Genomic DNA, 92,762 nt, shown 5'->3' on the forward strand with positions numbered 1-92,762 from the left:
CGGCCTGGACACGGCCGGCTTCATCTCCGGCTACCGCGGCTCCCCGCTCGGCGGCCTCGACGAAAACCTGTGGAAGGCCAAGGGCCACCTGGAAGCGAACCACATCCAGTTCGTCCCCGGCGTCAACGAAGACCTGGCCGCGACCGCCGTGTGGGGCACCCAGACCGTGGGCCTGATCGGCGAGACCAGGTACGACGGCGTGTTCGCCATGTGGTATGGCAAGGGCCCGGGCGTGGACCGCTGCGGCGACGTCTTCAAGCACATGAACCACGCCGGCACCGCCGCCACCGGCGGCGTGCTGCTGGTGGCCGGCGACGACCACGGCGCCTACTCCTCGACCCTGCCGCACCAGTCCGACCACATCTTTTCGGCCTGCATGATCCCGGTGCTCTACCCCTGCAATGTGCAGGAATACCTGGACCTCGGCGTGCACGGCTGGGCCATGTCGCGCTTCTCCGGCTGCGCGGTCGCATTCAAGGCGCTGGCCGACACGGTGGAATCGAGCGCCTCGGTGGACGCCGACCCGTTCCGCGTCGAAGTCAAGCTGCCGCAGGATTTCGCGATGCCCGAAGGCGGCCTGAATACGCAGCTGTCCTCCGTTCCGCTCGGCCTGCAGGCGCGCAACCAGGAAGCGCTGATGCAGGACTATAAGATCTACGCCGCGCTGGCCTACGCCCGCGAGAACAAGCTCAATCGCGTCACCATCGACAGCCCGAACGCCAAGCTGGGCATCATCGCTTCCGGCAAATCCTACCTCGACGTGCTCGAAGCGCTGGAGGACCTGGGCATCGACGAGGCGATGGCCGCGCAAGTCGGACTGCGCCTGTTCAAGGTCGCGATGATCTGGCCGCTGGAACCGGACGGCGTGCGCGAGTTCGCCCAGGGCCTGGACGAGATCCTGGTGGTGGAAGAGAAGCGCCAGCTGGTCGAATACCAGCTCAAGGAACAGCTGTACAACTGGCGCGACGACGTGCGTCCGCACGTGGTCGGCAAGTTCGACGACAAGGGCGAATGGGTGGCCCCGCGCGGCGAATGGCTGCTGCCGCCGAAGGCCGATTTCTCGGTGTCGCAGGTGGCGCGCGTGATCGCCAAGCGCCTGGCGCGCCTGGACCTCGACGAATCCACGCAAGCCCTGATCAAGGCGCGCCTGGCCTTCCTCGACGCCAAGGACGCCGTGCTGCAAAAGGCGATCGAGACGCCGTTCCGCCCCGCCTTCTACTGCTCCGGCTGCCCGCACAACACCTCGACCAAGGTGCCCGAAGGCTCGTTCGCGCTGGCCGGCATCGGCTGCCACGTGATGGCGACCTCGATCTACCCGGAGATGAACAAGCTCACCACCCACATGGGCGGCGAAGGCGCGCCGTGGATCGGCCAGGCCGCGTTCTCCAAGGTGCCGCACGTGTTCCAGAACCTGGGCGACGGCACCTACTTCCACTCCGGCTACCTCGCGGTCCGCGCCGCCGTCGCGGCCAAGGTCAATATCACGTACAAGATCCTGTACAACGACGCGGTCGCGATGACCGGCGGCCAGCCGGTCGACGGCACCACCTCGGTGCCGCACATCGCGCAGCAGATGGCGGCCGAAGGCGTCAAGCGCATCGCGCTGGTCACCGAAGACCTGTCGCGCTACGCCGACCGCTCGTTGCTGCCGGAGCTGGTCACGATCCACGACCGCAAGCACATCGACGACGTCCAGCGCGAGCTGCGCGAGATTCCCGGCACCACGGTCCTGATTTACGACCAGACCTGCGCCGCCGAGAAGCGCCGCCGCCGCAAGAAGAACCAGTTCCCGGATCCGGACAAGCGCATGGTGATCAACGAAGCCGTGTGCGAAGGCTGCGGCGACTGCGGCGTCCAGTCCAACTGCGTGTCGATCCTGCCGAAGGAAACGGAGTTCGGCCGCAAGCGCAGCATCGACCAGTCGGCTTGCAACAAGGACTACTCCTGCGTGAAGGGCTTCTGCCCGAGCTTCGTCACGGTCGAAGGCGGCACGCTCAAGAAGAGCAAAGCCGGCGCCGGCAAGGGCGACGACGGCTGGGACGAGCTGCCCGCGCCGGCGCTGCCTTCGGTGGACGCGCCGTACAACATCCTCATCAACGGCATCGGCGGCACCGGCGTGATCACGGTCGGCGCGCTGATGGGCATGGCCGCCCACCTCGAAGGCAAGGGCGCCTCGGTGCTCGACATGACCGGCATGAGCCAGAAGAACGGCTCGGTGACCTCGCACGTGAAGATCGCCGCCAGCCCGGACCGCTTGCGCGCGCAGCGCATCGCCACCGGCGAAGCGGACCTGGTGCTCGGCTGCGACATGCTGACCGCCGGCGCACACGATGCGATCTCGAAAATGCGCCCGGGCCGCACCAGCGCCATCGTCAACCTGCACGAGCAGCCGCCCGGCACCTTCGCCCAGCAGGCCGACTGGGAGTACCCGGCCGAACAGGTGCGCGCGCTGATCAACGAAGCCGTCGGCGCCACCGAGCATCGGTCCGCCGACTTCATCGACGCCACCAAGCTGGCCACCGCGCTGATGGGCGATTCGATCGCCGCCAACCTGTTCATGATGGGCTACGCCTGGCAGAAAGGCCTGATCCCGCTGTCGGAAGCGGCCCTGCTGCGCGCGATCGAGCTGAATGGCGTGGCGGTTGCCGCCAACAAGAAGAGCTTCCTGTGGGGCCGCCGCGCCGCGGTCGACTTCAAGCGCGTCGAGCGCGTGGTGGCGCCGGCCCAGGCCATCGTGGTGCAGATGCCGCAGTCACTGGACTCGGTGATCGCCAAGCGCGTCGAATTCCTGACCGGCTACCAGGACAGCGCATACGCCGGCGTCTACCAGCAGCTGGTGGCGCGCGTGCGCGAAGCGGAAAGCGCGCGCGGCCTGGGCAACAAGCTGTCCACCGCGGTCGCCAAGTACTACTTCAAGCTGATGGCCTACAAGGACGAATACGAAGTCGCGCGCCTGTACACCGACGGCCGCTTCGTCGAACAGCTCAAGACCCAGTTCGAAGGCGAGTTCACGCTCAAATTCAACATGGCGCCGCCGCTGTTCGCGAAGAAGGACGCCAAGGGCCGCATGATGAAAGCGGAATTCGGCTCATGGATGTGGAGCGCGATGAAGCTGCTGGCCAAGCTGAAAGGCCTGCGCGGCGGCGCCTTCGACGTCTTCGGCTACACCGCGGAGCGCAAGATGGAGCGCACGCTGATCGGCGAATACCGCGAGATGGTCGAGGGCCTGCTGGCGCAGCTGGATGCATCGAACCACGCCACCGCCGTGGAACTGGCCAGCCTGCCCGAACAGATCCGCGGCTTCGGGCATGTGAAGGAACACGCCGTCGCCGCCTTCCGCAGCAAAAAAGCCACGCTGCTTGAATCGCTCACCCACCAGCAAAAAGCAGCCTGATTAGTTAGCTTTTGAACCGTCGTCCCGGCGAAGGCCGGGACCCATGGACCGCTCGCCCGGCCGCAGAATGATCAACGCCGCAGGCGGAGCACGCCCAGCATGGGCCCCGGCCTCCGCCGGGGCGACGTAGGTTTTTGGCAACACTTAAGGCACCCACACCCCGCTGTTGACGTTTACGTTAACGTCATATAATAAGCAAACGAGACACCGCTTCCGCCAAAGGAACACCATGAACGACCTCACTCCCGCCACCAAGCTCGACCTGCCGGAACAGTTCAAGCTGGCCAACAAGGTGCGCTTCGTCACCGCCGCCTCGCTGTTCGACGGCCACGACGCCTCGATCAACATCATGCGCCGCATCCTGCAATCGAACGGCGCGGAAGTGATCCACCTCGGCCACAACCGCTCGGTCGACGAAGTCGTCACCGCCGCCCTCGCCGAAGACGCACAAGGCATCGCCGTCTCCAGCTACCAGGGCGGCCACGTCGAATACTTCAAGTACATGATCGACCTGCTGCGCCAGCGCGGCGGCGCCCACATCAAGGTGTTCGGCGGCGGCGGCGGCGTGATCGTGCCGTCCGAGATCGAGGAACTGCATGCCTACGGCGTCACCCGCATCTTTAGCCCGGAAGACGGCCAGCGCATGGGCCTGGTGGGCATGATCCGCTCGATGCTGCAAACCTGCGACGTCGACCTGTCCTCCTACGCGCCCGCCACGCTGGCGCCGCTGACCGAAGGCGAGGTCGCCAGCCACCACCGCCCGCTCGCGCAGCTCGTCACCGCACTCGAAAACGGCAAGGCCGACGCCGCGCTGGTCAAGCAGATCCACGATGCCGCCGAAGGGCTGCACGTGCCGACCCTCGGCATCACCGGCACCGGCGGCGCCGGCAAATCCTCGCTCACCGATGAACTGATCCGCCGCATCCGCCTCGACCAGGGCGACCGCCTCAACATCGCCGTGATCTCGATCGACCCGTCGCGCCGCAAATCGGGCGGCGCCCTGCTCGGCGACCGCATCCGCATGAACGCGATCAACCCGTGGAACGGCCAGGCGCGCGTGTTCATGCGCTCGCTCGCCACGCGCGAGGCCGGCTCCGAGATCTCGCAGGCGCTGCCCGACGTGATCGCAGCCTGCAAGGTGGCCGGCTTCGACCTCGTGATCGTCGAGACCTCCGGCATCGGCCAGGGCGATGCCGCCATCGTGCCGCACGTGGACCTGTCGATGTACGTGATGACCCCGGAATTCGGCGCCGCCTCGCAGCTCGAAAAAATCGACATGCTCGATTTCGCCGACGTCGTCGCCATCAACAAATTCGACCGCAAGGGCGCGCAGGACGCACTGCGCGACGTCGCCAAGCAGTACCAGCGCAACCGCGAACTGTTCAGCCAGAGCCCGGACCAGATGCCGGTCTATGGCACGCAAGCGTCGCGCTTCAACGACGACGGCGTGACCGCCCTGTACCACGGCCTGCTGCCCAAGCTGGCATCGCTCGGACTGAAGGTCGAAGCGTCGAAACTGCCTGTGCCGGCGCAGAAGCAATCCAGCGCCAAGAACGTGATCGTGCCCCCAAGCCGCTCGCGCTACCTGGCCGAAATCGCCGACACGCTGCGCGGCTACCACAAGCACGTCGGCAAGCAGGTCAAGCTCGCGCGCGAGCGCCAGCAGCTTACGGAAGCCAAGCGCATGCTGGCCGCCGCCAACAAGGGCGCCGACTTCGACGACCTGATCGCCCTCCGCGACAACGCGATGGAAGGCGGCGCTAAAAAGCTGCTGGCGATGTGGCCCGACATGCAGGCCGCCTACTCGGGCGACGAATACGTGGTCAAGATCCGCGACAAGGAGATCCGCACCAAGCTGGTTCAGAAGACCCTGTCCGGCAACCCGATCCGCAAGGTCGCGCTGCCGCGCTACGAAGACCACGGCGAAGTGCTGCGCTTCCTGATGCTGGAAAACGTCCCCGGCTCCTTCCCCTTCACCGCCGGCGTGTTCGCCTTCAAGCGCGAGGGCGAAGACCCGACCCGCATGTTCGCCGGCGAGGGCGACGCCTTCCGCACCAACCGCCGCTTCAAGCTGGTCTCGCAAGGCATGGACGCCAAGCGCCTGTCGACCGCCTTCGACTCGGTCACGCTGTACGGCGCCGACCCGGCGCTGCGTCCCGACATCTACGGCAAGGTCGGCAACTCGGGCGTGTCGATCGCCACGCTGGACGACATGAAGGTGCTGTACGACGGCTTCGACCTGTGCAGCCCGAACACCTCGGTCTCGATGACCATCAACGGCCCGGCGCCGGCGATCCTGGCGATGTTCATGAACACCGCGATCGACCAGCAGGTCGACAAATTCGTGGCCGACAACGGCCGCCAGCCGACCGACGACGAAGCGGCCAAGATCCGCGCCTGGGTGCTGGCCAATGTGCGCGGCACCGTGCAGGCCGACATCCTCAAGGAAGACCAGGGCCAGAACACCTGCATCTTCTCGACCGAGTTCTCGCTCAAGGTGATGGGCGACATCCAGGAATACTTCGTGCACCACCAGGTGCGCAACTTCTACTCGGTGTCGATCTCGGGCTACCACATCGCCGAAGCCGGCGCGAACCCGATTTCGCAGCTCGCGTTCACGCTGTCGAACGGCTTCACGTTTGTTGAAGCCTACCTCGCGCGCGGCATGCACATCGACGACTTCGCGCCGAACCTGTCGTTCTTCTTCTCGAACGGGATGGACCCGGAGTACACGGTGCTGGGCCGCGTGGCGCGCCGCATCTGGGCGGTGGCGATGCGCGACAAGTACGGCGCCAACGACCGCTCGCAGAAGCTCAAGTACCACATCCAGACCTCGGGCCGCTCGCTGCACGCGCAGGAGATCGACTTCAACGACATCCGCACCACGCTGCAGGCGCTGATCGCGATCTACGACAACTGCAACTCGCTGCATACCAACGCCTACGACGAGGCGATCACCACGCCGACCGACGAATCGGTGCGGCGCGCGCTGGCGATCCAGCTGATCATCAACCGCGAGTGGGGCCTGGCCAAGAACGAGAACCCGAACCAGGGCTCGTTCATCATGGAAGAACTCACGGACCTCGTGGAAGAAGCGGTGCTGCAGGAGTTCGAGCGCATCGCCGAGCGCGGCGGCGTGCTGGGCGCGATGGAGACCGGCTACCAGCGCGGCAAGATCCAGGAAGAGTCGATGCTGTACGAGCACAAGAAGCACGACGGCTCGCTGCCGATCATCGGCGTGAACACCTTCCGCAACCCGAATGGTGCGGCAGTGCCGGCGACCATCGAGCTGGCCCGCTCGACCGACGACGAGAAGCAGTCGCAGCTCACGCGCCTGGAAGCCTTCCACCAGCGCCACGCGGCCGAAGCACCGGCCGCGCTGGCCGCCCTGCAGCAAGCCGCGATCGACAACGCCAACGTGTTCGAGAAGCTGATGGACGCGGTGCGCGTGTGCTCGCTCGGCCAGGTCACCACCGCGCTGTTCGAGGTGGGCGGGCAGTACCGGCGCAATATGTAACACCGCGCATTTGTGCCCAAAAAGCCGAAGTTCGCTTCGGCTTTTTTATTGTCGACACGCTCCGATGCGCTTAACGGAAAAAAATTCCCACCTCCTCGTTGTGCGTGATTGAACAATTGGTCCCTACTTGCTGTTTTTACCCGGCGACACCCGCAGTAACATGGGGTCAGGTCGTCCAAAGAATCAAAATTTCGGTACGAAAACTCTTGCGGCGGGAAGTTTAAGTTGTTGGGCCGGAATTTTGATTCATTGGACGACCTGACCCCGACTTTGCAGATAGAGGATCAGGCGGGCGGTGCGCCGCTCAGCCCCGCCTCGTCATCGATGTAATCCGTCACAAAGCGGCGCACGCTAGCCGCGAGACGGCCCAGCAAGATGAAGCTGCCAAGCGGCAGGGCCATCAGCGCTGCAGTCAACATCAGCACCTGTCCGACCGGTGCGTGCAACCACTGGACGCAGAACATCGCGTAGCCCGCACCAATGACAATCGTCAGCAGGCCGCCCATCCACGCGATCACCCGCATCAGGATGCTCAGGAGGATGAGGATGCACTCGCCGATTGTGCCGCGGTCTCTCACGCAAAGCACACGGCGGCAATCGGCGGCAGGTTCAGCGACACCGTATGCCAGCTGTCGCCGCCATTCTCGGACAGCCACAGGCCACCCGTGGTCGATCCCATCAGCAGGGTGCGGCCGTCGTCGGCCACCGCCAGGCCGTGGCGGTACACCAGGTCGTAGCAGCGCTCCTGCGGCAGCCCGGCGCGCTGCACCTTGAAGGTCTTGCCGCCGTCGGTGGTGCGGTTCACCGCCAGCGCCGCGCCCACCGGCACGCGCTGCTGGTCGGCCACGGCCGGCACGAACCAGGCCGTGTCGCCATCCTCCGGGTGCACCGCCACCGCGAACCCGAAGCGCGACAGCGGCGCTTCGCGGATCTCGTCCCACTTGCGCCCGCCGTTGGTCGAACGCCACATGCCGTTGTGATGCTGGCACCAGAGCGCGTCCGGGGTGCCGCGCGAGCGCACCACGCGGTGCGGATCCTGGATCGCCTCGTTCTCGCTCATCTCCGGCGGCATGTAGTCGGCGCGCATGCCGGTCGAGCTCACGGTCCAGCTTTCGCCGCCGTCCTCGGTGCGCCACGCTCCGCCGCTCGACACCGCGACCAGCACTTTGTTGCTGTCGCGCGGGTCGACGCTGATGCTGTGGATGCCCGGGTCGGGGTAGCCGCCGCCCATCCACTCGGCGCGCTGCGGCACGTCCCACAGCGCGCGCACCAACTCCCACGAATCGCCACGGTCGCGCGAGCGGAACAGGCCGCCCGGCAGGGTGCCGGCCCACAGATGGCCCGGCTGGTCCTTGCCGCCCGGCTCCAGCGACCAGATCAGCTTGTTGGTCCACTCGATCTTGTCGCTACTGTCCGCCGGCTTGGGGGGATAGCTCGGCGCCGCCAGTTCGGTCCAGACCTCGCTGCCGGGATCGCGCCGGTGCAGCTTGACGCCGAAGTGGCCGAGGTTGAGCGCCGCGTACAGGCTGCCGTCGCGCTTGTCGGGCAGCGATATCGACACCGGTTCGCCAAGAAAGTGGACGGGGCCGAATTTCCACTGGCCGTCCTCGCGGTGCAGTTCGAACAGGCCCTTGCGGGTGGACACGTACGCGCGATCGCTCATGTTTAGCCTCCGGAAAGTGCCTGCAGCACGTAGACCTTGCTATCGGGTTGGAGTGGATCGTCCAGGCGCCTGCGATCCGCGCAGTGCCGGCCGTCGATGAATACCGCCACGTTTTCGCGCAGGTGGCCCTGGTCGTCCAGCACGTAGCCGCGCAAGCGCGGATTGGCGGAGAACGCGCTCTCCAGCGCAGCGCGCAGCTGGACGGCGCCAGTCTCGACCTGTGGCAAGGTCGTGAAACGCGCCAGCTGCTGGGTGAAAAACACGTGCGCCATCGGACACCTGTGGAATATGGATGCGCCGATTCTAGTAGTGTTGTTGGTGTTTAGCTATCGGAAAATTGCACCTGCCACGAACGCGCGCCGCAGGCCTAGAATGGAAGCGTGTCCACCAGCGGAGCCGCGCATGACGATCCAACCGGAACAACTGGCCGCATTGATGCAAGAAGTCGAACAGGAAGACCCGATCGACTTTGCCGATTTGCCTTTCGCCGAAGACGAAATGCGCCTGCTGGTGGCCAACCACCTGTGTGAGATGGCGGAAGCGATGGAGAGTTTCAGCACCGAGGACAGGCTGACCACGCTGCTGGCTGTGTCGGCCAAGCTGGTGCTGGAGAACCTGGTGCTGCACGTGCAGCTGCTGCGGCGGCATGGGCTGCCGGTGGGGGAGAATGTGGAGGCATTGCTCAACAAGCTGCGCGGGCGAGAGCCTGATTAGTCCTTAAACCATGGTCGTCCCGGCGGAGGCCGGGACGACGGTTTCTGGGCTAGTGCACCGACTGCATCCCCGGATGCAGCACCACTTTCACGCACTGGTCCTGCTTGTGCTTGAAGATCTCGTACCCGTGCGGCGCGTCGTCCAGCGCCATGTGGTGGGTGATGATGCAGGCCGGGTCCAGCTCGCCCTTCTGGATGCGTTCCAGCAGCGGCTGCATGTAGCGGTGCACGTGGGTCTGGCCGGTGCGGATGGTCAGCGAGCGGTTCATCACCGAGCCGATCGGGATCTTGTCCGCGAACCCGCCGTACACGCCCGGCACCGACACCACCCCGCCATTGCGGCAAGCCAGCATCGCCTCGCGCAGCGCGGTCGGCCGCTCGGTCTCCATGCGCATCGCCTGCTTGATGCGGTCATACGCATAGGCGATGCCGGTGCCGTGAGCCTCCATGCCGACCGCGTCGATGCAGGCATCCGGCCCGCGCCCGCCCGTCATCTGCTTGAGCGCATCGATGATGTCCACCTCCTCGTAGTTGAGCACCTCGGCCTTCGACAGATCGCGCGCCATCGCCAGCCGCTCGGGGAAGCGGTCGATCGCGATCACCCGCTCCGCCCCCAGCAGGAAAGCACTCTGGATCGCGAACTGGCCCACCGGCCCGCAGCCCCACACCGCCACCACGTCGCCCGGCTTGATGTCGCAGGCCTCGGCCGCCATGTAGCCGGTCGGCAGGATATCGGACAGGAACAGCACCTTGTCGTCCGACAGTCCTTCCGGCACCACCAGCGGCCCCACGTCCGCGTAGGGCACGCGCGCATACTCGGCCTGGCCGCCCGCATAGCCGCCGGTCAGGTGCGAATAGCCGAAGATGCCGGCGGTGGAATGGCCCCACATTTTCTCGGCCATCTCCGCATTCGGGTTGGAGTTCTCGCACACCGAGAACATCTTCTGTTCGCAGGCGAAACAGTGGCCGCAGGCGATCGGGAACGGCACCACGATGCGGTCGCCCACCTTGAGCCGCTTCACGCCGGCGCCGCACTCCACCACTTCGCCCATGAATTCGTGGCCGAGGATGTCGCCCGCTTCCATGCTCGGCACGTAGCCGTCGTACAGGTGCAGGTCGGAACCGCAGATCGCGGTCGAGGTGATCTTCACGATCACGTCGGTCTGGTTGAGAATGGTCGGATCGGGCACCCGCTCGATCCGTACGTCGTTCACGCCATGCCAGCAGTTTGCTTTCATTCCTTGCCCTCCATTACTGTTCAAACACGCGGTTGAACCATCTCGACTTGAGCGAGCGCTTGCCGTGCGGCTGGCCGCGCGTGGTGGGAATCTCCCCGCATTCGATGAGCTGCTTGAAGCGCCGCAGGTCGCTGCGGATCTGCTGCGACGGCTCCCCGCCGAACAGCATCGCCACCGCGGCGCCGGCCGCGCCGCCGGGCGGCTGGTATTCCATCTCCACCTGCATCAGCGTGCCCTGCCCGCCCGGCGCCGGCGCGAAACGCACGGTGCCGCTGTTGTACACATCCGCGTTGTCGCTCGAACGCCAGGCCAGCAAGCGGCCCGGCTGGTCGGCGGTGACCTCGGCATCCCATTCGATACGGCTGCCGGCCGGCCCCGTGGCGCACCAGTGCGAGCGCATGTCGTCGATCACCTCGATCGACTCGATATGCCGCATGAACTGCGGGAAGCGGCCGAAATCGCGCCAGAAGCCATAGCATTCCTCGGGCGATCGGTTGACCGTGATGGCCTTGAGCACGCGGCGCTTGCCGCCGCTGCCGGGCAGGGTTTCCGACGACGGCGAGCGGCGCGGCCAGGCGCCGGCGCGCACGTCCAGCGCGGTGATGCCGGTGGCGATGGCGGCGGTGGCGGCCAGGCGGCTGCGTTCACTGCGCGGCGAGAACATGGCGGCGCCCAGCACCGCCACATCCATCGTGTCGCCGGCCACCCGCGCCCATTTCCACACCGGCGACTTCGGCTGGGTCAGCAGGCCGATGCCGCAGGCCAGCTCGCGCAGGCCGATCACGCGGTACAGCTTGTCCAGCCGCGGCAGGCCGGTGGCGCGCGCGAAGGCCTTGGGGGCCAACAGCTGGCTGGCGCCGAGCGCGATGCTGATCCAGCCCAGCGCCGTGCCCAGCGTCGCTTCGCGCGCGGCATGTTGGCGCCCGCCCTGCCACACCACGTCGGCATAGGCATGGGGCAGGCGGGAACGCTCGTCGTAAGTCAGTGCCCGGTTGGGATCGTAGGGGACGCGCGGGCCGCGCCGGGCCTGCGGCTGGTCTTGCCTGTTTTCCATATTGTCTCCCGAAAAAAACAGCGGCCGGGACGGCCGAAACCGCAAATTCTTCACGAATTTAGACAGGCACGTCGCGCGAAATCCGCCCAGAAATTTTCATTGTTTCCTGCCGTTTTCATTTGTGCGCCGTGTAAACAGTTTCTTTCGTACGATTGTCTAAAAGGAAAGTTAGCCAAAGGTAAGCCAACCGCGCAACGCCCTACCCCACACAAAGGAAACAGCCATGCCGCAGCATTTGTCCAAGAGAAAAGTCAGCAGCGCCGTGATGTGCGCGCTCGTCGCACTCGGGGTCAGCCTGAGTGGATGTAATGGCAACAAACCGACCACCGAACTATTAAAAGAAGCGCAACAATATGAGCAGAAAGGCGACCAGAAGGCCGCGCTGATCCAGCTGAAAAACGCCGTGGCGCAAAGCCCGGCCGACGGCGAGGCGCGGCTGCGGCTGGGCACGCTGGCGCTCGAGATGGGCGACCTCCCCTCGGCCGACAAGGAGCTGCGCAAGGCCGCCAGCCTCGGCGTGCCGGCCCAGCGCACCCTGCCGCTGCTGGCGAAGGCGATGCTGGAACAGGGCCAGAACAAGGAACTGCTGGAGCAGCTCACGCCCGAGCTGGCCAAGGGCAGCGCCCCCCTGCTGGCGCGCCGCGGCGACGCCCTGCTGGCCAGCGGCGAGGTCGCCGCCGCCAAGGATGCCTACCAGCAGGCCCTGGCCGCCGACCCGCATTCCGGCGACGCGCTGGCCGGACTGGCGCGCCACGCCATGGTCACCCAGGACCGCATGGCCGCCGAGACCTACGCGGCCGAAGCCGTTGCCCAGGATCCGAACAATGCCGACGCCTGGATGTTCCAGAGCATCATCCTGCGCGCCGCCAACAAGCAGGACGACGCGCTGGCGGCACTCGACAAAGTGCTCGCGCTCAAGCCGCACCACCGCAGCGCCCACGTCGAGAAAGCCAATATCGAAATCGCGCGCGGCCAGTACCCTGCGGCGCAGTCCGAGCTCGACCTGGCCCGCACGACCACGCCCGGCAATATGCTGGTGACCTACGCCCAGGGCCTGCTCGACTTCAGCCAGGGCAAGTACAAGAGCGCGCTGGAATCGGCGCAGAAAGTGCTCAAGAGCGCGCCCAACCACCTGCCGACCATGCTGCTGGCCGGCGCCATCGAATTCAATCTCGGCGCCAACGAGGAAGCCCAGCAGCACCTGCGCAAGGTGCTCGAAGCCAACCCGAACAACCTGTACGCGCGCAAGCTGCTGGCCCAGGCCCAGCTCAAGCGCGCCGCGCCGCAGGATGCCGCCGCGACCCTGGCTCCGGCCCTGCAGCAGCCGACCCGCGACGCCCAGCTGCTCGCGCTGGCCGGCGAGTCCTATCTCGCCGCGCGTGACTACGACAAGGCCAGCGGCTACTTCGAGCAGGCCGCCGCGATCGCGCCCAAGGAAGCGGCGGTTCACACCTCGCTGGGTCTGGCGCGCCTGCACCAGGGCGAGCGCGCCAAGGGCCTGAGCGAACTGCAGCTGGCCACCGAGCTCGACCCCAAATCGGCCCGCGCCGGCTTCGCGCTGGTGCAGGCCCAGCTCGCGGACAGGCAATACGACAAGGCGCTGGCCGCGGTCGACGCGCTCGCCAAACAGCAGCCCGACAACGCCGAGGTCTACAACCTGAAGGGCGGCGTGTGCTCGGCCAAGGGCGACCTCGACTGCGCCCGCGCCGCCTTCGAGAAAGCGCTGGCGCTGCAGCCGAGCTATTTCGCGCCAGTCGCCAACCTGGCCGAACTCGACATGCACGCGAAGAAGCCCGACGCCGCGCGCGCCCGCTTCTCCGCCTTGCTCGACAAGCAGCCGAAAAATTTCGGCGCGATGGCCGCGCTGGCCGACCTGGCCGCGCTGCAGGGCAAGCAGGACGACGCCACCGGCTGGCTGGAAAAGGCCGCCGCCGCCAACCCGGACTCCATCGTCGCCACGCTGCGCCTGGGCAAGCAATACCTGCGCACCAAGCAGGCGCAGAAGGCGCTGACCCTGGCCAGGAAAGCCCAGACCGCCAACCCGGAGAATCCGGAGCTGCTCGACCTGCTGGGCCAGGCCCAGGTCGCCACCAGCGACGCGGCGGGCGCGCTGGAAACCTACAGCAAGCTGGTCAACGTGGTGCCGAAGTCGGCCCTGGCCCAGCTGCGCCTGGCCGGCGTGCACACCCTGCTGCACAAACCCGACGAAGCCTCGTCCGACCTGCGCCGCGCGGTCGAGCTGGCGCCGGACCAGCCGGAAGCGCGCATGGCCCAGGTCGAGCTGGCGATGAGCGCCGGCCAGCCCGACGCCGCGCTCGGCTATGCCCGCGAAACCCAGAAACGCCCGCGCCTGCAGACGCTGGGCTATTCGCTGGAAGGCGACATCCAGATGGCGCGCAAGAAGCCGGGCCTGGCCCAGGCCGCCTACCAGAAGGCGTACGCGGTGACGCCGGCGCCGCAGCTGCTGGTGAAGGCCGCCAACGCCATGAAGCTGAACGGCAAGCAGGCCGAGGCCGACAAGGCGCTGGCGCAATGGCGCAAGTCCTATCCGGATGAGCCGGTGGTGGCCATGTACCTGGTCGACGGCCGCCTCGCCGCGCGCGACTACAAGGGGGCGATCGCGCTGCTGCAGACCGTGCTGAAGAGCCAGCCGGACAATGCCATCGCGCTCAACAACCTGGCCTGGGCCTACCAGCAGGAACAGGATCCGCGCGCGCTCGCCACCGCCGAGCAGGCCCTGAAGCTGACCGGCGACAATCCGTCGGTGATGGACACCCTGGGCTGGCTGCTGGTCGAGCAGGGCAACACCCAGCGCGGCCTGCCCCTGCTGCAGAAAGCGGTGGCGCTGGCGCCGCAGGCGGGCGATATCCGCTACCACCTCGCGGTCGGCCTGTCGAAATCCGGCGACCGGGCGGGAGCGAAGAAAGAACTCGACAAGCTGCTGGCGGAAAACGCCCAGTTCCCGCAACTGGACGCGGCGCGCTCGCTGCGCAGCACGCTGTGATGGCTTGAGGAGCGCCGGCCGCGCGCGGCGCGTGCGCGGAGCCGGCAAAGATTGCCAATGGAAAACAGCGATAAATCCCGCAGGCAGGCTGCGACAGACGAGGCCGTATCGCGCGCTGCCGACCTGGATGATCGGGCTAACATACCGCCCTCTGCATTAGAGGACGTAATTGTGACCCAGGATTCCTTCGGTATCCGTCTGACCGATACTGCGGAAGGCCGGAGTTCAGCCAGCTTACTCATCAACAAGATGTACGCCTGGCGCGGCTACGCCGGCACGCACCAGGTGGTCGATGACCCCAACCGCATCACGCTCACCGCCACCGACCATGGCAGGGTGGTGGGCACGCTCACGATCGGCCTCGACGCGCCGGTGGGCCTGGCCGCGGACCAGGTCTTCAAGGAAGAACTGGACGCCATGCGGGACCAGGGCGGGCGCCTGTGCGAGTTCACCAAGCTCGCCTTCGATCCTTCGGTGAAGTCGAAGGCTTCGCTGGCCAACCTGTTCCACCTGGCCGTGATCTACGCGCGCGACATCCACCACCGCACCGACATCGTGATCGAGGTGAACCCGCGCCACCGCCGCTTCTACCAGCAGATGCTGGGCTTCGAGCAGCTGGGCGACGTGAAGACCAGCCCGCGCGTGAACGCGCCGGCCTACCTGCTGCGGGTCGGCCTCGAGTTCGTCACCGAGCAGATCAAGCAGTACGGCGGCACCTTCACCGAACAGGGCGCAGGCCGCTCCTTCTACCCCTGGTTCTTTTCGCCGCGCGAGGAACAGGGCATCATCAACCGCCTGTTGCGCATCGACGAGCAGCACCTGGCATGACCGCCTTCGACTACCAGCAGGCCTTCGCGCGCAATATCGGCTGGGTCACGCCGAGCGAGCAGCAGGCGCTGCGCGGCAAGCGGGTGGCGATCGCCGGCATGGGCGGGGTCGGCGGCAACCACCTGCTGACGCTGGCGCGGCTGGGCGTGGCGCACTTTCGCATCGCCGACTTCGACTACTTCGACCTCGCCAATTTCAACCGCCAGGTGGGCGCGATGATGTCCACCGTCGGCCAGTCCAAGGCCGAGGTGATGGCACGCATGGCGCGCGACATCAACCCGCAGATCGAGGTCGAGATCTTCGGCGAAGGCGTCGACGAATCCAATCTGCGCGCCTTCCTGTCCGGCTGCGACCTGTACGTCGACTCGCTCGACTTCTTCGCCTTCGACATCCGCCAGCGCACCTTCGCGCTGTGCGCCGAGATGGGCGTGCCGGCCACCACCGCCGCGCCGCTCGGCATGGGCGCGGCGGTGCTGACCTTCATGCCGGGCGGGATGACCTTCGAGGAGTACTTCCAGTGGGGCCGCCACGACGAGGTCGAAAAAGCGATCCGCTTCGTGGTCGGCCTCGCGCCGGCCGGCCTGCACCGGCCCTACCTGGTGGTGCCGGAAGCGGTCAACTTCGGCGAGCGCCGCGGCCCATCGACCTTCATGGCCTGCCAGCTGTGCGCCGGCATGGCCGCCACCGAAGCGCTCAAGATCCTGCTCCGGCGCGGCAAGGTGCTGGCGGCGCCGTGGGGCATGCAGTTCGACGCCTACCGCGGCAAGCTGGCGCGCACCTGGCGGCCGGGCGGCAACGGCAATCCGCTGCACCGGCTGATGATCGCCATCGGCCGCCGCCAGTTCGCGCGGAACGCACAGCGATGATGCCCTCCGGCGCGCTGCGCGAGATCCTCGAGCTGGCGCGCTGGGCGCCGAGCGGCGACAACACGCAGGTGTGGCGCTTCGAGGTGCTGGGCGCGGACCGCGTGCTGGTGCACGCCTGGGACACGCGCGCCGACACCGTCTACGACCTCGATGGCCATCCGAGCCAGATTTCGATGGGTGCGCTGCTCGAGACGATGGCGATCGCGGCCAGCGCACAAGGCCTGCGCACCGACGTGCAGCGCCGCCTCGACAGCCCGCAGGAGCGGCCGGTGTTCGACGTGCGGCTGCTGCCCGATCCGGCGCTCGTCCCCAGCCCGCTGGTCGATGCGATCACGCGCCGCACCGTGCAACGCCGGCCGATGAGCGCCAAGCCGCTCAGCACCGCGCAGAAGCAGTCGCTGGAAGCGGCGGTGGGGCCAGGCTACGCGATCGCCTGGCTCGAAAGCTTCGGCGAGCGCATGCGCGCGGCGCGGCTGATGTTCAACAATGCGCGGCTGCGCCTGACGATGCCGGAGGCTTTCGAAGTCCACCGCCGCATCATCCACTGGGGCGTGGAGCGCAGCCCTGACCGCGTCCCGGACCAGGCGCTCGGCGTCGACGCCGCCACCTTGCGGCTGATGAAATGGGCGATGCACAGCTGGCGCCGCATGTCCGGTGTGAACCGCGCGCTCGGCACCTGGGCGCCGCGCATGCAGATGGACTTCATCCCGGGCGTGGCCTGCGCCGCCCACTTCGTGCTCAAGGCGCGCCGTGCGCCGCAAGGCATCGACGACTGGGTCGAGGCCGGCCGCGCGGTGCAGCGGCTGTGGCTGACGCTGACGCACCTTGGGCTGTTCATGCAGCCCGAGATGACGCCGCTGATCTTCACCAAGTACGTGCGCGAGCGCCGCGCGTTCACGCAGGCCGCGCAGCTGCACGGACTGGCCGAGCAGCTCGAACGCGAGTCATCGGCGCTGGTATTCACCGACGCGCTGACCCCGGTCTACATGGGCCGCATCGGCACCGGCCCCGCCCCGCGCGCCCGCTCCGAGCGTCTGCCGCTCGAGCAGTTGCTGGTCCACTGACGGCTAAATAAATTGTTACCGTCGTTCCCGGCACTGCCGGAAACGACTTCCCGCGAACGCGGGAACGACGGTCTGTATGTGCATAGGCAGCGCAAAAAAAAAGAGCGGGCAAGCCCGCTCCGAACGATCATGGCTGATCGAGATTACGCTTTTTTAGCGCGTTTGCGGGTCACCACGCCGGCCCCCAGCATCGCGATGCCGAACAGCGCCAGCGAGCCCGGCTCCGGCACCTCGGCCAGCTTGAACTGGCCATCGGTGTTCAGGAACAGGGTGGTGCGAATCTGGTTGTCCGGGCCCGGGTTGTACGCGGTGCCGTTGCAGCCCGAGCCGGTGTAGCCGGCGAACTGGCACATGATTTCCGACACCTGCAGCGAGGTCGGCGACTGCAGCGGGTTGGCGTTGGTGAATGCGAAGGACAGCACCGACTGGGTCGACAGGTCAACGCCGGTCTTGTCGAAGAAGTAGCCCGGCACCAGGTCGCCGGCCTGGGCCATCGCGTTGACGGTCACCTGGCCGTTGGCGACCGGGTTGCCGAAGGCGTCCACTTGGCCGCCGCCGCCCGGGGTCACATGGAAGGTGGCGATCAGGTTGCCCAGGTTGGCGCCGTAGATGCCGGCCGAGGTGGCGTACTGGTTGTTGACCGGGTTCTGATAGATCGAGATCGTACCGCCGCCGAAGGTGAAGCCGCCGCCCAGGGTGCCGGTGCCGTTGGCGACGAAGGTCGCGGTGATGTTACCGCCTGCGAAATTCAGCGGGAACAGCTGGCCGTTGGCGTCCGCCTGCGGAATGTTGAAGACCGAGTGCTCGACGAAGGAGAAGGCGCCGCTGCCGCCGGTCGGGCTCAGTTGGATGAACGAGTTGCCTGCCACGTTCAGGTTCTCATGGATGGTCTGGCCGCTTGCGAAGCCGCCGCCGATCGGATTGAACACCCAGTCGTTCATCACCACTTCGGCCTGCGCGGAGCCTGCAAACGCCATCGCAACAGCCGCAGCGGTAACCAGTTTGTTCAGCATTTTCATGATTTGTCGTCCTCGATGTAGTTAATAAGTTCTCGCCAACACACACCCAGCATTTAGCAATCGGTGTGCCAGCTCATGCGATGGCTTTCAAATCAAGGACTTGTCGCTGCCCGTCCAGCCGGTGCTATCCCAACTGTAAAATTTCCCGACGCTACGTCGGGCCGCCTTTGCGAAGCCAGAATGTAAAACCGGCTGGCAGGATGCCAGCCGTCGGGGTGCTTCGAGCCGCCGCGCGATGGGGCCGCGCGGCCTGGCCAATCAGAAGTAGCTTTCAGGGATCACCAGCACATCGCCGGGCCGCATCGTCACGTTGGCGCTGACATCGCCCTCGCGCATCAGGTCATCCACGCGCACCGCCAGCCGCTGCTGTTTGCCGTTGTCGCGGCGGATGATCATCGCGCGGTTGCCGGCCGCGAACTCGGTGGTGCCGCCGACCGCGATCAGCACGTCCATCAGCGACATGTCGCGCTTGTAGGGCAGCGCCTGCGGCTTGGCGGCCTGGCCGATCACCCGCACCTGCTCATCGTAATTGCCGACGAAACTGGTGACCACCACCGTCACCACGGGCTCCTGGATGTACTTGGACAGCGCCTTCTCGATGTCGCGCGCGAGCTGGCTGGAGGTTTTGCCGGCGGCCTGCAGGTCTTCCACCAGCGGCGTGGTGATCTTGCCGTCCGGCCGCACCGGCACCGCCATCGACACTTCCGGATTGCGCCACACGACGATGTTGACCGAGTCGCCCGGCCCGATCAGGTAGTCCGGATTGGCAGAGACCGCCTGGTTCTCGGCGGCCGGGAACTGGGGCGTCGCGCAGCCGCCCAGCAGCAGCGCGCAAGTGGCGGCGGCGACGGTGGCCGTACGGGCCAGCAGGGTCTGGTAGTTCATTGTCTTTTCTCCAAGCAGGCGGCGTACTTGCCGCGTAAAAAGTTGCCATTTGTCCATCTGTTTCCCAACTATAGTGCTTTTGGAAAAGTTGCCGCGCACGGCTGGAAACTTTGACACCCGCGCGCCAGTTCTCCAGTAAGCACGGGGCGCGTTCGAAGCCAGCTCAACCGTGCTCCGGCCAAATTCTTTTCTCACTACAATCCAAATAGTTTAATTATTTGCAACAATTCAAAACGGAATTTTGCTGAGCGAACATCTGTTTGCTTGCTAAAACAAAAGTTTTTGCTGTTGCTAATGATGAGCTTGGTGCGTTAGCGCACGGAACTTTGCTTGTAGAAACGACACCTTATCTATTCACGATAGGAAAGCTTTCACCGCGGCATTCGAACCGCCGAAAAGCACCACCCGCCCGCCCCCGGGCCACTTTTTGACGAGACTGACATGGCAGAAATCACGGCCGCAATCCACAACTTCCTCAAAGCGATCGGCAAATACCGCTGGCACGCGGTGATGATCACCTGGGCCGTCGCGCTGATCGGCTGGGCCATCGTACTGAAGGTCCCGAACCAGTACGAGACCACGGCCCGCGTGTACGTCGACACCCAGACCATCCTCAAGCCGCTGCTGTCGGGGATGACCAGCCTGCCCAACCTGGACCAGCAGGTGATGTTCATGCGCCGCACCCTGATCAGCCGCCCGAACATCGAGCGCCTGATGCGCATGGTCGACCTCGACGTCAAGGCCGCCGACCCCAAGGAACACGAGAAGCTGGTCAATGAGCTGATGGACAAGATCAAGGTCGCCGGCACCGAGCGCGACGACATCTACACCATCAGCTACACCGCGCCGAATCCGAAGCTGGGACGCGACGTGGTGCAGTCGCTGCTGACCATCTTTGTCGAGGGCAGCTTCGGCGGCAAGAAGCAGGACTCCGAAAAGGCGGTCCAGTTCATCGACGACCAGATCAAGACCTACGAAGTGAAGCTGGCCACGGCCGAAAACGCGCTCAAGGAATTCAAGATCAAGAACGTCGGCCTGCTGCCCAAGGAAGGCGCCGACTATGGCGTCAAGCTGGCCGACGCCACCGATGCGCTGAGCCAGGCCAAGCTGGAACTGGCCGAGGCCGAGCAGGCGCGCGACGTGATCCAGCGCCAGATCGCCGGCGACGGCAAGCCCGGCGAAAAGGTCGATCCGGCGCTGGCCGACCATGAACTCGACGACCGCATCGCCGTCGTCACCAAAAACCTCGACACGCTGCGCCTGCAGTACACCGAGCAGCACCCGGACATCGTCGCCAACAAGCACCTGCTGGAGCAGCTGCAGGCCCGCAAGAAGGACGAAGCCGCGCATCCGAAGCGCAGCATCGACCCCGGCGCCGGCTACAGCCCGATGCTGCAGCAGCTGAACGTGAGCCTGTCCAACGCCGAAGCGCGCGTGGCCTCGCTGCGCGCCCGCGTCGCCGAATACAGCGGTCGCGTGGCGCGCCTGCGCGCCCAGAGCACCGAGATGCCGGAAGTCGAAGCCCAGCTGGCGCAGCTGAACCGCGACTACCAGGTCAACCGCGACAACTACCAGAAGCTGGTCGAGCGCCGCCAGTCGGCCCGCCTGTCCGGCGACCTGTCGTCGGCCACCGACATGCTGACCTTCCGCGTGATCGACCCGCCGACCGCGCCGCTCAAGCCGAGCGGTCCGAATCGCCTGGCCCTGTTCTCGATGGTGTTCGCGGGCGCGCTGGCCGCCGGCCTGGCCGTCGCCTTCCTCATGAGCCAGGTGCGGCCGACCTTCCTGAGCCAGTCGGCGCTGCGCGAAGTGACCGGCGTGCCGGTCCTCGGCAGCATCGGCATGAACTGGACCGTGCCGCAGCTGCGCCGCCGCAAGCGCCGCCTGGCCGCGCTGGGCGCCTGCGTGCTGGTGCTGTTCGGTACCTACGGCGCGGGCATGGCCGCCATCCTGGCGCACCCCACGCTGTAACGCAAACGCATCCGAGGAGTCATCGTGAGCCTTATCGAAAAAGCGGCCAGCCGCATCGACCTGCAGCGCGCTGCAGCCCAACCCCTGCCCGCCACCGCCGCCCCCGAGTACAGCGAAGTGGCGGTCCCCGGCACCGCAACGAGCGGCCTGCCGCCGGCGCCGCCGGCCCTGCCGCTGCCCGCGCTGGAGATCCCGGCCGCCGCGCCGGCGCCACTGGCCGCGCCGGTGCCCAGGACCGTGGAACTGGACCTGGAGCGCATGCGCGCCAGCGGCCTGGTCACCGCCGCCGCCGGCCGCACCCAGTTGCTGGAAGACTTCCGCATCATCAAGCGCCCGCTGCTGCAGCGCGCGTTCGCCGGACGCGCGCCCGGCGAGCGCCCGGCCAACCTGATCATGGTCACCAGCTCGGTGCCGGGCGAAGGCAAGACCTGGTGCTCGATCAACCTGGCGATGAGCATCGCGATGGAGCTCGACCACACCGTGCTGCTGGTCGAAGCCGACGTCGCCCGCCCTTCGGTGCTGCGCACCCTCGGCCTGCCCAACCAGCGCGGCCTGATGGACGTGCTGGTCGACGCGCGCCTGGACGTGGCCGACGTCATGCTGCGCACGAACGTCGACACGCTGTCGATCCTCCCGGCCGGCACCGCGACCCCGCGCGCCACCGAACTCCTGGCCAGTTCGGCGATGAGCTCCCTGCTGGCCGAGATCGCGACCCGCTACCCGGACCGCGTGGTGATCTTCGATTCGCCACCGCTGCTGCCGACCAGCGAGGCGCGCGTGCTGGCCACCCACATGGGCCAGATCGCGCTGGTGGTGGAAGCCGAGAAGACCACCCAGCACGCGGTGCTGGAAGCGCTGTCCCAGCTGGAAGGCTGCAGCAACGTCAACCTCGTCTACAACAAGACCAGGGACATTCCGGGGATCGATGCATTGTATGGCTATCACCACGGCTAAGCTGCCGCGCCTGGCCCCGCTCGCACTGGCGCTGCTGTCGATCGCGCCGGCGGCGCACGCCGGCTGGCGCTTCACGCCGACCATAGGGATGACCGAGACCGTGACCGACAACGTCAACCTGCAGCCGGACGACCAGCGCCGCACGGCGTGGGTCACCGAGGCGGTGCCGGGCTTCCAGCTGGCCGGCAGCGGCACGCGCTACACGCTGCAGGCGATGGCGCAGGAACACCTGTTCGGCTATTCCGGCAGCCGCCTGCCGGGCACCCGCGACAGCCAGTTCGTGTACGGCGCCAACGGCCAGGCACGCGTGGTCGACGACTGGTTCTATGTCGACGCCAGCGCCGGCGGCGGCCCGCGCACGGCTTCCGCGTTCGGGCCGCAGGCCGAGGGCAACCTGTGGGCCACCGGGAACCTGGTCAATGTGCGCAGCTGGCGCATCAGCCCCTACCTGCGCCACCGCTTCGGCAGCACCGCCACGGTGGAAGTGCGCTACGCCCGCGATTCGCTCGAACAAAGCGGCAACCAGGTCGGCACCGGCGAAGGCCGCTCGTGGACCGCCAACGTGGCCAGCGGGCCCTCGTTCTACACGCTCGGCTGGAGCCTCGACTACAACCGCCAGGACCTGGACAACAAGCTGTTCGGCGAATCCTCGGCCAAGAACGTGCAGGGCACGCTGCGCTGGCGCCTGGCGCGCACCTTTGCGCTGACCGCCGGCACCGGCTACGACAGCTACGACTACCAGTCGCTGGGCGGGCGCACCTCGGGCCACAGCTGGTCGGCCGGCTTCATCTGTACGCCGTCCGTGCGCACCGACATCCGCATCTCGGCCGGGCACCGCTTCTACGGCCCGACCGGCGCGCTCGACGCCAGCCACCGGATGCGCCACAGCGTCTGGACCGCGCACTACAGCGACACCATCACCAACAGCCGCCAGCAGATGTTCCTGCCGGCTTCGTACGACACCAGCGCCATGCTGGACAAGATGTTCACGGCCTCGATCCCCGACCCGGTGCAGCGCGCCGCGACCGTGCAGGCGTATATGGTGGCCACCGGCCTGCCGCCCACGCTCACCGACAGCATCAACTACCTGAGCAACCGCTGGCTGCGCGAGAAGAACGCCCAGCTCGGCCTGGCCCTGAACGGCGCCCACGGCACCCTGATGCTGTCGCTGTTCGACGACAAGCGCACCGCCCTGTCGGCCATCCGGACCGACAGCGACCTGCTGGGCAGCGCCATCGCCGCGCTCAACGACAACGTGCACCAGCGCGGCTTCTCGTCGGCCTACAACTACCGCGCCTCGGCGCGCACCAACGCGCTCCTGATCGCCAACATCAGCCGCGTCACCTCGATCACCACCGGCATCACCCAGGACGTGAGCCAGCTGCGCTTTCGCGTGACGCGCGACCTGAGCCGCCGCTCGCAGGCCGCGATCGAGGTGCGCCGCGCGCACGGCGGCTCCAGCAACCTGAATACGCAGACCTACACCGAGAACGCGGTGTCGGCCACCCTCTCCATGCGGTTTTAAGCGAAGCGAGAACGAGATGTACGAGACCTATTACGGCTTGTCCGCCAAACCCTTCCAGCTGCGGCCCGACCCGCACTTCTTCTTCGGCAGCAAAGGCCACAAACGGGCCATGGCCTATCTCGAATACGGCCTGTCGCAGGGCGAGGGCTTCATCGTCATCACCGGCGACATCGGCGCCGGCAAGACCACCCTGGTGCGCAACCTGTTCAACCGCATGCCCAAGGACCGCATCGTCGCCGCCCACGTGGTCAACACGAAACTGGAAGCGGAAGACGCGCTGCGCAGCGTGGCCGCCGCCTTCGGCATCCAGACCGAGGGCGCGAGCAAGGGCGAGCTGCTGGCTCGCATCGAACGCTTCCTGCGCATCACCGACCAGCAGGGCAAGCGCGCGCTGCTGGTGGTCGACGAGGCCCAGAACCTGAATGAAGGCACGGTCGAGGAACTGCGCATGCTGTCCAACTTCCAGACCGACAGCCAGTGCCTGCTGCAGACCTTCCTGCTCGGCCAGCCGGAATTCCGCGCCACCCTGCACAGCGCCAGCATGCAGCAGCTGCGCCAACGCGTCACCGCCAGCTACCACCTGGGGCCGATGGACGCGGAAGAGACCCGCGCCTACGTCGAGCACCGCCTGCAGACCGTCGGCTGGAAGGGCGATCCCGCGTTCTCCGACGACGCCCACGCTGCCATCTACGCTTACAGCGGCGGCATCCCGCGCAAGACCAACACCCTGTGCGACCGCATCCTGCTGATGGGCTATCTCGAGGAGCTGCACGCCTTCACCGGCGCCGAGGTCGAGCTGGTGGTGCGCGACATCGCCGAGGAATTCGAGCTGCCGGCCGACACCGCGCCTGCGATTCCCGCCGTGCCGATGGCGGCGCCGGCGCCGGCGGCCGCGCCGGAACCGCCCGCAGGCTCGGTCGACGAACGCATGACCCGCATCGAGCATTCGGTGCTGTCGGTGCTGGCCGCGCTCAAGCACATGGTCGGCGGCCCGCGCGGCGCGATCGCCCAGGGAGACAGCGGCAAATGAGGATGAACGAACCGGCGGCCCTGCCGCGCCAGCGCGCCGGCGGCCGCATCGTCAACGCCATGACCTGCGACGTGGAAGACTACTTCCAGGTCTCGGCCTTCGCGCCCTTCATTCCGCGCGAATCGTGGCACAGCCGCGAATGCCGGGTCGAAGCCAACATGGAGCGCATCCTGGCGCTGTTCGGCGAGGCCGGCGTCAAAGCCACCTTCTTCACCCTCGGCTGGATCGGCGAGCGCTATCCCGGCGTGGTGCGTGCGATCGTCGACAACGGACACGAGCTGGCCAGCCACGGCTACAGCCACCTGCGCGCCAGCGACCAGGGCCGCACCGAATTCGCCTTCGACATCCGACGTAGCAAGCGCCTGCTGGAAGACATCAGCGGCCACGAGGTGGTCGGTTACCGCGCGCCCAGCTTCTCGATCGGCGAAGCCAACCTGTGGGCGCTCGACACGCTGCTGGAAGCCGGCTACCGCTACAGCTCCAGCATCTACCCGATCCGGCACGACCACTACGGCATGCCCGATGCGCCGCGCTTTGCCTTCTACCCGGCCGGCCCGGACGGCCTGCTGGAAGTGCCGATCACCACCGCGCGCCTGATGCGGCGCAACCTGCCGGCCGGCGGCGGCGGCTACTTCCGGCTGCTGCCCTACACGCTGTCGCGCTGGCTGATGGAGCGCGTCAACCGCGTCGACGACCACAGCGCCATCTTCTATTTCCACCCCTGGGAGCTCGACCCCGGCCAGCCGCGTCCAGACGGTTTGCCGGCCAAGGCGCGCTTCCGCCACTACCTCAACATCGGCCGGATGGAAGACCGCCTCCGGCAGCTCACGCGCGACTTCGCGTGGGACCGTATGGACCGCATTTTCCTGGACAAGCCATGAACTCTATCGTTGAACTGCCCGCCGCGCGGCGCGCCGCGCCCATCCTCGCCAGCGGCCCGCAAACCCTGCACCTGATGCAGCCGCACGAGCGCCGCCGCTGGGACGCTTTTGTCCGCACCTGTCCCGACGCCACCTTCTTCCACCTGTCCGGCTGGCAGGAAGTGATCGAGGAATCGTTCGGCATCAAGACCTGGTTCTACTACGTGCAGCAGGACGGCCGGATCCAGGGCGTGCTGCCGCTGGCCGAGATCAGGAGCCGCCTGTTCGGCCACTCGCTGGGCGCGATGCCCTTCTGCGTCTACGGCGGTCCGGCCGCGCTCAACGAGGGCGCGCGGAGGATGCTCGATCTGGCGGCGCACGACCTGGCCGAAAGCCTGGGCGTCGGCCATCTCGAATACCGTGGCATGCAGCGCGTCCATCCGCACGACCCGGCCTGGCACACCAAGGAGCTGTACGTCACCTTCCGCAAGGCGATTACCGAAGACGATGAGGCGAACCTGAACGCGATCCCGCGCAAGCAGCGCGCCATGGTGCGCAAGGGGATCAAGCTCAGCCTGGTGGGCGAAGTCGAGGACAATGTCGAGCGCATGTTCGAGGCCTACGCCGCCAGCGTGCACCGCCTCGGCACGCCGGTGTTCCCGAAAAAGTATTTCGCGCTGCTGCAGCAGGTGTTCGGCGACGAGTGCGAGGTGCGCGTGATCCGCACCGTGCAAGGCGAACTGGTGTCCGCGGTGCTGAGCTTCTACTGGCGCGACGAAGTGGTGCCCTATTACGGCGGCGGCACCGAACTGGCGCGCAGCGTGGCCGGCAACGACTTCATGTACTGGAACCTGATGCAGGCCGCGGCGGCGCGCGGCTGCCGCCTGTTCGATTTCGGCCGCAGCAAACTGGGCACCGGCGCCTACGACTTCAAGAAGAACTGGGGCTTCGAGGCGCAGGCCCTGCCCTACGAATACAAGCTGTATCGCGCCTCCGCGCTCCCGGACAACAACCCCCTCAATCCCAAGTACCAGCTCTTCATCAAGATGTGGAAGAAGCTGCCGCTGCCGGTCGCCAACGCGCTCGGCCCCTACATCGTCCGCAACCTGGGGTAAGCATCATGGAACACAAGGAAGACCTCCTGCTGCTCGTGCACCGGATCCCCTACCCGCCCAACAAGGGCGACAAGATCCGCTCCTACCACCTGCTCAAGCACCTGGCCCAGCACTACCGCGTGCACCTGGCCACCTTCATCGACGACCCGGACGACTGGCAGCACGTGCCGCAGGTCGAGAAGCTGTGCGCCAGCAGCCACTTCGTCAGCCTCAATCCGTTGGCGGCGCGCGTGAAGAGCCTGGGCGCGCTGGTCAAGGGCGGCTCGCTGTCGCTCGACTACTACCGCGACGGCGGCCTGCAGCGCTGGGTCGACCAGACCGTGGCCGGGCTTAACGTCGAGCGCATCCTGGTGTTCTCCTCGGCCATGGCGCAGTACGCGGACAAGTACCCGCAGGCGAAGCGCGTGGTCGATTTCGTCGATGTCGATTCCGACAAGTGGCGCCAGTACGCCGACAAGAAAAGCTGGCCGATGAACTGGCTGTACCGCCATGAGGCGCGCCAGCTGCTGTCCTACGAGCGCCGCGTGGCGCGCGAATACGACGCTTCGCTGTTCGTGTCCGCGCCCGAGGCCGACCTGTTCCGCCGCCTTGCGCCCGAATGCGGCAGCAAGATCGGCTTCTTCAACAACGGCGTCGACACCGATTACTTCTCGCCCGAGCTGGTGCACGCCAGCCCCTACGCGGACGGCGAGCGCGCGCTGGTGTTCACCGGCGCCATGGACTACTGGCCCAACGTCGACGCCGTGCAGTGGTTCGCCGAATCGATCTTCCCGCAGCTGCGCGCGCGCTTCGCCGACCTGCGCTTCTACATCGTCGGCGCCCGTCCCACCTCCGCGGTGCAGGCGCTGGCCCAGCATCCCGGCGTGACCGTGACCGGCACCGTGCCCGACGTGCGGCCCTACATCGCCCACGCCAAGGTCGCGGTGGCGCCGCTGCGCGTGGCGCGCGGCATCCAGAACAAGGTGCTGGAAGCGATGGCGATGGCGACCCCGGTCGTGGTGACGCCGCAGGCGCTGGAAGGCATCGACGCCGAGCCGGGCACCGAACTGGTGCTGGCGGAGGACGAAGCCGATTTCGTCGACGCCGTGTCGGCCCTGCTGTACGTGCCGGCGCATGGCATCGGCAAGGCCGCGCGCGCGAAGGTCGAGCGCAACTACAGCTGGCTCCACAACCTGGCCTGCGTCGGGGAGCGCCTCGAATGCTGATGAAAGCTCCCCCCGGCGTCATCAGCATCCCGACGGTGCCCGCCGCGCGCGGCAGCCTGCTGCTGATCGGGCTGTGCCTGCTGGTCCCGTTCGCGCTCTACCTCGGCACGGCGCAATCGATCGTCGCCATCTGGAACAGCTCCGAGACCTTCGCCCACGGCTACGCCATCCTGCCGATCAGCCTGTGGCTGGTGTGGCGCCGCCGCGAGGTGTTCAGCCGCATGGCGCCGGCCCCGTGGTGGCCGGCCCTGGTTCCGCTCGCACTGTGCGGCGCGGCCTGGCTGCTGGCCAGCAGCGCCGAAGTGCAGGTGCTGCGCCAGTACGCCTTCGTCGCCATGATCCCGCTGTCGGCGCTTGCCTTGCTCGGGCCGCGCCTGGCCGGCGCGCTCGCCTTCCCGCTGCTGTTCCTGCTGTTCGCGGTGCCCTTCGGCGAAATCTTCGTCAACCCGCTGATCGGCTTCACCGCCGACTTCACCGTGGCCGCGGTGCGCGCGGTCGGCATCCCGGTGCTGCGCAACGGCGCGCGCTTCGAGCTGCCCAGCGGGAGCTGGTCGGTGGTCGAGGCCTGCAGCGGCATCCGCTACCTGATCTCGTCGGTGACGCTGGGCTGCCTGTACGCCTACCTCACCTACCGCTCGCCGCTGCGCCGCGCCGCCTTCATCGCGCTGTCGGTGGTGGTGCCGATCATCGCCAACGGGCTGCGCGCCTTCATGATCGTGATGATCGGCCACCTGTCGGGCATGAAGCTGGCGACCGGCGTCGACCACCTGATCTACGGCTGGCTGTTCTTCGGCCTCGTCATGTTCATCATGTTCTGGATCGGCGGCTACTGGCGCGACGACGCCGTCGAGCCGCCCGCGCGCGCCGTGGTGGCGCCTGCGCAGGTGCCCGCTCCCGGCCGCGTTGTCACCATGGCCGCCGCCGTGCTGGCGCTGGCCGCGGCATGGCCCGCCTACGGCTACTACATCGACCAGGCCAACTTCAATCCGGACCCGGTCAAGTTCCAGCGCGTCAGGATCGGCTGGGCGCCGGCGCCGGGCTTCACCAACTGGACGCCGCGCTACCTCGAACCCGACGCCGGCTTCTCCGGCGCATGGCAGGCGCGCGGCCTGGCTCCGGTCGGCATGACCATCCTGTACTACCGCAACCAGAACGAAGGCCACAAGCTGGTCACCTCGATCAACCGCCTGGCGGATCCGAAGGACGCCTGGCACGAGCTTGAATCCTCGGCGCGCAGCGAGCAGGTCGCGGGACGCACGCTGGCCTTGCGCGAGACCACGTTGCAGCGCGAGGGCGGTGCGCTGCTGGTGTGGCAATGGCTGTGGACCGGCGGCGAGTACACCGCCAGCACCTACATGGGCAAGCTGCTGCAGGCGCGCTCCAAGCTGCTGGTGCACGGCGACGACGGCGCCGCGCTGATGGTCTACGCGCCGCTCACGGACAAGCCGGAAGCCGCGCGCGCCGCAATGCGCGCCTTCCTCGACGACCACCTCGAACCGATCGGCCTCGCACTGGACACGGCGCGGCAGGCGCAGGCGCTGCGATGAACGAGAACCTGATCGTCCACCTGATCTACAGGCTCGATGTCGGCGGCATGGAGAACCTGCTGGTCGAGCGCATCAACCGGATGCCGGCTGGCGCCTACCGCCATGTGGTGGTGACGCTGGCGGGATATTCGACGGAGTTCGCGCGCAGGATCAGCAAGCCAGGCGTTGACATCTGCGCGCTGGACAAGCAGCCCGGCCTGTCGCCAGGCACCCACGCCGACCTGTTCAAGCTGCTGCGCCGCCTGCGCCCCGCGATCCTGCACACCTACAACCTGGCCGGCATCGAGTACGCCCCGGCGGCGCTGCTGGCCGGCGTGCCGGTGCGCGTCAACGGCCTGCACGGACGCGACGGCGCCGACCCCGAAGGCCGCAACTGGAAGCACAACTTGCTGCGCCGGCTGATGCTGCCCTTCTACCACTGCTGCTACGCCAACTCCGGCGACATGCTGGCCTGGAACCGCAAGGTGATCGGCGTCCCCGGGCACAAGAGCTGCCTGCTCCCGAATGGCATCGACGCCGAGCGTTTCCGTCCCCCGGCCGATGGCGAGCCGCGTCCCGATGTCGGTTTCGGCCCCGGCTGCCGGGTGATCGGCACGGTCGGCCGCATCCAGGACGTGAAGAACCACGCGGCCCTGGTCGACGCCTTCGCCCTGCTTCGCGCGCGCCTGCCCGGCATGGCCGGCACGCTCAGGCTGGCCATCGTCGGCGACGGCCCGCTGCTGCCGTCATTGCGCGACAAGGTGCGCGCACTCGGCCTGGCGGACCTCGTGTGGCTGCCTGGCGCGCGCGCCGACATTCCCGATATCCTGCGCGGCTTCGACGTGTACGCAATCTCCTCGATCGCGGAAGGCACGCCGGGCAGCGTGCTGGAAGCGATGGCAAGCGCCCTGCCGGTGGTTGGCACCCGGGTGGGCGGCGTGCCCGAGCTGATCGACGACGGCGTCACCGGCCAGCTGGTCGCGCCGCGCGACCCCGCCGCGATGGCCGATGCGCTGGCGCGCTACCTGCTCGCACCCGAACTGGCGACGGCGCACGGCGCGGCCGGGCGTGCGCGGGTCGTCTCCCATTATTCGATGACGGCGATGGTCGCCAATTACCAGGCGCTCTACGACCGTCTGCTCGAACGCAAAACCTCCTTCAGAAAGAGCATCAAATCATGTGTGGAATAGTCGGCATTTTCGACACCCGCGGCGCACGGCCGATCGATCCCGTGCTGCTCAGGCGGATGAACGAGACCCAGCATCACCGCGGCCCCGACGAGGGCGATATCTATGTCGAGCCGGGCGTCGGCTTCGGCCACCGCCGCCTGTCCGTGATCGACCTGGCCAACGGCCTGCAGCCGATGTTCAACGCCGCCGGCGACGTCGGCGTGGTGTTCAACGGCGAGATCTACAACTACCGCGAGCTGACAACGGAACTGAAGCAGCTCGGCTACACCTTCCGCACCAGCAGCGACACCGAAGTCATCGTGTATGCGTGGGAAGCCTGGGGCGAGAAATGCGTTCACCGCCTGCGCGGCATGTTCGCGATCGCGGTCTGGGACCGCAACAAGCAGACCATGTTCATGGCGCGCGACCACATGGGCGTCAAGCCCTTCTTCTACGCCCATCTGCCGGACGGCATGTTCATCTTCGGCTCCGAACTGAAATCGCTGCGTTCCTATCCCGGCCTGTCGCGCGAGATCGACCCGACCGCGGTCGAGGATTATTTCGCCTTCGGCTATGTGCCGGAACCGAAGACCATCTACGCCGGCGCCTGCAAGCTCGCGCCGGGCTACTGCCTGACGGTGCGCGTCGGCCAGCCGGTGCCGGGGCCGCGGCGCTACTGGGACGTGCCCTTCACCCAGCACGAGAAAATGACCGAGTCCGATGCGGCCGGCGAACTGGCGGTGCGCGTGCGTGCGGCGGTGCAGAGCCAGCTGAAGGCGGACGTGCCGCTCGGCGCCTTCCTGTCGGGCGGCGTCGACTCGAGCGCGGTGGTTGCCATGATGGCGGGCCTGGGCAGCGAACCGGTCAACACCTGCTCGATCGCCTTCAACGACAAGGCCTACGACGAATCCGAGTACGCCGAAGAGGTGGCGCGCCAATACAAGACCAACCACCACACCGAAACCGTCGACACCGACGACTACGCCCTGCTCGACACCCTGGCGGGGCTGTACGACGAGCCCTACGCGGACAGCTCGGCGATCCCGACCTACCGCGTGTGCCAACTGGCGCGCAAGCGCGTGACGGTGGCCTTGTCCGGCGACGGCGGGGACGAGAACCTGGCCGGCTATCGCCGCTATCGCCTGGCGATGGCCGAGGATGCGGTGCGCTCGAAGATCCCGCCGGCGCTGCGCCGCAACGTGTTCGGGCCGCTCGGCCGCTATTACCCAAAGGCCGACTGGGCGCCGCGCGTGCTGCGTGCCAAGACCACCTTCGAATCGCTGGCGCGCGACCTCGTCGAAGGCTACTTCCACGGCGTGTCGATCATGTCGGACGCCATGCGCGAACGCCTGTTCACGCCGCAGTTCCGCCAGCGCCTGCAGGGCCACCGCGCGATCGACGTGATGCGCGGCCATGCCGCCGACGCGCCGACCGACGATCCGCTGTCGCTGATCCAGTACCTCGACATGAAGACTTATCTGCCGGGCGACATCCTGACCAAGGTCGACCGCGCCAGCATGGCGCATGCGCTGGAAGTGCGGGTGCCGCTGCTGGACCACGAGCTGGTCGAATGGATCTCGGGGCTGTCCTCGTCGATCAAGCTGAAGAACGGCGAAGGGAAGTACATCTTCAAGAAGAGCATGGAGCGTTACCTGCCGCACGACATCCTGTACCGCAAGAAGCAGGGCTTCGCGGTGCCGCTGGCGGCCTGGTTCCGCGGCCCGCTGCGCCAGCGCGTGCGCGAAGCGCTGCTTGGCCCGATCCTGGCGAGCACCGGCATCTTCAACACCGCCTTCCTGGCCGAGATCGTGGAGATGCACGAATCCGGCCGCCGCGACTACAGCGCGCCGATCTGGTCGACGCTGATGTTCGAGGCCTTCCTGCGCAAGGAGATGGAGGCGGCGTAGGCTTCATAGTGAACGTCGTTCCCTATAAAACTTAAAGCGGGCTCGCAAGCCCGCTTTTTGATCAAGCGGCGCGCGCCCTGCGCCCGATTCCTTCGTAATACAGCCCCGCTTCCGCCACCGCTTCCGGCGCATAGATATTGCGGCCATCGAACACCGCCTTCTCCGCCAGCTCCCGCGCCAGCATGCCGAAGTCCGGCGACTTGAACTCCTTCCACTCGGTGACCAGCACCAGCGCATCCGCGCCGCGCACCGCGTCCGCCGCCGTGGCCGCGATGCGCAGCATGCCCGCGCAGCGCTCCGGCCCGTGCTCGGCCAGCAGCACGCGCGCCGCCTCCTCGCTCGCCACCGGATCGTAAGCCGCGACCTTGCATCCGGCCGCGAACAGGCTGCGGATCAGCACCAGGCTGGGCGCCTCGCGCATATCGTCGGTGTTCGGCTTGAACGACAGCCCCCACAGCGCGATCGTGCGCCCGCGCAGCTTATCGGCGCCGCCGAAATGGCGCGCCACCTTCTCGAACAGGACGTTCTTCTGCGCCTCGTTGACCTGCTCGGTCGCGTCCAGCAGGCGCATCGGCCGCGCATGTTCCTGCGCCGTCTTCACCAGCGCCTTCACGTCCTTCGGGAAGCACGAGCCGCCATAGCCCATGCCGGCGTACAGGAAGTGCGGCCCGATGCGCGGGTCCATGCCCATCCCCAGGCGCACCGCTTCGATGTCCGCGCCCAGCAGCTCGGCCAGGTTGGCCACCTCGTTCATGAAGCTGATGCGGGTCGCGAGCATGGCGTTGCAGGCGTACTTGGTCAGCTCGGCGCTGCGCACGTCCATCTGCACCAGCTTCTCGTGGTTGCGGTTGAACGGCGTGTACAGCTGGCGCATCAGCTGCGTCGCGTGCGCGCTGTCGCTGCCGATCACGATGCGGTCCGGGCGGGTGAAGTCCTCGATCGCCGCGCCCTCTTTCAGGAACTCGGGATTGCTGACCACCGCGAACTCGACCTGCGCGCCGCGCCGGTCCAGTTCACCCTGGATCGCCGCGCGCACTTTGTCGGCAGTGCCCACCGGGACGGTCGACTTATCGACCACCACCACCGGCCGCGTGATGCGCTGGCCGATGCTGCGCGCCGCCGCAAGGATGTGGCTCAGGTCGGCGCTGCCGTCCTCATCCGGCGGCGTGCCGACCGCCAAAAAGATGATGTCTGCGTGCTCAACTGCAACATCGTAACTGGTGGAAAAGCTCAGGCGGCCGGCCTGGGTGTTGCGCGTAACCAAGGCGTCCAGCCCCGGTTCATGGATGGGAATGCGGCCGGCCTTGAGCATGCCGATCTTGCGCTCGTCGACGTCGAGGCAGAGCACGGAATTGCCCACGTCCGCGAAACAGGCGCCGGAAACGAGACCCACGTAGCCGGTGCCGATGATGGAGATTTTCATAGAGGCTTTGCGTGAAAGAGACAGTGTGGCCGGGCACCGTTGTGCTGGCAGAGAAATTGTTACAAACGCAAGACTAACAGCCGAGTTCCGGCCTTGCAAACGAGTCAAATCAATCGTGCGCGCGGTTCAAAAGTAGAGAAATTTTGATAATTATTGCTCGCACGAAACCGTGCTACACGAATAATTTTTTTCCGATAGGATCATTCCAGAAGTTCACAAATGTCATCCCGGCAAGCAAAGAAATGAGACTGCTCACCTTCTCCACCCTGTACCCGAACGCCGCCCAGCCCAACCATGGCCTGTTCGTCGAAACGCGGCTGCGCCACCTGGTCGCAACCGGCCAGGCCGAGTCGCGGGTGGTGGCGCCGGTGCCGTGGTTTCCCTTCCCCCAGGAGCGTTTCGGCCACTATGGCCGGTTGGCGCAGGTACCGGGCAGCGAAGTGCGTTCGGGCCTGGAGATCGCGCACCCGCGCTACCTGGCGCTGCCGAAAATCGGCATGAACGTGTCGCCGATGCTGATGGCGCAGGCGGTGAAGCCGGCCATCGGCCGCATCATCGACAGCGGCTACGACTTCGACGCCATCGACGCCCACTACTTCTATCCGGATGGCGTGGCGGCGGTCATGCTGGGCCAGTACTTCAACAAGCCGGTGGTGGTGACGGCGCGCGGCAGCGACATCAACCTGCTGCCGCAATTCGCGCTGCCGCGCCGGATGATTTTGTGGGCCGCCGAACGCGCGCGCGCCGTCATCACGGTCTGCAACTACCTGAAGGACGAGATGGTGCGCCTCGGCGTGAGTGCCGAGCGCATCACCCCGCTGCGCAACGGCGTCGACCTGGAGCGCTTCGTGCCGATGGAGCGCAACGCCGTGCGCGCCGCCTTCGGCTTCGATGGCTTCACCCTGCTTTCGGTGGGCCAGCTGGTGCCGCATAAGGGGCACGACCTGGCGATCAAGGCGCTCACCCTGCTCAAGGATGTCTCGCTGGTGGTGGTCGGCCAGGGTCCCGACCAGCGCCGGCTCGAAGAATTGGCGCTTGAACTGGGCGTGGCCAACCGCGTGCGCATGGCCGGCCCGGTGCCGCAAACCGAACTTCGCACCTACTACAGCGCGGCCGACCTGATGGTGCTCGCGTCCAGCCGCGAAGGCTGGGCCAATGTGCTGCTCGAATCGATGGCCTGCGGGACGCCGGTGGTGGCCACCAGCGTGTGCGGCACCCCGGAAGTGGTGGCCGCGCCGGAGGCCGGCCGCCTGCTGGCCGATCGCACCCCGGAAAGCCTGGCCCACGCCGTCCGGCTGCTGCGCGCCCACTCCCCCGACCGCGCTGCCACGCGCCGCTACGCCGAGCGCTTCGACTGGGGCCACACGACACAGGGACAGCTCGACCTGTTCCGCCACATCTTGATGGAGCGATCCTGATGCGCATCCTGTACCACCACCGCACCCGTTCCAAGGACGGGCAGTTCGTCCACATCGAAGAGATGATCAATGCGCTGCGCGCGCAGGGACACGAAGTGATCGTCACCGCGCCGCCGGCCATGGAGCAGGAATCGTTCGGCGCCGACGCCGGCGCGGTCGCGCTGCTCAAGCGCTGGCTGCCCAAGTGGTTCTACGAACTGGCCGAGCTGTCGTATTCGCTGGTGGCCTACCGTCGCCTGGCGAAAGCCATCGACCAGCACCAGCCCGACTGCATCTACGAGCGCTACAACCTGTTCCTGCCGGCCGGGATCTGGGCCGCGCGCAAATACAAGCTGCCGCTCCTCCTGGAGATCAACGCGCCGATCCTGGAAGAGCGCAGCCGCTACGACGGCCTGTCGCTCAAGCGCCTGGCGCGCTGGTCGCAGGCCTATGCGTGGCGCCGCGCCGACATGGTGCTGCCGGTGACGCGGGTACTGGGCGACATCGTCGCCTCCTACGGGGTCGAGCAGCGCCACATCGCCGTCATCCCGAACGGCATCAACGGCGAGCGGTTCGGCAGCGCGCCCGACACCGAAGCGGCCAAGCGCGCGCTCGGGCTGGACGGCCGGCTGGTGCTCGGCTTCACCGGCTTCGTGCGCGACTGGCACGGCCTGGACAAGGTGCTCGACCTGATCGCGAGCGATCCGCCCAACGCACGCCGCCACCTGCTGGTGGTGGGCGACGGCCCGGCCCGCGCCGGGCTGGAGCGCCAGGCCCGCGAGCTGGGCATCGAGCAGCGCGTCACCTTCACCGGCATCGTCGGCCGCGACGAGGTCGCGCGCCACGTGGCCGCCTTCGACATCGCGCTGCAGCCGGCGGTGGTGGCCTACGCCTCGCCGCTCAAGCTGTTCGAATACCTCGCGCTGGGCAAGGCCATCGTCGGCCCGGCCCAGCCGAACCTGAAGGAGATCCTGCGCCACGAGGACAACGCGCTGCTGTTCGAGCCGGACGACAAGGCCGGCCTGGCGAACGCGATCGCGCGCCTGTCGCGGGACGATGCCTTGCGCCGCAAGCTGGCCGCCAACGCGCGCGCCACCATCGCCGAGCAGCAGCTGACCTGGGACGCCAACGCGCGCCGCGTGGTGGCCCTGTTCCGCCAGCTCCTCGCCGAGCGCATGAGCAGCAGCGCGCGCCGCAAGGACGCGGCCGCATTGACCTAGGAGGAGCAAATGGAAAGTCTGCTGTGGGCGCTCGACCTGGTGGCGGTGCTGCTGTTGTGCCGCTGGGGCCTGGCGCAGGACAAGCGCAAGCACCCCAAGGGCAAGGGCACGAGGTAAGGCATGCGCGACCTGTTTTTGCTGGCGGTCCTGCCGCTGATGCTGTATGCGATCGCCAAGCGGCCGTTCATCGGCCTCGGCATGTGGCTGTGGACCGCGCTGTTCTTCCCGAACGGCTGGGTCTACGGTCCCGCGCAGTCGATCCGCTACAACCTGCTGTTCGCCGGCATCGCCATCTTCGGCTACCTGGTGCAGCCGAAAAAGCCCAAGTTCCGTCTCGGCGTCACCGGCACGCTGATCATCCTGTTCTTCGTCTGGACCACGCTCAGCACCGCGCTGGGCGGCGGGAATCCTGACATCCAGTGGAATTTCTGGAACCGCTTCTGGAAGATCATCCTCCTGTTCACCTTCGTGGTGGCGATCGTCGACGACAAGCTGCATGTCGACTTCATGCTGTGGTGCGTCGTGCTGTCGGTCGGTTTCTACGGCGACCTCGAGGCGCTCAAGTACCTGGCCAGCGGCGGCGGCCACAAGATTGCGGGCATGGCCGACCACGTGCTGGGCGACCGCAATGACCTCGCGCTGGGCCTGGTGATGATCATCCCGATCTGCGCCTACCTGCTGCACGAGTACGGCAAGCAGTCGCGCGCGCTGTGGTGGGCGATGCTGGGCACCATGGGACTGCTGGTTGCGGCCGTGATCGGGACCAGCTCGCGCGGCGGCTTCGTCGCGCTGCTCGCGCTGGGCGCTTACTTCTTCATGAAGAGCGAACGCAAGCTGGTGGTGGCGGCCGCTCTCGGCGTGCTGGTGCTGGCGCTGTCGCAGGTGGTGACCACCGAATGGGTCGCCCGCATGAACACCATCGACTCGGCCGACAACGACGCCTCTTTCATGGGCCGCGTGGTGGCATGGAAGCTGAGCCTGATCCTGGCGACCCAGCACCCCTTCTTCGGCGGCGGCTTCAAGGCCCTCGAATACTTCCCGGTGTGGTCCTCGCTGAGCCAGGACTTCAACAGCTTTTCTTGGTTCTACACCGGCGACGCGGTGCCCGACACGCGCGGCTCGCACGCCGCCCACAGCGTCTATTTCCAGGTGCTGGGCGACCACGGCTTCGTCGGGCTGGCGCTGTACCTGTGCATCCTGCTCGGCAGCTTCGCCAAGGCGCGCAAGATCGTCCGGGTGGCGCGGGCGCGCAAGGCGCCGGAGTGGATCGCGCGGCTGGCGACCGACCTGCAGCTGTCGCTGTTCGCGTTTTGCGTCGGCGGCGCGGCGCTCAGCTTCGCCTACTTCGACCTGACCTTCGCCATCATGGGCCTGCTGATCGTGCTCGAGTCGCGCATCCTGCCGGCCTCCCTCAACAAGGCGCCAGCATGAACCTCAACGCGCTCAAGGGCATCCTGATCCTGCTGGTCATCCTCGACCACAACGACTTCTCGCGCCTGCTCATCGCCGGCTTCCTGTACGGCTTCGGCTTCCACGTGATGGGCTTCATGACGGTCCCCTTCCTGAAGCCGGCGCCCAAGCTCGACCGCGCCTTCCTCGATTACGCCTTCCGCCTGTACTGGCCGTTCGTCGTGCTGGTCACGCTGACCGCGCTGGCGGTGCTGGCGACCACGCCGGTGACGGCGCCTGTCCAGCTGCGCCTGTGGGCGCTGTCGCTCTATAGCGGCAATTCGGCGGTGCTGAAGGACACGACCCACATGGCCCTGCTGTGGTTCCTGCCCTCGTTCGTCTCGATGGTGGCGCTGCGCGCGGCGATCGACAGCGCCGGCGCCATGGCCAGGGCCGGCGCCATCGGCCTGCTGTGCGTGCTGCACCTGTTCATCGGCCAGTACGCGGCGCAGGTCCAGGACTGGCTTCCGCTCGGACTGTTGCCGGCGCTGTACGTGATCCCGCTGGGCTACCTCGGCGTCTGGCTGCAGCGCAGGCTGCTGGCGCGCGTCCCGGCTATCCCGGCGTTGCTGCTGGCCGCCGCGGTGTTCGCCGCCGTGAAATACGTCCAGGTGCGCGCCCATTTCTACAACGAGGTCGGTTTCGCCGAAGTGGCGGACTGGCGCCAGCCGTATGCGCTCTTCATCAACGACGCCGAATGCGTGACCGGGGTGCTGATGTTGTTCCAGGTGTGCCGCCTGCGCATCGCCGCCGTGTTCGATGCCTTCGGCCGCTACAGCATCCAGATCTACCTGTTCCACGCCTTCATCGCGCTGGGCGTGTACAAGGCCGTGCTGCGGTTTGCGCCGGACGCGCCGGCCGCCGTGCAACTCGGCGTCTCGCTCGGCGCGACCGCCCTGCTCACGCTGGCCCTGGCGCGCTGGATGGCCGCGCAGCCTCTGGCCCAGCGCTTCATCTTCCCACGCAACCCGCAAGCGCTGGCTGGCGCCGGACGTCGTCCAGCCGCCGCGCATCTCACCTGACAGAAGCGTGACATCAATGAACGTATCGACCCATTCCGCACTCACGCGAGGCTTGCTGCGAGCCGCAGGCGACCTGGTCGCGCGCGCCGCGTCGCGCCGGCGCCTGTGCATCCTGACTTACCACCGCGTCCTCGAGCGGCCCGTCGCCATGCTCGAATCCGAGCCCGACCTGACCGCCTTCCGCTGGCAGATGGAACTGCTGGCGGACTGCTTCAACGTGCTGCCGCTGGCGGATGCGCTGGCGATGCTGGACGCCGGCCGGCTGCCGCCGCGCGCCGTCTGCATCACCTTCGACGACGGCTACCGTTCGGTGTACGACCTGGCGCTGCCGGTGCTGAAGGAATTCGGCCTGCCCGCCACCGTGTTCGTCACCAGCGGCCATGTCGGCAGCGGGAATATGTGGAACGACCGGATCATGGACGCGCTGCAGAACCTTCCGCCACGCGATCTCGACCTGAGCGCGGCCGGGCTGGGACACTTTTCGCTGCGCACGCCGGCCGACCGCGAGGCCAGCCTGCGCGACCTGACCGAGGCCTCGAAATACCTGCCGCCCGCCGCGCGTGACGCCCTGGTGCGGCGGCTGGAGGCCATGGCCGGCAGCCGCGGCGGACAGGACCTGATGCTGAGCGCCGAAATGGTGGTGGCGCTCGACCGCAACGGCGTCGAGATCGGCGCGCACACGGTCACCCACCCGATCCTCACCAGCCTGGACGACGACAGCGCGCGACGCGAGATCGCGGCCGGCAAGCGCCAGCTCGAAGCGCTGACCGGCAGGCCGGTGCGCCTGTTCGCCTACCCGAACGGCAAGGCCGGCAAGGACTTCGATGCGCGCCACGTCGCCATGGTGCGCGAGGCCGGCTTCGACGCCGCCTTCACCACCGCGGCCGGCGCCGCCGACCCGGGCCACGACCGCTACCAGTTGCCGCGTAGCCGGCCATGGGACCGCACCCCTCTGCTATTCGGCGTGCGGCTGCTGCGCTGGCTGGCGCAGGGCGCGCCCGCGCTGCCGGCGCAAGAACACCACAAGAAACCGGCGGCGCCGATCGCGGCCCCGCAAAAAGCAGGGGCTACCCTGCCCCTTGGACGGAAATGAACATGAACAAACGCGCACTCCTGATCGCATTCCACTTTCCGCCGCAGGCCGCCAGCAGCGGCATCCAGCGCACCCTGAGCTTTTCCAAACACCTCGGCCGCCATGGCTGGGAACCGCTGGTGCTGTCGGCCCATCCGCGCGCCTACCAGGACCAGAACCCCTCGCAGCTGGCCAGCGTGCCGGCCAACCTGGAAGTGCGGCGCGTGTTCGCGCTCGACACCAAGCTCCACCTCGGCATCGCCGGCCGCTACCCCGAGCTGCTGGCCCTGCCCGACCGCTGGATCTCGTGGTGCCTGGGCGCGGTGCCGGCCGGCCTGTCGCTGGTGCGCTCGCACCGCCCGCGGGTGATCTGGTCGACCTTCCCGATCGCGACCGCGCACCTGATCGGCCTGATGCTGCAGCGCCTGACCGGGCTGCCGTGGGTGGCCGACTTCCGCGACCCGATGATCCAGCCGACCTATCCCGAGTCGCGCATGCAGCGCCGGTTCTATCACTGGATCGAACGCCAGACCATCGCGCGCTGCACCACCGCCGTGTTCACGACGCACAGCGCGCACGCCTCCTACCGCGAGCGCTACCCGGCGCATGCGGCCAAGTTCACGGTGATCGAGAACGGCTACGACGAGGACGGCTTTGCGCAGCCCGCGCCGCCTCCGGTGCGCACCGGCCGGCGCCGCGTCACCCTGCTGCACAGCGGCGCGCTGTACCAGTCCGGGCGCGATCCTTCCGCCTTCCTCGCCGCCGTGGCGATGCTCAAGGAAGCCGGCCAGGCCAGCGCCGCGAGCCTGCGCGTGGTGCTGCGCGCGCCCGACGATATCGAGGCCGTCACCGCCCTCGTGCGGCGTCACGGCGTCGACGACATCGTCGAAGTCGAGCCGCCGGTGCCCTACCGCGAGGCGCTGGCCGAAATGCTAGACGCCGACGGCCTGATGGTGTTCCAGGGCACGCCGTTCAATACCCAGATCCCGGCCAAGATCTACGAATACTTCAGGGCCCGCAAACCCATCCTCGGCCTGGTCGACACCGGCGGCGAGACCGCGCGCGTGCTGCGCGCAGGCGGCTTCCACGCGCTGGCCGACATGGACCACAGCGAAGCGATCGCGCCGGTGCTGGCCAAGTTCATCGAATCGATCCAGGCCGGCAGCGCCCACGTCGCCAGCGACGAGCTGGTGGCCGCTTCCTCGCGCACGCACCGCGCCGGCCAGCTGGCGCATGTGCTGGACCAGGCCACCTTGCCGGCGCGCGCCGGCGCCGCCATCAAGACCACCGTATGAAAGCTGCAACACGATGAGTAACGAACTGCGTTCCAAGACCGTCAAGGCGATGGGCCACCTGGGCCTGGGCGGTGCGCTGGGCCGGGTGATCTCGCTCGCCTCGACGCTGGTCATCGCGCGCCTGCTGAGCCCCGCCGACTACGGCCTGATGGCGATGGCGATGGTGCTGATCGGCTTCGTCAACTTCTTCAACGAGGTCGGCATCGGCGCCGCCGTGGTGCAGAAGCCCAAACTCGAAACGGCCGAAGTCAATGGCTGCTTCGTGTTCTCGATCCTCGCCAGCCTGCTGCTGTGCGCCTTGACCGTGCTGCTGTCCTGGCCCGCCGCCAGCTTCTTCGGCAACCAGCAGCTGCAGCCGATAATCGCGGTGCTGGCCAGCGCCTTCGTATTCGGCGCCGTCGGCACCGTGCCGATGGCCTTCCTGCGGCGCGAGATGAATTTCAAGGCGGTGGCGAGCATCAACGTGCTGTCGGTGCTGTTCCAGTCCGCGCTGTCGCTGGTGCTGGCATGGTCCGGCATGGGCGCGTGGGCGCTGGTCGCAGCCTTCGTCGCCGAGAGCGTGGTGCAGTCGATCGGCGCGTTCTGGCTGACCTCCTGGCGCCCGCGAGGCCCGGTCGGCATGCGCGCGGCGTTCGGCCTGGTCAGCTACGGCATCCACGTGACCACCTCGCGCGTGTTCTGGTTCGTCTACAGCAATTCCGACAAGCTCATCATCGGCAAACTGCTCGGCAACCGCGCACTGGGCATCTACGACATGGCGATCTCGCTGGCCACGCTGCCCACCAGCCAGGTGACCACGCTGGCGACCAACGTCGCCTCGCCGCTGTTCGCCAAGCTGCAGCACGACCTGCCGCAGCTGCGCGCCTTCATCCTGCACATCACGCGCGGCGTTGCCTACGTCACCTACCCTGCGCTGATCGGCATGCTGGTGGTTTCGCGCGAGCTGGTGCCGGTGCTGCTGGGCGAGAAATGGATCGAGATGTTGGTGCCGTTCGGCGCGCTGTGCGTGATGGGCCTGTTCAAGTCGGTCGACCCGCTGCTGTCGCAGGTGCTGATCTCCACCGGCCACGCCAGGCGCCTGTCCGGCTACACCCTGCTGTGCGGCGTGGTGATGGCGGCATCGGTGGTGGTGGGCGCGCTGGCCGACGGCCTGCAAGGCGTGTCGCTGGTTTGGATGCTGGTGTATCCGGTGCTGACCCTGCGCCTGTTGCGCATCATCGGCCAGGTCACCGGCCTGACCTTCGGGGAGTACTACCGCACCCTGCTGCCGGTGCTGGCCGCAACCGCCGCGATGGCGGCCGCCGTGCTGCTGGTGCGCGAGGGCCTGCAGGCTGCCGGCACGCCGGTCCTGCCCGCACTGGTGGCCGAAGTGGCCAGCGGCGCGATCGCCTACATGCTCTGGATCGTCCAGTTCGACAAGCGCGGCCTCGGCGAAATCCGCCAGGTCATGATCGACATGGGAATCGCCGAACACAAGCTGGCGCGCTGGCCGTTCAACCGCGCTGTATCCGCCTGAGAAAACGAGATGAACAGTAATCAAACCCTCCCCGCAGTCGTCGTCGGCGGTGGCCTGAACGCGCTGGGCATCGTGCGCAGCCTGGGCATCGTCGACATCCCCGTGATCGTGGTCGATACCGATCCGCGCTCGCCTGCCATGCGCTCGCGCTACGGCCGCAAGGTAGTGTGCGCCGCGCTCGAAGGCGAAGCGCTGCTGGCCTGCCTGGTCAAGCTGGCCAAGCGCCATCCCAATCCCATGATGCTGTTCGTGACCGAGGAAAAGACCGTGGTCGAAGTCTCGGCCTCGCGCAAGCGCCTGGCGCCGCACTACCACCTGCGCCTGCCCGGCCATGAACGGCTGATGGCGCTGATGCACAAGCAGGGCTTCCAGGAGCTAGCCGAATCGGTCGGCGCGCCGGTGCCGCGCACCGTGCGGATCGAATCGCCCGCCGACCTGCCGCGCATCGAAGCGCTCACCTATCCCTGCGTGTTCAAGCCGGCCAGCAAGAGCTACGAATACGGCGCGCGCTTCAAGAAGGCCTACAAGGTGGGCTCGCCGGCGGAGGTGGCCGCGCTGTACGCGGAGATTCGCCCTGTTCTGGCCGACATGGTGGTGCAGGAGTGGATCGAAGGCGGCGACAACGACGTCTACTTCTGCCTGCAGTACATCGGCGAGGATGGTCAGCTGGTCTCGTCCTTCACCGGCCGCAAGATCCGCGCCTGGCCGCCGCGCATCGGCGGCACCGCAAGCTGCACCGCAGCGTGGGAAGTGGCCGATGAACTGAACCGGATGACCACCGAATTCTTCGCGCAGGTCGGCTTCACCGGCATGGGCAGCATGGAATTCAAGCGCGACACGCGCGACAACCGCTTCTACATGGTCGAGCCGACGGTGGCGCGCACCGACTTCCAGGAGGAGGTCGCGTCGCTGAACGGCGTGAACATCCCGCAGGCCGCGTACCGCTACGAGAACGGCCTGGCGCAGGTCGCCACCAGCCGCCCGATCGTGCCGCGCATCTGGCGCGAACCGCAGCTGGACCGCTGGTCAGCGCAGGAAGGCGAGATCCGCGTCGACGAGCGCTCGCGCGGGCACCAGGTGCGCGACGCCTACTGGCGCTGGAACGACCCGCGCCCGTGGCTCGACCGCACCCTGTGGCGCATCGGCGCCAAGCTGGGACTGGCCGCGTGATGCGCCACCCGCTCAAGTATGCCGACTGGTCGTGGCGCGAATACGCGGCCGCGGCCCGCTGCATCCTGACCGGGCGCGTTCGGAACGGCCCCAATCCCGACCGGCTGGCGACGCGGCTGGCCGCACTGTACGCATCCTCGACCGTCTACCCGGTCAACTTCGGCCATACCGCGATCCGCCTCGCGCTCGACGTCTTCCGCGCGATCGAACCGGCGCGCACCGAAGTGGTGGTGCCGGCCTATATCTGCCCCAGCGTGGTCGAGACCATCGCGGCGGCCGGACTCACCGCAGTGCCGGCCGCGGTGGGGTCCGACCTGAACCTGCTGCCATCCGCCGTCCAAGCCGCGCTCACGCCGGCCACGCTGGCCGTGATCGCGCCGCATATGTTCGGCTGCCCGGCGCGCATCGGCGAGATCGAAAGCGCCTGCCGCGCCGCCGGCGTGTTCCTTGTCGACGACGCGGCCCAGGTGGTGGGCGAGCGTTGCGACAACCGCCTGCTCGGCACCTTCGGCGACGTCGGCGTCGTCAGCTTCGCCCAGTCCAAGGCCGTCGTGACGGGCGTGCGCGGCTCCGGCGGCGTGCTGGTGGTGAACAACCGCGACCTCGACACGCTCCTGCGCACCGCCTGGGCCGCCCTGCCCGCACCGCGGGGACGGCTGGCGGCCTTCGCCCACTTCGTGTGGAACTACCAGTGGGCGCGATTTACCGGCAACAGCGGCTACTACCTGCGGCGCATCGGCGAGACGCTGGGCCGGCCCGATCCCGCGCCGCCTGGCCCGGGCCGCATCGCCAACCTCGACGCCGCGATCGCGCTGGCGCAGCTCGCGCGCCTGCCGCGCATCCGCGAGCGCAAGGTCAAGGCGGCGCGGGACTACCAGGCCGCGCTGGCGCGCATCCCCGGCGTCGGCGTGCCGCAGTTCGCCGACGGCCGCTACCTGTCGCGCATCATGCTGTCGCTGCCGCCCGATACCCACCTGGACATGCTGCGCGAAGAGCTCAAACGGCGCGGCATCGCCTCCCGTCTCGGCTACCAGGAACCCGTGCGTGCCGGCCAGCCGGACGATCCGGCGCTGGCGCGCGCGCGGCGCCTGCTCGGCCTGCCCTTCGGCGGCGCCATGGCCACCTCCGACATCGAAGAGATTTGCGGCGCGCTCAGGTCCGCCCTGGCGGCCGCACAAACCGACCCCGTAGAGAGAAAACAAAATGAACCATATCAAACAGCTCATTAAAGACAAGATCGGCGCGGCGGTGTATCCGGTCGGCCCCATCGAAGCCCATTTGAAGAGCGCGGCCGACTGGCTGCTGGTCGCGCAAGACGCCACGCCGGACGATGGCCTGGCGCACAGCTACGACGTGCGCAACCGGACCTGGAACGCGTCCTATCCCGAAACCACCGGCTACGCCATCCCGACTCTCTACGACTACGCGCAGCTGTACGACGCGCCGCACTACGCGGAGGCGGCGCGCCGCATGGCCGTGTGGGAGAGCGAGATCCAGCTGGCCGACGGCGCGGTGCGCGCCGGGACCATGTCGGCCGAGGTGGTGGCGCCGACCATCTTCAACACCGGACAGGTGCTGTTCGGCTGGGCCCGCGCATATCTGGAGACGCGCGACGAGCGCTTCAAAATCTCGCTGACCCGTGCGTCCGACTGGCTGGTGGAGGCGCAGGACGACGACGGCACCTGGCGCCGTTTCGCGTCGCCGTTCACCACCTCGAAGCTGAACAGCTACAACACGCGCTCGGCCTTCGGCCTGGTGCGTGCATTCCAGGCGCTGGGCGAGGCGCGCTGGCTGGACGCGGCGGTGAAGAACGTCGACGTCACGGTCGGCCGCGCCTTCGCCAACGGCTGGCTGCCCGATAACTGCCTGCTGAAGATGCCCGACTCCAGCGCGCTCACGCACACCATCGCCTATTCGATCCGCGGCATCCTCGAAGTCGGCGTGGCGTCCGGGCGCGACGACCTGGTCGAGCGCGCGGTGAAGATGGCCAGACTGGTGGCGGCGCGCCAGCGCGAAGATGGCGCCCTGCCCGCGCGCTACCTGCCGGACTGGAAGACCCAGGTCGGCTGGACCTGCGTGACCGGCAATTCGCAAATGGCGATCAACTGGCTGCGCCTGGCCCAGATCACCGGCGACATGTCGCTCAAGGAGCCGGCCATCCGCGCCAACCGCTTCAACATGAGCATCCAGGACACCATGACCAGCGACGACAATGTGCGCGGCGCGCTGAAGGGATCGCACCCGATCAACGGCGACTACCTGACCTACCGCTATCCGAACTGGGCCACCAAGTTCTTCATGGACGGCCTGATGCTGGAGCAGCAGTTCGACAAGGTGCGCAATATCGGCTAGACCAGTACCTCGAGCGCGTCCGGGTGGCTCAGGAAGCCGCCCGGACTGGCCGACAGGCCGTAGGCGCCGGACTGGAACACGGCCACCAGGTCGTCCACGTCCGCGCGCGGCAGCTCCATCTTGTCGGCCAGGAGGTCGAGCGGGGTGCACAGCGGGCCGACCACGGACGCGACTTCGGTGTCGCTTGAATCCAAGCGATTGGCGATTGCCACCGGATAGTTCTTGCGGATCACCTGGCCGAAATTGCCGGAGGCCGCAAGGTGGTGGTGCAGGCCGCCATCCGTGATCAGGAAAACCTGCCCTCGCGAGACCTTGCGGTCCACCACGCGCGTGACATAGACCCCGGCTTCGCCCACCAGGTAACGTCCCAGTTCGATGACCACCTCCGCCTGCGGCAGGGCCTGGCGCACGCGCGGCAGCGACTGGCGCAGGTGCGCGGCGACCGGCGCCAGGTCCAGCGGCGTCTCGCCGGGGAAGTAGGGAATGCCGAAGCCGCCGCCGATGTTCAGCACGCGCAGCGGTTGGCTAAGATGCTGCGCCAGTTGCTGGGCCAGCGCGAAGGTTTGTGTCTGGGCCTCGATAATGGCTTCGGCCTTCAGGCTCTGCGAGCCGCTGAAAATGTGAAAGCCCAGCACGTCCAGCCCCAGCTCCCGTGCCAGCGCCAGCACGCGCGGCATCTCCTCGGCGTCGATGCCGAACTGCTTGGCGCCGCCGCCCATGCGCATGCCCGATCCCTTCAGTTCGAAATCGGGATTGACGCGGATGACCACCAGCGGCGCGATGCCGAGGTCGGCGCCGATGCGCGCCAGCAGGCGCAGCTCGCGCTCGGATTCGGCGTGGACCTGCACGCCGGCGGCCACGGCCTGCGCCAGCTCCGCAATCGACTTGCCGGGGCCGGCAAAGCTGATGCAGGCGGGCGCCATGCCCGCGTCCAGCGCGACTTTCAGCTCGCCGCCGGAAGCGACGTCAATGCCGTCCACGAGTGCCGCCATATGCTGAACCAGCGCCGGCATCGGGTTGGCCTTCATCGAGTAATGCAGGCGCACGCCGTCAGGCAGGCAGTCGCGCACCTGGCGCACGCGGTCGGACAGGACCTTGCGGTCGTAGGCGTAGAACGGCGTGCTGCCGACGCGCTGCGCCAGCCGCGTGAGCGGCAGGCCGCCCACGTGCAGGCAGCCGTCGACGACCGGGAATCGGCTCTGCGGCGCGTGGACTGGTTTGTTGGTGCTCATGGCTTGGCCTCGTCGAACATGGTCAGGTAGGGCTCGCGCAGCAGCTTGCGGTCGATCTTGCCGTTCGGGTTGCGCGGGAACTGGCCGGCGCGGATCTCGACGTGCGCCGGCACCATGTAGGCCGGCAGGCGGCGCTGGCACTCCTTGAGCAGGGCCGCCGCGTCCAATCCAGGCTCGCGGGCCACGGCCAGCAGCACGATGGCCTGGCCCAGCGCCGGATGGGGCACGCCGAAGGCCGCCGCCTCGGCCACCAGGCCGCTCGCGTGCACGCCCTCCTCGACCTCGGTCGGGCTGACGCGGTAGCCGGACACCTTGATCATGTCGTCGCCCCGGCCGATGAAGTACAGGTAGCCTTCCTCGTCCATCCGCACCGTGTCGCCGGACCAGACGGCCATCTCGGTGATCGGCAGCGCCGGGTCCTGGCCGGGCGCCGGCTTGAAGCGCTCGGCGGTCTTGGCCGGATCGTTCCAGTAGCCCAGCGCGACCAGCGCGCCGCGGTGCACCAGCTCACCGGGCTCGTTGGGCGCGCAGGGCGTGCCGTCCGGCCGCACCACCATCACCTGCGCGTTCGGGATCGCGCGGCCCATCGAATCGGGTCGGCGCTCCAGCTCCGGCGGCGGCAAATAGGTCGAGCGGAAGGCCTCGGTCAGGCCGTACATCAGGAACAGCTGGGCGTCCGGCAGCTTCGCGCGCAGCGCGGCCACGGTGGCCAGCGGCATCGCGCCGCCGGAATTGGTCAGGTAGCGCAAGGTATGCGGCAGCGGCCATTCGAGCGCGGCCAGCTGGATCCACAGCGGCGGCACCGCGGCCAGGCCGGTGATTCCTTCGGCCGCGACCATCTTCACGATGTCGCGCGCGAACAGGTGGTTCATCAGCACCACGCTGGCGCCGGCCAGGAAGGCCGTGGTCAGCTGGGACAGGCCATAGTCGAAGCTGAGCGGCAGCACCGACAGCACGCGGTCGAGCGGCGTCAGCGCGAGGTAGCCGGCCACGCTTTCGGCGCCCGCGACCATGTTCCGGTGCGAGAGCACCACGCCTTTCGGCTTGCCGGTGCTGCCGGAGGTGTACAGGATGGCGGCCATGTCGGCGTCGATCGCGCGGCGCGCGGCCAGCCCGGCGGCGGGCGGCTCGGCCTGCGCCGCTTCCCACGAGCGCACGGCGACCGGGCCGACGCTGGCGGCACCACTGTCCTCGCCGGTGACGAACACGGTGCGCAGGTCCGGGCAGCGCGCCAGCACGCCTTCGAGCTGGGCCAGGCGCTCGGGCGAAGTCACCAGCACCCGCACATTGCAGTCGGCGAGGATGTGGGCCACCTGTTCGGCCTTGAGCAGCGGGTTCACCGGCACGAACACGGCGCCAGCCAGGCTGGCGCCGAACATCGCGGCCACGTTCTCGATGCGCTTTTCCAGGTAGACCGCGACACGCTCGGCGCGTGCGACCTCCACCGCGAGCAGGGCGCCGGCGGCGCGTCCCACGGCGGCGGCCAGCGCGGCGTAGTCGAGGCGCTGCTGCCCATAGGCGAGCGCTTCGGCCTGCGGCGTGCGGCGGGCGGTGTCAAGAATGACGTCGTGGATCAGGACTGGCATACGTAAATGAGCAAATTGGGCGCAATCTTATCAGTTTGCGGCGACAGGCCTCGGGCGATTGTTTAGTTCCGGACATATCTCGTGGCAAGTTTTTTAACACTCGTTCTATACTCGGGCCATGCACAGCTCAGCCGTCCCCTCGATCCCGATCAGCCCCGTGCTGTCGCTCGCCGCCTTCCGGCGCGGCAGCGGCGCGCGCGTGCGCTCGGTGCTCGATGTCGGCCAGCTGCGCTACGTGACCAGCGGCCGCATCGCGATCGGGCTGGCGCTGCGCGAAATGGGCGTGGGCCCCGGCGACAAGGTGCTGGTGCCGGCCTGGCACAGTCCATCGATGATCCCGCCGGTGCTGTGGCGCGGCGCCCAGCCCGTGTTCTACCGCCTGCGCGCGGACACCTCGGTTGACCTCGACGACATCGCGGCGCGGCTCGATCCGGCAACCAAGGTGCTCGTCGTGACGCACTACTTCGGCTTCCCGCAGGCCGGGATGTCCACCATACGCGCATTCTGCGACGCGCGAGGGATCGGGCTGCTGGAGGATTGCGCGCACTGCCTGATCGGTGAGCAGCAGGGCCGCCCGGTCGGCGCCTGGGGCGATTACGCCATCGCCAGCAGCATGAAGTTCCTGCCGATATACGAGGGCGGCCTGCTGGTGTCGCAGCGCTACGATCTGCGGTCCGTCGAACTTCGCTCGGCCGGCTGGGCCTTCGAGACCAAGATCGCGCTGGCCTCGCTGGAAAAGAGCTTTGCCCACGGGCGCATGGGCGCGGCGCGCGCGGCGCTGTGGCTGCCGATGAAGGCCAGGGACGCCGCCTGGCGCCTGCTCAAGGCGCGCCGCCCGGCCGGCACGCCCGGCCTGTCGCCCGATTCATCCGACAGCAGCTTCGACTTCGATCCGCGCTGGCTGGACAAGCGCTCCTCATGGTTCGCACGCGTGATGACGCGGCGCGCATCCCTCACCCGCATCGCGGAAAGCCGCCGCGCCAACTATGTGCGCATCGAAGCAGCCCTGCGCGGCCAGCCCGGCGGACATCCGCTGCACGGCGCGCTGCCCGCCGGCGCCTGCCCCTGGGCCTTTCCCTTCGTGGCCGACGATGCGGAGCGCCTGTGCGAACGCCTGCGCGCGGCCGGCGTGCCGGTGGTCGGTTTCGGGCGAAAGCTGTGGCCCGGCATGGACGGCGGCGCCTGCGCGGTCAGCGAAGACCTGTCGCGGCGCGTGCTCGGCTTCCCCTGCCACCAGGAGCTGCGCGAACAGGAACTGTCGTGGATGATCGACCGCATCGGGGAGGCGCTGGCGCCATGAGCTGGACCATCGTTCCCGCGAGCCGCTTTGGCGAATACGCCTCGCGCTGGCGCAAGCTGCACATGCGCTGCGGCGCGCCGGCGCTGCTGGCGGTGGACTTTATCGAGCCGCTGCTCGCACAGTTCGGCACTGGCGCCGAGCTACTGGCGTGGCATGAGCGCGACGGCGTCACCACTGCCATGGCGCTGGTCGCGCCGGCCGGCCGTGGCAGCTGGTCGACCTTCCAGCCGCCGCAGGCGCCCATCGGACCATGGCTGCAGCAGCCCGGCGAAGATGTCGAACAGCTCGCGCTCGGCCTGATGCGCGGCCTGCCGGGTTTTCCGCTGGTGTTCGGCCTGACCCAGCTCGACCCGATGCTGCTGCCGCGCCCCGCCGACACGCCTTCGCTGCGCACGCTCGACTACATCTCCACCGCGCGCGTGACCATCGCCGGCGGCTTCGACGAGTACTGGAACGCGCGTGGCAAGAACCTGCGCGCCAACCTCAAGAAACAGCGCGCGCGCCTGGCCAGGGATGGCGTCGCGACCCGGCTGGAAATCTGCCGCGATCCCGCCGCCATGGCGCAGGCGGTCGAGGACTTCGCCCGGCTGGAATGCGGCGGCTGGAAGGCCGCGCGCGGCACCGCCGTGCAGGCGCGCGACGCGCAGGGCCGCTTCTACCGTGCGATGCTGGAGCGTTTCTGTGACCGGGACGCGGCCAGCGTCTACCGCTATCATTTCGACGAGCAGCTGGTCGCGATGGACCTGTGCGTGGAAGACCGCGACAGCATCGTGGTGCTCAAGACCAGCTACGACGAGCGCGTCCCCAACGGCCTGTCGCCGACGCTGCTGATGCGCGAGGAAGCCTGCCGCCGCTTGTTCGGGGAGGGCCGCTTCGAGCGGCTGGAATTCTACGGCCGCGTGATGGAATGGCACCTGCGCTGGACGGAGGAGGCGCGCACTATGTACCATGTGAACTGTTACCGATGGCCGGGGATGCGCCGCCTGCACACGCTGCTGGAAGCGCGCGCACGTTCCCGCCAGGCCGCGCACAACGCTCCATGAAAGCCGCTATGTACCTGAACGATGTCAAACAAGTCCTGATCGATGTGCTCAACCTCGGCCCCGCCGGTGAACAGCTGACCGCCGCTTCGCCCCTGCTGGGCAGCCTGCCCGAACTCGATTCGATGGCGGTGGTCACCCTGCTCGGCGCGCTCGAAGAACGCTTCGGCATCGAGGTGGACGACGACGACATCAGCGCCAGCACCTTCGAAACGCTGGGCAGCCTGGCCGCCTTCGTCGAGCAGAAAGCAGGATGAACAATGGCGCCTCCCGAGCATCGGGCAACTGCGGCGCCAGCTGAACCCTTCTTCCTGGAAGGCGGCGCCGGGCCGCGCTTCTGCCTGTTCCACCGTCCCGCCGGCGCCTGCCGCGGAGCGCTGGTCTACATCCATCCGTTGGCCGAGGAGATGAACCGCACGCGCCGCATGGCCGCGCTGGCCTCGCGCGCACTGGCCGCCGGCGGCATCGCGGTGCTGCAGGTGGACCTGCACGGCTGCGGCGACAGCGGCGGCGACTTCGGCGATGCGAGCTGGGACAGCTGGAAGGCCGACGTGGCGCTGGCGCATGGCTGGCTGCGTACGCGCCTCGATTGCCCGGTCGGTTTGTGGGGACTGCGACTGGGCGCCCTGCTCGCCCTCGATTGTGCGCGCGGGACCCGCGCCGATCGCCTGCTGCTGTGGCAGCCGGTCACCAAGGGATCCAACTACCTGACGCAAGTGCTGCGCCTGCGCCTGGCGGGCGAGCTGCTGCAAGATGGGGGCAGCAAGGCTGACACGGCGGCACTGAAAGCCGCATTGCTCGGAGGCGCACCGCTGGACGTGGCGGGCTACACGCTGTCACCGGCGCTCGCGCTTCCAGTCGACGCGCTCGACGCATCCGTGCTCGTGCCGCCCTGCCCGGTCCACTGGTTCGAGGTGGCGGGCACGCTGTCGCCGGCCGCCACGCGCACCATCGACGGCTGGCGCGCAGCAGGCGCCAGCGTGCAGGCGCACATCGCGCCTGGCCAGCAATTCTGGGCCACGCCGGAAATCACCGAATGCCCGGCGCTGGTCGAGGCCACCGTCAATGCCTGCCGCGAGACGGCCGATGCCTGAGGAACGCGCACTCGCCTTCCAATGCGGCAGCGACTGGCTGTACGGCGTCGCCAGCCTGCCGCCCGAGCCATCCGTGCGCGGCGTGCTGATCGTGGTCGGCGGACCGCAGTACCGGGCCGGCAGCCACCGCCAGTTCACGCTGCTGGCGCGCAGCCTGGCCGGCGCCGGCATCCCGGCGATGCGCTTCGATTACCGTGGCATGGGCGACAGCGAAGGCGCGATGCGCGGTTTCGACGAAGTCAACAAGGACATCCGCGCCGCCATCGACCGTTTCTTCGAAGAGGCGCCCGGGATGTCGGAAGTGCTGCTGTGGGGCCTGTGCGACGGCGCATCGGCCGCCGCGATGTATGCGCCGCGCGATGCACGCGTGGCCGGCCTGGCCCTGCTCAATCCCTGGGTGCGCACCGAGGAAGGCGCGGCGCGCGCGACCATCAAGCATTACTACGGCGCGCGCCTGCTGCAGCGCGAGTTCTGGAACAAGCTGCTCGCAGGCCGCTTCGATGCGCGCGGCGCCATTCGGTCCTTCGCCGGCTTGCTGCGATCGTCGCGGCGACATCAGGAAAGCCAGGATCTGCCTGACAGGATGCACAATGCGCTCAGCACTTTCCGTGGCCGCGTGCTGCTGATGCTGAGCGGCGCCGACCTCACTGCGCAGGAATTCTCGGACCTGTCGAACCAGGCGAAGTGGAAAGGGCTGCTGGCCGCGAAGCGCTTCGAGCGCCACACGCTGCCGAAGGCCGACCATACCTGTTCGCGCCGCGAATGGCACGAGCAGCTCGCGGCCTGGACCATGGCCTGGGCGCGCGCCTAGCGCACGCAGTAGCCGAAATCCTCGAAGGCGCCGTAGCGCGCCCAAACCGGCCGCGGACGGCCGCACATGTCCACCGATGGCGCGCTCAGGGCACGGCGCGGCGCCTCGCCCTTCCAGCCAAGGTCCAGCCCCTGCACGCCCGCGAACAGCTTGCGCACCGGATGGTAGCCCGCGTACAGGTAGGCGATCGGCGTGTCGAGGTTGTCGAGCGCGCGCACGCGGGCGCCGTCGCGGGCGCGGATCGTGCCGTCGACCAGGTTGCCGATGACGTCGGCGCCGCTCTCGGGAAAGCGCACGTCGATGCCGCCGGTGTCGAGCAGGGTGTTGTGCACGATGCGGCTTTCGGCGCCGCTGTTGACGTAGATGCCGGCGTCCGAGCAGCCGGCGACGAGGTTATTGCGGATCAGGCCGTGATCCTGCTCGGTGATGCAGCGGCCGTCGCGGCACTCGGACCTGGCGGTGCCGCCGCCGCCGAAGGACAGGCCGATGCGCTGGCCCGGCTCGCCCTGCAGCCGTTGTTCGCACAGCACCGCATTGTCCTCGAAAGTGGTGCCGGCGCCGCCGCCTTTCGCGAACGCGCCGTAGCTGGTGCGGTCGCCTCCGGCCTTGACGAAGTCCGCGATCAGGTTGCCATGGATGGTCCAGCCGCTGGCCGCGACCAGGTAGATCGGCGCCACCGGCCCGGCGGTATGGCGCGGCGCGCCGTTGGCCAGCGTATTGTGGTCGACCAGGCCGCGGTCGGGAAAGCGGCCGCCGCTGCCGTTGATCTTCAGGTGGGTGTTGAAGTCGCGGATGGTATTGTTCACCGCCGAGAAGTGGTGGCCGTTGCCGCTCACGTGGAACGCTTGCTCGCAGGCCGAATCGATGCGGCACACGCCTCGGACCGACAGGTTCTCGAAGCGCCACCACGGCTGCTCCACTGCGAAGCCGACGCGCGCGTCGAACTCGATCAGCACCGAGCCCGGTCGTTCCGCCTTCAGCGTGATCGGCGCGTCCTCCGTGCCCTCGCCGCGCACCGCCAGCGTCTCGCTGAAGCGGTAAGTGCCCGGCAGCAGGGTGATGATGTCGCCCGGCTGCGCGTCCGCCAGCACCGCGCGCACGTCGGCCTCGTTGCCGGCGAAACGGTGTGCGCGCCGGCACGCCGGATCGTCAAGGCAAGGCAAGGGCTGGCGGACCTGCAGCGGCTCACGCTGCGCGCCGGCGGCCAGCGGCGGCAGCAGGTAGGGCTGGCGTTCGCCGCGGTCCAGCGCCAGCAGCACCTTGCGCACCCAGGCGCCGGCCCCCGCCACCAGCCCCGCGCCGTCGGGCCCCAGGTAGGGGCCGAGCGCGCGCGGCGCCAGGCCAAGTCCCTGCACGTAAAGCGCGCCCCCGCTCATCATCGTCAGGCCGAACAGCGCCAGCAACGATGTCAAGCGCAGGGCGCGCGGGTTCATGCGGCTGCCGCGGCAGTTTTTATCGCGTGCCGGCTCATGAGGTCATACATCGTGGGGCGGCTGATGCCGAGCAGTTCGGAGGCCTTGACGATATTGCCGTCGACCCGGGCCAGCGCCTTGACGATGGCCTTGTACTCGGCATCGTCGCGCACCTGGCGCAGGTTGATCGGCTGTTCCGCCGCCGCGGTGTCGGGCAGGCCGAGGTCGTCGGCGGCAATCGAGGGACCGTCCGCCATGATCACCGCGCGCTTGATGCAGTTCTCCATCTCGCGCACATTGCCGGGCCAGGCGTAGGCCTCGATGGCCGCGATGGCGTCGGGCGAGAAGTGCAGCGCCGCGCGCGACTCCTGCGCGCAGAACTTGTTCTTGAAGTGATGCGCCAGCAGCGCCGCGTCGCCGTCGCGCTCGCGCAACGGCGGGATGTTGACCACGATCTCGGACAAGCGATAGTACAAGTCCTCGCGGAAGCGGCCCTGCGCGCACAAATCCTTGAGCTTCTGGTGGGTGGCGCAGACGATGCGCACGTCCACCGGGATCTCCTCGTGGCCGCCGATGCGCTCGATCACGCGCTCCTGCAGGAAGCGCAGCAGCTTGGCCTGCAGCGCCATCGGCAGGTCGCCCACTTCGTCGAGGAAGAAGGTGCCGCCGTTGGCCAGCTCCACCTTGCCCTTGGTCTGCTTGGCGGCGCCGGTGAAGGCGCCCCTCTCGTAGCCGAACAGTTCACTCTCGAGCAGGTTCTCGGGAATCGCCGCGCAGTTGATCGCCATGAAGCGTTGGCCCGCGCGGGGGCTGAGCTGGTGCAGCGCGCGCGCCAGCACTTCCTTGCCGGTGCCGCTTTCGCCCAGCACCATCACCGAGGCCGAGGTCGGCGCCACCTTCTCGATATTGCGGCAGACCTTGAGCATGCCGGCGTCGCGGCTGATCACCCCGGCCAGCGGCGAGTCGGCCTGCACGGTCTGCATGCGGCGGTTCTCGCGCTGCAGCTCGTTCAGGAAGAAGGCGCGTTCGATCACCAGGTTCAGGATGACCGGATCGCAGGGCTTCTGGTGGAAATCGTAGGCGCCCATGCCGATCGCGCGCACCGCGTGTTCGTGGTCCTGGTTGCCGGTCAAGACGATCACGCGGGTGTCCGGCGCCATGGCCAGGATCTGCTGCAGGGTCGCCATGCCTTCGGTCGCGCCATCGGGGTCGGGCGGCAGGCCGAGGTCCATCGTCACCACCGCCGGTTCATGGCGGCGCACCTGGGCCAGCGCGCTCTCGCGGTCGCCGGCCACCACGACGTCGTAGGCGTCCAGGCTCCAGCGCAGCTGCTTCTGCAGGCCCGGATCGTCTTCAATGATCAGCAGTTTCGGTTTTGCTTGGGTCACGGTGCTTCCTTGTTTCATGCGGCTTGTTCCAGAATGGCCCGCGCCTCTTCCTGGTAGAGGGGCAGGATGACGTTGAACGTGGTGCCAAGGCCGGGCGCGCTGCTCACTTCCAGCGCGCCGCCCAGCTCATGGATGTATTCGCGGCTTTCGAAGACGCCGATGCCCATGCCGGCCGACTTGGTCGACTCGAAGGGCGTGAACAGGCGCTCGCGGATGAACTGTTCGCTCATGCCGGCGCCGGTGTCGCTGATCTCGACCGACACCCGGCCGCCGGCGGCGCCGACGCGGATCGTCACCTCGCCGCTGCGCGGGGTGGCCTCGATCGCGTTCTGGATCAGGTGGCCGAGCACGCGCTCCAGCCGTTCGCTGTCGGCCACCACGTACAGGCCGCCGGCCTTGACCTCCAGCCGCGGCCTGGGCTCGAACGCGGCCTTGAGCGCGACCGCCTGGCGCACCACCTGCTCCACCGCCAGCGGCACCGGTTTCTCGGGCCGCGCGGCGCGGCCCAGTTTTTGCAGCAGAAGCTTCATTTTCTGGACCGAGTAGCTGACCGTCTCCTGCATATCGCGCTGGAATTCGGGATTGTCGCGGTGGCGCTCGGCGTTGGAGGCCATCAGAGACAGCTGCGCGACCAGGTTCTTCAGGTCGTGCACCACGAAGGTCGACATGCGGTTGAACGATTCGAACTGGCGCGCCACCATCAACGCGTTGGCGGCGTCCTGCTGCGCGAGATAGCTGGCGGCCTGGCTGCCGGCGATGCCGAGCAGGTCGATCACTTCCCAATTGAGCTTGAGCGGGCTGCGCGAGTTCTGCAGCACCACGAAGCCGAACAGGCTGCCCTGCAGGACCAGCGGCACCACCAGCCGGCTGCGCGGGAAGCTGTCGATCCAGTCCGGGACCGCGAGACCGTCGTAGCGGTCGGGGTGGCGCGCGCATTCGGTGAGGTCGACCACCCAGCGTGTCGAGGCGAGGAACTGGCAGAACGGTGAATCCGCATACTCGCAGGCCCGCGCGGCCGGCGCATGCCAGTGGGCGACCGGCTCGAAGCGGCCGCCCTCGCGCCGCTGCCACAGCACGCCGCCGGGGCTTTCGACCAATGCCGCCACCGCTTCGATCGCGCGCTCGGCCAGGTTCGGCCCCGGCGCCGACAGGGTGCGCGTGAAGCGCATCCACTCCTCGCGGTAATCGTAGTCGTAGCGGTAGAAGTGCTTGCTGATGAAAACCTTGAGCCAGGAGCGGAAGGTCCCCGAGAACAGGATCCCGGCCAGCAGCACGATCGCGCCGAACAGGAAGGTCACCTGCATCACCGTGCCCCAGCTGCCGCCGAAGAAGCGCAGGTAGTAGCCGGCCAGGCCCATCGCCAGCAGGTAGGCGGCCGATCCGAACAGCGCGGCCGAATGGAACATCACGCGGCGCGACAGCGCCAGCGGCGAGGTCCACGATTTGCTGCGGCCCATCGACACCGCCAGCAGCGGCACGGTCAGCGCGTTGACGATGCCACGCGCGGCCCAGATGTCCGGGTTCGCCTCGCGGAACAGCATCGTGTGGCTGTACATATAGAAGTCGTAGGCGAACATGCCGCCGATGCCGAGGCAGGCGAACTTGATCGCCCAGCGTTCCGGCACCGACTTGTTGCGGTAGACCTGCTCGATCAGCTGCATGCCGTACACCGCGAATACCACGTGCGCGGCCACCGTCGGCAGCAGGCCGAGGCTGGAGAACGGCGGCAGGTCCCAGTAGTGCGCCAACGTCGCGCCCAGCAGCAGCGCGTACAGGCAGCCCATCGCGAACAGCGAACCGCGCAGGCCGAAGGGCAGCTTGCTGCACGGGTCGCGGTAGTGGCCTCGCAGGCCGAGCAGGAACACGGTCCAGCCGGCGTCGCGCACGATCTCGAGCGCGCCCGTGACCGAGGACCAGATCACCAGCTGCGAGGCCCACCACGCGTGCGCGCCGGCCCAGGCGGCCGACAGCACGCAGGCCAGGGCCAGCATGCGCCCGTGCTGGCGGGCGTTCCAGCGCAGCAGGACCGGCATCCCGAGCACCAGGAAACAGACGGCGGCCAGCGCGTAGCTATAGGCGGCGATACTCGTCACGATGCACCCGAAGGATCAGCGGCAGGGCCTCGCGGCCCGGCCTGGTAAAGCGTTCAGCGGCCGCTGCGGAACAGGACCACCTTGAGCGTGTCGATCAGGATCAGCACGTCCAGGAACAGGCTGTTGTTCTTCACGTAGTACAGGTCATACTGCAGCTTCTGCAGCGCGTCTTCGGCGGAGGAGCCGTAGCCGTAGCGCACCTGGGCCCAGCCGGTGATGCCCGGCTTGATGCTGTGCCGGACGTTGTAGTACGGGACCACCTCGATCAGCTGCTCGACGAAGTAGGGCCGCTCCGGGCGCGGGCCGACGAACGACATCTCGCCCTTGAACACGTTGACGATCTGCGGCAGCTCGTCGATGCGGGTCTTGCGCATGAAGCCGCCGATGCGGGTGACGCGCGGATCGTTCTGCGCGGCCCACTGCGGCTTGCCGGGCTTCTCGGCGTCGGCGCGCATGCTGCGGAACTTGAGCACGCGGAAGGTCTTGCCGTCCTTGCCCACCCGTTCCTGCGAATAGAACACCGGGCCGCGGTCTTCCAGCCACACGGCCAGCGCGGCCAGCAGCATCACCGGGAAGGTCATCACCATGATGATCGAGCTGCACACCAGGTCGAAGGAACGCTTCATGAAGGTGCGCACGAAGCTCTGGTCGAAGCCGCCGCCAAACACCAGCCAGCTCGGTTGCAGCGAGTCGACCCGGATCTGGCAGGTTTCGCGCTCGAAGAAGGTGGCGGCATCGGTCACCTTCACGCCCTGCAGTTTGCAGTCGAGCAGTTCCTTGATCGGGAATTTGGTGCGGCGGTTCTGCACCGACACCACGATTTCCTCTACCCCATGCTTGCGGGCCAGCTTGGCCAGGGATTCGCCTTCGCGCACCTTGAGCAGGCTGGCGGCCGGCACGCACACTTCTTCCGAATCGTTGGGCACGAAGCCGGCGATCTTGTAGTGGTGGTAGCGGGTGGTGCTGAGCGCCAGGTCGCTGCACTCCTTGGCCAGCGGGCCATTACCAACGAACATGATGCGCGACTGGATCAGTTCCGAGGTTTTCAGGAAAACGATGCGGGCGATGAAAATGCCGATGGCGGCGATCGCGAACACCATCAGCAGGATGCTGCGGCCGAAGGCCAGGTCGGGCGCCAGGTAGAACAGCAGGGTCAGGATGAAAAAGCCCATCACGAAGGACGGCATCAGCTGCAGGAAGATCGACTTGCGGCTGCCGCCGTCGCTGAAATTAAGCTGATACATGCCCATCGCGCTCATGCTGAACACGACCGCGGTGGTGAAGGCGATCGCCGAGGTGAAGAAATGATGCAGGTGCCCGGGCGTGAATACTTCGCCGGCGCCCAGGTGGCGCACGGCCGCACCGGCATAGGCGGACCCCATCAGCACCAGCAGTTCGACGAATAAAAGTCCGAAAACGATCTTCGAAACGTAGTGATTAGATATCCTAAGCACGTCAGCCTCCAGAATTCTTGTTGTTACCTGGTACCACGCGTTCACCCTTGCCGTGCAAGGTCGCTGATGTACCAATCCATTGCCTGCTTCAATCCATCCCCGATCCGGTGCGTCGGCTCGTAGCCGAGCATCTCAGCGGCCTTGGAAACATCAGCTTGCGAATGCCGTACGTCGCCTGGCCGGAAGTCGACGTATTGCGGCTTGTGGTCCGCCACGTGCGCAAAGCGCTCGCGCAGCAGCGTATGCATCATCTGGTACAGCGCATTGAGCGAGGTGCGGTCGTTCAGGGCCACGTTGTAGACCTGGTTCACCGCTTCCTTGTCCGCCAGCGCCGCCAGCAGGTTGGCCTGCACCGTGTTATCGATGTAGCAGAAATCGCGGCTGGTTTCACCATCTCCGTTGATACGCAGCGGCTGGTTTTTAATCAGCGCCGCGATCCATTGCGGAATCACCGCGGCATAAGCGCCGTGGGGATCCTGGCGCGGACCGAACACATTGAAATAGCGCAGGCCGATGGTCTCCATGCCGTAAGTGCGGCCGAAGACATTGGCATACAGCTCGTTCACGTATTTGGTCACTGCATAGGGCGACAGCGGATTGCCGATCTGGTGCTCGATTTTCGGCAGCGCCGGATGGTCGCCATAAGTGGAGCTCGATGCGGCGTAGATGAAGCGCCTGACTTTGGCGTCGCGCGCGGCGACCAGCATGTTCAGGAAGCCGGTGATATTGGTTTCGTTGGTGCCGATCGGATTGTCGATCGAGCGCGACACCGATCCCAGCGCAGCCTCGTGCAGCACGAAATCGACGCCTTCACAGGCACGCACGCAATCGTTCAATTCGCGGATATCGCCTTCGATGAAGGTGAAATTGCGCCATTGCGCGGCATCGACCAGGTCGCGCACCTGGTCCAGGTTGTGCTGGTGACCGGTGGCGAAATTATCCAGGCCGGTCACGCGCTGGTCCAGCTTGAGCAGGGTTTCCACCAGGTTCGAGCCGATGAAACCGGCCGCCCCCGTCACCAGCCAGTGGTAGCGGTGTTGGCGCAGATGCTGTTCGACGTCTTTGAGCTTTTTCACTTTAGGGACACTTTTCTAGGTGATGCCTTGCTCCGGGCCGGCGCCGCGACGATGCGGCAGCCGGTCCACCGGTAATGCTTACAGCCGCCAGACGCAAAAGCCGGCTTCGCTGATCGCCTTCGGATCGAAATGCGATTTCACGTCGATGAAGCAGCCGCCTTCGTTCAGCTTCGATTCGAAATCTAGCAGCGAACGCGCCAGCACTTCCTCGTGCGGCACCGCCACGATCAGGGCGTCGGCTTTCGGCAGGCTGTCCCAGCTTTGCAGCTTGATGCCGTATTCGTGCTCGGATTCGGCGCCGTCGGCGACCGGATCGTGCACGTGCACTTCGCAGCCGTAGCTTTCCAGCTCATGGACGATGTCGGCCACTTTCGAATTGCGCAGGTCCGGGCAGTTTTCCTTGAACGTCAGGCCGATCACGTTGACCTTCGAGCCCTTGACGTGAAAGCCGCAGGAGATCATGTTCTTGACCGTTTTCTCGGCCACGAATTTCGCCATGCCGTCATTGATGCGGCGGCCGGCCAGGATCACTTGCGGGTGGTAGCCGATCATTTCGGCCTTGTGGGTCAGGTAATACGGATCGACACCGATGCAGTGGCCGCCGACCAGGCCCGGACGGAACGGCAGGAAGTTCCATTTGGTGCCTGCCGCTTTCAGCACTTCCAGCGTGTCGATGCCGACTTTGTCGAAAATGATGGCCAGTTCGTTCATCAGCGCGATATTCAGGTCGCGCTGGGTGTTTTCGATGACCTTTGCTGCTTCCGCCACCTTGACGCTGGAAGCACGGTGCACGCCGGCGGCGACCACGGATTCATACAGCTGCGCCACGCGCTCCAGGGTTTCCTCGTCGTCGCCGGAGACCACTTTCAGGATCGTGGTCAGGCGGTGCTCCTTGTCGCCCGGGTTGATGCGCTCCGGCGAAAATCCGACGTGGAAATCCTGTTTCCATTTCATGCCGGAGTATTTTTCCAGCAGCGGAATGCACACTTCCTCGGTGGCGCCCGGGTACACGGTAGATTCGTACACCACGATCGCGCCCTGTTTCATGTGGGTGCCGACGGTCTTGCTGGCGCCTTCGAGCGGCGTGAAATCGGGGTTGTGGGCGATATCGACCGGGGTCGGCACGGCCACGATGATGTAGTCGGCCTGCGACAGCTGCGACGGATCGTTGGTGACTTCCAGGTGGCGCGATTCCTTCAGTTCCGCCGTCGACACTTCGCCGGTCGGATCGATAAAGCGCTTGTAATTCTCAATTTTGGCCGAGGACAGGTCAAAGCCAATTGTCCTGCCCTTTTTGCCAAATTCGACTGCCAGCGGCAAGCCGACATAGCCCAGACCTACTACTGCGACGACCTCATCTGCTTTCATCATCGGTTCCGTTCTCAGAATCAAATTCGCTTCGAGCATTCGTTCGGGCCGATATTGCCAAAACGATACTGCGCAAATCATCAGGTTAATATCAAAAATATACTAACCGGCACTGCATCGACGACCCGCCGTAGCCACCGCAAAACGAGGCGGTTCAAGCAAAAACCAGGCTTGTCGTCTCTGGTTCGCAACGAAACGTTGCCAAAATCGCAGTTACCGAGAAATTTCTTCCACTTGCTCAGCAGGTGGCCTGTGCTTGGGCTGATCGGCATTTGTCAAATTAGACTTATCTTCCAAGCAACAGTGCTGCAATATTAGCATTTTCTAATTTTCAAGTTCCGGAGTGAATTGAATCGTGCGCACCCTCTTTGAACTGTTGAGTAATCGTAGTTCCGGAAACCAAGCAGATGGCGCACGATTGGATGAGCTACGGCATTGCTTTTTAGAAATAAACTTGGAAATCCGGCACTGTCCGGATGGGGCGGAGGGAGGCGCGGCGCCGGAATCGGACCGCGCCGGATGTTGAAATCCAGTTCAGGCCTGGAGCGCCTTGCAGCCTTTCTTGGCCGCGGCAATCTGGATCGCGGCGACTTCGCCCTTCGACTTGGCGACGTCCTTTTCGTGGTCGCCGGTGAACCAGCTGACCGGGATCAGGACCCAGAACACGCTGACCGCGTCTTTCTTGACCTGGGCGTCCTGCATGTCCGAGAACTTTTTCAGATCCGCCTTGGCCATCGTCATCGAGGTATCCAGCTGCAAGCAGTCGATGCTCATGTATTGGTCTTGCGAGACCAGTGCCGGCTGGATACGTTCGGGACTGGTGGCGCAGCCGGTGACAGCGGCCGCGAGCAGGCTCAGCGCAAGCAATTTCTTCATTTCTTCCTCCGAATTGTTTTCAAGACAACAATTCGGATCGTAAACCCGCTGCTCAGCCGTTGTCGCACGACACGCGCAAGAACAAGCAGCGGCGGCCGGCCGCCGCCGATGGCAGGGGCTTACTCGCTGCGGTCGTACGAGAACTGGATGCCGGCCGTGCCGCCGGTCTCGATGAACAGCTTGATGAAGGCGGGAACGGTCTCGCTGCGCTTCCAGTCGCGCTGCAGTTCACAGAACAGCTGTACGGTAGAAATGAGCTTGCCGCCGGCCTGCTCGATACGGCGCAGTGCGGCTTCGTGCGCGGCCACCGACGTGCCGCCCACCGCATCCACCGGCACGTAGACCTCGTAGCCCTCCGCCAGCGCATCCAGCGCCGGGAAGGTCAGGCATGCCTCGGTCCACAAGGCCGTCATGATCAGCTTCTTGCGGCCGGTCTCCTGCACCGCCTTGCGGAATTCCACGTCCTCCCAGCTGTTGATGGTGGTGCGGTCGTAGGTCGGATAGTCGCCCAGCACCTTGCGGATATGGGGCACTGGCGGCTTGTTCAGGCCGCTCTGGACGTTGACGGTCGAGTGCACGACCGGCAGCCCGTAGGCGACGGCGGCTTTCGAGACGCCGACGATGTTGTTCAGCAACAGTTGCCTGTCCATCGAGGCAATCGAATTCACCTGCACCGGCTGGTAATCGATGATGATGAAGGCCGCGTTCTGCGGCGTCAGGAGGTGGTCTGCTTTCGGGTCACGAATCGGTTCGCTGGCCATGATGACATCCTTTCTTTGACAGGCCCGCCGGAATCCAGCCCGGGTGCGCCGGGCTGGCGGGGACGGCGCGGGCCTGCCCGTCCCCTTATACTGATGACGGTTTAGGCTTGCGCAGGCGGGGCGAAGCGGCCGCTGCTGAAATCCTCGAAGGCCTCGCGGATCTGTTCCTGCGTGTTCATCACGAACGGTCCGTAGCCCACGATCGGCTCCTCGATCGGCTCGCCGGTCAGGACCAGCACCGTCGCGTCGCCATCGGCCCGGATGCCCAGCTCGCCGCCTTCGCGGCCCAGCAACACCATTTCCGCCGTGCCGGCCTCCTGGCTGCCGTTGAGGGTGACATGTCCGGACAACACCACCAGCATCGCCGTGTGCCCCTCCGGCAAGTTGAGTTCCAGGTCCGCATTCGCGGCCAGGCGCAGGTCCCAGATGTTGATGGGTGTGAATGTCCTGGCCGGACCGGTGGCGCCGAGCAGTTCACCGGCGATCACGCGCCCCTTGCCGCTGCCATTGGGCAGGTCCACGACCGGAATGTCGGCCGAGACAATGCCCTGGTAGCCACCCGGCGTCATCTTGTCCTTGGCCGGCAGGTTGACCCACAGCTGGACCATCCGGAACGGGCCGCCAGTCCGGGCAAACGCCGGGGCGTGGTATTCCTCGTGCAGGATGCCGGCGCCGGCCGTCATCCACTGGACGTCCCCGGGGCCGATCACGCCGCCATTGCCGGCCGAATCCTTGTGCTCGACCTGGCCCTCATACACGATGGTCACGGTCTCGAAGCCGCGGTGCGGGTGCTGGCCGACGCCGCGGCGGCTGGTCGTGGGCTCGAAATAGTGCGGACCGGCATAGTCGAGCAGCAGGAAGGGGCTGACATGCTGGCCCAGGTCGTTGTACGGACCGGAAAGCCGTCACCCACCCAGTGGCTGCGGTTGTTGCCGTAACGTCCGACGATCGTCTTGCGCATGATGTCTTCTCCATTGGCGGCGGCAGATTTGCCGCCTCATCAAAACCAGCTTAGCATCGCAACGATCATTCAAAAAGATTGCGATTTTCGACGATCCGTCCTGATAATAGGACGATGCAAGACCTTAATGATCTCTACTATTTCGTCCAGGTCGTCGACCACGGCGGCTTCGCTGCGGCCGCGCGCGCCACCGGATTGCAGAAGTCCAGGCTCAGCCGGCGGATCCAGCAGCTGGAAGAACGGATGGGGGTACGCCTGCTCAACCGGTCCTCGCGCCGGTTTTCGACCACCGAGCTGGGCCGTGCTTACTACGACCGCTGTGTGGCCATGCTGGTGGAGGCGGAAGCCGCCGACCAGGTCATCGCCCAGGTGCGCGCCGCGCCGCGCGGCATCATCCGGGTCAGCTGCCCGGTCGCGCTCATCAACTTCCAGTTCGGCGCGCTGTTCGCCCGCTTCCTTGAGGCGTACCCGGACGTGGTCATCCATCTGGAAAGCTCGAACCGGCGCGTGGACGTGATCGGCGAAGGTTTCGACGTCGCCATCCGGGTGCGCTTCCCGCCCCTCGAATCCAGCGAGCTGGTGATGCGCAAGCTCGACATCAGCACGCTGGGCCTGGTGGCCAGCCCCACCTTCCTGGCCGGGCGATCGATCAACTCGCCCGCCGACCTGCACGGCACGCCCAGCGTGACGCTGGGGCCGGCAAAGCGGGACTACCAATGGGAGCTCCAGCACGCCGACGGCCGGACGGCGCACATCAGCCATGTGCCACGGCTGGTGACCGACGATATGGCCGCCCTGTGCGACGCGGCCATTGCCGGCGTGGGGATTGCGGCGCTGCCCACCATGATGGTGTGGCGCCAGGTCGAAGCCGGGCAACTGGTCCGTGTGCTGCCCGAGTGGCAACCGCCCGCCGGCATCGTGCATGCCGTGTTTCCATCGCGGCGGGGACTGCTGCCTTCGATCCGGACCTTCCTCGATTTCCTGGCGGCCGAATGCACCGAGGCGCGGCGGCGGACCGAAGGCTAAGAAGGCGGATTAATTGAAAGGCACACCAATGATCGCCTTCAGCACCCAGCGATCGGACGCCTGCCTGTTGCCGCGGCCGATGCCAAGGTTCAGGTCCCAGCCTTTCACATTGGTGTCGAGGACGGCGTAGGTCGTGTGCGGCTGCCGGCCAGGATTGCCGAGCTGGCGCGCTTCACCCAGCTCATTGTAGCTTTCGAAGCCGACCTGGGTCGTGTCGCTGATGGCGTAGCCGAATTTGCTCGCAAGCTCGATTGTCGTCGGCGCCGGTGCGGGGCCGGAGACCTTGAAATCGACATTCACGTTGAGGGCCGCGGTCCAGCGCGAGCCTTTGTAGCCGAGGATTCCTTTCAGCTCGCCATTCCACGGGTTTTCGTCGAAGCGGTGCTCGACCCGGCCAATTTCCAGGTTCGCGCCATAAAACAGCGGGCTGTCCGCCGCGCTGGGGATGAATTTCAGGCGCAGCTTTTCGCCGCCGACGTTGTAGCGGCCGTCGCCATCGCGCGAACCCAAAATGTAGGCGCCCAGTTCAAGGCTGGAGCTCAGCCCATATGAAAACTCCGGGGTCACACGCAGCGAATGTCGCGACAATTGCGCACCTGGATAATCCGGTTCGCGCGCTCCCGACAGCACGTAATTCGTGTGCACGTCCAGCCCGAATTCGCCGGGCTTGCTCATCTCGTTCATGTAGACCTGGATTTCTTCAGGCGCCGCCGCGGCTGTCCCTGCAGCCAAAGCCAGCGCCGCAATCGACATGTCCAGGATTTTCTTCTGCATGCTTCAAATCTTCCCGTGGCCAAACAGGGCCGAAACGAGCGGATCGCGGCGCGGACCCGGCGGCTTGCGCTTGGCGCAAACGCTTCCGTCTGCTCCCAGCTCTTCCAGGAAATCCCGGATGGCAGACGGATCAGCGTTCAGGCGCAAATGGCCGCGCTGCGTCGGATCGGCGCGCCCGACCCCGGCCAGCTTGAGTTCATTCATGTAATTGCGGGCCGCGCGGTCGGCGACGCCAAGAAGGCCGACAACATCGTCCGGCCCCATCGAGCGGTCCGCAAGCGCGGCAACGAGCCGGCGGAGATTCTCGATCCGCCGGATGCTTGCTGTATTCATCAGTTCCTGGAATATTTCGCGATGAATTTGAAGGCGCGGTCGAAGGTGTCACGCGTCTCATCACTGTCGCCGTAGATGTAGACGTGGCCGCCGGGCGCGGCGTCGTACAGCTTCACCTCGAAGGTCTTGCCCTGTGCTTTCAGTGCATCGATCAGGCGTCCGGAATGCAGCTGCCAAGGCACGATCTTGTCGCCGAGGGTGCCGATCACGAGCAGCGGTGTCTGGATCTTGTCGACATGGTTGATGGGCGAGACATCCATGTACACGGGAAGATTTTCAAATGGCAGCTTGCCGTTGAAGCTGGGGCTTTCATTAGCCACTTCCTGGCGACGATATTCCGGCTTGTAGGCCATATACGCGACAAAATCCGCCAAGCCCGCAATATCCACGGCAGCCTTGAAGCGCTTCGGCGCCTTTTCGATGGCGTTCAGGGTGACCATCCCTCCCCGGCTATGGCCCATGATGGACACCGCGCTGCTGTCGACAAAATCCTGGCGCGCGATATAGTCGCCGGCGGCGATCACGTCGGCCGCATCGGTCACGCCGTAATCGTTGCGATAGTGCTCGGCGCCATAACCGCGGCTCCCGCGGTATTCGGGGAAAATCACGACGAAGCCGTGCGATATTGCCGCCTCGATCATCGGAAAGAAGGGCCAGTCCAGATGTTCATGGATGCCTCCGTGGACGATGACCACGGCAGGATAGCGTTTGCCCGGTTCACGCTTCACGGGACTGAACACGTAGCCCGGAATCAGCAGCTTGTCAGGCGTCGGGAAATAGACCCGCTTCATGCGGATACGGTCGCCGTATTCCTGCATGAAACTGAGCGCGATGACGTTCTGGTCCGCCTCGTAGGCAGTCGTCTGCAAGACTTCCAGGCGAGTGCCGACGTCCTTCGCATCGCGATTGATGTACTTGTCGAGCGCGCCTTCCTTCGGCTGATCGTCCTTCGCCAGGACACTGCCTCCGACAGCCAGCGCCAGCATCACGCAGACGGACCTGAAAAACCAGCGAAACTTCGACATGCCATTCTCCGTTAATAAAATAATGTTATAGCGTTTTCCCCGTCAGGCTCAGGCCAGCCGGGACAGGACAAACAAGGATAGCGTGACCACGATGGCCCCGCCGATCCGCGTGGCGATCTGCGCGAACGGCATCATCTGCATGCGGTTGGCGGCGGTGAGGATCGCCACGTCACCGGTGCCGCCCTGCCCGCTGTGGCAAGCGTTGACGATGGCCGTCTCGATCGGATACATCCCCATGCGCCGGCCGACCACGAAGCCGGTCGCCATCAGGGCCGCGACCGTGGAAACAATGGTGATCAGATTACTCACCGTGAACGATGCAATCAACTTTTCCCAAGGCGTCATCGCCGCGCCGATCGCGAACAGCAGCGGATAGGTCACCGCGGTCGAGAAGAACTTGTAGACGATGTGCGACGATTGCTGCAGTTGCGGCGACACCAGCCGCCCCACCTTGAACAACACGGCGATGAACAGCATCGCCACCGGCGCCGGGAAGTCAAACAGCCGGAAGCACATCAGCCCCAGCATGTAGAGCGAGATGGCCGTGAGCCCGGCCGCCGCAAGGCCCGCCACGTCGACCGCGCCGGCATGGCATTCTTCCTCGGCCGCCAGCTCATCACCCGAACCTGGCTGCAGCCGACCTTTACCGGTCAGGTGGGGCTTGCGCTTGCCGATGAAATTGAGGGTGCCGGACATCAGGATCGCGCTCAGGCTGCCCAGCATCACGGGCGGCAGCACCTGGGCGAACACGTCGCCCTGCGCCTGGCCGAGGATGCCCGCATAGCCGATCGAGAGCGGAATCGCGCCCTCGCCCACGCCGCCGGCCATGATCGGTACCACGATGAAGAACAGTGCGTGCTTCCAGCCCAGCCCCAAAGCCGTGCCCACAAGCGTTCCAACGATTGCCGCCACCACCGTGCCGGAGGCGAGCGGCACGAAGATCTTCAGGAAGCCTTTCACCAGCACGGCGCGGTCCATGCTGAAAATACTGCCGACGATGATGGAGGCGATGAACAGGTACAGGAAATTGCTGACCTTGGTGAACTTGACGACATTGTCGAGCAAGACCGGCGGGATCGCGTGCAGGTAGACCAGCAGCGAAGGCACGAAGGTCGCAAAGATCGCCGCCGCGCCGATGTGGCGCAGCACAGGCAGGCGCTTGCCGATTTCGCCGCAGGTGAAGCCGCCGACGCAGAGGATCGCGATGGACACCGAAATATCGGTCGGCACCTTGTCCAGCACGACGAAACCGGCAATCAGCGCAAGCAGCAGGACGTACACCGGCAGCGGAATGACGCCGATGCGTGTCGCCATCAGGCGCCACCAGACGGTACGCCAGCTGGTTCCTTGGTCCTCGTGTACAAGCGTGGCCGCGGCTGCGGCCTGGTTCAGGTCGACGGCTTTCACATCGGTCTCCATTTTCTTATGTTCCCTTGCGAGATTTAGCGCGCGTAGGTCAGCACGCTGAAGGTATTGGGCAGGAAGCGCGTGCTCGCCTCACCCGCATCGTTGTAGCTTTCCACGTACTGGGCATTGACCAGGAAGACCTTGCCGGTGGCTTCATCCAGCACGCCGGTCCGCGCCATCGGCCGCGTGCCGATGGTCTGCGCGAGCCGGTATTTCTCCGGACTGTCCTGGGCGATCACGCTCATCGTCGCTTCTTGGCCATTCGCGGTCAGGATGGTTGCGCTCTTCGCGTCGTACATCACCTCGTCCACGCCACGGCCGATCGGCAGGCTGGCGATCGCGCGGCCGTCGCGCGCGTCGAGCACAGCCAGCTGCGGCGCCACCTTGTCCTTACCGCGGCAGCCCACGAACAGGCGCTGATTCGCCAGGTCGAGATCCAGCGATGACGGCTGGAGGCAGGTTCCCAGCTTCAGCTCACCGGCCTCCTTCAGCGCACGGGCGTCGATGCGCGCCACCAGCGCGCGGTCGCGCAGCGGCAGGTAGATATTCCCCTGGCCATCGGGGCGCGGCGCATCCACCTTGATGCTGTGCAGGACGACCTCGCCCACCTGCTGGCCGGTGCGGGCGTCGAAGAACAGGACCGGTGTCGTTCCCTTGTCGGTATCGGCCTCGCCCACCATCGCGAAACGCCGGCTGGCCGGATCGTAGGTGGCGCCGTCGAAGCCGCCGGTGCTGCTCTTGAAGCGCTTGATGGTCTTCAGCGACGAGGGACGGAACAGGATGACGTCGCCCTCGGTCGTCCCGGCGATGCCCAGGTCGAACTCCAGCGCGAGTGCGGCGGTGTTGGTGTCCTCGCTATGCTTCAGTGTCTTGATCATCTTGCCGGCGCGGGTATCGTAGACGTGCAAGCCATCCGCGCGGTGCGCGATGAACAGGTGGCCGCGCTGCGCATCGAGGGCGTTGTAGTCCCAGCCCGTGTCGCTGCTCTTGATCGTCACCACCTTCTCCAGATGGTAGCCAGGCGCATCGGCCGCGCTCGCGCTCGCGCTCGTGCACAGGATGAGGGCGGCGCCGGCCAGGCGGTGGTGAATTGCTTGATGCATGGTGTGTTCCTCGTTCTCGCTATCAGTTGTGTGAGCCGTTCATGTCCAGGCCCCAGGTCAGGCCGAAGCGCAGTTCGGTCAGGTGCGCGCCGTCGGTGCGCACCCGGCGCACCGCGGCGTCGAGCGCGAGCTCTTCGCCGATCTTCCACACCAGGCCGGCCAGCTTCCCGTTCGCGCTCGGCTCGCCGGCGGTATGCTCGTGGGTCAGCTCGACGACGGGATGCACGGTCCAGTCTTCCGGGCCTTCGAAGATCAGTCCATGGAACTGGCCCCAATGGTGTTCGCGGTCGCGTTCACTCGCCACGTTCAGGTGCACGGCGCCCCATTCGAAGCGTTGCGATGCGATCGCAGCGCACTCGCCACCGTTGCCGTGCTCGCCGTGATAGCCGGGCAACAAGGCCGAGCATTCCACCGCGACGCTGATGCCCGATCCCCCATCCTGCAGGCTGCCCCGGCGGAGCACGTGCTTCAGGGAGACCTGGGTGTCGTTCAGGCCGGTGCGGTAAGGCGTGTCGGTGCGATCGATGCCGGTCTGGACACGGCCTTCGGCCACGAACTCGGTATCGGCGCCGAGGCCGAAATTGAGGACGGCGAATGGCAGGGTGCGCATCCGGCCGCCGGTCTGGCGCAGATAACCGCCGCCCAGTTCGAGTTCGAACATTCCCTTCTCAGCCACTGCCGCATCGGTCCCGTCAAAGGGCCGCATGGCATTGGCGGATGGCGCGATCAGTGCGCCAATCGAGGCCAGCACCAGCGAGGAAAGCAAGCGCCTGCACGGCGCCGCCCGGAAATACAACTGCATATAGTCTCCTGATTTTGTTGAGCCAGTCAGCCGCGCGCAACGCAAGCGACCGCGTGATCGTCGCCGACGGTCACCATGACCAGGTCCCCGGTGGCGTGCTCATTGAAATAATCGAAACCCTCCGGCGCCGGCGGCGCCGCCAGCTCCGGGGTCGACAAGTGGTAGCCGCCGTCGCGCGAGCGCTTCAGGCGCGGTGTCGACCGCAGCAGGGTGAGCGTGTAGGGGTGGCGGGCGTCACCATAGATCGCCTGGCGTGAGCCGATCTCGATAATTCGCCCGCGATACATGACCGCGACGCGATCCGCGATCTGTTCGACTACGCCCAGGTCGTGCGAGATGAACAGGTAGGTAAAGCCGAACTTCGCTTGCAGCCCGACCAGCAGGTCGAGCACCTGCTTCTGGATGGTGAGGTCGAGCGCGGAAACCGGTTCGTCCGCCACGACCAGCTGCGGCTCGCCGACGATGGCCCGTGCGATGCAGACCCGTTGCCGCTGGCCGCCCGACAGCTCATGCGGAAAGCGCTCCAGTTGTTCTTCCGTAATGCCGACTTCGCGCAGCATCAGGCGCGCACGCTCCAAGCGCTGCTGGCGATTCAAGTCCGGCACATTGCGCAGTCCCTCAGCGACGATCTGCGTCAGGTTCATGCGCGGGTCGAGCGAGGAAAACGGATCCTGGAACACCATTTGAATCTGGCGGCGGTACTCCTGCAGGCGGCGGCCTTCGAAAGCGGCTACGTCCTCCCCGTTGAAGCGGATCGTGCCGCCCGCTTCACGCGCCAGCCGCGTCAGCGTGCGGCCGATGGTGGTCTTGCCGGATCCGGACTCGCCCACCACGGCCAGGGTTTCCCCTTTCCGGATGTCGAGGTCGACGCAGTTCACCGCCATCGTGCGCGCCGCCTTGCGCCAGAAGCGCTCGGCCTTGCCGGCGAAACTCACGCAAAGCCGGCGCACCTCGATCAGCTTGTCGCCGATCCGCTTGTCCGGATCCACGTCCCGGCGGCTCGGCAAGGCATCCAGCAGCGCGCGGGTATAGGCATGGGTGGGCGCCAGCAGGATGTCGCGGGTCGTCCCGGTCTCGATCAGCTGGCCAAGCCGCATGACGACCACACGCTGGGCGTAATGGCTCACCAGGCCGAGATCGTGGCTCACCAACAGCACCGCCGTGCCGAATTCGAACGCCAGCTCGGCCATGATGTCCATGACCTCCTTCTGGCTGAGTGCATCCAGCGCCGTGGTCGGCTCGTCCGCGATCAATAATTTGGGCCGCGCCAGCATGACCGATGCCAGCATGATGCGCTGGCGCATGCCGCCTGAAAACTCGTGCGGATAGGCGTCGAAGCAGGCCTCGGGGCGAACGATCCGGACGCGCGCGAGCATCGCCAGGCATGCCGCCCGCGCCGCCTCTTCGCTCATCGTGCGATGCTGGCGCAAGGACTCCATCATCTGCACGCCGATTCGCAGCGCCGGGTTCAGCGACACCAGCGGTTCCTGGAACACCATGCCGACCTCGCTGCCGCGTACCGCCTGCATCGCCGCCGGGCCGCACTGGAGCAGGTCGCGCCCGCACAGGCGGATGCTGCCGCTTTCCACGTGCACCGCGGACGGCAGCAGTTGCAGGACGGCGCGACCGATCATGGTCTTGCCGCTGCCGGACTCCCCGACCAGCGCGACGATTTCGCCTGCGTCGATATGCAGGTCGACCGTGTCGACCACCCGGCGCAGGCTCCGGTCGGCACGCCGCACGCCGATGCACAGCTGTTCGATCGCGAGCACCGGCGCACTCTGCTGCAGCGGCGCGATTGACAGTGAATTCATGCTTCGTTTTCCTACAGATTATTCATGCGCGGATCGAACTGGTCGCGCAGCGCGTCGCCCAGCAGGTTCACCGCGAGCAGCGACAGCGAAATGCTCACGCCCGGCGCGATCGCAAGCCACGGAGCGTGGTAGATGTGGTTGCGGCTATCGGCCAGCATGCCGCCCCAGCTCGACATCGGCGGCGGCACGCCCAGTCCGAGGAAGGACAGCGCGCTTTCGGCCAGCAGGGCCCATCCGAACAAGGCCGTGCCCAGCACGATGATCGACGATACGCAATTCGGCAGGATGTGGCGGAACAGCGTGAACAGGTCGGAGTTGCCCATCACGCGAGAAGCCTGCACAAACTCCTTTTCACGCAGCGACAGCACGCTCGCCCGCACCACCCGCGCCACTGAGGGCAGGTAGGTCAGGCTCAGGGCGACCACCACACCGGCCCGCGACGGCCCGAACACGGCCATGATGCCCAACGCCATAATCAGGGAGGGAAAGGCCAGCAGCGCATCGAGCACGGTGGAGACCACGCGTTCGGTCCAGCCGCCGAAGAAGCCGATGGCCGCGCCGACGATACTTCCGCCCGTCACGGCCAGCAGCACCGTCAGGCTGCTGATCGACATGGTGGCGCTGGCGCCGGCCATCAGGCGGCTCAGTACATCGCGGCCCCACTCGTCGGTGCCGAGCCAGTGCAGCAGCGAGGGCGCCTGCAGCCGGTGCGGGAGGTCGATGTCCAGCGGATCGTAGGGCGTGTGCAGGTAGCCGGCCACCGCGATCAGCACCATCAGCGCCAGCAAGGGAGCGCCGATGCGCGCGTTCGGGCGGCGCATCAGGGCACGCCAGGATCGGGGCGAGACCTTCACAGGCGCACCCTCGGATCCAGCAGGGGGTAGCACAGGTCGACCAGCAGGTTGACCACGACGTAGACCGTCCCGATGAACAGCAGGCAGCCCTGCACCACCGGATAGTCGCGGGCGAAGATGCTCTCCACCAGCAGTCGTCCCATGCCCGGCAGCGAAAAGACGGTCTCGGTGACGACCGCGCCACCCAGCAGCGAACCGAGCGTGAGGCCGATCATGGTCCAGGTGGGCGCCATGGCGTTTTTCAGCACGTGGCGCAGCGCCACCCTGGTCTCGCCGAGACCCTTGGCGCGTGCGTGGGTGACGTACTCCAGCCGCAGCACTTCGATGGTGCTGGCGCGCGCCATCCGGATGATCACACCGGTTTCGATCAGCGCCAGCGATACCGTCGGCATGATCAGGTAGCGCAAGCCTTCGGCCAGGTCATCGGCGGGCGAGACATAACCGACCACCGGCAACCAATCCAGCCAGATGCCGAACACCAGAAGGAACATCAGGCCCAGCCAGAAGCTGGGAATCGACAGGAAACCAATGGCCAGCGCCATGATCCCGACGTCGGTGCGCGTATCCTGGCGCCACGCCGCCAGCATCCCGGCCGGAATCGCCAGCAGGGAGGCCAGCAGCACGGCCGGGATCACGAACGAGGCGGTCACCGCAAGGCTGGACAGCAGCATCGGCAGCACCGCCTGCTGCTGGGTGATCGACACGCCGAGGTCCCCTTGCGCCACCCTGCCCAGCCAGGACAGGAACTGCAGGGGCAGCGCCCGGTCCAGTCCCAGCTCGGTACGCATGCTCGCCAGCGCCTGCGGGTTCTCGATGTCACCCAGCATGAGCTGGGCTGGATCGCCGGGAACCAGCCGGATCAGGGCAAACACGATCATGGACACCAGCAGCAGTGTCGGTAACGCCATGAGGATGCGGTTTATCGCAAATTTCAACATAAATGCTTTCGAACGCTAGCCCGGCTCCGCTCACAGATCGATCTTGACGTTGTACTTGATCGTGCGCGGCAGGCCCACGCCCATGAAGCCGAAACCGACCGCGTTGAAATATCGCTTGTCGCCCGCGTTCTCGACATTGACCTGGAAGGTGGCGCCATGGCCGGCGATCCTGGTCTCGTAGCGTGCGCCCAGCGTGTACAGGGTCACGCCCGAAATGTAGGCTTCATCGGCCGGGTTCACCGGACGTTTTGCGATGTAGTATGCGCCTGCGCTCAGGTGCAGTCCCTGCAGCGCGCGCGGGTGGTACTCGGCGAAGACGCTGTGCGACTGTTTCGGCGTGTTTTCGGGCGTCTTGCCGATCAGGGTCGCATTCGCGGCATTCTTCTGCTTCGCGTCGAGGAACAGGCCGGACACATAGACCGACCATTCCGGCGCCACGTCGCCATTGATCGAATATTCGATGCCGCGGTATTCGGTACGGCCGTCGAGCACGAAGTAGTTGTCGGCATTGGTATAGGTGGTCGCGCGCTCGATCGAGAATCCCGCCACCGTCGCGGTCATGCCGCTGATGGCATCCGAGCGCACCCCGAGTTCCTTCTGCTTGCTGACGCCGGGAGGCAGGATCTGCGACGCGTTCTTGGTCGTCAGCGGCGCCGTCGCGCCCTCTTCCAAACCTTCGATATAGGTCGCGTAGATGCTGGTGTCCTTGCGCACCTTGTAGATCAGGCCGAGCGAGGGCGTGCTGTTATTCACGCGCGATTCCACCGCCGCCTTGTTGATGATCGAATCGTTCGTGTACCGGGTCTTGCGCACCCCGGCCAGCACTTGCCACTGCTGGCTGAGGCGGATGCGGTCGAGGAAGTAGACGCCGTTGTCGGTCACGTCGGTCGGGCTGTAGACCGGCGTGAGGGTATAGACCGGCGCCGGAATCACGACCGGGTTGTACAGGTTTTGCGGGTTGCTGAAGGTCTGCTGGCTCGGCGCGTTCTGGTAGCGCTTGTTCTGCATGACGCCCAGCGTGAGCTCATGATCCAGCCACGCTTCGACCCGGCCCGCCAGCTCGGCGCGGTAGTTTTTGTTCAGGTAGACCTGGCCGCGCACCAGCTGCGATTGCAGGGTGCCAGCGCCGGTGACCACGTCGTAGTTGCGCAGGGTGGTCGAGGAGCGAGCGTCACGGTCGGTTTCGGCGCGGCCGGCTTCGGCGGTCAGGGCCCAGTCGTCGTTGATGCGGTAGTCGGCGCGCAGCAGGGTGTTCTGGGCGCGGGCCTCCCAGCGGGCCCAGGGACCGGACAAGAGCTTGGTCGGATCCGGCACACCCGGCAGGGTCAGCACGCCTTTCACAGCCGTCGGGACGCCGATGGCCGCCTGCTCGACTGCGTTCTTGCGGAATTTCTCGACGTCGAGCTTGAGCAGCAGGTCGTCGGTCACGTGCCAGTCCGCCGCCACCGAGAACAGGTTGCGGTCGCCGTGCGTATCCTTGACCGGCGTGCGCAACTCGCCGTAGACCGCGTTCACCCGCAGGCCAAACTGCTTGTTCGCGCCGAATTTGCGGCCGATGTCGACCGCGGTCAGCCATTGGCCAAATTCGTTCCCGCTCAGGGACACGGTGGTGATCGGCGTTTCCTTGGCGCGCTTGGTCACCAGGTTGACCACGCCGGCCGGGCTGGTGAAGCCGTAATACAGCGCGGCCGACCCTTTCAGCGCTTCGACGCGTTCCTTGTTCTCGAGCGGCAGGTCGATCAGGTTATTGATCGGCAGCGAGCCATTGAGGCGGTAGCTGGTGCGGTTGTTGATGTCGATGCCGCGAATCGCCAGGTTGTCGGCGACCGAACCGGAGGTCTGGGAGCGCGTCACCCCGGCCGAGTTTTTCAGGGCGTCGAACAGGTTCTGGGCGTTCTGTTCTTCCAGCAGGGCCGGCGGAATGATGCTGATCGTCAGGGGGACGTCGAGCAAGGGCGTGTCGCGAAAGGCGCCGACCTGGACCACGTTGGCGCGAAAGCCGCGTGCGCGTTCGGCATTGACGGTAACGACCTGGAGCCCATGCGACTCCTTGCTGTCGGCCGGCGCGGCGGTGGACGACTGCTCGTCGGCCGCCGCCTGCTGTTCCGGCGGCGCGGGCGGATCGCCGGCGGTAGCTGTTCCGAGGTAGGTCAACGCCCATGCCGCGGCGATCAGGACGACAAGGCGCTTCTGTTGTGGCTTCGTTTTCATTTCCGGTCTCCAGGTCTTTATCGAATTTCGTGTTCAGCTGCTAAGGTGTTTTCAGGCGCACGCCCCACAGCCGCTCGCGGTTCTGCGACCAGGGAACGAAGCCCTGGACGGAGGCGCGCAGCGCATAGGAATCGCCGGGGTTGAACAGCACCACCACCGGTGTGTCAGCCAGCATCAGGCGATGCAATTGATTGAACAGGTCCTGGCGCTGGCCCGCATCGGCGCTGGCGGCGACGCGGCCGAGCAGGTCGATCGCCTTCGGGTCATCCCACACCTTGCGTTTGCTCCGGTTCTTGTCACCGATGATCCCTTCGTAACTGAGGAAGGGATCGGGGCGCGAGGAATACGCGAAGGACATCAGTTGGTATTTGCCGGTCTGGAAGCGATCGAGCTGGGTGGCCCATTCCAGCACCTCCAGCTGAATATTGATTCCGGCCTTCTTCGCCATGCCCTGGATCAGGATCGCCTGGTCGTACATGTCGGGATAGCGGCGGTTCGTCAGCATCGAGATCGGTTCGCCCTTGTAGCCGGAACGCGCGACCAGCTTGCGGGCCAGCGCGAGGTCGAAGGCATAGCCCTGCTTGTGGGCGTCGGTGTGGAAAGCGCTGGGCACCGGCACCATCGAGGCGTTTGCCACGCCAGCCTCACCCGACGCATATCTGGCGATGGCCTGCGTGTCGAGACTGTGGGCCAGCGCCTGGCGCAGCAGCGGATTGGCGAGGACGGGATCGCGGGTCTGCATCAGCAAGACATTGACCGCCATCGAAGGCGCATTGCTCACGCGGATGCCGCGCGGGCTACCCATTTCGACCAGCTGGTCGGGCGTCACGCCGGGGAGGACATCGACCTGCCCCTTGAGCAAGGCGGCGCGCCGCGCGCCTTCGTCCTTGATCAGGATCCAGCGCACCAGCGGCGCATACGCGACCTTGCCGCCGGTGTAGCCATCGGACGGACCGCCGCGGCTGGAGTAATTCTTGAACGCCCGCAGTTCGACCACTTGCCCGCGTATCCAGCGGCTGAAACGGTACGGTCCGGTGCCGACCGGCGCGCGCCAGCTGCCGTCCGGGTAGACCGAGTCGCGGTGCAGGATGGCCGAGGCGCCGCACTGGAAAGCGGCCATCTCGGACAAAAACAGGGGGCGCGGACGGTTCAGGCGGAACACCACGGTCAGCGGTCCGGGCGCCTCGACCGACTCGATCTTGAAGCCTTTGGCGCCGTCGAACTCGGAGCGGCACAGCCACTGGGTTTTCGGATCCAGGTAGCGCTTCCAGCTCCAGATCACATCGCTGGACGTGAGCAGCGCGCCGTTGTGGAAGCGCACATTGGACCGCAGGGTGAAGGTATAGGTCCTGAGGTCGGACGACACATCGATTTTTTCGGCGAGCATGGGGCCGACCGTGCCGTCTTCGCGGTAGGCCACCAGCCCCTCGACCATGTGCATCAGCACCGCGTCGGTATTGGTGTCGCGGTTGACGCCGGGATTGGTGCTGCGGATTTCAGCGTTGGTGCCGACGTTGATGGCGTCAGCTGAAGTGTGCACTTCATCCGCTGGCGCATGCAGCGCGAACAGCCACGCGACGCATGCGAAAATCGATCGGCGCATTCCCGTTTTCACAGCCGGTACTCGCTAAAACGTGGGTCCTCGTACGGCTTGCGGGCCACCTGCATGGTCCCCGATGCCGGCTCCATGATGATCGTCGCCACCGTCGCCGAGATCGCGTCGAACACGGCCGGCTTGGGCGAGCGCAGCACCGCATCGGGCGCGCCGAACGTGTCGAACAGCGCAGCGGTGACGTGCTCCCTGGCGATGTGGCCCACGTGCGGCGCCAGCAGCGAACGCACGCGCCGGTCGCGGTACAGCGAGTCCGGGAAGGTCGCGAGGCCGGTGTCGCGCAGCTTGACCCGTGCCGCCGGGCTGACGAAATGGTTGGCGTGCACCAGCAAGCCCTGCTCCGGCGCGATCCAGAAGATTTCATCCGGCGCGCACTCCAGGTCGATCGCCTCGCCGTCTGAATGGCTGAGCATCAGGTTGTTGGAACAGGCGCGCGGCTGGGCCCACAGGACCTTGAGCGCCGCCGCCATGTTCGGCGCTTCCAGCATCTTGCGGCGCACCAGGCCCAGCGGCGCGCCGGGCGCCTTGAAGTCGCGGTCCGATTGCAGGAAGTTGCCGGTCAGGGCCAGGCCGGCGCTGTTGAAACCGTGCCGCGCCAGGCCGCCGGCTTCGACGAAGGTCAGCATGTCCGGTGCGTTATCGCGGCGGATGCACAACACGATGCTGGTATCGGCACATTCGGCGCGCCAGTCCCAGTTATGTGCGTGCAGCAGGCGGCCAGCGCGAGTGGCTTCCGGCAGGATGATCGCGCCGGTACAGCCCTCGACCAGCTTGGACTGCACCTCAGGCGCGTCGTGGCTGCCGTACATCATCTCGGTGCGCGCATTGATCAGCACGATGTCTTCCAGCGGCACGCCGGCACCGTCGGCGATACCCTGCATCTCGTCCAGGTAGTCGGCACCAAACGCGCCGATGACCGGTACAAAACGGGCCGCCAGCTCGCGCTGCCGTGGCACCGAAACGCCCCGCCGCAGCATTTCACCTTGGTACAGTGCAACACTAGCAGCAATGCGTTCGGGCACTGCCCGTCCGTACTGCAGGCCGCGCTCCCGGGGTGGACCCTCGATCTCTACCCTCGGAAAGACTGCATCATCATTCATCTCGTGTCATCCAATGCATGTTTCGATGAGATGATTGTACTACGGATTTTTTAGAACAATAGCTTTTTTTTGATTTTTCGCAAAAAAGCCTCGCCGCGACAGACATCTTCTCTCTTATACCAGTGGAGAAACCAAAGGATGGGCTGTCTGCTTCCTGAGCGATGCCTTAGATTTTCGTTGCGTCTTATACGCGTTTTGATACAATCCGTGCCTTACTTATCCAAGGATAGCCATGCGCAACCTCGTTTCAGCAACCGCTTTCGCACTGCTTAGCCTCATGTCGCTGGAGGGAGCGGCGCGGCCCGCCGACTCCGCGGACCTGATCATTTACAACGCCCGGATCTGGACCGTGGATGCCCGCAAGCCGACGGTGGAAGCACTGGCGATCCGCGGCGACCGCATCATGTCGACCGGCAGCAAGCACGACATGCTGGCGCTCAAGGATGAGCACACGAAACTACTCGACCTGCAGGGCCAGTTCGTGATGCCTTCGTTTAACGACGGCCACACCCATTTTGAAAACGCGGTGGACTGGCTGTTCCAGGTCCGCCTGATCGACCTGGACGGCGAGGCCGGCAAACAGGAGATGATGCGGCGGCTCGCCGACGTGCGCGCGCGCGTGCCCGCCGGCATCTGGATCACGGGCGGCGACTGGGGAGATCTCGCCGCTGGCGCCGCCAGCAAGGCCGGCCGCAAAGACTTCCAAACCTTCCAGCCGGACCTGGCAGCCGTCGATGCCATCACCCCGGACAACCCGGTATTGCTGCGGCGCTTCGACCGGGCATATTTCGCGAACAGCAAGGCGCTGAAGCTCGCACATATCTCGCGCGAGTCGCCGGATCCGCGCGGCGGCAGCTACGGCCGCGACAGCCGCGGCGAGCTGACCGGCATGCTGTACGGGAAAGCCGGCGAAGCTGTCGAGAAATTGATGCCTCCGGTGACGCTGGAACAGAAGGTCATTGGAGCGCGCGCGGTACAGCAAGACCTGAACCGCCTCGGCATCACCTCGATCGCCGACATCGCCCGCCTGGACGAGCTGAGCCAGCAGCAGCTGTACCCGACGTATGTGGAACGCAGCTACAGCAACCTCGCGATCTTCCAGCGCCTCAAAGCGCGCCAGCAACTGTCGCTGCGGGTGTACGCCTTCCTTCCGCTTGACTACTGGGACCGGCTGGGGAAATATGGCATCCGGCCGCACGGGGGCGATGACATGATCCGCTTCGGCGCGCTGAAAGCATTCGGCGATGCCGGCATCATGTACCAGCCTTTGCATATCGACCTGGGCCTGCAAAACGACTGGGCCTGGCGAATGATGGGCGAAAAATTGCTCAAGCAGCGCATCGTCGATTCTTGCAAGGGCGGCTTCGACGTCGGCGTCCACATCATCGGCGACAAGGCGCTGCATTCGCTGCTCGACTGGTTCGAAGCGGCCGAGGCCGATCCCGCGTGCGCCAGGCGCGCGCCGCGCGAGCGCTTGATCCATGCCTGGTACGCGACCGCAGACGACCTCAAGCGCGCCGGCCGCCTGCACCTGATCGCGGACGTCACACCGGACCACCTGATGCAGAACGTCTCCCGCCTGGAGGCCGCGCTGGGGCCGGAGCGCGCACGGACCGCCTTTGCATGGCGCACCATGATCGACCATGGCGTCCGGGTCGACCTGGTGTCCGATCTTCCCGGAACCTACAACCGCGCCATTCTCTCCACGGTCAACCCCTTGCATAATATGTACATGGCTGTCACGCGCAAGCCCATCGATGGAAGTGCCGGGCCGGCCTTCCACCCCGAGCAAGCGATGACGATCGAGGAAGCGATCCAAGCGTACACGATCAACCCGGCATATGCCTCGCATGAGGAGGCGATCAAGGGAAGCATCACTCCCGGCAAGCTGGCGGACCTGGTCGTGCTGTCGAACGACATCGTGACGGCAGACCCGGAACGACTGCTGACGACCGAAGTCGTTTATACTTTTCTCGGGGGGAAGGTTGTCTATCAGTCAAGTTCGGATGAGACCTCGAAGCGCGCGGACACACCCAGTCCCGCTCACTAACTTTGTACCAAGATGAAATTCATACAAAAACCAGCCGCTATCGTTGCTTTCGGCAGCAACCAGATTCATGAGTGACCGCGCGCGCCTGGCCAGTCCGCTCCAGCTCGATCTGGCGCAACAGATTTCCGCGATGATCCGCGATGGCGCCGCGACCAGCGGCGCCCATCTGACCGAGGAAGCGCTGGCCCAGCAGCTGGAGGTCTCGCGCTCGCCCGTCCGCGCCGCCTTGCGCCTGCTGGAAGAGCGCGGCATCGTGGAAAAGCGGGCGAACGCCGGCGTGTATGTGACCGAAGGCGCCGCCGCGCTGGCAGCGGAATTCCTGGGCGACGACGACATCGTCAACGAAGAGACACTGTATAGCTCGATCATCGCCGACCGGGCCAACGACACACTAAGCGACACCTTGTCGGAGAACGAGCTGATGAGCCGCTACGGGGCGACCAAGCGTCCCCTGCACCGGGTTTTGCTCAGGATGAACCGCGAGGGGCTGGTCGAGCGCCGGAAAGGCCGCGGCTGGCAATTCCTGCCCAGGCTGGATTCCGAAACGGCCAAGAACGAAAGCTACCGGATCCGCCTGATCCTTGAATGCGCGTCCTTGCGCGAGCCGACTTTCCGCGTCGACCCGGCCGAGTTGCGGCGCGTGCGCGAGGCACACGAGAATTTCCTGAAGCTCAAGCCTGAGGCTCAGAATCCATTCGCGTTCTTTGAAATGAGCGCCGCCTTCCACGAAATGCTGGGCCTGTTCTCGGGGAACCGCTTTTTCCACGAGGTGATCAGCAAGCAGAGCAAACTGCGCCGTTTCGAGGAATTCGCCGCCTACAACCGCGGCATCGGCCGCCTCGACGAAGCCGCCCGCGAGCACCTCGAGATCATCAACGCGATCGACAGGGGCGACCTGGAGTGGGCGGAAGCCCTGCTGCGCCGCCACCTGACCCTGGCCAGCACCTTCTGACGCCGACGGCGACGGGCCGCCCGGGCCCGCCGCCAAATCTCCACCCTATCCCGCCACTGCCGACACCGTTCAGCAGCCTGCAGCTCCCCTCCCAACGACCGAACCACCACCACCGGGGGTCAGGTCGTCCAAAGAATCAAAATTCCCGCATAGGAAGCCTGGCGGCGGCATCTAACTCCGCGTTCCTCCTTCTTTCCATGCTTCGTCTTGTCGCATTTTCCGGCGAAATCCACGAGATGGTGGCTATTTCGAAAAAAATGTATTAAAACGTAGTTCGTACAATGCTATACTGAACAACGAAAAGACCGGAACTCGCTTCCCAACCTCACATCGGACCAACACATGCACAGCTCGCCACCACTCTCCACAGCCGGCGCCCAGTCGCCAGATACAGCCGCATTCTGGATGCCGTTCACCGCCAACCGCCGCTTCAAAGCCAATCCGATCATCTTCAGCGCCGCCGAGGGGATGCACTACATCACCCCGGACGGCCGCCGCATCCTCGACGGCACCGCCGGCCTGTGGTGCGTGAATGCCGGCCACTGCCGCCCCGAAATCAGCGATGCCATCGCCCGCCAGGCGCGCGAACTCGACTATGGCTCCGCGTTCCAGCTGGGCCACCCGCGCGCGTTTGAATTCGCGGAGCGCATCGCGCAGCTGGCGCCGGCGGACCTCAACCATGTGTTCTTCACCAATTCCGGTTCGGAAGCGGTCGACACCGCATTGAAGATTGCGCTGGCCTACCAGCACGCGCGCGGCGAGACGGAACGCGTGCGCGTGGTCGGGCGCCAACGCGGCTACCACGGCATGAATTTCGGCGGCACCTCGGTGGGTGGCAACCCGGGCCACCGCCGCCCGTTCGGCAACCTGCTCGCGAGCGTCGACCATCTCGTGCACACCTATAACCGCGAGCAGACCGCCTTCACCCGCGGCCAGCCCGCCTGGGGCGGCCACCTGGCGGACGACCTGTTGCGCATCATCGCGGAGCAAGGCGCCGAAACCATCGCCGCCGTCATCGTGGAACCGGTCGCGGGATCGACGGGCGTGCTGCCGCCGCCGGTCGGCTACCTGGAGCGCCTGCGCGAGATCTGCACCCAGTACGGCATCGTCCTGATCTTCGATGAGGTGATCACCGGTTTCGGCCGCGTCACCAAAGGTTTCGCGTCCAACTACTACAAGGTACTGCCCGACATCATCACTTGTGCCAAGGGCATCAATAATGGCGCCATTCCGATGGGCGCCGTGGTCGCGCGCGAGTTCATCCACGACGCCCTGATGCACGGACCGATCAACTCGATCGAACTGCCGCACGGCTACACCTGCTCCGGCCACCCAATCGCCTGCGCGGCCGGCCTCGCGACACTCGACGTGATGGAGCGCGAAGGCCTGTTCGAAGGCGATCCGGAACTGATCCAGTACTTCGAAGACGCCGCGCACTCGCTCAAGGGCGTTCGCCACGTGCTCGACATCCGCACCACCGGCATGCTGGCAGCGTTCGACCTCGCGCCTGTCGAAGGGATGCCGGGCAAGCGCTCCTACGCCTGCCACCTGGGCGCCTTCGAAAAGGGCGTGCTGGTGCGCTCCGCCGGCGACGCCACGGTGATCTCGCCGCCGCTGATCATTTCGCGCCAGCAGATCGACCAGCTGTTCGGCACGCTGGCCGATGTCCTCAATTCGATCGACTAAGCCGCCGGGGGAAAACAGCCCATGCAACTCGAGATGCAGATGCGGGATGGCGAAGCCCTTCCCCGCCCACAATTCCTGATCGATGGCCGCTGGCGCAACGGCCGCGGCGCGGTCCAGACCGACATCCACAATCCGGCGACCGGCGTGCGTATCGGCAGTTACGCGTCCCCGTCCGCGGCGGACCTCGATGAGGTGCTGGCCTCTGCCGCCGCCGCGTTCGCGCGCTGGCGCATCGTGCCGGCGCAGCGCCGCGCGCTGGTGCTGCACGCTGCGGCCAGCCTGATCCGCGAGCGCACCGAGCAGATCGCGCGTGTTCTCACCATGGAACAGGGCAAGCCGCTGGCCGAGGCCCGTTCGGAGGTCACGGCCACCTCCGACATGTTCGATTGGTGCGCCGAAGAAGGACTGCGCGCCTACGGCCGCGTGATCCCCGCGCGCCTGCCGGGCATGCGCCACATGGTGCTCAAGGAACCGGTCGGTCCCGTTGCCGCTTTCGCTGCCTGGAATTTCCCTGCGCGGAATCCCGGGTTCAAGATGGCGGCGGCGCTCGCGGCAGGCTGCAGCTGCATCATCAAGCCGGCTGAAGAGACGCCCATGACTTGCCTGATGCTGGCCCAGGCGCTGCTCGACGCCGGTCTTCCCGCCGGCACGCTCAACGTCGTGTACGGCGACCCGGCGTCCATCTCACAGCAGCTGATTGCCAGCCCGGTCGTGCGCAAGGTATCGCTCACCGGGTCCACGCGCGTCGGCAAACTCCTGGCCGGTATCGCCGCCGACGGCGTCAAGAAGCTCACGCTGGAATTGGGCGGCCACGCGCCGGTCATCGTGTGCGCAGACGCGGACCTCGAACACGCCGTGCGCCAGAGTCTTGCCGCCAAGTTCCGCAACGCAGGGCAGCAATGCATCGCGCCGACGCGTTTCTTCGTGCAGGAACAGTGCTACGACGAGTTCGTTTCCATGTTCAGCCACGCCGTTTCCTCGATCAAGGTCGGCGACGGGCGCGCGCCGGGAACCGAAATGGGACCGGTCGTCTCGCAACGGCGCCGCGCCGCCATCGAACAGATGATCGACGACGCGGCCGCATTGCATGCCCGCGTCTCCCGCCCAGACCTCGGTCCGCTCGCTTCGGCATCCTGTTTCCTCGCACCGACCGTGCTCAGCGACGTGCCGGACAGCGCTTCGATCATGCGCGAAGAGCCATTCGGTCCGGTGGCGGCAATCACGCCATTCGCCAGCGTCGACGAAGTCATCGCGCGCGCCAACAGCTTGCCATACGGCCTGGCCGCGTACGCATTCACCGCATCCCAACGCACCGCCAACCGCATCGGCGAGGAGCTCGAAGCGGGCATGGTGGGCATCAATACCTGCAAGGTGTCGGGCATCGAACTGCCCTTCGGTGGCGTCAAGGAAAGCGGTTACGGAGTCGAGGGCGGCCTGGAAGCGCTGGACGCCTATTCGGTCAGCAAAACGATCAGCACCATGTACTGAGGAGGCAAGCAATGAACCCGACTTACGACCGCCGCACGATCGTGCTGCACTGGGCCAGCGCAATCCTGGTCATCCTGATGTGGCTGGCAGGCCAGACCATCGACTTTTTCCCGAAAGGTGCGCCGCGGATCGGTGCCCGCAGCATGCACATCTGCGTCGGCGTCGGCCTCGCGCTGCTACTCGCGGTGCGCATCGCCTGGCGCATCCGTGGCGGCGCCAGGCTGCCTTCCCAATCCGGATTCGATGCGGTCGCCGCGCGCACGGTGCACGTGCTGCTTTATCTGCTGCTCGCCGCCGTGGTCATTGCCGGGTTCGCCTGCGTGTGGATCCGCGGAGACACGATTTTCGGCCTGTTCACTGTTCCGGCCTTCCGTCCCGGCGACACCGCGCTGCGCCACGACGCCGTCGACCTGCATGGTCTGCTTGCGAACTGCCTCCTTGCGCTGGCCGCCGTACACGCGCTTGCGGCGCTCTGGCATCAGTTCATCCGCAAGGACCAGCTGCTGCGCCGGATGTGGCCGAGCCAGAAGTACCAATAATTTTAACGATGGAGATCCAAATGAATCAGATTTTCAAGCGCACGCGCGCATTTTTCCTGTTGGCGGCGGTGCTGTGGACGGCGTTTTTCGGCGTCGCGCAAGCCACGCCGTTTGACAGCGGCATGAAAGGCCTCGTCATCGAATACAAGGTCGCGCCGGCCAACCGCCCCGCCCTCTATGCCTATATGCGCGAGCAAGGCCTGGACCAGCTCGAACAATGGAAGCGTGAAGGCAAACTGAAGAACTACAAAGTGCTGTTCGGCCGCTACGCCGACAGCCCAGTGTGGGACATGATGACGATGCTTGATTTCGCCGACGTGGCGCAGGCAGCCCGCTGGAAGGAGATCGAGCGGACCATGCCGGCAGGGCTTGGCCCGCAAGCGCTCGCACTGGTGACCTCGGTCGAAACCAACCCGGTCGACCAGTGGTTCGAAGGCGGCAAAAGCACATCCAACGGCGTCTACCTCGTCATTCCCTACGACTACCTGGTCAGCACCGAAAAATACGTGAGCTATGTCGAAGGCTACCTGCTGCCGCAGGTCAACGGCTGGCTGCAGGACGGCGCCCTGTCCCACTATAACTTCTACATCGGACGCTATGCGGTAAGCCGTCATTGGTCCTCGCTGCTGGTGCTGGAGTACAACGGCGACGAAGGCATCGGCCAGCGCGAAAAACTGACGGCCCGGGTGCGCGCGAAGCTGGCCGGCAGCGATCCGGTCTGGGAAGGCTGGAGCAAGGACAAATCGGCGATCCGCAACACGCGCCAGTACATCCTGGCAGACGAGCTGCGCAAGCCCTGACCACCTCTCCCAGAAAGCACAGTCATGAGTAATGAATCCCTACAAGCACGCAAGGATGCCGCGACCCCGCGCGGCGTCGGCGTAGCCTGCCGTTTCTTTGCCGAGCGCGCCCTCAATGCCGAATTGTGGGACGTCGATGGCCGGCGCTATATCGATTTCGCGTCCGGCATCGCCGTGCTCAATACGGGGCACCGCCACCCGAAGGTGATGGCGGCCATCGCCGCACAGCAGGAACGCTTCGTCCACACCTGCTACCAGGTGGTGCCGTATGAATCGTATGTCGCGCTGGCCGAGCGTCTCAACGCGCTGACGCCCGGGGACCATGCGAAGAAAACCGCGTTTTTCTCCACCGGCGCCGAAGCGGTCGAAAACGCGATCAAGATCGCACGGGCCGCCACCGGCCGCAGCGCGGTGATCGCTTTCGCGGGCGCATTCCACGGGCGCACGATGATGGGCATGGCGCTCACGGGCAAGGTCGCGCCATACAAACTCGGCTTCGGACCGTTTCCGGCCGAAACCTATCACGTGCCCTTCCCGAACGCGATGCGCGGCGTGTCCACCGCCGACGCGATCGGCGCCTTGCACGCCCTGTTCAAGAACGATGTCGATCCTCGCCGGGTCGCGGCCATCATCATCGAGCCGGTCCAGGGCGAAGGTGGCTTCTATCAGGCGCCTGCCGAGTTGATGGTCGCCTTGCGGGCACTGTGCGACGAGCATGGCATCCTGCTGATTGCCGACGAAATCCAGACCGGCATCGGCCGGACCGGCAAGCTTTTCGCGATGGAGCATTACGACGTGTGCCCGGATCTGATGACCATCGCCAAGAGCCTGGCGGGCGGCATGCCATTGTCCGCCGTTTGCGGCCGCGCGGACATCATGGATGCGCCGGCGCCGGGCGGGCTGGGAGGCACCTATGCCGGCAACCCGGTCGCACTGGCCGCTGCGCACGCGGTGCTGGATGTGATGGAGGACGAAGCGCTGGTCGAGCGGAGCAATGTGCTGGGCGCACGATTAAAGCAGAAACTGTTCGAATTGCGCGAGCATGTACCGCAGATTGCCGATATTCGTGGCCCTGGCGCCATGGTCGCAGTCGAATTCATGCACCCCGGCACAGGCAGGCCCGACCAGGAATTCACCAAACGCGTGCAGACGGCCGCGCTCGACAAGGGCTTGATACTCCTGACTTGCGGCATCGACGGCAATGTCATCCGCTTCCTGTTCCCCTTGACCATTAGCGATGCGCTGATGGACGAGGCGCTGGATACGCTTGCCGAAGCTATGCGTGATGAGGCACATGCGGGGTGCGCAGCATGAGTTTTGACCTGATCGGTACGATTATTGATCGTTCAAACAACTACATCGACGGCCAATGGCGTCCGGCCGCACATCGATTCGATGTAGTCGACCCGGCCACCGGCGCCGCCCTTTCCAGCGTTCCGGACAGCGGGAAGGCCGATGCCCAGGCGGCGTTGGACGCGGCGGCGGCGGCGCTTCCGGCCTGGCGTGCCTTGCCCGCGAAGGTGCGCGCCCAGCACCTCAAGCGTTGGCACGCACTCGTCATCGCGCATCTGGATGAACTCGCGCAGCTGATTTCGAGGGAACAAGGCAAGGTGACCGCCGAGGCACGGGCGGAAGTCATCTACGGCGCTGCCTATATAGAATGGTTCGCCGAAGAGGCGGTACGTAGTTACGGAGATATCATCCCTGGCCCCGCCGTTGGGAAGAAGATGATGGTGGTGAAAGAGGCGGTTGGCGTCGTTGCCGCGATCACTCCCTGGAATTTTCCAATCGCGATGATCGCAAGGAAGCTGGCGCCCGCGCTGGCCGCCGGGTGCACGGTGGTCGCCAAGCCCGCGGAAGACACGCCGCTCAGCGCGCTGGCGCTGGCTCGGCTGGCGCACGAAGCGGGCATTCCGGCCGGGGTCTTAAATGTGGTCACGGCATCGCGCGCGCAGGCGGCGCAGGTGGTTGATGTCTGGCTGGACGATGCGCGCGTCCGGAAGATCAGCTTTACCGGATCGACCGATGTGGGAAAACACCTGGCGCGGCAGTCCGCTGCAACCCTGAAGCGCCTTTCGCTGGAACTCGGCGGTAACGCGCCCTTCATGGTGTTCGAGGATGCGGACCTGGATGCGGCAGTCGATGGCCTGATGGCCGCGAAATTCCGGAATGGCGGCCAGACTTGCGTCAGTCCAAATCGAATCTACGTGCATGCCGCGGTCTATGAGCGCTTTTCGGAACTGCTGGTTCGCCGCGTTTCAGCGCTGAAGGTCGGTCCCGCCAGCGACCCGGCAGCGCAGGTCGGACCGATGATCAATGCGCGCGCTGTCGACAAGATCACGCGGCACATCGCGGACGCATGCGCACGCGGCGCCAAGGTACTCACCGGCGGTAAGCCGCTGCATGTGGAAGGCAGCGGCGGCACGACCTTTTTCGCGCCCACCGTGCTGGCCGAGGCGGACCACACGATGCTGCTGGCGCATGAAGAAACCTTCGGCCCGGTCGCCGCGCTTTTCCGATTCGAAAACGAAGAACAGGCAATGCGCCTGGCTAACGAGACTCCGTTCGGCCTGGCCGCTTACTTCTATACCCGCGATCTCGCGCGAATTTGGCGCATATCGGAACGTTTCGAGAGCGGTATGGTCGGAATCAACGAAGGCGCGATTTCCTCCGAGGCCGCTCCGTTCGGCGGCATCAAGGATTCCGGCTACGGGCGCGAAGGCTCACGCTACGGGCTGGACGACTACATGCAGACAAAGTATCTGTGCATGGGCGGGCTTGCCTAAATAAGAAACGCCCGGTGCAGCTAGCCGGGCGTTTTTGCGTGGGCTCCATGCCAGGTCCCTACAGATGTGCCCTGTCACCAGGCGAGCAGGTAGTGGGTGAGGTACATCCGACGTCGCGCTTCGTTGATACTCCGCGCGGCCGCCTGCGCTTCCATTGCCGCCTCTCCCCTGCACTGCTGCCCCCGTTAATAACGTCAGCGCCACAGCTGTGGTCGCACGCGCATTTGACGGCGCTCACCACAAAAGTTGACAAGCGCCAACTCGCGTTCGACGACCGCTCGCAAAAATGAGACCTCCCTCACGCCGCCCACGACGCTATGCCTTTCGACAAAGACAAATTTGCCGCCTATCTGACCACGCACGCGGCCAAGCACGCCCAGCACCATTGCGCGAAATTCGTGCGTCTTGCCTTGGAAGCCGGCGGTGCCGACACCAAAGGACATCCAATACCTGCCAAGGAATACGGGCGCACGCTGACTCGCAACGGATTTCGCGCGATCGATGTCGCTGATCCAGCCAAATTCGTGTTCGCCAAAGGCGATGTCGTGGTGATGGAACCGACGAAAAGAGGCAACCCGGCGGGGCACATCGCTGGTTACGACGGCAAACACTGGGTGTCTGACTTTATCCAGCTGGATTTCTGGCCGGGGGCCGCGTACAAAAAGGAGAAACCGAGCTATGTCGTCTACCGTCGCTAACCGTCTTACCCTCATTGCGGCGCTTGCCATGATCCTCCTCGGTGCGGTGCCCGCAGACGCCGCCCAGCGAGAGACAGAGGCGAAGGTCGTTGCGCGTCTCTACAAGGACTACGCATGGCAAGCAATCGCCACGCAACCGGACCTTTTCGGCGAGGGTTTGGCTGGTGCGAGCAAAGCTGAGCTCGAAAGGTACTTCTCTGCGGAGATGGCGCAGCTGCTCTTCGCTGATTCAGCCTGTCAAGCGCGAACTGGCGAGATCTGCAATTTGAACTTCGACGTCTTGTTCGACTCACAGGATCCGCGTGTGGTCGATCTGGACGTTCAAAGGGTGGCAACAGGCAGCGTGCTCGTGCAGTTCAAGGATCCCATCACGGACAAAAAGACCGTGATCGAATTCAAGCTGGCTATGCAACAGGGCAAGTGGCGAATCGCTGACATCGTCTACCGCGGCCATCCGCAGCAGTCACTCAAAACGGCGTTGTCGCCTCACATGGGCACGCACTGAAAGGACTACATCGAGGGCAGCGCGCGCTAACTCAGCAAGCCTGCTGTTCACTTTAGCTGAAGCATCCTCTTAGATCGCTCGCTTGCGCTACCCCAGCGCATGGCGAGTCAAAATACGCGCAAAAACGCTCAACAGTGCTGAATACTGCTGAGATTAAGTCCTTGATTTGTGGGGGAATTTAATGGTGCGGCTGGCGGGGATCGAACCCACAACCCTTGGCTTCGGAGGCCAATACTCTATCCATTGAGCTACAGCCGCAGAGGGGAACTGCGAAGTGATGCGAAGCATACAGTAAATCGTCCCTCCCCGTCCATGGAAAACCGCCGCGCACAGACCGATTTGCTTTCCCAATCATTGTCGGACGGTCTATAATCTTTCGGCTTTTGCGGGAATTGCAGAACGGCATCACCGCTCTCGGCGGTCGGTGTCGGAAAAGGTTTTTTTAATAGTATTAAGGAAATCATGAGCGACGAACACAACGAACACCAATCCCCGATCAGGACCCCGAAGCAGCTCATCGCCGCGGTTGCTGGTTTCTTCCTCGTTATCATCATCGGCATCATCCTTCTGGTCCAGTACGCCACCAGCGGCAAACTGACCGGCGCCGGCACCGACAGCCAGAGCGCGGAAGCGGTCGCCCAGCGCTTGCAGCCGGTGGCCGAACAGGGCTACACCCTGAAGGACGTCAACGCACCGAAGACCCTGCAGACCGGCGAAGCCATCTACACCACCACCTGTGTCGCCTGCCACGGCAGCGGCGCCGCCGGCGCACCGAAGTTCGGCGATGCCGCCGCCTGGGGCCCGCGCCTCGCGCAGGGCTACGACACCCTGGCCAAGCACGCCATCGAAGGTATCCGCGCGATGCCGGCCAAGGGCGGCAATCCGGACCTGGATAATGTGGAAGTCGAACGCGCCGTCGTCTATATGGCCAACAAGGCCGGCGCCAAGTTCAAGGAGCCGGAGGCACCGGCCGCGGCAGCAGCCGCTTCCGCCAGCGCACCGGCACCGGCCGCAGCTGCGGCAGCGCCGGCAGCCGCCGTCGCTGCCACGGCCGAGGCTGCACCGGCCATCGCTCCGGTGAAGACCACCGGCGCCACCGATGCCGGCAAGGCCCTGTACAGCGCTACCTGCTCGGCCTGCCACGGCGCCGGCATCGCGGGCGCGCCGAAGTTCGGCGACAAGGCCGCCTGGGCGCCGCGCGTGAAGCAGGGCGACAACGTGCTCTACCAACACGCGATCCAGGGCTTCCAGGGCAAGGCCGGGATGATGCCGCCGAAAGGTGGCTCGACCGCCTCGGATGATGATGTCAAAGCCGCTGTCAATTACATGACGGCCGCCGTCAAGTAAGACTTTCCACTCAGCCAAAAAAACCGCCCTACGGGGC

General features: G+C 66.2%; 74 protein-coding genes, 1 tRNA gene and 1 pseudogene (1 of these 76 only partly in view). 44 read left to right on the forward strand and 32 right to left on the reverse strand.

Features of this window, described 5'->3' with window-relative positions:
- Nucleotides 1-3,394, forward strand: the 3' portion of a protein-coding gene (locus tag NX778_RS12635; RefSeq protein WP_258812094.1) for an indolepyruvate ferredoxin oxidoreductase family protein. It extends 242 nt beyond the left edge of the window; the window shows 3,394 of its 3,636 coding nt (coding positions 243-3,636); its start codon lies off the left edge, out of view; the stop codon is at nt 3,392-3,394.
- 229 nt (nt 3,395-3,623) lie between these two features.
- Nucleotides 3,624-6,911, forward strand: coding sequence for a fused isobutyryl-CoA mutase/GTPase IcmF (gene icmF / locus NX778_RS12640; protein WP_258812095.1), 3,288 nt, complete (start codon nt 3,624-3,626; stop codon nt 6,909-6,911).
- A gap of 284 nt (nt 6,912-7,195) precedes the next feature.
- On the opposite strand, the gene NX778_RS12645 is transcribed toward icmF, so the two are convergent.
- From NX778_RS12645 to NX778_RS12655, 3 genes are read right to left on the reverse strand one after another with little or no spacing between them, the layout of a single operon-like run.
- Complete coding sequence (locus tag NX778_RS12645) at nt 7,196-7,435, reverse strand: hypothetical protein (protein WP_258812096.1); 240 nt, start codon at nt 7,433-7,435, stop codon at nt 7,196-7,198.
- Between the two features lie 50 nt (nt 7,436-7,485).
- Nucleotides 7,486-8,574 (reverse strand): WD40/YVTN/BNR-like repeat-containing protein, encoded by a 1,089-nt coding sequence (locus tag NX778_RS12650; RefSeq protein ID WP_258812097.1) that lies wholly within the window; start codon nt 8,572-8,574, stop codon nt 7,486-7,488.
- A 2-nt stretch (nt 8,575-8,576) separates the two neighbouring features.
- On the reverse strand, nt 8,577-8,846 hold the full coding sequence (locus NX778_RS12655; RefSeq protein ID WP_258812098.1) for a MoaD/ThiS family protein: 270 nt from the start codon (nt 8,844-8,846) through the stop codon (nt 8,577-8,579).
- Between the two features lie 130 nt (nt 8,847-8,976).
- Here NX778_RS12655 and NX778_RS12660 point away from each other — a divergent pair, with 130 nt between their 5' ends.
- Nucleotides 8,977-9,288 (forward strand): hypothetical protein, encoded by a 312-nt coding sequence (locus tag NX778_RS12660; RefSeq protein WP_258812099.1) that lies wholly within the window; start codon nt 8,977-8,979, stop codon nt 9,286-9,288.
- Between the two features lie 49 nt (nt 9,289-9,337).
- Here the strand turns inward: NX778_RS12660 and NX778_RS12665 are convergent, their stop codons facing one another.
- Together NX778_RS12665 and NX778_RS12670 are read right to left on the reverse strand one after the other, a co-directional pair.
- The gene (locus NX778_RS12665) at nt 9,338-10,525 is read right to left on the reverse strand and encodes a zinc-dependent alcohol dehydrogenase (protein ID WP_258812100.1); all 1,188 of its coding nucleotides are present in this window, start codon (nt 10,523-10,525) and stop codon (nt 9,338-9,340) included.
- A gap of 13 nt (nt 10,526-10,538) precedes the next feature.
- Complete coding sequence (locus NX778_RS12670) at nt 10,539-11,579, reverse strand: SRPBCC family protein (protein WP_258812101.1); 1,041 nt, start codon at nt 11,577-11,579, stop codon at nt 10,539-10,541.
- 223 nt (nt 11,580-11,802) lie between these two features.
- Between NX778_RS12670 and prsT the strand changes: the two genes are divergently transcribed.
- The 4 genes from prsT to NX778_RS12690 all read left to right on the forward strand — a co-directional run bounded on the left by prsT (nt 11,803) and on the right by NX778_RS12690 (nt 17,341).
- Nucleotides 11,803-14,583, forward strand: coding sequence for an XrtA/PEP-CTERM system TPR-repeat protein PrsT (gene prsT, locus NX778_RS12675; protein ID WP_258812102.1), 2,781 nt, complete (start codon nt 11,803-11,805; stop codon nt 14,581-14,583).
- A 171-nt stretch (nt 14,584-14,754) separates the two neighbouring features.
- A complete protein-coding gene (locus NX778_RS12680) occupies nt 14,755-15,411 on the forward strand; it encodes an N-acyl amino acid synthase FeeM domain-containing protein (RefSeq protein ID WP_258812103.1) in 657 nt (218 codons plus the stop codon).
- Complete coding sequence (locus NX778_RS12685) at nt 15,408-16,277, forward strand: ThiF family adenylyltransferase (protein ID WP_258812104.1); 870 nt, start codon at nt 15,408-15,410, stop codon at nt 16,275-16,277. Before NX778_RS12680 ends, NX778_RS12685 begins: the two co-directional genes overlap by 4 nt.
- Entirely contained in the window at nt 16,274-17,341 is a 1,068-nt protein-coding gene (locus NX778_RS12690; protein WP_258812105.1) for a nitroreductase family protein, read from the forward strand. Before NX778_RS12685 ends, NX778_RS12690 begins: the two co-directional genes overlap by 4 nt.
- A gap of 143 nt (nt 17,342-17,484) precedes the next feature.
- Here the strand turns inward: NX778_RS12690 and pepA are convergent, their stop codons facing one another.
- Both pepA and NX778_RS12700 read right to left on the reverse strand, forming a co-directional pair.
- Entirely contained in the window at nt 17,485-18,360 is an 876-nt protein-coding gene (gene pepA, locus NX778_RS12695) for a flocculation-associated PEP-CTERM protein PepA (protein ID WP_258812106.1), read from the reverse strand.
- 258 nt (nt 18,361-18,618) lie between these two features.
- Nucleotides 18,619-19,245: an XrtA/PEP-CTERM system exopolysaccharide export protein gene (locus NX778_RS12700; protein WP_258812107.1), complete on the reverse strand. Its 627-nt coding sequence runs from the start codon at nt 19,243-19,245 to the stop codon at nt 18,619-18,621.
- A gap of 441 nt (nt 19,246-19,686) precedes the next feature.
- Between NX778_RS12700 and NX778_RS12705 the strand changes: the two genes are divergently transcribed.
- The 10 genes from NX778_RS12705 to NX778_RS12750 are packed head-to-tail and all read left to right on the forward strand — an operon-like array spanning nt 19,687 to nt 32,507.
- On the forward strand, nt 19,687-21,216 hold the full coding sequence (locus tag NX778_RS12705; protein ID WP_258812108.1) for an XrtA system polysaccharide chain length determinant: 1,530 nt from the start codon (nt 19,687-19,689) through the stop codon (nt 21,214-21,216).
- 21 nt (nt 21,217-21,237) lie between these two features.
- Nucleotides 21,238-22,170, forward strand: coding sequence for an XrtA-associated tyrosine autokinase (locus tag NX778_RS12710; RefSeq protein WP_370661335.1), 933 nt, complete (start codon nt 21,238-21,240; stop codon nt 22,168-22,170).
- Nucleotides 22,151-23,695, forward strand: coding sequence for a TIGR03016 family PEP-CTERM system-associated outer membrane protein (locus NX778_RS12715; RefSeq protein ID WP_258812110.1), 1,545 nt, complete (start codon nt 22,151-22,153; stop codon nt 23,693-23,695). The genes NX778_RS12710 and NX778_RS12715 overlap by 20 nt, the downstream gene beginning before the upstream one ends.
- A 16-nt stretch (nt 23,696-23,711) precedes the next feature.
- Nucleotides 23,712-24,725 carry an XrtA/PEP-CTERM system-associated ATPase gene (locus NX778_RS12720; RefSeq protein ID WP_258812111.1) on the forward strand — a complete coding sequence of 338 codons (1,014 nt, stop codon included), beginning with the start codon at nt 23,712-23,714 and terminating at the stop codon, nt 24,723-24,725.
- Complete coding sequence (locus NX778_RS12725) at nt 24,722-25,606, forward strand: XrtA system polysaccharide deacetylase (RefSeq protein WP_258812112.1); 885 nt, start codon at nt 24,722-24,724, stop codon at nt 25,604-25,606. Before NX778_RS12720 ends, NX778_RS12725 begins: the two co-directional genes overlap by 4 nt.
- Complete coding sequence (locus tag NX778_RS12730; RefSeq protein ID WP_258812113.1) at nt 25,603-26,700, forward strand: FemAB family XrtA/PEP-CTERM system-associated protein; 1,098 nt, start codon at nt 25,603-25,605, stop codon at nt 26,698-26,700. The genes NX778_RS12725 and NX778_RS12730 overlap by 4 nt, the downstream gene beginning before the upstream one ends.
- A gap of 5 nt (nt 26,701-26,705) precedes the next feature.
- The gene (locus NX778_RS12735) at nt 26,706-27,905 is read left to right on the forward strand and encodes a TIGR03087 family PEP-CTERM/XrtA system glycosyltransferase (RefSeq protein WP_258812114.1); all 1,200 of its coding nucleotides are present in this window, start codon (nt 26,706-26,708) and stop codon (nt 27,903-27,905) included.
- Nucleotides 27,905-29,452, forward strand: a complete 1,548-nt coding sequence (xrtA, locus tag NX778_RS12740) for an exosortase A (RefSeq protein ID WP_258812115.1) — start codon at nt 27,905-27,907, stop codon at nt 29,450-29,452. Before NX778_RS12735 ends, xrtA begins: the two co-directional genes overlap by 1 nt.
- The gene (locus NX778_RS12745; protein ID WP_258812116.1) at nt 29,449-30,621 is read left to right on the forward strand and encodes a TIGR03088 family PEP-CTERM/XrtA system glycosyltransferase; all 1,173 of its coding nucleotides are present in this window, start codon (nt 29,449-29,451) and stop codon (nt 30,619-30,621) included. The genes xrtA and NX778_RS12745 overlap by 4 nt, the downstream gene beginning before the upstream one ends.
- On the forward strand, nt 30,609-32,507 hold the full coding sequence (locus tag NX778_RS12750; protein ID WP_258812117.1) for an XrtA/PEP-CTERM system amidotransferase: 1,899 nt from the start codon (nt 30,609-30,611) through the stop codon (nt 32,505-32,507). Before NX778_RS12745 ends, NX778_RS12750 begins: the two co-directional genes overlap by 13 nt.
- 61 nt (nt 32,508-32,568) lie before the next feature.
- Here the strand turns inward: NX778_RS12750 and NX778_RS12755 are convergent, their stop codons facing one another.
- Nucleotides 32,569-33,930 (reverse strand): UDP-glucose dehydrogenase family protein, encoded by a 1,362-nt coding sequence (locus NX778_RS12755; RefSeq protein WP_258812118.1) that lies wholly within the window; start codon nt 33,928-33,930, stop codon nt 32,569-32,571.
- 242 nt (nt 33,931-34,172) lie between these two features.
- Here NX778_RS12755 and NX778_RS12760 point away from each other — a divergent pair, with 242 nt between their 5' ends.
- From NX778_RS12760 to NX778_RS12805, 10 genes are all read left to right on the forward strand, one after another.
- Nucleotides 34,173-35,348 (forward strand): glycosyltransferase family 4 protein, encoded by a 1,176-nt coding sequence (locus NX778_RS12760; RefSeq protein WP_258812120.1) that lies wholly within the window; start codon nt 34,173-34,175, stop codon nt 35,346-35,348.
- Nucleotides 35,348-36,547 (forward strand): glycosyltransferase family 4 protein, encoded by a 1,200-nt coding sequence (locus NX778_RS12765; RefSeq protein WP_258812121.1) that lies wholly within the window; start codon nt 35,348-35,350, stop codon nt 36,545-36,547. The genes NX778_RS12760 and NX778_RS12765 overlap by 1 nt, the downstream gene beginning before the upstream one ends.
- Nucleotides 36,548-36,667: 120 nt before the next feature.
- Nucleotides 36,668-37,978, forward strand: a complete 1,311-nt coding sequence (locus NX778_RS12770; protein ID WP_258812122.1) for a putative O-glycosylation ligase, exosortase A system-associated — start codon at nt 36,668-36,670, stop codon at nt 37,976-37,978.
- Nucleotides 37,975-39,018 (forward strand): acyltransferase family protein, encoded by a 1,044-nt coding sequence (locus tag NX778_RS12775; RefSeq protein ID WP_258812123.1) that lies wholly within the window; start codon nt 37,975-37,977, stop codon nt 39,016-39,018. The genes NX778_RS12770 and NX778_RS12775 overlap by 4 nt, the downstream gene beginning before the upstream one ends.
- A gap of 52 nt (nt 39,019-39,070) precedes the next feature.
- On the forward strand, nt 39,071-40,111 hold the full coding sequence (locus NX778_RS12780) for a polysaccharide deacetylase family protein (protein ID WP_258812124.1): 1,041 nt from the start codon (nt 39,071-39,073) through the stop codon (nt 40,109-40,111).
- Nucleotides 40,112-40,113: 2 nt separating this feature from the next.
- On the forward strand, nt 40,114-41,385 hold the full coding sequence (locus tag NX778_RS12785) for a glycosyltransferase (RefSeq protein WP_258812125.1): 1,272 nt from the start codon (nt 40,114-40,116) through the stop codon (nt 41,383-41,385).
- Between the two features lie 13 nt (nt 41,386-41,398).
- On the forward strand, nt 41,399-42,901 hold the full coding sequence (locus tag NX778_RS12790; protein WP_258812126.1) for a lipopolysaccharide biosynthesis protein: 1,503 nt from the start codon (nt 41,399-41,401) through the stop codon (nt 42,899-42,901).
- A gap of 9 nt (nt 42,902-42,910) precedes the next feature.
- Nucleotides 42,911-44,071: a carboxylate--amine ligase gene (locus tag NX778_RS12795; protein WP_258812127.1), complete on the forward strand. Its 1,161-nt coding sequence runs from the start codon at nt 42,911-42,913 to the stop codon at nt 44,069-44,071.
- Nucleotides 44,071-45,300, forward strand: a complete 1,230-nt coding sequence (locus NX778_RS12800; protein ID WP_258812128.1) for a DegT/DnrJ/EryC1/StrS family aminotransferase — start codon at nt 44,071-44,073, stop codon at nt 45,298-45,300. The genes NX778_RS12795 and NX778_RS12800 overlap by 1 nt, the downstream gene beginning before the upstream one ends.
- Nucleotides 45,275-46,423, forward strand: a complete 1,149-nt coding sequence (locus NX778_RS12805; RefSeq protein WP_258812129.1) for a hypothetical protein — start codon at nt 45,275-45,277, stop codon at nt 46,421-46,423. The genes NX778_RS12800 and NX778_RS12805 overlap by 26 nt, the downstream gene beginning before the upstream one ends.
- Here the strand turns inward: NX778_RS12805 and NX778_RS12810 are convergent.
- Nucleotides 46,420-47,655 (reverse strand): pyridoxal-dependent decarboxylase, exosortase A system-associated, encoded by a 1,236-nt coding sequence (locus NX778_RS12810; protein ID WP_258812130.1) that lies wholly within the window; start codon nt 47,653-47,655, stop codon nt 46,420-46,422. The genes NX778_RS12805 and NX778_RS12810 overlap by 4 nt on opposite strands.
- Nucleotides 47,652-49,241, reverse strand: a complete 1,590-nt coding sequence (locus NX778_RS12815) for an acyl-CoA ligase (AMP-forming), exosortase A system-associated (RefSeq protein WP_258812131.1) — start codon at nt 49,239-49,241, stop codon at nt 47,652-47,654. Before NX778_RS12815 ends, NX778_RS12810 begins: the two co-directional genes overlap by 4 nt.
- 118 nt (nt 49,242-49,359) lie before the next feature.
- Between NX778_RS12815 and NX778_RS12820 the strand changes: the two genes are divergently transcribed.
- Genes NX778_RS12820 through NX778_RS12840 form a run of 5 tightly spaced genes read left to right on the forward strand, consistent with a single transcriptional unit; the run spans nt 49,360 to nt 53,486 of the window.
- The gene (locus NX778_RS12820) at nt 49,360-50,541 is read left to right on the forward strand and encodes an aminotransferase class I/II-fold pyridoxal phosphate-dependent enzyme (RefSeq protein WP_258812132.1); all 1,182 of its coding nucleotides are present in this window, start codon (nt 49,360-49,362) and stop codon (nt 50,539-50,541) included.
- Entirely contained in the window at nt 50,538-51,584 is a 1,047-nt protein-coding gene (locus NX778_RS12825; protein ID WP_258812133.1) for a GNAT family N-acetyltransferase, read from the forward strand. Before NX778_RS12820 ends, NX778_RS12825 begins: the two co-directional genes overlap by 4 nt.
- An 8-nt stretch (nt 51,585-51,592) precedes the next feature.
- Nucleotides 51,593-51,838, forward strand: coding sequence for an acyl carrier protein (locus tag NX778_RS12830; RefSeq protein WP_258812134.1), 246 nt, complete (start codon nt 51,593-51,595; stop codon nt 51,836-51,838).
- A 3-nt stretch (nt 51,839-51,841) separates the two neighbouring features.
- Entirely contained in the window at nt 51,842-52,675 is an 834-nt protein-coding gene (locus tag NX778_RS12835) for a hydrolase 2, exosortase A system-associated (protein WP_258812135.1), read from the forward strand.
- Entirely contained in the window at nt 52,668-53,486 is an 819-nt protein-coding gene (locus tag NX778_RS12840; RefSeq protein ID WP_258812136.1) for a hydrolase 1, exosortase A system-associated, read from the forward strand. Before NX778_RS12835 ends, NX778_RS12840 begins: the two co-directional genes overlap by 8 nt.
- Here the strand turns inward: NX778_RS12840 and NX778_RS12845 are convergent.
- The 9 genes and pseudogenes from NX778_RS12845 to NX778_RS12885 all read right to left on the reverse strand — a co-directional run bounded on the left by NX778_RS12845 (nt 53,483) and on the right by NX778_RS12885 (nt 64,875).
- Complete coding sequence (locus tag NX778_RS12845) at nt 53,483-54,919, reverse strand: chondroitinase-B domain-containing protein (protein WP_258812137.1); 1,437 nt, start codon at nt 54,917-54,919, stop codon at nt 53,483-53,485. The two genes, NX778_RS12840 and NX778_RS12845, sit on opposite strands and share 4 nt — an antisense overlap.
- On the reverse strand, nt 54,916-56,286 hold the full coding sequence (gene prsR / locus NX778_RS12850) for a PEP-CTERM-box response regulator transcription factor (protein ID WP_258812138.1): 1,371 nt from the start codon (nt 56,284-56,286) through the stop codon (nt 54,916-54,918). The genes NX778_RS12845 and prsR overlap by 4 nt, the downstream gene beginning before the upstream one ends.
- Nucleotides 56,287-56,300: 14 nt before the next feature.
- A complete protein-coding gene (gene prsK / locus NX778_RS12855; RefSeq protein ID WP_258812139.1) occupies nt 56,301-58,379 on the reverse strand; it encodes an XrtA/PEP-CTERM system histidine kinase PrsK in 2,079 nt (692 codons plus the stop codon).
- A 53-nt stretch (nt 58,380-58,432) separates the two neighbouring features.
- A complete protein-coding gene (locus NX778_RS12860; protein WP_258812140.1) occupies nt 58,433-59,833 on the reverse strand; it encodes a TIGR03013 family XrtA/PEP-CTERM system glycosyltransferase in 1,401 nt (466 codons plus the stop codon).
- 41 nt (nt 59,834-59,874) lie between these two features.
- The gene (locus tag NX778_RS12865; RefSeq protein ID WP_258812141.1) at nt 59,875-60,909 is read right to left on the reverse strand and encodes an SDR family oxidoreductase; all 1,035 of its coding nucleotides are present in this window, start codon (nt 60,907-60,909) and stop codon (nt 59,875-59,877) included.
- A 78-nt stretch (nt 60,910-60,987) separates the two neighbouring features.
- Complete coding sequence (locus NX778_RS12870) at nt 60,988-62,277, reverse strand: nucleotide sugar dehydrogenase (RefSeq protein WP_258812142.1); 1,290 nt, start codon at nt 62,275-62,277, stop codon at nt 60,988-60,990.
- Nucleotides 62,278-62,811: 534 nt separating this feature from the next.
- Complete coding sequence (locus tag NX778_RS12875) at nt 62,812-63,153, reverse strand: hypothetical protein (RefSeq protein WP_258812143.1); 342 nt, start codon at nt 63,151-63,153, stop codon at nt 62,812-62,814.
- Between the two features lie 119 nt (nt 63,154-63,272).
- A complete protein-coding gene (locus tag NX778_RS12880) occupies nt 63,273-63,914 on the reverse strand; it encodes a hydrolase (protein WP_258812144.1) in 642 nt (213 codons plus the stop codon).
- A 101-nt stretch (nt 63,915-64,015) separates the two neighbouring features.
- Nucleotides 64,016-64,875: pseudogene (locus tag NX778_RS12885) on the reverse strand (pirin family protein).
- 114 nt (nt 64,876-64,989) lie between these two features.
- On the opposite strand from NX778_RS12885, the gene NX778_RS12890 reads away from it, so the two are divergent.
- A complete protein-coding gene (locus NX778_RS12890) occupies nt 64,990-65,901 on the forward strand; it encodes a LysR substrate-binding domain-containing protein (protein WP_258812145.1) in 912 nt (303 codons plus the stop codon).
- A 9-nt stretch (nt 65,902-65,910) separates the two neighbouring features.
- Here the strand turns inward: NX778_RS12890 and NX778_RS12895 are convergent, their stop codons facing one another.
- The 12 genes from NX778_RS12895 to NX778_RS12950 are packed head-to-tail and all read right to left on the reverse strand — an operon-like array spanning nt 65,911 to nt 79,874.
- On the reverse strand, nt 65,911-66,675 hold the full coding sequence (locus tag NX778_RS12895; RefSeq protein WP_258812146.1) for a hypothetical protein: 765 nt from the start codon (nt 66,673-66,675) through the stop codon (nt 65,911-65,913).
- Nucleotides 66,676-66,678: 3 nt separating this feature from the next.
- A complete protein-coding gene (locus NX778_RS12900) occupies nt 66,679-67,008 on the reverse strand; it encodes a hypothetical protein (protein WP_258812147.1) in 330 nt (109 codons plus the stop codon).
- Nucleotides 67,008-68,033: an alpha/beta hydrolase family protein gene (locus NX778_RS12905; protein WP_258812148.1), complete on the reverse strand. Its 1,026-nt coding sequence runs from the start codon at nt 68,031-68,033 to the stop codon at nt 67,008-67,010. The genes NX778_RS12900 and NX778_RS12905 overlap by 1 nt, the downstream gene beginning before the upstream one ends.
- A gap of 48 nt (nt 68,034-68,081) precedes the next feature.
- Nucleotides 68,082-69,452: a 2-hydroxycarboxylate transporter family protein gene (locus NX778_RS12910; RefSeq protein ID WP_370661331.1), complete on the reverse strand. Its 1,371-nt coding sequence runs from the start codon at nt 69,450-69,452 to the stop codon at nt 68,082-68,084.
- A 23-nt stretch (nt 69,453-69,475) separates the two neighbouring features.
- On the reverse strand, nt 69,476-70,543 hold the full coding sequence (locus NX778_RS12915) for a WD40 repeat domain-containing protein (RefSeq protein ID WP_258812150.1): 1,068 nt from the start codon (nt 70,541-70,543) through the stop codon (nt 69,476-69,478).
- Between the two features lie 22 nt (nt 70,544-70,565).
- Nucleotides 70,566-71,345, reverse strand: coding sequence for a hypothetical protein (locus tag NX778_RS12920; RefSeq protein WP_258812151.1), 780 nt, complete (start codon nt 71,343-71,345; stop codon nt 70,566-70,568).
- 26 nt (nt 71,346-71,371) lie between these two features.
- The gene (locus tag NX778_RS12925; RefSeq protein WP_258812152.1) at nt 71,372-73,159 is read right to left on the reverse strand and encodes a dipeptide ABC transporter ATP-binding protein; all 1,788 of its coding nucleotides are present in this window, start codon (nt 73,157-73,159) and stop codon (nt 71,372-71,374) included.
- A gap of 11 nt (nt 73,160-73,170) precedes the next feature.
- A complete protein-coding gene (locus NX778_RS12930; RefSeq protein WP_370661332.1) occupies nt 73,171-74,013 on the reverse strand; it encodes an ABC transporter permease in 843 nt (280 codons plus the stop codon).
- Nucleotides 74,010-74,951 carry an ABC transporter permease gene (locus tag NX778_RS12935; RefSeq protein ID WP_258812154.1) on the reverse strand — a complete coding sequence of 314 codons (942 nt, stop codon included), beginning with the start codon at nt 74,949-74,951 and terminating at the stop codon, nt 74,010-74,012. Before NX778_RS12935 ends, NX778_RS12930 begins: the two co-directional genes overlap by 4 nt.
- Nucleotides 74,952-74,981: 30 nt before the next feature.
- A complete protein-coding gene (locus tag NX778_RS12940) occupies nt 74,982-77,162 on the reverse strand; it encodes a TonB-dependent siderophore receptor (protein WP_258812155.1) in 2,181 nt (726 codons plus the stop codon).
- Nucleotides 77,163-77,202: 40 nt separating this feature from the next.
- Nucleotides 77,203-78,765, reverse strand: coding sequence for an ABC transporter substrate-binding protein (locus NX778_RS12945; protein WP_258812156.1), 1,563 nt, complete (start codon nt 78,763-78,765; stop codon nt 77,203-77,205).
- An 8-nt stretch (nt 78,766-78,773) separates the two neighbouring features.
- Nucleotides 78,774-79,874, reverse strand: a complete 1,101-nt coding sequence (locus NX778_RS12950; protein WP_258812157.1) for a C45 family autoproteolytic acyltransferase/hydrolase — start codon at nt 79,872-79,874, stop codon at nt 78,774-78,776.
- Nucleotides 79,875-80,106: 232 nt separating this feature from the next.
- On the opposite strand from NX778_RS12950, the gene NX778_RS12955 reads away from it, so the two are divergent.
- The 10 genes from NX778_RS12955 (at nt 80,107) to NX778_RS13000 (ending at nt 91,378) form a co-directional block, all read left to right on the forward strand.
- Nucleotides 80,107-81,924, forward strand: a complete 1,818-nt coding sequence (locus NX778_RS12955) for an amidohydrolase (protein ID WP_258812158.1) — start codon at nt 80,107-80,109, stop codon at nt 81,922-81,924.
- A 67-nt stretch (nt 81,925-81,991) separates the two neighbouring features.
- Nucleotides 81,992-82,876, forward strand: a complete 885-nt coding sequence (locus NX778_RS12960) for a GntR family transcriptional regulator (protein WP_258812159.1) — start codon at nt 81,992-81,994, stop codon at nt 82,874-82,876.
- Nucleotides 82,877-83,218: 342 nt separating this feature from the next.
- Complete coding sequence (gene aptA, locus NX778_RS12965; protein ID WP_370661333.1) at nt 83,219-84,562, forward strand: omega-aminotransferase AptA; 1,344 nt, start codon at nt 83,219-83,221, stop codon at nt 84,560-84,562.
- Nucleotides 84,563-84,583: 21 nt separating this feature from the next.
- Entirely contained in the window at nt 84,584-86,050 is a 1,467-nt protein-coding gene (locus tag NX778_RS12970) for an NAD-dependent succinate-semialdehyde dehydrogenase (protein ID WP_258812161.1), read from the forward strand.
- An 11-nt stretch (nt 86,051-86,061) separates the two neighbouring features.
- Nucleotides 86,062-86,589 carry a cytochrome b gene (locus tag NX778_RS12975; RefSeq protein ID WP_258812162.1) on the forward strand — a complete coding sequence of 176 codons (528 nt, stop codon included), beginning with the start codon at nt 86,062-86,064 and terminating at the stop codon, nt 86,587-86,589.
- Nucleotides 86,590-86,609: 20 nt separating this feature from the next.
- Nucleotides 86,610-87,389 carry a hypothetical protein gene (locus NX778_RS12980; RefSeq protein WP_258812163.1) on the forward strand — a complete coding sequence of 260 codons (780 nt, stop codon included), beginning with the start codon at nt 86,610-86,612 and terminating at the stop codon, nt 87,387-87,389.
- A gap of 24 nt (nt 87,390-87,413) precedes the next feature.
- Nucleotides 87,414-88,703, forward strand: a complete 1,290-nt coding sequence (locus tag NX778_RS12985) for a 4-aminobutyrate--2-oxoglutarate transaminase (RefSeq protein ID WP_258812164.1) — start codon at nt 87,414-87,416, stop codon at nt 88,701-88,703.
- The gene (locus NX778_RS12990; protein ID WP_258812165.1) at nt 88,700-90,175 is read left to right on the forward strand and encodes an NAD-dependent succinate-semialdehyde dehydrogenase; all 1,476 of its coding nucleotides are present in this window, start codon (nt 88,700-88,702) and stop codon (nt 90,173-90,175) included. The genes NX778_RS12985 and NX778_RS12990 overlap by 4 nt, the downstream gene beginning before the upstream one ends.
- Before the next feature lie 317 nt (nt 90,176-90,492).
- The gene (locus NX778_RS12995) at nt 90,493-90,873 is read left to right on the forward strand and encodes a CHAP domain-containing protein (protein ID WP_258812166.1); all 381 of its coding nucleotides are present in this window, start codon (nt 90,493-90,495) and stop codon (nt 90,871-90,873) included.
- On the forward strand, nt 90,854-91,378 hold the full coding sequence (locus NX778_RS13000; protein ID WP_258812167.1) for a DUF3828 domain-containing protein: 525 nt from the start codon (nt 90,854-90,856) through the stop codon (nt 91,376-91,378). Before NX778_RS12995 ends, NX778_RS13000 begins: the two co-directional genes overlap by 20 nt.
- Nucleotides 91,379-91,560: 182 nt before the next feature.
- Here the strand turns inward: NX778_RS13000 and NX778_RS13005 are convergent.
- Nucleotides 91,561-91,636, reverse strand: a tRNA-Arg gene (locus NX778_RS13005).
- Nucleotides 91,637-91,840: 204 nt separating this feature from the next.
- Between NX778_RS13005 and NX778_RS13010 the strand changes: the two genes are divergently transcribed.
- The gene (locus NX778_RS13010; protein WP_258812168.1) at nt 91,841-92,725 is read left to right on the forward strand and encodes a c-type cytochrome; all 885 of its coding nucleotides are present in this window, start codon (nt 91,841-91,843) and stop codon (nt 92,723-92,725) included.
- Nucleotides 92,726-92,762 lie beyond the last annotated feature (37 nt).

Source organism: Massilia terrae, assembly GCF_024753145.1.
Lineage (GTDB): Bacteria > Pseudomonadota > Gammaproteobacteria > Burkholderiales > Burkholderiaceae_D > Telluria > Telluria terrae.

Bases quoted from the DNA above. Each gene is read 5' to 3' on its own strand.
- icmF (WP_258812095.1), top strand. From the start codon at position 3,624: ATGAACGACCTCACTCCCGCCACCAAGCTCGACCTGCCGGAACAGTTC.
- NX778_RS12645 (WP_258812096.1), bottom strand. From the start codon at position 7,435: ATGCGGGTGATCGCGTGGATGGGCGGCCTGCTGACGATTGTCATTGGT.
- NX778_RS12650 (WP_258812097.1), bottom strand. From the start codon at position 8,574: ATGAGCGATCGCGCGTACGTGTCCACCCGCAAGGGCCTGTTCGAACTG.
- NX778_RS12655 (WP_258812098.1), bottom strand. From the start codon at position 8,846: ATGGCGCACGTGTTTTTCACCCAGCAGCTGGCGCGTTTCACGACCTTG.
- NX778_RS12660 (WP_258812099.1), top strand. From the start codon at position 8,977: ATGACGATCCAACCGGAACAACTGGCCGCATTGATGCAAGAAGTCGAA.
- NX778_RS12665 (WP_258812100.1), bottom strand. From the start codon at position 10,525: ATGAAAGCAAACTGCTGGCATGGCGTGAACGACGTACGGATCGAGCGG.
- NX778_RS12670 (WP_258812101.1), bottom strand. From the start codon at position 11,579: ATGGAAAACAGGCAAGACCAGCCGCAGGCCCGGCGCGGCCCGCGCGTC.
- prsT (WP_258812102.1), top strand. From the start codon at position 11,803: ATGCCGCAGCATTTGTCCAAGAGAAAAGTCAGCAGCGCCGTGATGTGC.
- NX778_RS12685 (WP_258812104.1), top strand. From the start codon at position 15,408: ATGACCGCCTTCGACTACCAGCAGGCCTTCGCGCGCAATATCGGCTGG.
- NX778_RS12690 (WP_258812105.1), top strand. From the start codon at position 16,274: ATGATGCCCTCCGGCGCGCTGCGCGAGATCCTCGAGCTGGCGCGCTGG.
- pepA (WP_258812106.1), bottom strand. From the start codon at position 18,360: ATGAAAATGCTGAACAAACTGGTTACCGCTGCGGCTGTTGCGATGGCG.
- NX778_RS12700 (WP_258812107.1), bottom strand. From the start codon at position 19,245: ATGAACTACCAGACCCTGCTGGCCCGTACGGCCACCGTCGCCGCCGCC.
- NX778_RS12705 (WP_258812108.1), top strand. From the start codon at position 19,687: ATGGCAGAAATCACGGCCGCAATCCACAACTTCCTCAAAGCGATCGGC.
- NX778_RS12715 (WP_258812110.1), top strand. From the start codon at position 22,151: ATGGCTATCACCACGGCTAAGCTGCCGCGCCTGGCCCCGCTCGCACTG.
- NX778_RS12720 (WP_258812111.1), top strand. From the start codon at position 23,712: ATGTACGAGACCTATTACGGCTTGTCCGCCAAACCCTTCCAGCTGCGG.
- NX778_RS12725 (WP_258812112.1), top strand. From the start codon at position 24,722: ATGAGGATGAACGAACCGGCGGCCCTGCCGCGCCAGCGCGCCGGCGGC.
- NX778_RS12730 (WP_258812113.1), top strand. From the start codon at position 25,603: ATGAACTCTATCGTTGAACTGCCCGCCGCGCGGCGCGCCGCGCCCATC.
- NX778_RS12735 (WP_258812114.1), top strand. From the start codon at position 26,706: ATGGAACACAAGGAAGACCTCCTGCTGCTCGTGCACCGGATCCCCTAC.
- xrtA (WP_258812115.1), top strand. From the start codon at position 27,905: ATGAAAGCTCCCCCCGGCGTCATCAGCATCCCGACGGTGCCCGCCGCG.
- NX778_RS12745 (WP_258812116.1), top strand. From the start codon at position 29,449: ATGAACGAGAACCTGATCGTCCACCTGATCTACAGGCTCGATGTCGGC.
- NX778_RS12750 (WP_258812117.1), top strand. From the start codon at position 30,609: ATGTGTGGAATAGTCGGCATTTTCGACACCCGCGGCGCACGGCCGATC.
- NX778_RS12755 (WP_258812118.1), bottom strand. From the start codon at position 33,930: ATGAAAATCTCCATCATCGGCACCGGCTACGTGGGTCTCGTTTCCGGC.
- NX778_RS12760 (WP_258812120.1), top strand. From the start codon at position 34,173: ATGAGACTGCTCACCTTCTCCACCCTGTACCCGAACGCCGCCCAGCCC.
- NX778_RS12765 (WP_258812121.1), top strand. From the start codon at position 35,348: ATGCGCATCCTGTACCACCACCGCACCCGTTCCAAGGACGGGCAGTTC.
- NX778_RS12770 (WP_258812122.1), top strand. From the start codon at position 36,668: ATGCGCGACCTGTTTTTGCTGGCGGTCCTGCCGCTGATGCTGTATGCG.
- NX778_RS12775 (WP_258812123.1), top strand. From the start codon at position 37,975: ATGAACCTCAACGCGCTCAAGGGCATCCTGATCCTGCTGGTCATCCTC.
- NX778_RS12785 (WP_258812125.1), top strand. From the start codon at position 40,114: ATGAACAAACGCGCACTCCTGATCGCATTCCACTTTCCGCCGCAGGCC.
- NX778_RS12790 (WP_258812126.1), top strand. From the start codon at position 41,399: ATGAGTAACGAACTGCGTTCCAAGACCGTCAAGGCGATGGGCCACCTG.
- NX778_RS12795 (WP_258812127.1), top strand. From the start codon at position 42,911: ATGAACAGTAATCAAACCCTCCCCGCAGTCGTCGTCGGCGGTGGCCTG.
- NX778_RS12800 (WP_258812128.1), top strand. From the start codon at position 44,071: ATGCGCCACCCGCTCAAGTATGCCGACTGGTCGTGGCGCGAATACGCG.
- NX778_RS12805 (WP_258812129.1), top strand. From the start codon at position 45,275: ATGAACCATATCAAACAGCTCATTAAAGACAAGATCGGCGCGGCGGTG.
- NX778_RS12810 (WP_258812130.1), bottom strand. From the start codon at position 47,655: ATGAGCACCAACAAACCAGTCCACGCGCCGCAGAGCCGATTCCCGGTC.
- NX778_RS12815 (WP_258812131.1), bottom strand. From the start codon at position 49,241: ATGCCAGTCCTGATCCACGACGTCATTCTTGACACCGCCCGCCGCACG.
- NX778_RS12820 (WP_258812132.1), top strand. From the start codon at position 49,360: ATGCACAGCTCAGCCGTCCCCTCGATCCCGATCAGCCCCGTGCTGTCG.
- NX778_RS12825 (WP_258812133.1), top strand. From the start codon at position 50,538: ATGAGCTGGACCATCGTTCCCGCGAGCCGCTTTGGCGAATACGCCTCG.
- NX778_RS12830 (WP_258812134.1), top strand. From the start codon at position 51,593: ATGTACCTGAACGATGTCAAACAAGTCCTGATCGATGTGCTCAACCTC.
- NX778_RS12835 (WP_258812135.1), top strand. From the start codon at position 51,842: ATGGCGCCTCCCGAGCATCGGGCAACTGCGGCGCCAGCTGAACCCTTC.
- NX778_RS12840 (WP_258812136.1), top strand. From the start codon at position 52,668: ATGCCTGAGGAACGCGCACTCGCCTTCCAATGCGGCAGCGACTGGCTG.
- NX778_RS12845 (WP_258812137.1), bottom strand. From the start codon at position 54,919: ATGAACCCGCGCGCCCTGCGCTTGACATCGTTGCTGGCGCTGTTCGGC.
- NX778_RS12870 (WP_258812142.1), bottom strand. From the start codon at position 62,277: ATGAAAGCAGATGAGGTCGTCGCAGTAGTAGGTCTGGGCTATGTCGGC.
- NX778_RS12875 (WP_258812143.1), bottom strand. From the start codon at position 63,153: ATGAAGAAATTGCTTGCGCTGAGCCTGCTCGCGGCCGCTGTCACCGGC.
- NX778_RS12880 (WP_258812144.1), bottom strand. From the start codon at position 63,914: ATGGCCAGCGAACCGATTCGTGACCCGAAAGCAGACCACCTCCTGACG.
- NX778_RS12890 (WP_258812145.1), top strand. From the start codon at position 64,990: ATGCAAGACCTTAATGATCTCTACTATTTCGTCCAGGTCGTCGACCAC.
- NX778_RS12895 (WP_258812146.1), bottom strand. From the start codon at position 66,675: ATGCAGAAGAAAATCCTGGACATGTCGATTGCGGCGCTGGCTTTGGCT.
- NX778_RS12900 (WP_258812147.1), bottom strand. From the start codon at position 67,008: ATGAATACAGCAAGCATCCGGCGGATCGAGAATCTCCGCCGGCTCGTT.
- NX778_RS12905 (WP_258812148.1), bottom strand. From the start codon at position 68,033: ATGTCGAAGTTTCGCTGGTTTTTCAGGTCCGTCTGCGTGATGCTGGCG.
- NX778_RS12910 (WP_370661331.1), bottom strand. From the start codon at position 69,452: ATGGAGACCGATGTGAAAGCCGTCGACCTGAACCAGGCCGCAGCCGCG.
- NX778_RS12915 (WP_258812150.1), bottom strand. From the start codon at position 70,543: ATGCATCAAGCAATTCACCACCGCCTGGCCGGCGCCGCCCTCATCCTG.
- NX778_RS12920 (WP_258812151.1), bottom strand. From the start codon at position 71,345: ATGCAGTTGTATTTCCGGGCGGCGCCGTGCAGGCGCTTGCTTTCCTCG.
- NX778_RS12925 (WP_258812152.1), bottom strand. From the start codon at position 73,159: ATGAATTCACTGTCAATCGCGCCGCTGCAGCAGAGTGCGCCGGTGCTC.
- NX778_RS12935 (WP_258812154.1), bottom strand. From the start codon at position 74,951: ATGTTGAAATTTGCGATAAACCGCATCCTCATGGCGTTACCGACACTG.
- NX778_RS12940 (WP_258812155.1), bottom strand. From the start codon at position 77,162: ATGAAAACGAAGCCACAACAGAAGCGCCTTGTCGTCCTGATCGCCGCG.
- NX778_RS12945 (WP_258812156.1), bottom strand. From the start codon at position 78,765: ATGCGCCGATCGATTTTCGCATGCGTCGCGTGGCTGTTCGCGCTGCAT.
- NX778_RS12950 (WP_258812157.1), bottom strand. From the start codon at position 79,874: ATGAATGATGATGCAGTCTTTCCGAGGGTAGAGATCGAGGGTCCACCC.
- NX778_RS12955 (WP_258812158.1), top strand. From the start codon at position 80,107: ATGCGCAACCTCGTTTCAGCAACCGCTTTCGCACTGCTTAGCCTCATG.
- NX778_RS12960 (WP_258812159.1), top strand. From the start codon at position 81,992: ATGAGTGACCGCGCGCGCCTGGCCAGTCCGCTCCAGCTCGATCTGGCG.
- aptA (WP_370661333.1), top strand. From the start codon at position 83,219: ATGCACAGCTCGCCACCACTCTCCACAGCCGGCGCCCAGTCGCCAGAT.
- NX778_RS12970 (WP_258812161.1), top strand. From the start codon at position 84,584: ATGCAACTCGAGATGCAGATGCGGGATGGCGAAGCCCTTCCCCGCCCA.
- NX778_RS12975 (WP_258812162.1), top strand. From the start codon at position 86,062: ATGAACCCGACTTACGACCGCCGCACGATCGTGCTGCACTGGGCCAGC.
- NX778_RS12980 (WP_258812163.1), top strand. From the start codon at position 86,610: ATGAATCAGATTTTCAAGCGCACGCGCGCATTTTTCCTGTTGGCGGCG.
- NX778_RS12985 (WP_258812164.1), top strand. From the start codon at position 87,414: ATGAGTAATGAATCCCTACAAGCACGCAAGGATGCCGCGACCCCGCGC.
- NX778_RS12990 (WP_258812165.1), top strand. From the start codon at position 88,700: ATGAGTTTTGACCTGATCGGTACGATTATTGATCGTTCAAACAACTAC.
- NX778_RS12995 (WP_258812166.1), top strand. From the start codon at position 90,493: ATGCCTTTCGACAAAGACAAATTTGCCGCCTATCTGACCACGCACGCG.
- NX778_RS13000 (WP_258812167.1), top strand. From the start codon at position 90,854: ATGTCGTCTACCGTCGCTAACCGTCTTACCCTCATTGCGGCGCTTGCC.
- NX778_RS13010 (WP_258812168.1), top strand. From the start codon at position 91,841: ATGAGCGACGAACACAACGAACACCAATCCCCGATCAGGACCCCGAAG.